Source organism: Companilactobacillus sp. FL22-1 (assembly GCF_043951805.1).
In the GTDB taxonomy this organism is placed as follows: Bacteria; Bacillota; Bacilli; order Lactobacillales; family Lactobacillaceae; genus Companilactobacillus.
The window spans coordinates 115343-206915 of the sequence record NZ_JBINJY010000005.1 but is presented as its reverse complement, the minus strand read 5'-3'; the positions used below and the strand labels follow the sequence as shown (position 1 = coordinate 206915).

The window sequence follows — 91573 nt, the reverse complement described above, 5'->3', positions numbered from 1 at the left end:
CCTGATTCTGTGTTTAGAATCAGAAGTCTTTTGTTTATTTAGAAACCTTTTTCGGAGGACGAGTATTTCCAGAATTGTTAAGTCCATTGCCAATCAAGTATTGATGAAAGATTTCAATGAATTGATTATTGTCGATCATATCCGAGTGTTGAGCTTTGTCCCCAGTTAAAGTAATCAGCGTATAGTGTTTGATCTGACCTTCGAAGACATACTTGCCAGCATCGACACTGCCTAAAGGAACGATTCCATCATCGGTATAGAGTTGCGTTCCCGCCACGGAATAATACGATAGATTGCTGGGAATTTTACTACGATCCTTGACCAGATCATTCAGCATCTGGGTGCGATTGGAGGTATTGTTCTCTTCAAAATTATAAGGCGTACCTACAGTCATCATATGGTTGACCGTGATTGTTGAATCGTCAAAGTAGTGCTCGAAGAAATAAGTCCAAATCAAACCACCATTCGAGTGTCCGAAAGCATTGAAATTATTGAAACGATAACGTTCTTTCAGTTGGTTAAAAGCCAAGTCGAACCAGGCAGCTTGTTTCTTGATATTTGCATAGCCATCATTATTATTCTCAAAGCCAACGACAATGATCGGACGGGCGTCGTTTGATCTGATCGTACCAGTAGAAGTGATCTTTCCATCAGTGTGAACAGTCATTTTTAATAAACTGTGACGTTCGTTATACCGTTTATTGATCGTGTCAACTAAACCGTCGAAGCGATTAGCACTGGCACTGCTACCGGGGATCATGATGATGGGTGACATTGGAGAGTTATAGCGCCCGGCTAAAGTCGTTACGTTGCTTTTAGTCCAAAGATAAGATGGCACTCCTAAAATAATTAAAATCAGCACTAGAAAAATTAAATAGTGCAAGTTGCGGTTCTTACTGGCATGACGGATGTGAAACTTCATTGCACATCACCGTCCTCAATGCCCAAATTATCCAATATTTTAACCTTAGCGGCCATTTTGACAAAAGGTATGTAAATCATAGTCGAAATGACAACTGCCAGGATTGAGAAGCCTAAGGCCTGCCAGCTACCGTTGGTTCCAATAAAGGCAATCAATGGTCCAGGTGTCCCCACAGGTACCGGATAAACGCTTGGCGGCATCAAGTGTAACGCTATTGCAACGGCTGCCATCAGCATGTTAGCTAGAGGAGCTAAGACAAAAGGAATTAGGAAAATGACATTGAATAAAACGGGAATACCAGTCATAACGCCGCTACCAATATTAAAGATACTTGGTATCATTGCCCAACGGGCAACGGTTTGAAAGTCCCTATCCTTAGAAATAATCAAAATGGCGATGATCAAGCCTAAAATTGAACCGGTACCGCCATAAGTAGCAAAGGCATGATAAAGGGTTGAACTAGTAAAAGGATTGGGGGCGTTCCAAGCGGTGTGGTGCTGTAAAGCATAATTCAAATTAACCGTTGAGAATACGTCCATTTTTTCAGTTCCCAGTGCCGAATACATCCCTGACCAGCCAAAGAAAGACATGACTAAGGTGTAGACTGCGAAGATGAAAGCTTTGCCTAGCTGATCCCAGTTGTTACTAGATGAATAATTGGCAAATAAGGTATTGGCTAAATTTTCGGTTAATGAAGAGTAGTAAGTCACATTGATCAACATACTGAAAGTGATTGCTAAAATTAGCGTAATGATGATTGGTTTCAAGGAGATAAAAGTTCGTTCAATCACGCTGGTAGGATGAGGTTTATTATCTTTAGTCGGTGCCGGACGACTGGAGATTTTAAAGATCCAGCCGATCAACATACCTGAAAGTATGGCAAAAAGGAGTCCGCGCATCCCTAACATGGTTGGATGGAAGCTGAAAGGCTGAGCCTTTGAATAAGTATAATCCATAATCAACAGAGCACTGATACCGGTAATACCAGCCAGTTGATCGTCACGGTGAAAGTGTTTGGCGGTATACTTCGCGGCACCAAAGATGGCGATGACAGATACCCAACCCAAAGACATCGTGTAGAGGCCACTAGCGATATTATCGATCCAACGATAGACGACCTCGCTTTCAGGTGAAGGAAAGACATCAGTCAAAAAGCCCTCTTTTTCAATAATGACGGTCTGAACTAGCTTGATAAAACTTCCAAATAAGGCAAAGGGAAAAATAAGTAACAAGGTGCGTTGAATTATCCGATAAACTAACCATTTTTGGACTTTTAAAGTCCAGTGAATGAGGGTAGCCTCAAACTTATTTTTGAATTGAACTTTCATGAAAACACCTACAATCCATTACAAATACTCTTAGTGAAAATTATAACCTCCAACAAAAAAAGCCGCCATCAAAGCGACCTTTTTTTATAGAAGTAATGGATATAATAAACTGGTAATCCCAGTAAGGTGATTCCAATTCCCATCATTGCTAATCCTGGTTGACGCATAATGGTTGAAATAATAATATAGGCACCACCTAGAAGAGAAATAATTGGGGGAATCGGGTAGAAATTGATTTTGTAAGGACGTTCTAGTTCAGGTTCTTTTTTTCTTAAAATAAAGATTCCAATAAACATCATCATTGAAAAAATCCACATAACGAAGACCAACATGTCAGTCAGATAATCAAAACTTCCCATGAAGATCATAATGATTGCGATAATTGTTTGCACTAGACCGGCATTAGCTGGTACGCGACTCTTTTTAGTCAATTTAGCGAAGAACTTGGAGAAAATTAATTCATCGTCATTTCCTAAGACAAAGCTGACACGTGGTCCAGTCATTGTATAACCATTGACAGAACCAAAAACAGAGATCAAGATACCAATCGTAACGATCTTGCCACCAATGTCACCAAAGATACGAATTGCGGCTTCGGATGCGGCATTTTGATTACCAGGAATCAGGTGGAAAGGTAAGGCTTTGATAAAGACAAAACTGATTGAAACGTAGATCAAAGTGATGAAAAAGAGACCCACGATGATTGATTTTGATAGATCTTTCTCCGGTTTTTTCATTTCTCCAGCTAAATTACCGACATTCATCCAACCGTCAAAGGCAAACATTGTGGCTAAGAGGCCTCCGCCCAGGGATGACCAGAAACTCGAGTGAGTACCAGCCGTGACTGGGAAAAGAGAAACTTGATTACCTGTTGGTGTAAATAGGCCAACCACGATAATCAAAACAATGGGAATCAATTTGGCAATCAAAGCGACCGTCTGGATTGCTCCACCGACTCGGGCTCCAAAAAGATTTACAACATACAAGAAAACTGCTAAAGCAATCGCAATTGGCAAGAGCCAACTTTTATCGAGATTGCACAAATTTAAAACTTGCGTGGAAAAAATAATTGATAACGCTGAAATACCCGCCGGATAATAAATTACCGATTGGGCCCAAGCTAGTAAGAAGGCCGGAACTTTACCATAAATGTATTCAATATATTTGTAGATACCACCTGCGATTGGCAAAGCGGCAGCTAATTCCGCTACCGATAAACCAGCATTGATAGTAATAAAACCTGCTAACAGCCAAACGAGGATTGTTAAACTTGCTGAACCAGTTGCGGCAGTAACACTTGAGATCTTGAAAAAGACCCCGCCACCAATTACTAGACCCATTACAGTTGAGAGTGCTGGTAAGAAACCAAGCTCTCTTTTTAGGCTATTGTTATTTGTTTCATCGTTCATAAGGCAAAAATACTCCCCTCATTGGTATAAAATAAAATTATATACCATAATGGTCAATTTCGAGTATTTTTTTGTTGGTAATTACGCTTACATATAAGTAAAATAAAAATCAGAGGTGATTTTATGATTAGTTTAGGAATTATCGGAACAAACTGGATCACAGAACAATTTGTAAAAGCAACAGACGAGACAAAAACATTTACTTTAACGAATGTGTATTCGAGAACAGAAGCCAAAGCTGCAAGCTTTATCGCTGACTTGAATAAGAAAGATATTACGATCAGTACTGATCTTGAAAAATTCTTCAAGGCTGATTTTGACACGGTCTATATCGCTTCACCCAATGCTTTGCATTTTCAACAAGCTAAACTAGCGATTGAACACGGCAAAAATGTCATTGTTGAGAAACCAAGTACCTCGACAATCAAGGAATTTACGATCCTCGACAATTTGGCTCACGAAAAGGGTGTCTACTTATTTGAGGCGGCAAGACATATTCATGAACCAATTTTTAAGAAGATTGAGACTATCGTTGAAAAGCATCGTAGTGAATTGACCGGAGCCACTTTATCTTATATGAAGTATTCGAGCCGTTATGACGCCTATAAAGAGGGTAAAAACCCTAATATTTTCACGACCAAATTCTCTGGTGGTGCTTTATATGACTTGGGAGTCTATACAGTTTATGACGCAGTAGTATTATTTGGTCAACCTGAGAAAGTAGAGTATGAAGCTGAATTTCTTGACTCAGGAATTGATGGCAGTGGTGCCTTGACACTCAAATATCCAGAATTTGACGTCAATATTATTATCGGTAAGACGAAGAACTCTTATATGTCTTCAGAAATTTATTTTGGCAGAGATACACTCTTGTTAGATAATGGCGGTGACATCAGTCATTTGGATTGGGCAGATGACAATAAGAACATCACTGATATTCCAGCGAATAAGAGTGCTAATCCAATGGATTCAGAAGCAACCGAATTTGCCAGAATAATAACCGAAAATGATCAAGCTACCTATGATAAACTGTTACAATACGCTAGAATCGTAAATCGGATATTAGAGCAAGCAAGAACAAGTGCCGGACTTGTTTTTGATGCAGATGAGGAAAAATAAATTGGAAATACCAAACTTATATCAGGACTATTTTAAACAAAATCAATTTGAACAGTTGACCAAGATTCAAGAAGCTGTTTATATGCCCTTCAAAGAGGGAAAAGATTTAGTTGCCATGGCCCCAACTGGTTCTGGAAAAACATTAGCCTTTGTCATGCCAATGATCGAAACATTGGTACCAAAAGACGGCTTACAAGTGTTGATTTTGGAACCATCACAAGAATTAGCTATGCAAGTGCGAGATGTTATTCAACCCCTTGCTAAGTTGGTTGATTGCAAAGTTCAGGCTTTAACAGGTGGTGCTAATCCAACCCGCCAATTGAAGAAACTTAAAGAGAAACCGGAAATTATCGTAGCAACTTTGGGCCGATTGAATGAATTGGTTGAAACTCGAAAAGTTAAATTAGGCAATTTGAGTACGGTGATTGTGGATGAAGCTGATGAAATGTTGAATGAGTCAAAACTCGATTCTGTTCGCCAAACAATTTCGCAAATGCCAGCAGATGTCCAGATGACTTTCTTTTCAGCTACGGGTAATGACATTTTTCAAGATATGCATAAGTGGTTTGGACAAGACTTTTTAGTGATCGATCAACGACATGACACCAGTTATACAGCTGGAATCGAGCATTATTTTGTCGAAGCTAATAATGAGTTCATTAAGAATGCAATTTTGCGTGAATTAGCTCATAACAAGAAATTTTTAGGAATTGTCTTTTTCAACAATTCTCGGTCGTTACACAAAACTATCAGTGATATGAATCATGATAAGACTAACTTCGTAGCTTTAGATAGTAAGATGTCATCACAGCAGCGTAAAACGGCGTTACAGCTTTTTTCTAGCAAGAAGGTCAACTTATTGTTAACGACGGATGTCGCAGCCAGAGGGATGGATATTGACGATATCAATATGATTGTCAACTACATGATTCCTCGTGATGACAGTGAATATGTCCATCGTGCTGGTCGGACTGGTAGAATGGGCAAAAGCGGTAATGTAATTACATTTGGTAATAGCCATGATATGCGTAATTTACAAGATTTGGTTGATGTAGAGATAACCAAAGCGTATGTCGATAATGAAGGTAAGCTCTCTAAAAAGCCAGTTTTTAAACAAAATAAGCGTCATAACGATACAAAAAATAATTCTAAGGGTAATAACAAACCTAAGAAACGTTTGCGAGACCAAAAGAACAAGGGTAGACGCAATTTTCATAAAAAACAAGATTAAAATTCAAAAATAACCGTTAAACCTGCTGAAGTTTAATAACGGTTATTTTTTTCGATTGAATTTAAGAATTATCACAACCAATATCGCAAATGAAATCATTAATAATAATGCTTGGTATACGCTCATACTGCCCTTTTCGGGGCCATGCATATTTCTCAATTCGATTCATAGGCATCACTTCGCATATGTTTGGCTAGTCACCGTCTTAACTTCCTACGTTGCAATTACCCATTAATATCCATTTAGTTCAAAGAACTTTTATGTAAAAACCAGCATCATGGTAGATGACTAAAGTTTAGTTGATGAAATTATGAAGTTGAATAATTACGTATGTAGGATATAATTTTCTAAGAGGACAATTAGTTATTTATAACGATGGTTCTCAATATTTGGATTTATCAAAACGACTTTTTTGAACTTTGGCACACATTTGGCACACCGACGATCATAAAATTGAGTTTGTGAAATTCCAAAAGACACTTGGTCCCTTGGCCCAGTTGGATAGAGCAACTGCCTCCTAAGCAGTAGGTCCCCGGTTCGATTCCGGGAGGGATCATTAATCTAGTGATAAATTAAATTAGTAAGTCGTAATCAGTCATTGATTATGACTTATTTTTTAAATTAAAGTGAGGTAAGTGTATGGAAAAATTAAAATGTAGTCAGACCTTGTCGATCAGTAATCATCGCGTTTTTTCTTCAGATTTGAATGAACACAATACCGTCTTTGGAGGTAAGACTTTAATGACGATCGATGATAATTCATCAATTTCTGCTTCTCGTGTGGCGCGAATTGAGACGGTTACTGCTTCGGTCGATCAAGTTAATTTCATCTTACCTTTTGGACTGCAAGATTCGATGTGTACTGAATCATACGTATCCGGTGTTGGCAGTCGTTCGATTGAAGTTTTTACGAAAATCATTGGTGAACATCTCAAGACTGGCAAGAGATTTCTCGGTTTGACTTGCTTTTCTACCTTCGTTGTAACGGATAAGAATGTTGTTTTGCCGGCTATTGTACCCGATACTGATGAAGCTGAATATGTTTGCAGCGGGTACCACAAACGTCAAGATGAACGATTAGAAAAGTTGATGGAACAAGAAAAATTTAATAAGAATATTAGTTTGCAATTTCCCTGGCAATAAAAAAACTCTGAATTCAATTTAATGAATTCGGAGTTTTCTATTTTCTAAACGTTATTTAAGATCGGCAGCACGAACCCATTCGTTTGTAGCAACACGATACATAGTTTGACCATTGATTGTAGCTGATTTATCAGTTACCCAAGCAGTATTTTTGGCCAGAGCCCGGTCTTGAACAAGGTTTCCACTGGCAGTGTAAAGGCGTGCTTCATTTTTAGTGTAAACATTGTGGCTGAGAGGAGTTACTTCCAAGCCATCGTTTTGTTTAACCCATTCGTCAGTAGCAACACGTAGATAATTGACGCCGTCTAAGGTCATCAACTTGTCAGCTATCCAAGAACTGTTACCACCTAAGGCACGGTTCTTTAAGATTTGACCATCTTCACTGTAAAGACTTGTGATGGTGTTTGGTAGAGCATAGAAAGTAGCATGGTGAGCGTTGATTGTTTTTGTGTGTTCAGGTTTTGTTTCTGGTTTAGTTGTTGGTTTTGTAGTCGAACTAGAATTATTATTGTTATTAATTTTATGCCAAACTATTTTACCGACGATAGCTTTACCATCTTTAACTTTGATGATTACTAAATCCTGTTTTTCGCCATTTTCATTAGTCGCATAATATCCAGGGATTGACGGAAGTACTTGTGCACCTTCAACATTATTATATTCGTATTTGAAAGTATATTTACCGTCAGGGTATTCTTTTGTCTTAGGAACATCAACACTTAAAGTGTCAGTATGTTGATAATAGACAAAATCCGTAGTACTTGGGGTGAATTTGCCATCTTTGGATATTGTTACAGAAAATTTCTGTGGGGAAACATAAGGATATCCTGTTAATACTGGTGCATCAAGATCTTTAATAGTTGTATTTTTTGCCCCAGTTAAATTAATCGTCCTTGATTCAAATGTTTTTCCCGAGACTCTTAAATTCAAAGTTATGGATCCATCGACTGTATTTGAATCTCTTGGCATGTAAGTGACTTTATTTGTGGCGGTAATAGTTTTATCTTCATTGATATGAGCCATTACTTGTTTTTGATTAGTGTAATATCCTTCAACATTTGGAACGTCAACTAAGATATCGCTGCCAATTTGTCCAGTAAATTCCTTGTCAGTTAAGACTATTTGACCATCTTTACCATCTTTTTCATTGATATTAGTATTAATGGTTGCTTTAGCTGTAACTGTATTATCATCTTTTTGAATGTAGTTAATTGGGTTTTCACAATTAAAATTACCATATTCATCTGCAGTTATATTGATTTTTTTGTCAGTCGTATAGTATCCATCGATTGTCGGAATTTCTACTGGTGTAGATACGCCAATTCTTAAGTCATTTACATTTATTTTCTTGACACTATTTTCACCAGTAAGGTTAGTATGTACGTCTGCAACACCTGAATTTGTATCTTTATACGTTACTGGAGCAGATTCATCAGTGATAAGAGCATGGTCATCACCAACTTTTGCTGTTACTTTACCATAATATCCTTGTATAAATGGAGCAGGGAAGGATATTATTGTGCCTTTTTCTAGATTTGCTGGAAGTTCTTTTGTTACCACTGTAGTTAAGACTTCGCCAGATGCATATGGTGAATTATAATAAACAGTCCCACTATACTCCTCCATTTCATTATCTGGATCTGTAGTTGTCCCCGTCTCTGTTCCGTTATCAGTAGCCAAAACAGTTGTAGTTTGAGCAACTGGTGCAGCAAGTGTTAGTGCGATTATTCCCAAAAAGATTGGTCCGTAATATTTTTTCATATAAAAAGTCCCCCTTAATATAGATGTTTTACAAGGAAAATAATACTAAAGTAGGACGACAATATCTGTCGTCTAATTAATAAATTCGTAATTTTTTTTACATACGGAATGTATTTCGAAAAATGCCTTATGTAAAAAGGAAATTAAAAACTAGACATGTTAGAATTTTAATTATAAATGTCATATTTGGGGCGGAGACGATATGGTATATCACGTTGGTCGATTGATCTCGTTGAAGAGTTCTTTTCAAAATGGCGTGATTATTCCTAATTTGCAGAAGAACGTCCAAGTTGATCATCAGTCTTTTAGCCTGGCTTTGGCTCTTATTAGAATTGGTTTTTAAAGATTAAAAATAGTCTCAATTTCTGACCAAAAATCAGAAATTGAGACTATTTTTTAGATTGAATATCAGTAGTTAAGATCATTTCTCGTAATTGAGAGAAGTCTTTACTAGTAAAGGACTCGTTCAAAACCTCTTCAGCCACGACTAAGGCTTCTTTAAAATGCTTGATCCCCGAGGATGTCATTTTCAAGCAGACTTCTTTTTGATTGTCATCACTGTGATAACGAATGATTGGCCGACTAGGTTTATTTTCCAAACGGACTGCCAGACGTGAAACTGCTGCTGAACTGAGTTTCAGTGAATCTTTAATTTTTAGCAGACTAGCTTTGGAATCATATTGATCGTAGAGATAGTGCAAGAAACTGAACTCAACTGGTGAAAAATCATATTTGATGAGGGCTTTTTCTAGTTTGGTCTGAATATCATTTTCAAAATGCTTCATATTCAGCCAAGTACAAAGATTTGAATTGTCGTTGATAGTGATCACCCCCTTTAAATTTAATATCTATGTATTATGAAACATATTAAATGATTGCGCAAGCAAAGATAACTCTGATAAATGCTAGGTTGATGCGCTACTGAGAGCGCTTTTTTGCTATACTGATCGTATAAAAATAGATGAGAGGGATGTTAATGAATTTTTATTCGTATCAATATTTAGTTGAACATAATAATGAACCCAACTTTCTATTTATTATCGGGATCATTATTTTGGCGGTAGCCATTTTTATCACCGGATTTTTATATTTTAAAAATCGCTCGGACAACAAATATCGTGATCTATTAATAATTTTTGCATTTGGAATAATCTTGTTCATAGGTATTAACTACAATAATTATGAACAACAGCTCGACATCAACAACAAGACGAATCAGACTTTGGAATTGATGCAATCAGTTGCTAAAGATAAAAAAGTGAAAGCTAAAAAGCTTTACTCCAACAGTTCTAGTCTGACCGAAGGAATGTTGATCAAGGCGGGTAAAGATATTTATCGAATCAGTTTTGACAATAATCAGAGTAGCTACACTTTGACGAAAGCAAATATTATTAGTTCACAAAAAATTAATTTGATTGAGAAGTAGGTGGAAGAATGGTTCTCTCTTACGGAGATTTAACTTTAAAATTTATTATTGGTTTCCTATTCATGGTTTTACAGATCAATTTGTTTGGGAGAGGCAATATAGCGCCAACCAGTGCCATCGACCAACTTCAAAACTATGTTTTAGGTGGAATCGTCGGAGGGATGATCTACAATTCAAGTATCACCATCCTTCAATTTGCTTTAGTACTATTGATTTGGACAATGGTAGTGTTTGTCGCTAAATTTTTAACGAATCACAATAATTTCTTTAAGAAGGTGATTGAGGGTACACCACAATTGATTATTAAAAATGGCAAGATCGATGTTAATTTAGCTTTAAAGAACGGTCTGTCGGCGAATGATCTGTCGTTTAAATTACGTCAAGCTGGCGTGATGGATGTCAGAAAAGTTAAAAGAGGTGTATTCGAGCGTAATGGTCAATTGACTTTGATCATGCGTGATGAGACCAGTATCAAGTATCCAATCATTTTGGATGGCAAAATCGACCACGACGAGTTAGCTAATATTCATAAGGATGTCGAATGGTTAGAAGCTGAACTACAAAAACGTAATTTGGATGTAGCCGAAGTTTATCTGGCCAATTATATTGATAATCAATTAATAATTTATGAATACTAAAATATCTTAGGGATTCCAAACTTAATTTTTAAAGTTTGGTAAACTGTATTAAAATAGAATCGTATCTAAATTTTGGTGGTGATAACATGGTAAGTGGATCTAAGGCGTTCTCTGTCTTCATGCTAATTTTTTATGCAATTTTATTATATTTTGTCTTCGCAGATAAAAACATGATTGCGATGTACATGATGGGTATTGGTATGTTTATAGAGGCTTTAGTAAATTGTATTTGCACGTTTCGATCAAAAACTAATAAATAGGGTGGCGATTATAAATGTCAGATTCACAAGTTTACAATGATTACTTTTTCGATGAACCAGTATTTGATTTACATGATGGTGGGTATGTTCCACTAGAAAAGCATCCCGAAGTTCCCGAAAAGCCATTGAATATTCCGGCAGCCTTGAAGCCTGATAAGGTTGACGGCAATGACGTCTATTACACGATTACAGCACAAGTTGGTGAAACTCAGATTTTGCCTGGTGCTAAAACTAAGACTTGGGGTTATAACGCCTCATTGCTAGGAACAACAATTGTCTTAAAACAAGGCGTTCATTATCATGTGCACCTAGTTAACAAACTAGACGAGGTTACAACATTCCACTGGCATGGTTTAAATGTCACTGGACCAATTGTTGATGGTGGACCACATGCTCCAGTTTATCCTGGTGGCAGTCGTGATATTGATTTTACTTTGGATCAACCAGCTCAAACTGATTGGTTGCATCCACATCCATGTCCAAATACCGCTCGCCAGGTTTGGAATGGTCTAGCAGCAGCTGTCGTGGTAACAGACGATGAGGAAGCTAAACTTCCATTCCCTAGAAACTATGGTGTTGACGATATTCCGATTATTTTGCAAGACCGATCTTATCATGACAATCAACTTGACTATAAAGCCGATTATGATATGGATGGTAGTTTGGGTAAATATGCTTTAGTTAATGGAACTGTTAATGGTGTCTTTGATGTAACAACTCAAAGGGTTCGTCTTAGAATCTTGAACGGTTCAAATCGTCGTGAGTGGAGACTACATTTTGATGATAACCATGAATTCACTCAAATTGCTTCAGATGGCGGCACAATGCCAGAACCAGTTAAATTTACGAAGTTGATGTTGACTTGTGCTGAACGTGCTGAGGTGATCGTTGATTTCGGTGATAAGAAGCCTGGAGATGTGGTTACATTGATGACCGATGATATTCCTATCATGAAGTTTAAGATCGGTGAATACGTCCGTGAAGATGTAGAATTGCCAGAGCACTTAACGACTATTGATGCACCAAAAGTAACGCCAGGATTGCCTGTTACAAGAACTGTCATGTCAGGGATGGATGATCAGGTCAGACTGGATGGAAAACTCTTTGACATGCAAAGAATCGATCGTAAACAAAAGATTGGCGATACCGTCCTTTGGGATGTAGTTAACACTAATGATCCAATGGGTGGTATGATTCATCCATTCCATATGCATGGTTGCCAATTCCTTGTTTTAAGCCGTAATGGAAAAGCTCCATATCCTAATGAACATGGCTGGAAAGATACGGTTGGCGTCAATGCTGGCGAGACTGTTAGAATTGCCGTTCAATTCACTAAATTTGGCGTTTATATGTATCACTGCCATATCCTTGAACATGAAGATACCGGGATGATGGCACAGATTGAAGCCTATGATCCAAACCATGAACACAAGTATCATTTGATCAGTATGGACGAGATGCAACATCCAACGAATAAGTAGTTGCTTAAAAATTAATATTAACAGGGGATTGTACTGACGGTCGGTTAAGTGCAATCCCTTTTTTTCGTTTTCTTCAACTGCGACCCAACATTTCAACAAAAAAAAGTCCGAAACAATTATCGTCTTAAGAAAGTAGGAAATTGAAAGATCATTAGTATGGAAAAGTGTGTCATAATGCAAACAAGAGCTTTTTTAACAAAAGGGAGTCATAACTTGAAAGATGTGAAATTTAAAATTCGCTTAGGTTATTTGATGTTTGCAATTGTTTTGGATGCCTTCGCCAACGCTTTGATGATCAACAGTAATATGGGGAGCGCCGTTTGGACCGCTTCGGCAGTCAATATTTCTAAGTTGCTGCATTCGTCATATGGGACGACATTATTTATTTACGCTGTGATCGTGACGATAGTCAATCAATTTCTATTGAGAAAATTTGATGGCCATATTTTCATATCTAATTTGTTATTTTCATTACCATTCAGCTATTTAGTGGGCTTCTTCTCATTCATTATGGATCCATTGAGATTAAATCAATTACCAATTACTTTACGGTTATTAGTCGATGTTTTGGGACTGTTTGGCGTTTCAGTCGGAACTTCAATCTACCAACGCTGTAATTTGATTCAACATCCGAATGATGAATTAGCGTATCTTTTACGCTTTAAATATTTACATGGTTCGGCTGGTTGGGGGCAATTATTCAGTTATACGCCGCCGGTTATTATTATGCTCATCTGTTTTGTACTGACCGGTAAAATATTATCCGTTGGTGTAGGAACTATTTTGGCAATGTTTTGCCAGGGTATCATTATCGGTATATCTGATAAGATTGTGTTACCAAGTTTAAAGCATCATTACTCATTTTAAGATACGGTAACAATTCATTTAAGAGATTGTTAATATTAAAAAAATTATCAAAAAAAGAGTTAAAATTACACGTTTATACTCTTGCGATTAATTACCACATGGGTTACTATTGCAAGTAGGGACTACCAGATTTAAAAACAACTGATTCCTTCCCGACGGTGAGATTAATTTCTCACTATTTTTTTTGAATAAAATATCTACCAGAAATCATTTTATAAAAACAATTAAACGAATACAAAAAGGCAGTTGAGACATTCCAGCTTGGGAAGTTTCAACTGCCTTTTTTATTATTACCTATTAATCACAGGCTTTTTAGCTGATTCAAATGATCAAAACTGACCGTCTTTCCTTCAACAGTCAAGCGATTGCGACCGGAGTTTTTGGACGCGTATAAATATTGATCGACTCGGTTGAAAAGGTCACCGAAATTTTTGTCGGTATCTGTTAGGGCCGATAAGCCAAAGGAGATCGAAACCGAGAGCTTTTGACCGTTGATGATCAAAGGGGTTTTAATCATGGCATTACGCAAGTCACCGATGATCGGTAAACAATCCTCAGTCTTTTTGCCCCGGAAAATGATGATGAATTCTTCGCCACCGAAGCGGAAGAGTTCTCCTTGAGTATCGGTCAAAAACATTTCCCGTTCAATCGTATGGGCCACATGTTTCAAAACTTCATCACCGACTGAATGTCCATAGATGTCGTTGAAACTTTTAAAGTGGTCAATATCAAACATAGCAATTGATAAAGGCACATTTTGATGCGAATAGGCTTGATAGATTTCTTTAGCCGTCTTATCAAGGTTGGCCCGGTTTCTTACGCCAGTCAGTTCATCATAGTTGACCTGAGTTTGTAAGTCGTTGTAATGGAGCATCGTATCTTGTAATTTACGGGCGCAGAACCGAATTATTGACATGTAGATCAAGAACACCACTAACATGCTGAAAACTTCATAGATGGGGAAGTTATGGTCGGACCACAATAAGATCCACCAACTTAGCCCAAAAAGAGTCTGCATCCCTAAGTAATACCATTCATTTTTTTGTAATTGGTCAGTTTTTTGATAAATAAAAATGATGATCACACACAAGATCAAATAAGAAATGATGAAAGTACTCAGATTTTTGCTGGCAAGGCGTTTAAAAATCATTGATTGGTAATATAGCAACGGAGTTAATAAGTTAATCAACAAGGTGATTTTATTTCTAATCAAGTACATGCAATAAAGCAAGATCGTCAGTTGGGCATTGGCATATAACCAACCGTTATTGATGGAACCTTGGTTTAAAATAAAGAAAATCTTTTCTAAGATGATCATGCTACCACCTAAGATTAATCCTTCGAGTAGATGCGTGAAGAACTTCTTATAAAGCGGCGACGACTTGTTGATTAATCTCTCAAACGAATAGGCAAAGATGGTGATGATCGTAATCAAGCCTATCGTAACTAAAGTTATAATAACTGCGTTGATGTTTAGATAGTTGTTGAAAATTCTTGGTATAAGGCTATCTGGCAAAACAATCCCTCAATTATATTCTTTTAAGTTTTAGATTAATTTGATATCTACAAAATAATATACACTACGACATTATAACTGAAATCTTAAATATATGATATATATCTAAGATGTCTTTTTTTTGTACCTAATAACTATACGCTAGTTCACTTATAAAAATATAGGGTTATACTATTTATATGTGGCAATTTTTTTACAAATTGTTGTCAAAAAATCAAAATATATATTGAATAAATTATTGATTATGGGGTATACACTTTGAAAGTAATCGTTGTTGGATGTACACATGCTGGTACAGCAGCAGTTGAACAAATTTTAGAGAACCATCCAGAGGCAGAAGTTACAGTTTATGAACGTGATGACAATATTTCGTTTTTGTCCTGTGGAATCGCCTTATACTTAGGCAATAGGGTAAAACATCTTGAAGATATGTTTTACTCGAGTCCTGCTGACCTTGAGCAATTGGGTGCAAAAGTTTATATGAAACATGATGTGCTGAAAACTGATGCTAAAAATAAGCGTATTATGTGTGAAGATTTAACGACACACAAAATTATTAATGATACTTATGATAAATTGATCATGACAACAGGGTCAATGGTGGCAGTTCCACCGATCACTGGTATTTCTGATACGAAAATTTTGATGTGTAAGAGTTATGCACAAGCTCAAGCAATATATGAAACGGCTAAGAATCACCGCAATATTACGATTGTAGGGGCTGGATATATCGGGGTTGAACTAGCGGAAAGTTACGCCAATACAGAGCATGAAGTGACTTTGATTCAATCACGTGACCAGCTTTTAAATAATTACTTAGATATCGACATGGCTGAAAATGTGGTTACACTCTTGAAAGAACATGACGTGAAAGTTTTCTTAAATGAGCGTGTAACAGGTTTTACCAGAGATGATAATGATCAAGTTCTGATTGAAACTAATCAAGGACAGCATCATGCCGACCTAGTGATCGTCTGCACGGGGTTTATTGCTAATACCGAATTATTGCGTGGTCAAGTAAAAATGGATCGTCATGGGGCAATCGTTATCAACGAGTATACCCAGACTTCTGATCCAGATATTTATGCGGCTGGAGATGCTTGTACAGTCAACTTTAATCCTACAGGTAAGCCTACTTATATTCCCTTGGCCACTAACGCTATTAGACAAGGTGCCTTAGCTGGGGTCAATGTTTTTGGCAATACTCAAAAATACATGGGTACGCAGGCCACTTCAGCGATGGAATTGTTTGGTTATACGGTTGCTTCCACGGGCTTGACGTTAAAGAATGCCTTGGCTCACGGAATTAATGCTGACAGTGTTACTTACCATGATAATTATCGTCCTGCCTATATGCCTACTACCGATATGTTGACGTTGAAATTGATCTATAACAAAGACAATCACTTGATTTTGGGAGCACAATTATTCAGTAAGCACGAAGTGGCTCAATCGGCTAATACCATCTCGGTCTGCATTCAAAATCAGAATACTATCGAGCAATTGGCTTTTATGGATATGCTCTTCCAACCAAATTACGACAATCCTTTCAATTATTTGAACATTGTAGCGCAAATGGCCGTTGCTAAAGAGCGTAAGGAAAAAGAACAATCTTAAATTTATAGATTAAAATAAAGGACCCCTTGATTCCGATGTGGAACCAAGGGGTCTTTGTTTTGTTAATCATTAGCCAATTAAGTTAGGCTTTCTCAGTCAAAATTATCATTCTCTAGTTTTAAAAGGTGAGGTTTGCCGTAAAAGTATCCTTGTCGCAAATCGATTTTTAGGGAGTCTGCCAAAGAATCGTCTTGTTCATCTTCGATACCTTCTAAAATGAAGCGGAGTTTATGTTGTTGGCTAAAATTACGCCAAAAAACAACTTTTTGTTCAATTTCAGAGTCACGGAGTTTTTCGCCAAAGTTTTGGATAGCAAATTTGATTTCTGAGGCCAAAGGAACTAATTCAGTGATCTGTTCTAGTTGATTGACACCAGTCCCACAGTCATCGAGACTGAAGTCCATACCATAGTTGATAAACTCTTGAATCAGTGGGATCAATTCAGAATTTGACCATGGTTTATTGGGGACATCTTCAGTCAATTCCACGACCACCCGTAATGGTCTGAGGATACTTTGAGCTTCAATAATAGCGTCACGAACTTCTTTTTCCATTAATTGATTACGATTGATGTTCACTGAAACAGAACCGATTTTAAGTGACAACAGTTTGGTGGTAGAGATCAAAACGGAAGCCAAAGTGTGCGATGGCACGTCCGAAAAATTTGCTGGTGGACGCCAACCATCATCAGTTTTTTGTTTTAATAGTAATTCGTATCCGATTAGGGAATTATTAATTTTATCTATTTGGGGCTGAATAAAAAATCTATACATGTTCAAACTCCTCTATAACATCACTTGTAAGCACTTTTACACTAAGCGTTATCATACTACAAGTTTAGTTTCATGTCATGATGCTTGATCCCGGCTTCAACGTATTGATCACCAATCACTTGAAAGCCGAGTTTTTTATAAAAATCTTGGGCGTGATCTTGGGCACCTAAAATTGCATAAGAGTAGCCTTTTTCTTTTGCAAAGGTAAGAATGGCCTGGATCAGCTTGGAACCAAGATTTCTTTGTCGATATTTTGAACGGACTGCTACTCGTTGGATATGGATGCCATGATCGGCAGTTGGGAAAAAGCGGGCTGTGGCAACAGGTTGATCTTCAAGATAAATATTAAAATAGGTACATTTATCTTCCAAATTATCGATCTCTAAGTCTTGAGGGACATTTTGTTCCTCTACGAAAACCTCTTTCCGAATGGCGACGCTATCGTGATATACGCCTGAATTGGTATCGGCTGATTGCTTGATTTCTTCCATAATTGTTTCACCCCAAAAAATGTAAATACAAGTTAATTATATTACAAATAATGATTTAAAATACTTCAATTCTCGATATTAATTTTTTTAGGATTTCAAAATTGAAATAAAAAATAGATTGATATAATTAATGTATGTGTTGTGTTATGCTTTAAAGAATAAGTCAAAAGAATTTTTGTACGATAGAGGAGGAACCGACCATTGAAAGTCGTTGTTGTCGGATGTACACATGCTGGAACGGCTGCTGTAGAACAAATACTAAAGAAGCATCCCGAAACTGATGTAACAGTTTACGAACGTGATGATAATATTGCCTTTTTATCATGTGGAATCGCTTTGTATTTAGGAAGAATCGTCAATCACCTTGAAGATATGTTCTACGCAGATCCTACCACCCTTGAAGGATTTGGCGCTAAGGTTCATATGAAACACAACGTTTTAAAAATTGATTCAAAAAATAAAAAGATCTTCGTTCAAGATTTGGAAACAGATCGAATTTTTGAGGATACTTATGACAAGTTGATCATGACTACTGGTTCAGAAGTTGGAATTCCTCCAATTGGGGGTATGGACAATCCGCGAGTTCTTTTGTGCAAGAGTTACGCCCAAGCCAAGAAAATCTATGAAACAGCTTTGAACTATCCTAGCATTGCCATCGTTGGTGCTGGTTATGTTGGTGTTGAATTGGCTGAAAGTTACGCTAATACCGTTCATGATGTAACTTTGATTCAATCACGCAATCAGATCTTGAATAATTATGTTGATGATGAGTTATCAGAAACAATCATCGATAAATTAAAAGAGCATGATGTAAAGGTTCATTTGGGTGAACGAGTTGCTGAAATTGAAGATGGCGAGCAATTGACCATTAAGACTAAAGCTGGTCATGCTTATAAAGCTGATTTGGTAATCGTCTGCACAGGCTTCTTTGCCAATACTGATCTACTACGGGGTCAAGTACAAATGGACGGCTATGGCGCTATTATTATTAACGATTATATGCAAACTTCTGACCCTGATATTTATGCTGCCGGAGATTCTTGTGTGGTCAAATTTAATCCCACCGGAGAATTGAAATATATCCCTTTGGCATCGACAGCCGTTCGTCAGGGTACTCTAGCAGGAATTAATATTTTTGGCGATATTCGTAAATATATGGGTACACAAGCTACCACAGCTATGGAGATCTTTGGCTATACTTTAGCAGAAACCGGTTTGACCTTACGAAAAGCCCTAGCTAATGGGATGAATGCTGACTGTGTTGTATACCACGACAATTACCGTCCAGCATATATGCCAACCACGGAAATGTTAACGATCTATTTAATTTATGATAAAGATACGCGTAAAGTTTTAGGAGCTCAGTTATTCAGTAAGCATGAAGTGGCTCAATCGGCGAACGCTATTTCTATCTGTATTCAAAATGAAAATACGATCGACGACTTGGCGTTTGTTGATATGCTGTTCCAGCCAAATTATGATAATCCATTCAATTATTTGAATTTGGTGGCTCAATTAGCAATTGCTAAAGAAGACGATCAACAAGAAGTTTAGAAGAGAGTGACAGGGGTCTGCTCTTGAGTATTTAGAAATGGGATCTAATTCATATTTTGAATTAGGTCTTTTTTTATTATTCAGCTTTTTTCTAGGAAAGTAGTTCACAAAAAAACAGCTAGGCGGGGAACCTAACTGTTTTTTTAAAAGTTGATAGGATAGAGGTAAGAAATTAATAATTAAACATTGAATAATGGGGTTTTCAATGATTATAGGGAGATCATTATGGTTCTCTTATTGGGCAAATTTAAGAAATGAGTTTTTCCTCTATCACCATTACAACGGGGAATTGTAAATCAACTTAAGTAATCTAGAATAAGCATCTAGCCACAGAAATACGTGTGTTTTTTTTCTACATGGGAGGCAGATAGGCTTTGATAACTCATCCTAGTTGTTAACAAAGTTGCTATAAAAGCCCCTCCTTTCTCTGTGATAGCGCTTTCTTAATTTGGTACAACCACATTATAGCAAGTTCCGGTCGATTTCACAATATAAAGCTTTCTTAAAATTACTAGACCAATAACGCATCTAGCTTGACATAGACACAGGTAAAAGAGTATACATTCTAATTATTTATTTTATGATATTTCACAATCGAAATAATTCTAAGTGTATTGCTTGTCATTGCAAATCAATTATTATATCATGAGTTTGTCAAAGTGAGAGCGCTTGCGTGGAAATGCAATTAATATAAATTGAAGACGTCTATTTAAGATAGATACCTTTTATGAAATTTATCGGGGGGGTAGCTATTTGGAATCGACGTCTTTTTTTTGCGGAATGAAAAGGAGTCCTTATATGGTGACATAAATAATACTGAACTTTTTTTACCAGTAGTTGTCGACCACTTAGATTTGACATGGGAGAATCTTAAAAAGACCAAATAAAAAAAGCAGGGACAAAAGTCTCTGCTTTTTTGAATCAAAAATAATTATTTGATTGAAGGTGTACCGAACCATTCGATACGTTCCTTTGTTGTTTCTGTAATAGCCTTTGTACCAGGTGCAAGTAACTTACGAGGATCGTAACCCTTAGCATCGATATCTTGGTCATGGCCAGCTTCGATATATTCACGAGTTGCTTTAGCAAATGCTAATTGCAATTCAGTATTAACGTTAACCTTTGAAATACCCATTGAGATAGCCTTAACGATTTGTTCCTTAGGGATACCTGAACCACCGTGAAGTACAAGTGGTGTTGAGATTTCAGCAGCTAATTCTTGTAGACGGTCAAAGCTCAAACCTTTCCAGTTGTCAGGGTAAACACCGTGGATGTTACCAATACCAACAGCAAGGTAGTCAACGCCTGTAGCAGCAAGTGTCTTAGCTTCTTCAACATCAGCTAATTCACCAAGACCAGTAATACCATCTTCTGTACCACCGATTGAACCAACTTCAGCTTCAACAGACATGCCCTTAGCGTGAGCTAATTTAACGATTTCCTTTGTCTTTTCAAGGTTTTCGTCAAATGGTAGGTCATGACCATCGAACATAACTGAGTTGTAACCAACTTCGATACATTCTTTGGCAGCTTCATAGTTACCATGATCCAAGTGCATTACAACTGGAACTGTAATACCCATTGATTTGATTGTGTCTTGTACAAGGTGTAGACATAATTCGTAACCACCCATGTACTTAGCAGCACCCATTGATGTTTGAACCAAGATAGGTGTATTTGTTTCTTGAGCTGCAGCTAAAATACCGCGAGTCCATTCCAAGTCGTTGATGTTAAAAGCACCAACAGCATATTTGCCCTTACGAGCGTTGTTGAAAATTTCGTTACCGTTTGTTAAAACCATCGATAATCCTCCAAAAATTTCATTCATAATTTGAATACATTAGTAATTCTAACTCAAACGAGCAAAAATTAATACAACTTTTAGCAAAACTATTTCAGTAAACGCTTTATCGAAAATGAAAATATAGATAAAAGGCAATTAAGTAGAAAATTATTAAGACGATAAGAATATACCACCAATATTTTTTAAAGGTAGATTTTATCGCAGTATTATAGACTGCCATAACGGCAAAAAAGGCGACTAAAGTCGTCAAGATACTTAAGATTACTAGAATTGTTAGATTTATCATAATAATTTTATTATACCTTTTTTTTCATAAGATATTAGAAAGCGTTACTACCTATATTAAATGAGTTAACTTTGATATACTGGAATTAATTTATTGAGGTGATATTTTGAAGAAAATTAAAGTTATGACAGTTTTTGGAACCAGACCAGAAGCTATTAAAATGGCACCATTAGTTTTGAAATTAAAGCAAAATAGTGACCGCTTTGAAACCGTGACGGTTGTTACAGCCCAACATCGTGAAATGCTGGACTCTGTTTTGGAAATTTTCAAGATCAAGCCTGACTACGACTTGAATATCATGAAAGAACGCCAGACTCTTAGTGGGATCACTGGCTTAGTTTTGAAAGAATTAGACAATATCATTGAAAAAGAACAGCCTGATATTGTCTTAGTTCACGGTGATACAACTACGACCTTTAGTGCTGCTTTGTCAGCTTTCTATCATCAAACTGCTATTGGACACGTTGAAGCTGGTCTAAGAACTTGGAACAAGTATTCACCATGGCCTGAAGAAATGAATCGTCAAATGACAGATGATTTGACCGATATTTACTTTGCACCAACAACCGAAAGTAAGGCTAACTTGTTAAAAGAAAACCACAACGAAGAACATATCTTTGTGACTGGAAATACGGCCATCGATGCTTTGAGAAGTACCGTGCATAAGGACTATCATCACGACGTCTTAGATGTGATCGATCCTAATAAAAAGATGATCTTGATTACAATGCATCGGCGTGAGAATCAAGGCGAACCAATGCGACAAGTCTTTCGGGCCATGAAAAAAGTCGTTGAAAAGCATGATGATATTGAATTAGTTTATCCAGTTCACTTGAATCCAGTTGTTCAACAGACTGCTAAAGACATTTTAGGAGACGTAAAACGAGTTCACTTGATCGAACCACTTGATGTTGTTGATTTTCATAACTTAGCTTCTAGAAGTTACTTCATCATGACTGATTCTGGCGGCGTCCAAGAAGAGGCTCCTTCACTCGGTAAGCCCGTGTTAGTTTTACGTGATACTACTGAACGTCCAGAAGGTGTTAGTGCCGGAACTTTGAAATTAGTGGGAACTGATGCAGCGGTAGTTGAAAAAGAAATGACTCGTTTGATTACTGACAAAGCTGAATATGACCGCATGGCTAATGCTAAGAATCCTTATGGTGATGGTAAGGCCTCAGATCGTATCCTCGATTCATTGAGTTATTACTTTAAACAAACAACTGACCGTCCTTATGAATTTGAATAAAATATCTGCTTGAACAAAAAATTCCAGTGGAGTTGACCAGCAATAATGGTTGACCTGCTGGATTTTTTTGTTCAATTTTTAACTTTTTTGGGAAGAATGTTAGAAAGGCAACATTAATTTTTTTGATTATCTGCTAAATTAAATTGTGAAGAAGATAACAAAAACTAAGTCGATGATCTTAAATGAAAAGAGGTATTGGCAAGGTGATTGAAAAGAAGGATGGTGAACATAAATACGAAATAGAATTTTATGGTGGTAAGCAAATGGGCATGATACCAATCATTGTCTACATTATCATCAGTGCAGGTTTAGCAATTTTTTATCATGTCTACTCGATGAAAGGCTTAGTTGTAGCATCAATTATTGGCTTGTTTCTCGCATTCTTCCTTGTGAAAGAAAAGTCTAAATATTGGAAAGTAGTCATTGGCGGCCTGGCACAATTTGGAAATTCAAAGTTAATTTTTACATTTATCTTGATCGGAATCTTTACCAAGTTACTGACAGTTGGTGATGTCGGCAGCGGCTTTGTTTGGTTGAGTACAAAGTTGAATATTACCGGTGGGGCTTTTGTTGTTTTCACCTTTTTAGCTTCAACGATTATTTCGATGGGGACAGGAGCACCAATTGCGGCTGTCTTTGCCGTAGTACCAATCTTTTATCCTCCGGGGATAATGTTGGGAGCAAAGGCTTCAGTACTCGTGGGAGCAATTTTGAGCGGTGTATTTTTTGGTGATGCAATGTCGCCAAGTTCTCAAGTAATTAATACAACGCTTGATACGCAACACGATCGAAAAACTCATCAACCAGCCAACTTACAGGCGGTCATGAAGCAACGTAGTCCTTACCTAGTAGGTATTGCTCTTATCAGTGCAGTGCTATTTTATTTCTTTGGTTCTAATGGAGCGGCAGTTGATGCCCAGCAATTGTTACAAGTTAAGCAGAGCGCTAATGGATTAGGACTGCTGATGTTGATACCGATTGCTATCTTATTGATCATTAGCTTTATCAAGCAAGATCTGTTCTTAGGCCTATCCTATGCCACAGTCATCGGTTTATTTTTGGGAGTGATCAGCGGTAATTTTCAGATGAACGACATCTTGGCAGTTGGTAAGAATCAAGCTTTGAGTGGGATCTTGCTCGAGGGTACTTATAGTATGGCCGATATTATTATTTCATCGATCCTACTATTTGGCATGATTGCAGTAGCCGTTAAATCAGGCTGTTTGGATATGTTATGTGATTGGATTTTAAGCAAAAAGGCGATTCAAACACAAGTTGGTGCCGAAATGGTTTTGATCTTGAGCATTGGAGTGATCAATATCTTATTGTCCGGCTGCGTTTTGCCAGCAATTTTGCTCTTTGGTGATGTGGCCGATAAGATTGGTCAGAGTTCAGGTATTTCCCCAAATAAACGGTCCTATTTGCTTACAGGGATGGCAACGAATATTACCGCGATAGTTCCGATAAACAGTGCCTTTGTCATGGGAGCTATTACCTTGATCAATCAGATGAATGTAACCGGTTTTAAAAATATATCTATCAATCCATTTGAAATTTTTGCATCAAGTTATTATTGCTTGTTATTGACCTTAGTTTGTTTCTTCTGGGTTTTACAAGATAAACAAAAACACTCAAACAAAGTTAAGCTCGAGGAGGTGGGCGTATGAATGAAACATATGACGTCGTGATCGTAGGTGGCGGTCCAGGTGGTTTAACCTCAGCCATTTACGCTGGGCGCGCCGAAATGAAAACTTTATTGATCGAAAAAAGTGGCTATGGTGGCCGCATTACTGAAACGGCCGAAGTGAAGAATTATCCAGGAACCAAGCTTGATTCAGGGCAACACTTGATGGAGGAATTCAAAGAACATGCCCAAGCTAACGAGACAGTATCCTTGAAGCGGACGACCGTGACAAAAATTGTTCCAAATGATGAGGGATTTGTGGTTTCAACCAAACGTCGAGGCGATTTTCAAGCGAAGTCAGTCATCTTAGATTTGGGGACAGTGCCACGAGAGTTGAATATTCCGGGTGAAAAAGAATTTGTTGGTCAAGGAGTTTCCTATTGTGCCACTTGTGACGCCGAATTCTTCAAAAATCAAGAGATCTACGTCGTTGGGGCTGGTGACCAGGCGATTGAAGAGTCGGAATATTTAGCCCGTTTCGCTAGTAAAGTTCACATCGTTGTTTTGCACGATCCGGGAGTTTTAGATTGTAATGAAGTTGCAGCTAAGAACATCAAGAATAATCCCAAAGTTGATTTTATCTGGGACTCAACCTTGAATGCCATTGAGGGGACAGACAAAGTTGAGAGTGTCACGATTAAAAATGTTAATACAGGTGAATTAACCAAACATCCTACCAGTGGTGTATTTTTCTTCATTGGAATGACCCCACAAACGGAAATGGTAAAAGAATTAGTCGATTGTGATGAACATGGTTATATCAAAGTCAACGATAAAAAAGAGACCAGTGTCCCTGGTTTATACGCAATTGGGGACTGCACTAATAATTTCTTGAAGCAAGTCATTACTGCTTGTGGCGATGGTGCTCAAGCGGTAGTTGCTGCACAGAGGTATTTAAGTGAAAAGCAACAAATCGATAGTCTGTTGAATGGCAATGATTCCAAAATAGCTTTTGTCTTTTACAATCCTTATGAATCTCAAGATATCGACTTGGCAAGAGAATTTGAACAAGAGTTAAGCGGTTATAAAGTTTATAAGCAAGATATTTCCCGCCAGAGTCTCTTGTTCAGTCGCTTGGGATTGAATAAAACCGTAGCAGCGGCTTTGTATGAGAATGGTCAATTGAAGAGAGTTATCAATGATATTTCAGAATTAAATCTAGTTAACAATTAGGAGTGAGAAAAATGGGACAACCTTCAGTATTTCCACATGGAACAACAATTTATAAACCTGACAAATGTTTTAATGGCTATACATTAGTACCGTTGATCAATGATGGCGTGTTACTGTTCGATATGAATGGTAATGAAGTTAGACGCTGGAAGATGCAAGGTATGCCACCGAAGTTATTAAAAGGTGGATATGTCATGGGAACTTCTGGCTTCAGACATCCTGATTATGGGATGCAAGATGGTGTTAATCTGATTGAAATTGATTATGATGGTAACATTGTTTGGCAATTCGATAAGTTAGAAAAAATCGATGACCCTGGACGTGATCATCGTTGGATGGCTAGAAGTCACCATGATTTCCAAAGAGAAGGAAATCCAGTCGGTTATTATGTACCTGGTCAAGAGGCCAAAGCTTTATCTGGTAATACTTTGATCTTAGGACATCAAACGATTCATAATCTAGAGATTTCTGATAAACGATTGCTCGATGAAGTAATGTATGAAGTTGACTGGGAAGGAAATATTCTTTGGAAATGGTCTATCAGTGATCATTTTGATGAACTTGGCTTTGATGAGGCCGCAAAGAACGTCTTATTCCGTGACCCTAATATGCGTTCATCTGATGGCGGCGTGGGCGATTATCTACATGTTAACTGTATGAGCTATTTGGGACCAAACAAGTGGTACGACGCTGGTGACGAACGTTTCAAACCAACTAATATCATCTTTGACTGCCGTGAGGCCAACATTTTGGCAATTCTAGATAAAGATACTGGTCACCTAGTTTGGAAGATCGGGCCAGATTTCAATGCAACACCCGAACTTAGAAAATTGGGCTGGATCGTTGGACAACATCACTTCCACATGATTCCTAAAGGTTTACCTGGTGCTGGTAACTTGTTAGTCTTTGATAATGGTGGCTGGGCTGGCTATGGCACTCCAAATCCATCATCGAAGATCGGTAGTAAGAATGCCACGCGTGATTACAGTCGAGTGATTGAATTTGATCCAACGACTTTGAAAGTTGTCTGGGAAGTAACACCTAAAGACTTTGGCAATGCGATTCCCGTTGATGCTAGCAAGTTTTATAGTCCATATGTTTCCTCAGCTCAACGACTACCAAATGGTAACACTTTGATTGACGAAGGTTCGGATGGACGCTTGATTGAGATCACACCTGAAAAAGAGATCGTTTGGGAATGGATCTCGCCATATTACACTCATAATGATCCAGGAACACCAACTAATAATATGATCTATCGGGCTTATCGCTACCCATATGACTATGTTCCTCAAGAACCAACGCCAGAAGAAGTTGCGATTGAGCCTATCGACAATACGACATATCGAGTTCCAGGTGCTGGTAAGTTTGGAGCTAAAAAGGTTATTGATGTCGAAGGAACAGTCCCTTATTACAAGGATGTTGCTCTATGTGTTGCCACCGATGATGAAGATACAACAGTTATAAACAAGAAAAAGGTCTTCGACATAGATAAAGACTTCTTTGAACCTTTGACACAAGCTAACTTCAAAGAAAGAGTCCTCGATATAAAAGACAAGCCTGTCTTAGTTCTCTTTGGTGCAGAAAGATGTGTTCACTGCAAAGCCTTGCATCCTGTTTTGGAAGAAGCACTCAAGGAAGACTTCAAAGATGCTTTTGAAATCAGATACGTTGACATCGATGCGGAAACTAAATTAGCTGAAAGTCATAAGATCGCCGGTATTCCTGTTGTGGCAATCTTCAAGGATGGTCAGGAAATTCAAAGATTCAATGGTGAAAGAGATTATGATGATGTTTGTGATTTCTTGGACGACGCTTTAAAGTAGAATAGATAGTAAAGGGGGGCTTTGAATGAAGAAGTGTGATTTTATTGAAAACATCTTACAAAACCCGATCGTTTCGGGCAATTATCACCTTGAAAAATACAAACGCAATACAATTATCAGAACCCCCGGAACTTTGATTACACACGTCGGGATCGTTAAAAAGGGCTATCTTAAAGCTATTACTTATTCCAAATATGGCAAAGAGATGTGCAGTAGCTTGTTCAGTCCAGACAGTATTATTTTGGAGTATCTGTATCTATCGGGAGACATGTATTACACCTACAATTTAGCAAGCATCAGTGATTGTGAGATTTGTTGGATACCGATTGAAGTTTTTTCGAAAGTCGTTTTCGGCGATAAGAAATTTTCTCAGATCTATATTCAGCAACTCGCTAAACGAGGTTTGGAAAATCAGCGCTTAATTGCTTGTTTAGGTTACAAGACAGTTCGTGAGCGAATAGCTTATTGGATTTTGAGTGACGAATTGATTTCTACAGAAAGCGACACAGATCTGCGTGTTGAATTTCCAGTCTCACAGGAAGCTTTTTCAGAGATATTGCATGTTACTCGTTCAGCTTTGAATCAAGAGCTGCATAAGATGAATCAAGAAGGATTTTTCAAAATCAATCATAATGTTTTAAGCCATATCGATAAGGATAAATTGGTTTTAGAAATTTAAAAAAGAAGCCGCAGTGAATATTAAAATTCATTGCGACTTCTTTTAGCTTTTAATTCTTTGATTTTATTGAGTAGAACACGATTTTCGTAGTTGAAGATCAGCTTGGATGAGAAGTAGTTAAATAGTCCCACGACTAGCTGGTCGATTGCTTTGATGATCAAATTGTTCCATGGGAAAATTAAAACGGCAACGATCATGAAAACATCATCGAAAATCAGTGAGAAAATACGACTGATCAGAAAGTAAATGCCTTCGTTCAGCATTTTTTTGAAGTCACCGATCTCTGACTTAAAGACATATAACTTGGTAACGAAAAAGGAAAAGAAATTCGAAATGAGCCAAGCAATGGTATTAGCTAACCAGAGTGGGATGTGGAAATAGTTGTGTGAAAGATCAAAGATTCCAATATTGATAATCGATGCTAGGAATCCAAAGAAACAATAGACCCAGAAATTACGATACTTTTTGATGAAATTCATAACTAAAGATCCATTTCTTGAGCCTTTTGGTAGATTGATTCCGCAAACTTATCTAGATGGTCGATATCAACTTGTTCTGGGTCCAACTCTACTTTGACAGATTCAGCACCTTTAGTGGCACCGACCTTTTCAAAGGCTTGAGCGAATTCATCGACGGCACGACAAAAATCCTCGTAGAATGTATCACCAGAACCACAAACGCCATAGACTTTGTTTGATAAGTCTAAGTCTTGCATGTCCTCATAGAAGTCCAAAGCCTCATCAGGTACGATTCCTTGATCATATGTATAACTAGCTATCACACAAACATCTGTTGTTTCAAAGTCAGCAGCGTCAGTTTGAGAGACTTCACTCATCTCGACGTCGCAACCAAGGTCCTCAAATTTTTCCGTTAAAACGTATGCGATATCCTCGTCGTTACCGGTAATACTGGCATAGACGATTTTTACTTTTGTCATATTTAATTAACGCCTCATTCTTATATATCTTGGGATATTATAGCAAAAATTAATATTACCAGCTATCTAAATGAAAAACTAGGACAATGTTATAATGAGATTAATATTTTTTTGAAGGGACATGTTAAATCTTGATTACATTAAAATCTGCAAGAGAAATCGAAGGTATGAGAAAGTCTGGGGAACTGCTAGCTAATACTCATATCGGTTTACGTGACATCATCAAGCCGGGTATTTCTTCGATGGAAATTGAAAACTTTGCGAACGACTATATTATTTCACATGGTGGCCGTCCATCAGAAAAAGGTTTTGAAGGATACAAATATGCTACTTGTGTCTGTGTTAATGATGAAGTTGCTCACGGTATTCCTCGCAAAGGTCTCATTCTCAAGAGTGGGGACGTTGTTAAAGTAGATATGACCGTTAACTTGGATGGCTATGAAAGTGACTCTTGTTGGACTTACGCGGTTGGCGAGATCTCAGCTGAAGACCAAAAGCTGATGGACGTAACGAAGAAATCACTTTATCTCGGAATTGACCAAGCAGTTATTGGCAATCGTATCGGCGATATCGGTCATGCGATTCAACATTACGTTGAAGATGAAAACCACATGGGTGATGTCCGTGATCTAATTGGCCATGGAATTCAGCCAACAATGCACGAAGCTCCCAATGTTCCTCATTATGGTGAAGCTGGCAAAGGTTTAAGATTACGTGAAGGTATGACGATTACAATTGAACCTATGGTCAATCTGGGTACTTGGGAAATTAAAGATAAATTTGTCAAGGCTGATGGTTGGGAGTATTTCGTGTCGGCTGATGGAACTGATTCGGCTCAATACGAGCACACGATTGCGATTACCAAAGATGGTCCTAAGATTTTGACTTCTCAAGATCCTGAATACGATGCAAAATACTTACTTTAATCATTGGTGCAAATAATGGAAGAAAATAAACCAGCAGTGCCATTATTTAAGCAAAACATTGCTAAGCGTGAGAAATTGACCGGCTTTATCAAATATGTGACCCAAGCAGTGACAGACTCAAATTTACCGATGGCTTCAAAGACCATCACTTATTATATTTTGTTGTCGCTATTTCCAATGATAATTGTGGTGGGAAACTTGATACCACTTTTACACATGGACAAACCGACGGTCGTCAGTTACATCGAATTTATTTTGCCAGATGACTTGCATCACTATTTGATGCCGACGATCGTGAAGGTTTTGTCTAGTTCCAATAAGGGTATCTTGTCGGTTGGTATTGTCGTAGCACTTTGGGCAATTTCACGAGGCTTAAATATTGCGCAGATGACGATGAACGAAGCTTATGGATTGGATGTTAACAGTCTGTTTGTGGAAAAAACTTTTCTCAATTACATTATTCGTCGGGGGTTAGCTTTTGTGACGACGTTATTGTTGATCGTGGTTGGCGTTGCAGCAATTGTAACGTTTACATTTGGCCAACTTTTTTTGAATTGGCTAATTCCCTTGCTACGAGTGAATTCAAGGCTTTTAGAAGAATTTACACGTTGGAAATGGCCCTTTGCTATTGTTATAATGTTTTTGATCATGTTTGCTTTATTTTATTTTTTACCCAATATCCATCTGAAGTTTTATTACATTTTAACCGGAACCGTTATTACTAGTATCGGCGTTTTAGGTTTATCACAGTTGTTCTCATATTATTTAAAGTATTTTGGTTCAGCTTGGGATAATTACGGTGCTATCGGAGCGATTATTGTGTTTTTGCTCTGGGTGAATATGTCAGTGACTATCTTTTTATTTGGAAATGCCATCAACGTGGCTTTTGCACAAGCTATTGGCGGCCCTTATTTGAGGATAAGTACTGGTAGATTGACTAGTTATATGCAATCGCATGAAAAGGAGAAAAATTAATGAAAGTTAGAAAAGCAATTATTCCAGCAGCAGGATTAGGAACAAGATTTTTACCCGCAACGAAGGCTTTGGCTAAGGAAATGTTGCCAATCGTTGATAAGCCAACGATTCAATTTATTGTTGAGGAAGCTAAAGCTTCAGGCATCGAAGATATTTTGATCATCACTGGTAAAAATAAACGTTCGATCGAAGATCATTTCGATTCTGTTCCTGAGTTGGAACAAAACTTGGAGTCAAAGAACAAGACTGAACTTCTAAAAGTTGTTCAGGATACGACAAATCTTGGAGTTAACTTGTACTATAGCCGCCAAGCTCATCCAAACGGTTTAGGTGACGCTGTTGCTCAAGCTAGATCATTTATTGCTGATGAACCTTTCATCGTTATGTTAGGCGACGACTTGATGGAAGACAAAGTTCCTTTGACAAAGCAATTGATCGATGACTATGAGAAAACTCATGCTTCAACGATTGCTGTTATGAAAGTTCCTGAAAAAGACGTTTCAAAGTATGGTGTGATTGATCCAGAAGGCGAAAATGAACCAGGACTCTACAATGTTAAGCGTTTCGTTGAAAAGCCAAAGGTTGAGGACGCACCAAGTAATTTAGCTATTATTGGCCGTTACTTATTGACTCCTGAAATTTTTGATCTCTTAGCAACTCAAAAACCAGGTGCAGGTAACGAGATTCAACTGACTGATGCTATCGACCGTATGAACAAGACACAACGTGTCTTTGCTCACGAATTCAAAGGTCAAAGATATGATGTCGGAAATAAATTTGGTTATGTTAAGACAAATATTGAATATGGATTGACACATCCCGAAGTAAAGGATGGATTGAAACCATATATTCTTGAACTAGCTAAGAAAATTCAAGCTGAAGACAAATCAACTACTAGCAACAAGAAAGCTTCAAAATAATTAACCGAGTAAGAGACAGTCATTAATAACTCTGAAACCAAAGAGTTGTTGATGGCTGTTTTTATTGTTGAAAAAAATGGGCATTTCGTAATAAGCTTTTCGGTTGAGCAAGATCAAGAATTCCCAATTTTTCAAGCCATGCATGTTGGGAGCAGTTTTTAAGATAATCTCGTCGTCAATAGCTTCAAGATCGACGACCGGTAAAGTTTGGTCGGCTGTCTCAACGAAGATACGGTTATTTTTCTTAAAATCATTCAATAATAAGATTAAATCAATAGTACGCATAAGAAAATTCCACCACTTTTATTTGCTTTTATCGTCTAATTAAATTATCATAAAGGCTTAAGGATATTCTACCAAGTTTGAAGGGAAAAATTATGGATTCAATTGTAATTATAGATGCAAAAAGAACTGCTATCGGCAAATTTCGAGGTCAATTTGCTGATTTAACAGCAGTTGAATTGGGTAGCCAATTAGTAACCAAATTATTAAAGAATAATCGAATCGACCCCAAGATCATCGACCAATTTATTTTTGGGAATGTTTATCAAACTGGTATGGGTCAAAATACGGCACGTCAAATTGAATTAAACGTTGGTGGTCGAGTTGATGCTACTGCCATGACAATTAATCAAGTTTGCGGTTCAGGTATGAAAGCTATTTATGAAGCAATTTCCGCAATTAGAATGGGCAATGCGGAAATCGTAGTCGCTGGTGGCGTCGAAAGCATGTCCAATGCACCATTTTATGCCCCCCGGACTGGCAAGATGGAAGTTAGTCCCAAGCTTTCGGATACATTGTTCAATGATGGTTTAAATGATGCTTTCAATCATTTACCTATGGGGATGACAGCTGAGAATGTTGCCCGCAAGTATCACGTCACTCGCCAACAACAAGATGAATTTGCCTTTAATTCTCATCAAAAAGCTCATCAGGCAGAAAGTAAATTAGCTCAAGAAATTATTCCCATCGAAGTGAACGGCGAAGAAATTACGACTGATCAATCGATTCGTCCGACCACGACTTTGGAACAAATGGGACAATTGAGAACGGTCTTCGACAAAAAAGGTACAGTTACAGCTGGTAACTCATCACCGATCAATGATGGTGCTGCCGCAGTCATTCTGATGAAAGAAAGCCGAGCCAAAGAATTAGGCTTGAATTATCTAGCTCAAGTGACTGGTTATGTAGAAATCGGTATTGACCCAGATTACATGGGTTACGCTCCCTATTATGCAGTTAATAAATATTTCGACCGTTATCACGAAAATGTTTCAGATTTCGATCTCTTCGAAGTTAACGAAGCTTTTGCTTCACAAGCAGTCGCAGTAAGTCGTGATTTGAAACTGCCAGCTGAGAAATTAAATATTTACGGTGGGGCGATTGCCTTAGGTCATCCTTTAGGTGCCACAGGCGCTAGAATGATCGCTACTTTGATCAACTCACTACAGCAAGAAAAACAAACTACCGGCCTAGCTTCGCTTTGTATCGGTGGAGGCATGGGCATGGCAATGGGGATAAAATTGCTATGAAAATCTATCAATTGACCGATCAAGAACGGATCAAATTGTTACTTGATGGCGGTTATATAAATCAGGCTCAAGCTCAATTATTGCAGCAGCGCCAAGGTCTTACTGCAGATCTAGCGGACAGTCTCAGTGAAAATCAAATTGGAAGTTTTGGCTTGCCTTATGGTTTTGCGACTGACTTCTTGATCGACGGAACTGATTATCTGGTGCCAATGGTAATTGAAGAGCCATCAGTCATTGCTGCCGCTTCAAATGGTGCTAAGCGTATCAAAGCAAGTGGCGGCTTCAAAACGTTGCCTTCTAAACGTTTAGTTTATGGGCAGATTGTTTTAGAAAACTTGACTAAAGTTCAGCAACAACAATTATTAGATCTCAAATTAGAGATTAAAGACTTTGCTCAACAAGTTCATCCTAGCCTGATCAAACGTGGCGGTGGCGTCGTCTCGATTGTAGTCAATCAATTAGCTGAGTTCACGGAATTGGAACTGGAAATTGATACCGTCGATGCGATGGGAGCAAATATCGTCAATACGATTTTAGAAAAAACGGCTCACAAAGTGTCGGAATTGCTTAATGGCGATGTTTTGTGCAGTATTTTGTCGAATAGTGGAGCCGGTCAGATCATCAAAGTTCAAGCTAAAGTTGCGTTTGAACAATTGGCAACCAAAACGATGTCTGGAGCTGAGGTAGCTAGTAGGATAGCTAAACTATCAGACTTTGCCCAAAAGTCACTCAAACGAGCTGTTACGCACAATAAAGGCATTATGAATGGCGTGGATGCCGTACTCTTAGCAACTGGGAATGACTTTCGAGCTCAAGAAGCGGCTTGCCAGAGTTTTGCCTCCGATTCCGGAGTTTATCAACCTTTGAGTAAATGGGAGGTTGTTGACCAGCAATTGGTGGGTACCTTGGTGATGCCAATTGAGTTAGGGAGCGTTGGTGGTGCTATTAAAGCCTTGCCAATGGCACAGTTGAGTTTAGCGATTATGAAGATCAAGGATAGTCAACAGTTGCAATCAGTTGTTGGCGCTGTTGGTCTGGCCAATAATTTATCTGCCTTGAGGGCCTTAGTAACCACAGGAATCCAAGCTGGTCACATGGGCTTACAGAGTAAGTCACTAGCGTTATCAGCTGGAGCGGTTGGCAGTGAAATTGGTCAAGTAGCTGAAAAATTGAATCAGACTAAAAATTATACGTTAAAAAATGCAGAAGATATTTTAGAGGAGCTGAGAAATAAATAATGAATATTGGAATAGATAAGATCGGTTTTTATGTTCCTAAGGATTATATTGATATCGTTGAATTGGCTAAGGCTCGTGACGTTGATCCTAATAAATTTACGATTGGGATCGGTCAATCAAAGCAAGCTGTTCCTCAGCCTTATCAAGATGCCGTAACTATGGCCGCTAGTTCAGCCGATAGTATCTTAACGGACGCTGATAAAAAGGCTTTAGGTCTTTTGATCGTGGGTACAGAGAGTGGTGTCGATGAATCAAAGTCTACTGCTGCTTTTCTGATGGATCTCTTAGACTTGCCAGAAGATATTCGCGCTTTTGAAATCAAACAAGCTTGTTTTGGAGCAACTGCCGGTTTACAAGCAGCCTATGACTTTGTGAGTTTGAACCCTGGTAAAAAAGCCTTAGTAATTGCCAGTGATATTGCTAAATATGGAATCAAGACTCCTGGAGAAGTGACACAAGGGGCTGGGTCAGTGGCGATGTTGGTCAGTGAAGAACCACGTGTCTTGCGCCTTGATCACCAATCAGTTTATATGACGAGAAATGTCGGTGACTTCTGGCGTCCAACTTTTTCTAAAGTTGCTTTTGCACGAGGAAAGTTCTCCAATCAAGTGTATGTAGATTTCTTTACAACGCTTTGGGATAAATACCAGGCTAAGTACAATAAGACGGCGGATGACTTTTCAACGATGTTATTCCATATTCCTTACACGAAGATGGGTACCAAAGCCCTAAGAACTTTAGAAGGTAAAGTCTCAGAGGCAAAGTACGCTGAATTAAGTGATCATTATCAAGCTAGCATTAAATTCAGTCGAGATGTTGGTAACCTTTATACGGGTTCACTTTATTTGGGACTATTATCTTATTTAGTTAATGCCGCTTCCGCTAAGGAAAAAGTCTTATTGTTCAGTTATGGTTCTGGTGCCGTCGGCGAGATCTTTAGTGGCGAGATCCAATCTGGGTTTGAAAAAGTAATCGACAAACAGAAGATATTAAATTTACTTGAGCAACGAGAAAAATTAAGTATTGCTGACTACCAAAAAATGTATCAAATTGAATATACTGATGGTACAATCGTTGATCCAGAAGCAGTTACGGAGAAATTTTACTTGAGTGAAATTAAAGAGAACGAACGACTTTATCGAGTTAAAAAATAAGCATTGAAATCGCTTACACTTAATGTTATATTATAGATGTGGTAAGGATGAAATGTCAGGAACTGTAGCCCTAAAAGATTTAGATAAGAAAGTTTTATCGTTTCTAGGAGATGGTAGGATTAGTAAAACCCATAAATTGATAGGCATTACAGTTCAACGGCATTTTAGGAACTAGCGATAAAAGTTAACATAAGATCGACCTAATTAGTTAGTCGCACAAATCTCAATACATAATTCGCTAGGATCCTTTAGTTGAACATACTATAAGTTGTACACATTCATATTAGTAAGATATGTTTCAGGTAGTAAGATTCATTTAAGGTTTAGATTCATTTAACGTTGATGAAACTGCAGTAAATTTCATCTTACCACTTATATCTAACTAGGGACTCTCAATCATCGAGAGTCCTTTTTTAGTATTCAGATAGTATATAGTAAAACATTGTATCCGCTTTCGAAAGATGATATATTAAAGACGTGGTAAAGATGAAATGTCAGGAACTGTAGCCCTAAAAATATTTGCATATGAAAGTTTTATCGTTTTAGAGAATGGTAGAATCAGTAAAAACCAAAGGATTTAGAGTCTGTACAGTTTAAAGACATTTTGGGACTAGTGCCAAAAGTTAACATAAGATCGACCAAAAAAGTAGTCGCACACCCTCAACATATGTTGTGCTAGGCTCCATTAGCTAAACATATTACTAATCTTGGTAATATGCTTACGGTAGTAAGGTTCAGTTAATACTTAGATTCATTTAACGTTGATGAAACTACAGTGATTTCATCTTACCACTTAAGTTTTACCAGGAGAGTCCTCAAGTGTATGAGGGCTCTTTTTTTGTAGCAAAAAAGGATTGAATCCCCTCAGATTCAATCCTTTTTAATAGATAATTTTAGCCAATTACTTGAACAGTCACATTTTGGCGACCGAATTGTAAGGCTTGTGAATTTGGCATTGCGATATCCAATTGGTTAGGATTGCTGTAAGCAAACAAACCAGTATCATTAACTACACGGTCATATGTTTGACCATTGCTTGCAGTGATTCTTAAATGAGTTCCCTTAGGGAATTTTGATAAGTTAGCGGCCACGCCACTGTAACCCATGCTTGATCCAAGAACAGCAGGATCATAAGCAGTTGCTGACATTGTTAAAGTTTGTTTAACGTTGTCATTTGATAAGTATTGGCCGTTGACCCATTGGTTTCTACCAACATCATACCAAGTAGCACCATTGGCGTCAGTTTTACTTGCGTAAACGTGAACCATTGTACCACCAGTAATTGAATTACCATTAAAGTTACCATTTGGAGCGTCATATAGATTAACGCCACCATTGGCTTTAACGTACATATCTTTATCTAAAGAAACTGCTGGAGCTTGTGTAGTTACGTCATAGGCTGAAACCCATAGGTTAGTAGCAACTTGATAATATGTTGCACCTAAGACGTTAGCAATTTTGTTAGTCCGCCAACCAGATTTGCTTTGTAAACCAATTCCGGCAAGCTTCATATTTCCTTGGCTATCTGGAGTCGTGTAAAGTTGAGCTCCATTGGTATTTGAGACATAAATAACACTACTAGTATCTGACGTTGTAACTGATGCGGCGTCAACTGTTTGAGCTGGAATTACGAAACTATCTAAAGCAATTGAAGTAACGGCACATAGTGATGCAACAATTTTTTTGATCTTCATTATAAAATGATTCCCCCGAATTAAAAAACTCATAGATTTTATTAATTTTCTCAACGAGTGTAATCATATAACGTCTAGACCAGAATATGTTGAAAATAACCCAACTGTAAATTAGTTATAAAGTAACTGTAAAAAATATGTAATCGAATTGAAACGGAAATTTGTCAAAAAACAAAAAATTATTTATTGGAATATTTTTTGATACCTTCTAGCATATCATCAATATTATCGACCATCATGCCGTTCATCTTGATCAAACCGATAGTGTAATTGTTAATATAGGCGAAGGGGTTTTCACCGATATGCTTGACAGCTTCGAGTTTTTTAGGATTCTCAAAACCACTTTGGCGGAGGTCAGTATAGACTCCGATGATAGGAATTTCTTTACCAAAGGCTAATCCGATTTCTGAGGCTACACCATCATCCATTGTGTCACCATCGAGAATGGCAACAACTAAGTCAGAGGAGAACAATTCTTTGTTATCTTCTTGGGCGATCTTGATTGAATCGGCATAGTTCATTTTATCGTTGATATCACCATTTTCTTGGGGTAAATAAACTTCGATCGAACTATCCATTTTTCTAATTTTATCAACGACATATTCGTTGAACATCCGATCTGCTAAAGCAAATAAACCGTTGGCAAAATAAATTTTCATGTAAAAATCCCTCTTTCTATTAATATCTGCTAATATCTTATCATTCCTGCATTAGCAATACTAAGAAAACTTAAAGCATCAGATAAATATAATGATATATATCAGAAATCTATTGGCTTAGGAATGAGGTTTACCATAGAAAATGACTGATAAAATATTCCACTTTTGAATAATATTTTTTAATAATCTTGGATAACATTTTTTCCAGGAATAAATATATAATATTACTTGTAAGGTTTCAGAGATAATGTATCTCGGTTTATCAATTAGACGTTTTCAATAGAATACTCAACAATTCTGGGGGGACGGCGCTGATAGTGATTAAATCGACCACTTGAAAAACTGAGGATTTGAGGGCATTGTCGTGAATCTTACTACCTCATAGCCAGTTATAACACGATTCTTCCAGCTTACCCTTCTTTAGGATAATTTATGAGTGTTATAACTAATTTTCCCAATAATATGACGAAACACAAAAAAAGCTTAACTTCCCCGGTTAAGCTTTTTTATTTTGCTAAAATTTTCAATTATTACTCAACGACTTGAATCCAGCCCTCTGGAGCCTCAACGGTACCAAATTGAATTCCAGTTAAGGTATCGTAGAGCTTCTTGGTTATTGGACCAACTTCCGTTTCACTATAGAAGACGTGTAAGTTGCCGTTATGTTCCAAACCACCGATAGGTGAGATAACTGCAGCAGTACCACAGGCGCCGGCTTCTTTAAATTGATCCAATTGGTCGATATAAACGTCGCCTTCTTTAGCTTTGAGTCCTAAGCGATGTTCTGCTAGCCAGAGCAAGGAATACTTGGTGATACTTGGTAGGATAGAAGGTGACTTAGGTGTCAAGAAGGTGTCATCCTTAGTAATTCCAAAGAAGTTAGCGGAACCAACTTCTTCAATCTTCTTATGTTCGATAGGATCAAGGTAAACACAATCTGCGAAGCCTTGTTCGTGAGCTTTGGCCCCAGGATATAAACTGGCAGCATAGTTACCGCCAACTTTACTTTGACCAGTTCCTTTATGCGCTGCACGGTCATATTGAGAAGTGGTGAAGTTAACAGGAGTTAAGCCACCTTTAAAGTAATTACCAACCGGCATGGCAAAAATCGTAAAGATATATTCTGGTGCAGCGTGGACACCAATTTGTTCACCTGTTCCGATAATCAAAGGACGGAGGTATAAAGTTGCTCCGGAACCATATGGAGGAACAAAATCAGCATTAGCCTTGACTACTTCTTTGACAGCTTCGACAAACTTGTCTTCTGGGAAAACGGGCATCAATAATCTTTCACATGATTCTTTCATACGCTTGGCGTTACGGTCGGGACGGAACAATTGAATTTGACCTTGGGGATTACGGTAAGCTTTCATACCTTCAAAAGCTGCTTGACCATAATGCAAAACTGGTGAAGCCTCACTAATATGTAGCGTACTGTCTTCAGTCAGTCCGGCATCTTGCCACTGGCCGTCTTTCCAATGAGCTAGAAAACGATATGGTAAGTCCATGTAGTTGAAACCGAGATTGTTCCAATCGATTGTACTAGGGTCTGCTTTAGTCATATAAATATCTCCTTGGTTAAATTATTTTTAATAAGATAAGAAAACTTATTATTATTAAATTTATCTTAGTAGTCGCTCGACCAACTGTCAATGTCAAAAACTGATTAATAATTAAAAAATACTACTTGAAAATTTAAAGAGTTTTTCTTAGGGTAATTGACATTCAATCGTTACAATAGGTAGTAAAAGTGTAGGAGGGCAGCGGGATGCAAAAGAAAAAATTGAGTCTCTCGATTCTTTTAATAATTCTTTTAACCTTTGGGGGATTAGTCGCTTGCAGTAAGAATAATCAAGCTGTGGATTCCAGCAAGTACGTCCAGACTAATACACCAACACTCTTTTTCCATGGATTTGGCAGCAGTGTCAATGCAGAAACTCAAATGACCAATGCGGCCAAAGAGGCAGGCGTCACGAATAGAATCGTTCGAGTAAATGTCTCAGATAATGGCTACGCTAAGATGATTGGTTCAATTCCTAAGAGTGCCAAGAATCCAATCGTCGAAGTCAATTTTGACAACAATAAAATGGGTAATTCCTATAAAGCCAGTCAGTGGGTCAAGAATGTCATCACTTTGCTTCAAAAAGAGTATAAATTTGACAGCGTTAATTTCGTAGCACACTCAATGGGCAATATGGCGGTCAATTATTACATTATGGAGAATGCTGGGAAAAAAGGTACTCCTAAAATTAATAAAGTCGTCGATATCGCTGGTCACTTCAATGGTATCTTGGGCATGGGCGACAAGCCTAACCAGGTAAAGTTAGCTAGCGATGGCAAACCAGATAAAATGAATAAGTCTTATCAAGAACTTCTTCCTTTACGAGAAATTTATCCAACCAATACCGAAGTGTTGAATATTTTTGGTGATATTGAAGATGGGACTCATTCAGATGGCCGCGTCAGCAATTCCTCGTCACAGTCACTGAGATATTTGGTGGCCAACCGGGCTAAGTCATATCAAGAAAAGAAGATCAAAGGGAAGATGGGACAACATAGTCAATTACATGAGAATAAACAAGTTGATAAGTTGTTCATTAATTTTCTTTGGAAAAAGTGAACTTAGTATCATACATTAATATCCAACAGAGGCTGTGACAAAACAGTCTTGAAATTGAAAATACTCGATGTGAAATTGTAAAAATTCCCCATCGAGTATTTTTTTGAGACTTATGTCAAAACCCTTTTGATTGATTAAAATTTTAATGTTGAACAAAAGGATACCAACCGGCTAAAGCAAAGCCGATCAGGGCGGTGACTAGGCAAAAGACCACCACGATCCAAATTAAATTCTTATTAAGTCTCTGTTGATTTTTGCGTGCAAAGGCAATCTCAACTAGTCCGATAAAGACCAGAGCCACAATTATTTTGACGATTAACAAAGTGGGTTCGACTGACCAAGCACGAATAGCCAATTTTATTCCCGTAATGATGATCACTAAATAACCGATACGTGTAATCATTTCGTAAATTTTTGTATGCGAATTGGTGAATAAGGCTAACAAAATCATCAATGCCATAATCACCCAAGTTAATAAATGAGTCCATAACCAAATCATAATCTTCCTCCTAAAGCTCAATCATAACATTTAGATAGTGCTTTGACGAAAGACTAATTTGGTAGCTAATTCCATTCTTTTAGCGACATGGCGGGGATTATTCAACAGGTCTTGCATCAAATCGACCGCAGCCGCACCCATTTGTTCAGTCGCTACATCGACGGAACTCAATTCTGGGTTAACGTAACTGGCTAAAGCGGTGTTATTGAAACTGAAGAGACTGACTTGTTGAGGAATCTTGATATTAGCTTCTTGGAGAGCCTTTAAAGCTCCAGCAGCCATCAGATCATTTGAGATAAAGAAAGCTTGAGGCAGAGCTTTTTGAGCGGTTAGGGCTAATTTCATTTGTTGATAACCAGAATCTTTCGTGAAGTCGCCTTTGAAACATAGATCGGGGTCGAACAGCTGGTGCTCTGTCATCGTTTCCTTAAAACTTTGATAACGAAAATCAGGAATAACCCGCAAGTCATCAGTCGATTTCTCTTCACCATAAATGAGGCCGATACTTTTTAAGTTATGTTCGATAAAGTAGTCTATGACTTGTCTTAGGCCATACTTAAAATCAGTGACGATCGTATCGAAACCTTGAGGAAATTGGTCATCATCAATGAAAACGAGATTGTGGCTGATTGAAGTCATCTGATCAACTTGCGAACGACTGTATTTTCCGACTGCAATAATGCCATCGATATCGGCTGGAATCTGGTCTAATTCATTGTGAAAAATGCGACTGATCTCAAAACCGTAAGTCGGTGCTTGTTGTTCAATACCTTCACGAACAGTCATGTAATAGAGATCGTCTTGTTCTTTGGACTCAGAATACCATTGCACCAAGGCAATATGTTTGAGAAAACGGGCATTGTGGCGACTGGCCTTTTGGTAATTCATTTCCGTGGCGATCCGTAAAATATTGGCTCTTGTTTGGTCAGTAACTGATAAGGTCAAATCGTTGTTGAGTACTCGAGAAACTGTTGCGGGTGAGACTTGAGCTTTTTGAGCAATATCACGTAAAGTTGCCATTATTCTAAACTCCTAATAAATTTATCAAAGGCAGTTTGTCCGGATTGATCCCATTTGAAAACCCCAGCATCTTCTAAAACCCGAGCAAAGACTAAACCAGTTTCTTTTCTGACTAATTGAGAAACATTTTCAGCCGTAAAGTGGTATTTTTTAGCCAATTGATCAGCCCAAGTTTGATGATAATCAGCCATTTGATTAGGTTCATTCAATAAATATAGTTCGACTTGATGCAACTCGTTTTTCAGACGAGCTGGCAAAATTGCCCGGCCCATAACTTCAATCAAACCAATATTTTCTTTTTTAATATGCTGAACATCTTGATGGGGATGAAAAATACCATCAGGGTATTGTGCAGATGTTTGATTGTCACGCAAAACGATATCGAGCACATATTGGTCATTAACTCGATAAGCAATTGGTGTGACCGTGTGATGACGTGTTTCGTTAGAGTAAGCCTTGATCTGAACTGTTTCGTCGGAATAATTCATCCAATTTTCGTGAATCAAGTTGGCTGCTTTGACTAGTTGTTCTGGACTCTGGCTCGTTAGGCGAATAGTCGACATTGGCCACTTAACGATTCCCGCTTTGACTTGATCGACTGGTAAACTGATTTCTCGATCGATTGGGGCTTTCATCATTGGAAAGACATGCCGGCCACCTTGATAATGGTCGTGGCTAAGCATTGAGCCGCCCACAATTGGTAAATCGGCATTACTCCCGACAAAATATTGAGGGAAAATTCTGATGATTTCCAACAAATTGTTAAAAGTATGTTGATTGATGATCATTGGTTGGTGTTTTTGATTGAGGAAAATAGCGTGTTCCTTAAAGTAGGCATAAGGCGAATATTGAAAGCCCCAAGTCTGACCACCCAATAAGAAACGGATGACCCGATGATTGCTTCGAGCAGGGTAACCAAGGCGTCCCAAGTAGCCTTCGTTTTCAAGACAAAGTTGGCATTTAGGATAGCCAGTTTGAGCTTGACGACCGGCAGCAGCAATTGCTTTAGGATCTTTTTCAGGCTTAGAAAGGTTGATCGTTATTTCTAAATCGCCATAATCAGTGGTGACAGGAAAAGAGATATTTTTAGCAATTGCTTTGGTCTTGATATAATCGTTATCTTGACTCAAATGGTAGAAATAATTAGTTGCCGCTTCAGGACTATTTTGATAAAGATTCCAAAATTCTTGATTAACCTTTGAGGGCCGTGGAGTCAAAAAGTCCATCAATTGATCGTTGAGGATCTCTTGAGAAGTGACACTACCGTCAATTTTTTTATTTGTAATGGCAGTATCAATCAAGGCTTGTTTTAAGTCTGGGTTAGTCTGATGATTATCGTCGCCAACTAGGGCACAGATTCGATTATAAAGATAGATGCGGTCCAACGCTTGATAATCGTTGTCCGCAGTAATAATTTGTTCCACAAAATCGTCTACGCAAGACATTATTCTTCCACCTCGGTAAGAGCAATTTCTTTAGGTCCGTCCGCAATTTCAGCAATATAGAAGTCAGCTGCATAGCCAATTTTATCTTGATAAATTTGACCGACATTTTGTTTGAAGTCATCGAGTTGATCTTTTTGAACAAAAGCAATCGCACAGCCACCGAAACCAGCGCCAACCATCCGAGCTCCCAGAACTCCAGGCTGTTGCCAAGCTGCTTCAACTAAAGTATCCAGTTCAATTCCGGTAACTTCATAGTCATAGTGTAAGGAAATATGTGAGGCGTTGACTAGTTTGCCAAATTCAACCAGATTATTGTCCTTTAAATATTTGATAGCTTTTAGAGTCCGTTGATTTTCAAAGACAGCGTGACGAGCCCGACGCAACAAAATATCATCGTTGATCAAATATGAGTTGCGGTCGAATTCGTCGATCGAAAGGTCGCCAAGAGAATTGATATTTAATTTAGTTTGTAGACGAGCTAAAGCTTGTTCACATTCGCTACGGCGTTCGTTATATTTAGAGTCGGTCAAAGCTCTTTGCTTGTTGGTATTCATGATGACGATCACGTGATCCCCTAACTCAACTGGGGCATAGTGATATTCCATTGTATTAGTATCTAGTAAGATGGCTTGATTTTTTTTACCCATACCAACCGCAAATTCATCCATGATACCAGTATTGACACCGATATATTGATTTTCGTTTTGTTGGCCCATTTTGACGAGATTTAATTGGTCGATGCCTAAATTAAAGACATCGTTTGCAATGTTACCCATCAATAGTTCAATTGAAGCTGAAGATGATAACCCAGCACCGTCAGGTAAATTACCATAAATATAGAGATTGAAGCCGTGAGTCAATTCAAAGCCAGCTTTTTGTAATAAGTAAAGCATCCCTTTAGGATAGTTAGCCCAATCGTCTTCTTTTTTAAAACTCAAATCACTCAAAGAGACACTGATCACACCAGTATCAGGTAAATTCTTGGAATAAAGTTTTACTAATTGATCATTGCGAGCTCCATAAGCTGCATAAGTTCCTAAACTGATAGCACAAGGGAAAACATTGCCACCGTTATAATCAGTATGTTCACCGATCAAATTGATCCTTCCTGGTGAGAAGAAAAGTTTTTCGCAAGCTTCTCCAAAAGTTTCTTGATAGCCAGATAGAAGTTGTTTTTTATCCATAATTTCACTCCACTTTTACTAAATATTTACTTAACAAAAATGATAGCGCTTTCTAATGTGAAAAACAAGGCCTATAGATTTAATAATTTCAATAAAATGTTATTATTATAAGCATGAGCGACCACAATGTGGTATGAAGAGGAGAGATCGATGAAGACAGCAGTAGTTACTGATACGGCATCTTATTTAACACCAGAACAAATCGAGAAATATAATATTACTGTTTTACCAATTACCGTTATTTTAGGAGACAAGCAGTACAAAGAGACCGAAGAGTTATCTGATACCAAGTTCTTCGACTATTTGCGGACCGAACCGGAGTTACCAACTACCGCACAGGTTTCGATGGGACAAATTCAAGAGGCGTATGATCGTTTAGTTGCCCAAGGTTACGAAGCTATTATCTCGATTCATTTATCTTTAGGAATCACTTCGTTTATGGATAATTTGCGGATGTTTGTAAAAGACTATGATAAGGCTAAGATCTATCCATTTGATTCAATGGCAGCTAGTGCAGCTGAAGCAGATTTAGTTATGCTGGCCGGATCGATGGCTCAAAAGGGCCTTGATCCCGATGAGATCGTAGAGAAGTTAAAAGTTCAACGTGATTCGACTCAAGTTTATTTTGCAGTCGATGATTTAAAGCATTTGTCCCGGACAGGGCGTTTGAGCAATCGTTCAGCAGTTATTGGCAGTCTACTAGATGTTAAGCCATTATTGACTTTTGAAGATGGTAAAATTTATGCGATTGCTAAAGAGAGAACCATGCATCGAGCATTTCACAAAATTCAACTTGAAATTCAAAAATATACAGACGTACACCCAGATTGGCCAGTTCATATCACGATCGTGGACTCAAATAATCGTGAGATGCTTGAAAAATGGGCCACTGATTTTCAAACAGCATTTCCAAAAGCACGGGTTTCTACGAGTCATTTAGGACCAGCTATCAGTGTTCATACTGGAGAAAAGACGTTGGGTGTCGTTTGGGATAGGGATTTAATCAATGAAAACTAGAATTATGATTTATGTCGACGATGTTGATATGAGTGTGGCATTTTGGACCGATGAGTTTAACGCCACGGTGGTTGCACGCCAAACATTGAATGGTGGTTATCAAAATGTCATCGTTGGGATTTCGTCAGAAGTAGAACTGTCGATTTTTCCACGGGACTATATTAGAATCTATTCGCCAGAAGTTTCGGAAAATGTTCCTTCATTGATGTTTTTCTCAAGTGATTTTGACCGCTTACACGACGAAATTTTAAGTGCGGGTGAAATTACTGAAGTTAATGGTGTTTTGACCTTTAATTTTCAAGATCCAGAGGGCAATTATTTCGTCCTCGCTAAAGCAGCTGAGTAAAGGTATCTTGTTGTTAGATTGAGACTTGATTTTGAGTAATTTAAAAAATTTTGACCATATTAAAAGCCCCTTAGTTTGTTTGTATCCAGACTAAGGGGCTTATTTGGTTGGCTAGTTTTCTTCGTATAAAAATACTTCTTCAATGGTTCTGTGGAAAACTTTTGCTAGCTTGAAGCTCAGTTCAAGTGTTGGCTGCGAGCGACTATTTTCGATCGATACAATTGTTTGGCGCGAGACGTGAACTAATTGTGCTAGCTGTTGTTGCGAATAGTGATACTCAGCTCGTAGTTCTTTGACACGATTTTTGATCATCTTGAATACCTGATTTCTATCTTGTCTATGGTTTTAAGTGTAAAGCCAACCTGACTAAATATCAAAGAATTGACAGAGCTAAATATTTTTAGCTTTCATAAATTAATTTCTTAAAAAAACAAATTCAAAATAGTTTTAGATAATAAAATTTTAAATAAAAAACTCAAATTTTCGATTGATTATTTCAAGTATTATGACTTGACGATAATAAACTTCTTTGTTAATTTTAAGTCATAGCTATATAACTGACGGATGTAGAATTGACTACAAGGGAATATAGCCTGAAATCGTCGACCGTCTGGGCACCTCAATTAGCGAGGTGCCTTTTTTGTATCGTAAATAAAGGAGCTAACATGTATCGAATCAAGATAAATAATATGAAATTCCATTCCCACATTGGAGTTTATGCCGCTGAAAAACAATTGGGACAAAACCTGGAAATTGATTTGTCAGTTGAATTAAAAGAAGTTCCTTTAGATGATGACCTCAATAATACGCTCAGTTACGGGCAGTTTTATCTGACGGTCGAAAAAGTCGTTCAAGCAAGCCGAGTTGACTTGATTGAAACGTTAGTTCAAACAATCATTGCGCAGATAAAGGCTTTAGACCAAAGTAAGATTACCAAGGTAAAAGTCAAGCTTCGTAAGTTGGCAGTGCCAATCGATGGGATTTTTGACAGTGTAGAAGTTGAGATGGAGGGATAGTGATGCATGAAGTCTATTTAAGTTTAGGCAGTAATTTGGCCGATCGGGTAGGTAATTTAGAAGCAGCAATTTCACTGCTGAAAGATGATATAAAGATTGAGATTACAGCCATTTCGTCAGTTTATGAGACTTCACCTGTCGGCGGGATTGAGCAGAATAATTTTTTGAATCTGGTTATCGGTTTACAAACGACCTATTCTGCGACGGAATTATTGCAATTGATCCACCGAATCGAACAAAAATTACATCGAAAGCGAGTTATTCATTGGGGTCCACGGACTATCGACCTCGATATTTTATATTTTGATCAAGTAAAAATTGCAAGTAAGCAATTGACGGTTCCTCATCGAGAAATTGGTCAACGGTTGTTTGTCTTAATACCAATGCTAGAGATATCTCCGGCCAATTTTTATCAGCATGATTATTTGGTCAAACAAACCCGAAAATTGCTTCACACCGATCAAGAAATAACTAAAAAGGAAGATATGATAATTGGAAAGTGATATCGAGACTTCAGTAAAAAACATCATTAAAGCAACCGGCGATGACCCTGAGCGTGAAGGACTGTTAGAAACCCCAGCTCGAGTAGCTAAGATGTATCGTGAAATTTTAACTTATCAAGGCCAAAGCCAATTTACGGACTATAAGATTTTTAATACTGAGAAAACTAGTAATTCACAAATGATTTTGATCAAAGATATACCTTTTTATTCTATGTGTGAACATCACATGTTGCCATTCTTTGGTACAGCCAATGTCGCCTACATTCCCCAAAATGGACGCATTATTGGACTTAGCAAGATTCCTCGACTGATCGATTTTGTTTCCAAAAGATTGAGTGTTCAAGAAAACATTACTCGAGATACCGCTATTATTTTAGAAGAGATTCTTGATCCATTGGGGGTGGCTGTCGTCGTTGATGCACGTCACATGTGTGTTGAAATGCGCGGGGTTAAAAAGAATCACGCCGTGACCAGAACTTCCTTTTATCGGGGTATCTTTGATGATGACAGTACGAAAAGATTTGAGTTTTTACAAACTCTATAAGATAGGTGGAAATTATTTTGGAGCAGCAAGTCTTACATTGGGTGGGAAAGCGATTTGATTTTGATTTAACTGATGAACCCATTATTTATTCAATCATCAACTGCACCCCGGATTCTTTTTTTGACGGCAATAAGTATCCTGACTTAGCCGCAGTTTTGACACAGGTGTCGCAAGATTTAGCCAATGGTGCTCAAGTAATTGAGATCGGCGGCAAATCTACCAGACCGAATTTTCAAGAAATCGGTGCAACTGAAGAATTGCGACGGATTTCTCCGATCCTCAAAGCTGTTAAACAAGAGTTTCCACAAGCAATCGTAGCTGTTGATACGACTGACTCGGTGGTAATGAGAACAGTCTTATCCAAATTCAAAGTCGATATTATTAATGATATCAAGGGCTTTGAAACGACTGAGAAGTTAAGTATCATTGAACAATTTCAACCAAGCGTCGTGGTGATGAATAATGGCCGGGATACAACCAATTTGTTGGAAGATCAAATGGCTTTTTTCAAGCAAAAACAAACTCAATTACTGCAAGCTGGCTTAACAACTGCACAAATCGCAATCGACCCTGGAGTTGGCTTTTCGACTAGCCATCAAGTAAAAGAGAACCTTTTACGAGTAGAAATGACCAAGAAGTTAGCCAAACTTAATATGCCAGTGATGATTGCCATTTCTCAAAAGGGCTTTCTCAGTAAACTCTTTCAAGTCGCTGAAAAAGAACGGCTCATACCGACTCTCATCTTAGAATGTTTGATGATTCAAGACGGAGGGCGAATTTTACGGGTCCACAATTCACGGGAAACGAAATTATTATTAGACATTATGAAGTGTTACAAAATTTAGTTTGGAGAAGATCAATGGAACAATTAGTTAATGATTTACTGACCGAAACGGATAGTTTGGCTGAGACCGATCGCATAAAAAAAATCAAATCATCATTACGATTTTGGCAGCCTAAACTGTTACGATCGAATAATAATTTGATTCATCTTTCAGCAAGTTGTGTTATTAAACATAACCAAAAAGTTTTGTTTGTCGAACATCCTTATTTGAAAAAATCCTTGTTACCGGCAGGACATGTTGAGCCATTCGAAACGCCGTTGCAAACTGTTCTTCGTGAATTGACAGAAGAAACGGGTTATAACATCAAAGACATATCAAAGATAGAATTGGTGGATGTAAACTTGATTCGTATTCCAGCTAATCCGAAAAAACAACAACCAGTCCATGAGCATATTGACTTTCGTTATCAGATTGAGGGGACGTTGATACGAGAAACTCCAGGCGAACTGCCTAATTTTTGGCTTGAAAAGTCAAATGCTCCGGAAGAGTTTTGGAAGTACTTTTAAAGTTTAACGTCTGATTAACTTGACCACAGTTTCAACGTGTGGCGTTTGAGGGAACATATCAACTGGTTGGAGATAAACGACCCGGTATTCCTTAGTCAAAGTCACCAAATCTTTGGCCAACGTTGAAGGATTACATGAGACGTAAACCAGCTTATTAACAGGATGGCGGTTCAAAGCGGTTAAAAGTTTACCATCTAAGCCAGTTCGAGGCGGATCAACGACGATGGCATTGATATTTTTACCATCATTGAGCAATTGAGGATAGATTTCATCAGTTGAACCAACAAAGTAATCCGCATTTTCAACCTGATTCAACTTGGCATTTTCCTTAGCATCTTCAATAGCTTCGGGGATGATTTCAATTCCATAAATTTGCTTCACTTTGTCAGCCATGATGATACCAATCGTTCCAACTCCACAGTAAGCATCCAGTAAAACATCAGAGGCATTGGGTTCCAAAGCTTTTGTAACTAAGTCGTACAATTTATCAGTTTGTAGAGAATTCAGTTGTAAGAAAGCCCGTGGTGAAAAGTTGAAAATGTAGCCATTGATATCTTCTTGAAGATATTTTTCACCCCACAAAAGCTTTGTTGTCTCGCCCCAAACACCGGCTTTGTCTTCTTTGTTGATATTTTGAGAGATAGAGCTTACTTCTGGGATCTGTGCTTGAATCCGTTCCAGTAATTGGCGCTGTTTGATGAATTTTGGTGAGCGGGTGATAAAGGTGACTTGTAATTGATTGAATTCCACAGACTCGCGAATAACGATCATGCTCAAGATACCTGATTTAGTCTCAGGATTGAAAACAGGGATTTCTAAGTCTTTGATCAATTGGACGATTTTTCGCATAGCTTGCATCGTCAAATCCATTTGTGTGGGCATTTCTGTCAAGTTAACTAATTCTTGAGTACCAGTTTTGTACAGTCCACAGCGAATTTCACCATCGATTTCTTGAATTGGAAATTGAGCCTTATTCCGATATTTTTCTTGTTGAACCGAGCCAACCGTCGGCTTAATTAAATATTTATCGAAAGCATAAGGCTTATATTTAGCCAAAGATTCTCGTAAAATGTCAGCTTTGAAGTTCAGCTGATCCTCGTATTTAATGTGAGCGAATTCTAAGCCCCCAACCTCATTAGCCAATTTAGGTGTTTCTGGATTGCGATAAGGACTAGCTTTTCTGATTTTGTGAATGCGACCGTTCAAAAACCTGTCGTGGACATCAGTAATTTCACAGACAATCACATCTTCTGGAACTGCTTGAGGGACGAAGACAATCACATGTTTGAAAAAGCCAATTCCCTCACCATTGATACCGATTCGTTTAATTGTCAGTGGAAAACGGTCACCGACTTTTAGTTCTTGCGTAATATTATTTGTAGTCATAAATTTTTCCTTTGAATGTTTTTGCGATAAACTCATATTAGAGTATAACATGGTGAGGTAATCTATATTGGCAAAAGTAACGAAAATCCAAGCTCAGAAACGTAAGGGACGTTATAACGTTTATCTTGATGGTAAATATGCGTTTCCAGTTGCTGAGGCGACTTTGATTGAATTCAGATTGATGAACGATGTCGAATTAACTGACCAACAAATCAAAGAAATCAAAGACCACGAGAACGTCAACAAAGCTTATGGCGATGCCGTCAATTATTTAAGCTATCAACTTCGGACCAAAAAAGAAATCAAAGAATACTTATATAAGAAAGAATATCATCGTGATGCAGTTGACGAGGTAATTGCACGCCTAGAAGATTTGCATTATTTAGATGACGCAAGTTACGCAACTAGTTTCATCAACACTCAATTACGAACAACGGCTAATGGGCCCAAAATCATTGAGCAAAAATTACATCAAAAAGGCGTCCCCGAAAACATCATTCAAGACAAGATCTTTGAGATCAATCCTGATACCTTATTAGAAAATGCGACCGACTTTGCCATGAAACAAGCCCGAAAACAAAAAAGAGCTTCATTCAAACAAATGCTGACGAAAATTCGCCAGAGCCTTTATCAAAAGGGCTTTGATAATGAAACGATAGAGGCAGCAATCAAGAGCTTGGATTTGGAGCCAGATGAGGACGAAGAATTGGCCAAGTTACGCAAGTTAGTCGAAAAAGTTCAGCATCGTTATGATACACCAGCCAAATTGATTAATTATTTAATGACCAAAGGTTATCATTTTGATGAAATCAAAAAGGTTCTTAGTTCTTCGGAAAAATAAAGAATTTAATTGTTGATTGGTTGGTGGGTGGTTCACTGCCGGCTTACGTTCTGCTCTGAGGGGTCTGGAACGCCATGGGCATCGCTTTGAACCAATTGAAGTTCGCAATTGTTTCAAAGTCGAGCCTTGTTCTAAGTGCGCTTCGCCCACTAAGAACAATTTCATGGCTGAGACCCCTCAGAGCTCTCACTACAGCCTGGGGTGTTAAAACATGTTTGGATATCCCTCAAGGGAACAAGTTCAAGAGCAAAATATAAAGGTCAAAAACTTAAAAGCCTAAAAGCAAAATGAACTGATGATTTTAAATGGTTTGGTGGATGGTTCACTGCCGGCTTGCGTTCGGCTCTGAGGGGTCTGGAACGCCATGGGCATCGCTTTGAACCAATTGAAGTTCGCAATTGTTTCAAAGTCGAGCCTTGTTCTAAGTGCGCTTCGCCCACTAAGAACAATTTCATGGCTGAGACCCCTCAGAGCTCTCACTACAGCCTAGAGGATTAAAACATGTTTGGTTAACCCTCAAGTGAACAAGTTCAAGAGATAAAGCAAGTTTAAAGGCTAAAGATTAGAGTCAAAAACTTAAATCCTAAAAGATAAAATTAGCTGGTGCCTTAAAATGAATTAATACCTTTGATAGAAATTAAATAATGTATTGAGTTGATATAAAAATAAGTCAATTCAATACATTTTTTTGTCTTGCCCTTTATCTTTTGCCCTTAAGCACCAAGGCTTTCCAGCTTCCACTCCTACCAAGCACAGTCAAAAATGTAGAGTCCTCATATATATCATTAACAAAAAAATATGCAGAGGCCCTAGTCAGGAGCGGAAGTTCTGGGGGATATCAGTGGTGAAATTTTACTTAATTGGCGAACCATGCCAATTTAGTAAAAGGTCGAGCTTGAAGACAAGCGGTTTTCTTGGCTCCAAGTCGGCCCACCACGTTCCATATCCCCCAGAACTGGAGCGGATGACGGCAGTGAACCAAAACCACCGCCTCCACACCATCCCCACAAAAATTTTAAAACTAAATAAACCTCAAGATAGCTTTTATTAGTTTCACAGCTCTGTTATAATTTTTTTGGATAAGAATTAGGTATTAGAGAAAGCTGGTATGTTATGCAGATTCCTAAAGAAGGGGATTACGTAGCAATCCAGAGTTATAAGCATGATGGTCATTTACATCGTACTTGGCGTGAAACAATGGTGCTAAAGACAAGTGAGAACGAAATTATTGGTTGTAATGAGAATACTCTTGTCACTGAAGCCGATGGGCGTCGTTGGGTAACTCGAGAACCCGCTTTAGTCTACTTTCATAAGAAATATTGGTTCAATATCGTGGCTATGATAAGAGACAGCGGGGTTTCGTATTACTGCAATTTGGCGACACCATTTGCTTTGGACAAAGAGGCCATCAAATATATTGATTACGATTTAGATGTTAAGGTTTTCCCTGATGGGGAGAAGCGCTTGCTGGATGTGGATGAATACGCTGCACACAGTAAATTGTGGAATTATCCACCAGAAATAGACACAATTTTACATTATAATGTCGACGTTTTAATTGATTGGATCGATAAGGGTAAAGGGCCGTTTTCACAGGCTTATATTGATCTTTGGATGCAAAGATATAAGGAACTGTCACACCATTAGGATTGCTATATCCTAGAAGGCTGCCGCAAAGGTGGTCTTTTTTTTATTTATATTTTCACGAAATTATTAGTATACTAAAAATGTTTTAAAGTAATTAAATTTTCTATAGAAATAATTTCTTGGAAAAGTCGCTTGTTATACTAATAGGTAGACTTTAATAAAGGGGAATTATTGTGATTATTGATAATTTATTGTCTAACCTGCTACTCGTGGTTGCCTTGATGATGGCGTGCGACACGCGCATGAAGTCAAAAGACAAGGGCTTTGTGCCTTATCTGGCAATTACCTTAGCATTCGTCATTAAATTGGCCACTCAACCATGGTCGGCATTGGGGTATAACATTTGGTTAGTTTTGTTTTTAGTGATTTTGATTCAGAGCAATGCGGTGGTTCAAAATATGGTAATCAGTTTTCGAGCTGAATTAGGTTTTGGACCGTTTCTATTTGTAATTTTTGTCGGACTAGTAGGATTTAGTATCTTGTCTGAAATGGTGCGTTTGCTGTTACCATTGGCAATTATTATCTTGTTATTTTTCTTGATCAGCACCAAAAAATCCAGTCAACGTTAAATTGTTGGCTGGATTTTTTTAGTTACTTAGTGATCGTACTATCATCAAAAGTTATTCCTGAAAGGAAATCTCTAATTCTAGTGGTTGGATGATTGAAAAATTCATCTGGTGTGCCTTCAAAGAGGATCTCTCCGTCTTCCACAAAGACAATTTTATCGGCAACTGATCGTGCAAATTGCATATTGTGGGTAACGATGATCATCGACTGGTCCATCTTACTTAATTCTTCCAGAATTAACAAGACTTGCGTTTCTAGCTCAGGATCGAGGGCACTAGTTGGTTCGTCTAATAAAATATATTCAGGGTCCATTGCCAAAGCTCGACAGATGGAGATCCGCTGTTGTTGTCCACCGGATAGCTGGCTAGGATAACGATCAGCGTATTCAGCCAAACCGACTTGTTGCAAAAGTTTCTTTGCCTTGGCCTCTGTTTCAGCTTTCGGAGCCTTGAGGACGGTTAGCGGTGCGGTTGTGATATTTTGCAGAACCGTTAAGTTAGGGAATAAGTTCCAATTTTGGAAAACCATGCTAGTTTTCTTACGAATATCAAAACTCAATTTTTTAGAAACTGGTTTAGCGTAATCTAAGTTCAAGTCCTCAAAACTCAAAGTGCCACTTTCTGGTCGAACTAAGAGATCTAGTGAACGCAACAAAGTTGATTTACCAGAACCAGATGGTCCCAAGATTACAGTTGTTTTGCCATCAGGGAAGTCAACCGAAATATTTTTGAGAACTGACTTGCCATTGTATTTTTTAACGACATTCTTTAATGAAATCATTAAGCTTCACTTCCTTTAACGTATTTTGAAGTACGACGTTCTAGGTAATGTTGTAAGAGCGTGAGAAGTGAACAAATGATGGCATACAAGAAGGCGGCTAAAGAATACATCAACAGTGGCTGGAAGTTCTTCGCAGTGATCTGTTGACTGACTTGGAACATTTCCAGAATCGTAATGGAACTGGCCAAAGAAGTATCTTTGACTAAACCGATAAAGGAATTGGATAGTGGAGGTAAAGCGATTCTAACTGCTTGTGGCAACACGATCTTCATCAATGTTTGTCTAGTCGTGAAATTCAATGTAAAAGCAGCATCCCACTGATCCTGAGGAACTGACATCAAAGCAGAACGAATCGTTTCTGATGCATAGGCACCAGTATTTAAAGAGAAACCAATCGTAGCTGCTAAGAATGGCGCTAGTTGGATACCGGCATTTGGTAAACCAAAGAAGATGATGAACAGTTGAACCAAGAGTGGAGTAGAACGGAAAAGCCAGACGTAGAAGTCAGCAATTGCCCGCAAAACCATCCAAGGATACTTGATCAATTTATTTTCGCTTGGTTGAATGAATTTGATAAGAGCAGTCAATACGGCTAAGATCAAACCAAAGATAAAAGAAATGACGGCTAATGGAATTGTATATTGAATCATCGCCGAAAGCATTTCTGGTAATGACGTTATGATGATATGCCACATGAATTAAAAACCCTCCTTAATGAGTTAACGATTATTTTTTAGTAATATCCTCACCAAAGTACTTGATGGAAAGTTTCTTCATTGTACCATCTTTATAAAGTTCTTTGATAGCCTTATTTACACGGCCACGTAAGTGAGTTGACTTCTTATTATAGATAGGAGCAATCTTTGATGGAGCTAGTTTGCTATCAGGAATAGTGATGTACTTCAAATCAGTACTCTTGTGACTCTTCTTCCAATATAAGAAAGCTTCCTTTGAGTTAAAGGCACCGGCGACACGTCCTTCGTCGATCATTGACATGTCAGTTTGGAAATCAGCAGCAGGCACTACTTTAGCACCGAACTTTTCGGCATGGTTGTAATTATCTGTCCCAGTACCAGCCGCAATCTTCTTGCCTTTGATATCGTCGACGGAGTTAATACCTGTACCATCTTTAGTGATGATAACTGATTTTGAGTAAATGTAAGGTGTTGAGAAAATATAATGTTTCTGACGTGATGGATTTTCCGCCACGTTGTTTAGCACAACATCAAAGGTGTTTGAGTTCAAACCAGCAATCAATGAATCCCACTTAGTTGGGACAAATTTAGCTTTGAGGCCTAATTTCTTAGCAATATCTTTGCCTAGGTCAACTTCAAAACCTTTCAATTGACCATCATCACGGTATGAATATGGAGCATAAGTACCCTCAAGTCCAATTGTTAACGTACCGTCAGTCTTAGTGTCGCTTGAAGCTTTATTACTTGAGCAACCTGTTAAGACCAAGATAAGTGCTGCAAGTGTTGTTAAGATTAAAGCAATTCGCTTTTTCATTTTTTATAAATCCCCCTTAAAAAAATTACCATTGTCTATTTTCGCATAAATTAAAGATTGTTAGAAAGAATATGTCTCCTAAAACTTAAATAAATCAGTTGAAAGATATCTTTCGCCATTATCTGGGGCCACAGTAACAACTGTTTGACCTTTTTTTAGTTCTTTAGCTAGTTCGATAGCTCCAAAGATATTAGCTCCACTGGAAATCCCTGGTAGAAAGCCTTCTTTTTGACTGACAGTTTGAGCCATTTGGATAGCTTGTTCACTAGTTACTTCTATTATATTGGAGTAAGCCTTTTGATCGAGAGTATCGGGAATGAATCCCGCACTGATACCTTGAATCTTGTGGGCACCAGTCTTGCCATCCTTGAGTAGTGGTGATTCCGCTGCCTCCAAAGCATAGACTTTAATATTAGGATATGCTTTTCTTAGAGCATGGCTAACACCAGAAAGGGTACCGCCTGTACCAACTCCAGCAATAAAGCCATCGACTGGGGTTTCACCAAAGGCGTTGATGATCTCTTGACCAGTCGTCAATTCATGGATTTGAGGATTGGCAGGATTTTGAAACTGCATGGGCATGAAATAGCCATTTTCATTTGCTAAATCAGTGGCCTTTTGAATTGCTCCTTTCATACCCGCTGAACCTGGTGTGAGGATCAATTCAGTTCCGTACCCTTGCATCAATTTACGCCGTTCGATGCTCATTGTTTCAGGCATCGTGATAATCAAATGATAACCTTTAGCCGCAGCAACCAGTGATAAGCCGATGCCTGTATTTCCTGAAGTGGGTTCAACTAGCGTATCTCCCGGCTTGATCTTGCCAGCTTTTTCGGCGGCTTCAATCATGGATAGAGCAATGCGGTCTTTGATTGAACCGCCAGGATTAAAGAATTCTAATTTCACATATACGTCAGCAGCGTCTTCTGGTACAACGTGATTTAGCTTAACCAGCGGTGTCTGTCCGATTAGTTCGGTAATATTGTTTGCAATTTTAGTCATGATAATTTCTCCTTAGCAAGTAGTTAATTTATGTTCAGTCACGGTCTGTAACCAGTTTTGATAAAAGGCCCTTTGAGTTGACTGCCAACTAAAGAGTGGCCGATGATCTAATGGCGAGTAATAATTGGCAGCTGCAAAAGGATGCTTAACTTTAGGACTTTTAAGTTCACGATGATATTCATTATCTAAACCATTTCGTTGGTATTCCAAATGTGAAAAGATAAAAGCTTGATGTCGCTTCTTGGCTTCCACTAAAGTTAACAAGCCGTTGTTACTGACAGCAGATATTTCCAAGTTAGGCTCTTCGATGATTTGTTGATGATCCATTTCCGCAAAACGAGCGTGTGGAGCTGGGAAGTTATTACTGATGTTTGTTAATAGCGGTGACTGAGAAAGAATTTGGTTTTGAAAAATGCCAAATGTTTTATGCGGTAAAATTCGTTTGTCTATTTTATAAAAATGATTAAGGGCAGCCATGGCGCCCCAACAGACGTATAGTTGCGGGATGTTTAACTCGTCGAGCTTATCTAAAAGCTGATTGATTTCATCAAAGTAAGAAACTTGAGGAAAGGCGAGCTTTTCCACCGGACTGCCAGTAACGATAAAACCATCGAGTGTTGATAGATCATTTAAATCAAGTGGTGACATTTGTTCAGTGATGTCAGATGAGAGATGCCGGTTCACGTAACGAGTGGCCGAGTAGTAAAAATGTAATTCAACTGAATCATCGAACAAAGACTGGAAGTTATCGATAGTTTCCAATTTGTTTTGCATCAGATTCAAGATACCGATTTTAAGAGGTTCCACAAGTAACTCCTTTCTAAGTGGTCTAAACACAAAAAAAAGCGAAGCTGACTAATGTCAACTTCGCTTGATAAATTTAGGTTTAACTACTTGATTATCAATTGAGTGGGATTAGACATGCTGAAAAAGTATAGTAATGTTCGTTCATTACTACACAACAACATGATTCAACTTGTGATTGATTAAAATTCAACATGTCTAATTCCTCCTGCAATTAAGTTGTCTCAAATTTACAATTATTAAATTAATAAGTCAAGCATTATTTCTTTTTTTCATTGTAAATAGACAGTGATTCGAACTCCATATATGAGGCTAAAGTCAAAGAAATTACGAGTAATAAAACTAGCCATCCCAATGTCCGACCCAAAATAACTGTTAACGGTATAAACTTGGCAACCAAATAAATACTTGCAATTGAGAGACAGAAGTCGACTAAGAGATTAGCGCCGATAACAACTTTGCTCCGTTCCAAAATAAAGAAGTTGAGCAGCTCTTTTAACACTTTACCAGTCGAGGAACGATACATGATCAAAACTGGACGCTGAGCTATAACCTTGACTGCAAACATACCAAAAGCACCTACAATTCCGCCTACGACGATGCGCCAGGTAATTGCATGTAGGACCAAAGAGTTATATGCAACCCCAATAATCGATAAGCAGAGAATATATGGGATGATAAAGAAGAAGACGTAGATCACAGCAATTTTTTTGTTAGACATTTTTGATTACTCCCTGTATACTGATAGTCTTATTCTATCATTAAAAACGTTTATTGTTGAATACATTAACACCTGTTATAATTGTTTTGTTTATATTTAAGTTTACATACGAAAGAGAGTGCGAGTTAAATGAGTGGTGACTCTTCTGGAGCGTCGCTTTCCGGACAGCTGATTTTAATTATTGTTTTGACAATATTAAATGCTTTTTTTGCGGCTGGTGAGATGGCGATTGTTTCTCTCAATAAGACGTCAGTCGAGGAAAAGGCAAAGGATGGTAATCGCAGAGCCAAGAAGGTTCTAAAGATCATCAGTGAGCCAAATAAGTATTTGTCAGCGATTCAGGTCGCTATAACGGTGGCAGGATTCTTATCATCTGCTAGTGCAGCAATGAGTTTGAGTGCAGGTACCGAAAAATTGATTGGGGATTTTCAAGGTAGCCGTGAGATTGCTGTGATTATCATAACGATTGTTTTGTCGTTTATAACACTGGTTTTAGGTGATTTATATCCGAAGAGGATAGCGTTACAACGCCCGTTTCAAGTTGCTAGTTTTACGCAACCATTTATCAGTTTTGCCAACTGGTTTTTGAAACCTTTTGTGTGGTTAATGGATAAATTAAATAATGGACTGATGAAAATAACCCCGATCAATTTTGACCAAGAGCACAGTTCAATTACTCGTAATGAGATGATTGCAACTTTGAAAAAGTCCCGCAACAATGGAACGATCAATTCGGATGAATATCAGATGTTGCAAGGAATTATCAGTTTTAGTGATAAAACCGCTCGAGAGATCATGGTGCCAAGAACGGATACTTTTATGATCGATATTAACGAACCAGTTGATGACAATATCGATGAGATTCTAAGTCAGCCTTATTCGAGAATTCCCGTTTATGGTGGTGACAAAGATAATGTCATCGGAATCGTTCATATCAAAGATTTGTTGAAACGTTCGCGTGAAGTCGGCTTTGACAAGATCAATTTGAATTCGATCATGAAAGAACCACTCTTCGTTCCTGAAGCTACTAGCATCGATAGTTTATTATTAAAGATGCGCAGTACGCAGACTCAGATTGCAATGGTCGTGGACGAGTATGGGGGAATCGTTGGTTTAGCAACAATCGAAGATGTCTTAGAAGAGATTGTTGGTGAAATCGACGACGAGTACGATCCCGTCACAAAGAATTTCCAACGATTAGGTTCAAATAAATTCTCGGTCGTTGGTTTGATGACAATTGAAGATTTTGATGAATTATTTGAAGAAGACATTCACGTTGAAGATGTGGATACGATTGCTGGTTACTTGATTATGAACCTCGGTGAAATTCCCGACGCTAGACATCCGCAGTCGTTTACATTAAATGATGGAATTGTCTTGACTTCTGGGGAGCTGAACGGTTCAAGAATTGAAAATGTGATCGTGACAGTCCCTGATAGTAAGCTTAAAAATGTAACTACTAACATGTACAAGAAGAAATACTAAAGTGTATTTCTTTTTTTTCGAGGAAATAAGGTTATAAATATTCTTGGTTAAAAAGGCCAACTTAATATAGATTGAAAAAGGAGCACAACGGTTCAAAATGGATCAAAAACAATTAGAGCAAGAAGTTAACAAACGTAGAACCTTCGCCATCATCTCTCACCCGGATGCTGGTAAAACAACAATTACTGAACAAATGCTTTACTTTGGTGGAGTTATTCGTTCTGCTGGTACGGTTAAAGCTAAAAAGTCAGGTCAATTTGCTACCAGTGACTGGATGGAAATCGAAAAGAAACGTGGTATTTCTGTAACGAGTTCTGTGATGCAATTTCACTATCGAAATAAAGATATTAATATCTTGGATACCCCAGGACATGAGGATTTCTCAGAAGATACTTATCGGACTTTGATGGCAGTTGATGCCGCAGTCATGGTCATTGACTCAGCTAAAGGTATCGAGCCTCAGACTAAGAAATTATTCAAAGTTGTTAAAAAACGTGGCATTCCTATTTTTACTTTTATGAATAAATTGGACCGTGATGGTCGTGACCCGCTTGATTTGATCGCTGAACTAGAAGAATTGCTCAATATCGAAGGCTGTGCTATGAATTGGCCTATCGGTATGGGTAAGGAACTCAAAGGTTTATATGATATTCATAACAACCGCTTGGAATTTTATCGTAAAGATGGTGATGATCGTTTCTTGCCATTAGATGATGAAGGACAATTGGCAGAAGATAATCCAATCAAGGATGAGGGTGTCTATGAACAAGCTTTGGGTGAAGTTGATCTGATTAAAGAAGCCGGTAATAAGTTTGATTTGAGTAAAATTCAAGCTGGTGATCAAACACCAGTTTTCTTCGGCTCAGCCTTGACTAATTTTGGTGTCGAAACCTTCTTGAATACTTTCTTGGACATGGCGCCAGCTCCTAGTGAACATAAGCAAAAAGACAGTGAAGAAGTCGTTAAACCTGATGATCCAGAGTTCTCAGCCTTTGTCTTTAAAATTCAAGCTAATATGAATCCTAATCATCGAGATAGAATTGCTTTTGTTAGAATTTGTTCTGGCGAATTCGTTCGCGGCATGGATGTTACTTTACAAAGAACTGGTAAGGTAATGCGTTTGAATAACGCTACTGAATTTATGTCAGACCAAAGAGAAACCGTTAAAACAGCTGTAGCCGGTGATATTGTTGGTTTGTACGATACTGGTAATTTCCAGATTGGCGATACGATTTATACAGGTAAGAAAGCAGTTCAATTTGAAGACTTACCACAATTTACGCCTGAAATGTTTATGGAAGTTCAAGCTAAGAATGTCATGAAACAGAAGTCATTCCATAAAGGGATGCAACAATTGGTACAAGAAGGTGCCGTTCAACTTTATAAGAAATATACAACTAATGACTATATCTTAGGTGCTGTTGGTCAACTGCAATTTGAAGTCTTCCAATTTAGAATGAAGAACGAATATAATTGTGACGTCGTGATGAAGCCGATCGGTTCACGAATTGCACGTTGGGTCGATCCTGAACAATTGGATCAATCAATGTCATCGACTCGTAATATGTTGGTTAAAGATATGGATGATAATCCTTTATTCTTATTTGAAAACAAGTTTGCGGAAAATTGGTTTGCCAACAAATATCCAGATGTTAAGTTAACTTCAAAATTATAGGAAATCGCTGAATGGCGGTTTTTTTTATTGTAAAATTTTAGTGGTAGTGTAAAAGCTCACGAAAAAAGGAGGCGAAATCACACTCAATAAAACCGGTAAACAAGCAGTTAGGGGCTTGTTGGAATTGAAAAGAAGTAATTACTACCGTTTATTTAGCTTACGTTCGTTGCCGATAAATTGTTTATTTTGTTAAAAAATATTCAATATGGACTTTTTTGGCTGTTTAAATATTTAGAAAACTTTAGAATCTTAAGAAATTCTTAATGTCAAGCAACAAAAAATTACAATTTATTTTCGAATGTTTAATTCTTGTTACAATTTCCAGGTTTTATTGAAAGTGCTTTTTTTAAATAGTAGTCTATAACTAGATTATTTATTAAGGGGAAACTATTCTATGTCTAAAAAAAATCTATTAACAAGTGCTTTAGTACTTGGTACTCTAGCTGCAACCGCTACACCATCCGTAGTGTCAGCTGCAACAACTAATGACGCTGATTCTCCGGCAACTTCAAGTACCGAACAAGTGAATAATAAATCTCAAGACAATAATACAGTCATCGCTGGTTCTCAAGTTAAAAAAGCTGATACTACTGTTGCTAACTCAGCAACTGTGCAAGCTGCTAGTGAGTCAGTTAACAATGCTTTAAACACTTCTGCAATTATTCAAGCCGCTACTGGTGCAACTTCAGCTCAACAACAAGCCTTTTTGAATCAAGCCGTTCCAATGGCTCAAAAAGCTGCTTCACAATATGGCTTATATACATCAGTTATGTTGGCACAAGCTATTCTTGAAAGTGGATGGGGTACATCAACTCTAGCTACACAAGGACATAACTTATTTGGTATTAAGGGTGACTATAACGGTGCCTACGTTACAATGCCAACTTCAGAATGGAGTTCAACTCAAGGTTGGTACACGATTTATGCTAACTTCAGAAAGTATCCTAGTTACTATGAATCATTTGCTGATAACGGTGATAAGTTGCGTAACGGCGTTTCATGGGATTCAAGTTACTACAAGGGGACTTGGGTAGAAAATACTAAGTCTTATAAAGATGCTACTGCTTGGTTGCAAGGTAGATATGCTACAGCACCTAACTATGCTTCATCATTGAACAACTTGATTCAAACTTACAATTTGACTCAATACGATGGCAATGCTGAAACAAATGGTGGATCACAAACTAACAACAATGTTATCAAAGTTAATAATCCAAACGCTGGATATGTTAAGTTGGTAGCTTTTGGTAGTGATGGTTCAGCTAAAGATGTTGCTAACCGTGGTTTAGCTAACAACACACCTTGGTATACTGATCAAACAAGATCTTACAATGGTCACACATACTACCGTGTTGCTACAAACGAATGGGTTGAAGACACATATTTAGCTTAATATTTTTTAAGAAATGAGAGATGCGCATTTTCCAATCTTTGGAAGTGCGTATTTTTTTTGTAAAAATAGTTGTTCAATTTTACGGACTCCCTTATTATTATTAGATGGACTTTTTTTGAATGAGAGAGAAATATACATGAATGAAAAATTAACTTGGAAAAATCTATTTTTTATTGGCTCCATGCTCTTTGGACTTTTCTTTGGAGCTGGTAATTTAATTTTTCCAGTCTTTTTAGGTCAACAAGCAGGAAGCAATGTTTTATTAGCCATCATTGGTCTTTTGATCACGGGAGTCGGTTTACCGCTACTAGGTGTCGCCAGTATGGGATTGACGGGTAGTAATAGTGTCTTTGATTTGGCTGGAAAAGTTAACCGACCATTTGCTTATGTCTTTACAATTTTATTGTACTTAACTATGGGACCATTATTTGCGATTCCTCGATTAGCTACAATCTCATTTCAATTAGGTATTGCTCCTTTTGTTGCCCCAAAACAACAGAATTTTGTGCTCTTGATCTTTTCGGCAATCTTTTTCTTAATTACTTTTCTCTTAGCGAGGAAACCAAGCAAGTTGATGACTTATGTCGGTAAGTGGTTAACGCCGATCTTCTTAATTTTGTTAGGAATTTTAGTTGTAGCCGCTTTTGTCAAACCGATGGGGAATCTTAACTCATTGCCACAAGGACAGTACGCCAATAATCCAGTACTGACAGGTTTTACCGAAGGGTATAATACGATGGACGCCTTAGCTTCATTAGCTTTTGGCGTAGTAGTGATCGATACGATTAAGTCATTAGGAGTAAAAAATCCTAGTCAGATTGCAAAAGATACGATTAAATCTGGTTTGATCAGCGTAATTTTGATGGGAGTAATCTATACCTTTTTAGCCTTGATTGGAACAATGAGCGTCAATAAACTACCACTGGCTGCCAATGGAGGAATCACCTTGGCGCAAGTATTCCACTATTACTTCGGTTCATTCGGAAGCGTTCTGTTGGCATTAATTGCAATCATTGCTTGTTTAAAAACCTCAATAGGCTTAGCTTCAGCCTTTGGAGAAACAGCTACCGAAATGTTTCCCAAATTTAATTATCAGATAGTTTTAACTGTAGCCACCGGCTTGTCATTTTTAGTAGCCAATATCGGCTTAACAAAATTGATCAATTATTCAACACCCGTGTTGATGTTCCTCTATCCAATGGCAATGATTTTGATATTGATTGCAGTTATGAAACCAATAGTTGGTGAGTCTAAAGTAGTTTTTGGCCTGACAGCATTATTTACCGTTGTGCCCGCATTATTTGCCGGTATCAACGCTCTACCTAAGAACTTGCACAGCAACAATCTAGTTCATCAAGTTTTGTTGTGGAATAATCATTTGCCATTAGCCACTATGAGTTTAGGCTGGGTTGTTCCAGCGTTAATTGGACTGATTATTGGAGTGGTAATTAGTAAGTTTTCTAAGGGGGAGTTTTGAAGTATACAGGGTAATGGGTTCACTGCCGTCATCCGCTCCAGTTCTGGGGGATATGGAACGTGGTGGGCCGACTTGGAACCCCTCAGCAAGCTGACGGTCTTCAAGCTCGACCTTTTACTAAATTGGCAAAAACCGCCAATTAAGTAAAATTTCACCACTGATATCCCCCAGAACTTCCGCTCCTGACTAGGGTTACTGCATATTTTATTTTTTTGTGATATATATATGAATCCTACGTTCCTTATTTAGCTTGGTAGGAGTGGAAGCTGGAAAACCTTGGTGCTTAAGAGCAAAAGATAAAAAGCAAGACAAAAAAATGTATTGAATTGACTTATTTTTATATCAATTCAATACATTTTTTTAATTTCTATTAAAGATATTAGTTCATTTAAAGGCATTAATTCATTTTATCTTTTAAAGTTTTAAGTTCTTGACCTTAATCTTTAGCCTTTGAACTTGCTATTGCCCTTGAACTTGTTCACTTGAGGGATATCCAAACATGTTTTAATATTCTAGGCTGTAGTGAGAGCTCTGAGGGGTCTAAGCCATGAAATTGTTCTTAGTGGGCGAAGCGCACTTAGAACAAGGCTCGACTTTGAAACAATTGCGCACTTCAATTGGTTCAAAGCGATGCCCATGGCGTTCCAGACCCCTCGGAGCCGAACGGAAGCCGGCAGTGAACCATCCACCATACTACTCCACACCAATCAAGATTATAGTTCGGATAAAATCTTGTTAGCAGTGGGTTCATTCAAAATAATATCAGTGAAATAATCCCCCAATAGAGCAGCCTTTAGCGCCGATGACTTAAACTTATCATTAACAATACCAACTCGAGTGGGAACTTCTAGAACTTGAGCAAGAGTTATCCCAAAAACCTTGTCATCTTCCGGTCTAATCAGTTGATGACCGTCTTTGTCGATTGGCCGACCATAAACCAGTGCCGCAATAGAATTGGGATTAACTTTGGGAAACAGAACATCTTTGCTCGTATTCCAAGAGTCGATACTGTTGATCGAATCTAATGTCCCCACACTAGTGAAAATTAGATCCAATTGTTTAGCTGTAGCTAAACTCGGCTTAATGGCTGGCTCCAAGGCTAATAATCGTCTGACATCTTCATTGACGATATAAAGTGGGGCGTCGATCGTAAGATACTTTCCGTTATAACGGGTTGCAACTTTTTGAACCATCCGCATAGTACCAGCCAAAGAGTTATGCTTTCCGTTTTCACCGATAAATTGGGTGAAGACCATATTGTCTTTGGCAGTACTTTGAAATGAATCGATCACATTATAAATCGTGTCTCCCCAGGTGAGACCGATTATTTTTTTGCCCTCAATTAAATCTTGAAGATATTTTGCTGCGAATGAATAAAACCGATCGTTCTCATGTGCAATATCTTCGGTATTTTTTAAAACATAAAAGTTGGGATTAGGGAAATGGGTCTTGAGACGATTTTCCAAATCGTTACTTCGTGAAAAAGGTGAACTTATACTAATTGTAACAATCTTTTTGTCGACCGCTTCAGTTAAATATTTTGAAATTTTGTAACGGCTGATATTGTATTTTTTTGCAATATCGCCAAGGTTCAAATGGTTTAAATAATAGTCCTGAGCCAGGTCAACTAATAATGAAGTACTTTCTTCCTGTGGCATAGCGACTCTCCTTTGATATATATAAGTTACCTTATTTGGATAGGTATTTCAATTTTAAAAGTTTGTGAAATATGTGAAAGTATTTACAATATTTGAAAAAAAGCGTATCATTTGCTTTGAAAAATATTAAATATAAAGCGATATTTTTAAAAATTTAAAAAGGGGCGACGTTTATGGACAAAGAATTAATCAAAAAAATACATCAGGCTCATACCGGCGTTTTACAAATTGACGGAGAATTACCGGTTTCAACTATGGAGGAACTTGGCGAAGCGTATACGCCAGGGGTCGCAGAGATCAGTAAGATTATTGCGAAGGACCATGAACTTGCTCAAAAATATACTGTCAGTGGAAAATTAGTAGCAATCATTTCTGACGGTTCAGCAGTTTTAGGCTTAGGTAATATTGGTCCCCAAGGAAGTTTACCTGTGATTGAAGGTAAGGCTTTGCTTTATAAACGTTTAGCCAATGTAAATGCCATTCCTTTGGCAGTCGACCAAGTTGATGTGGATGAATTCGTGCAAACAATTGTCAACATCAGCAAGAGTTTTGCCGGGATTCATTTGGAAGACATTGCCGCACCAAAGTGTTTTGAGATTGAAAGAAAGCTCGCTCAAAAACTTGATATTCCCGTTTATCATGATGATCAAGAGGGGACAGCGATTGTAGTCTTGGCAGGTTTGATCAATGCAGCTAAAGTCGTTAATAAAAACTTGTCGGACCTAAAGGTTGTTATTAACGGAGTTGGAGCATCTGGTTTAGCTACTGCGGAACTATTATACAAATATGGTATCAAGAAGTTAATTTTAGTTGATCAAAAAGGTGTCATTGATAGTGAAGCAACTAGTTTGAATAGTTATCAATTTGAATTGATGAAGAAGATCAACTATCAAACGGATGCTAAAACATTGGCTGAAGCAATGAATGGAGCTGACGCTTTCGTTGGCTTGTCCGTAGGTGGAATTGTTACTTCTGAAATGGTTGCTTCGATGAATGATGGAATTATTTTTGCACTAGCTAATCCCAAGCCCGAGATCGAACCAGATTTGGCAAAGGCAGCAGGAAGTAAAGTTATTGCCACAGGTAGTTCACAACATCCTAACCAAGTTAATAATATCTTGGCTTTCCCAGGCTTATTCAGAGGCTTGTTGCAGAATCACGTGGAACATTTCAGTGCAGAAGTTGAAGCTAGTGTGGCTGAAAGCTTGGCTAATATGATTGCTGAACCAACACCCGAAAAAATTATTCCCAGAGTTTTTGATAAAAATGTTGTTAAAACAGTTTCAGACGCTGTAACAAACTTTGTGAGAAGTGAGGATTAAATTATGAAAATTGATTCGATGCCTGATGAAGATCAGAACAAAAATATCTTTCAAAAATTTATGGCTTTGAATATTGGAATAGTTCCAATGCCATTGTACGTTTTACTCTTGATTGCTTATGTTTTATTGACTGTGACTAATCAAATGCCTAACGACATGATTGGTGCTATCGGAATCATGACCTTGTTTTCTTTTCTACTAGAGGAAATTGGTAAGCATATCCCAATTCTTAATTCCTTAGGTGGAAAGGTTCTTGTGGTAACATTTTTGCCATCATTTTTAGTTTATATGAGTTGGTTACCCAAGAGTACGACTAAAGTAGTTACTAGTTTCATGAACAACAATAATTTTCTAGCCGTTTTTATTGCTTTATTGATTGTTGGTAGTATTTCAGCTATGAATCGGAAGACTCTGATTCAAGCTAGTATGCGGATCATCGTTGTTTTGTTGATTTGTGAAGTTGTTGGACCATTAGTTGGTATGGGAGTCGGAATGTTATTAGGACTTTCAGCTTATAAAGCTTACTTCTTCGTTGTTGCACCAATTATGGCTGGTGGTGTTGGTGAAGGTGCTTTGCCATTGTCACTTGGTTATGCCGCTATTATTTCAATGGGCCAACAAAATATTTTCGCCCAAATTTTACCTTGTGTTATGTTGGGAAGCCTAGTTGCCGTTATTGAAGCAGGAATTCTTAGACAAATCGGTATTTGGAGACCAAATTTGACTGGTAACGGTCGTTTAGTTGAATCCGATGGAGATTCTGATGAATTAGGCAGTCTTTCTTCGAAGTCAGATACAGCTAACATTACTAAGATGTTAGTTTCTGGAATTTTAGCTATTACACTTTATCTCTTAGGTGTTTACGTTAACTCAATTATCCATTTACCTGCACCAATCGTTTTATTGATCGTGGTTATGGTCGCAAAGATGTTGGGCTGGATTCCTGATTCCGTTCAAGAAGGTGGAAAATCACTTTACAGTTTGACAGTTGCTGGTATCTCACCATTATTGCTATTTGGTGTCGGTGTTGCGATGACACCTTGGAAGTCATTGATCACGGTCTTTACCAATATTCCAATGTTAGTGACGATCTTTATTACCGTTACGGCTATCGTTGCAGCAGCGTTCTTCAGTGCTAAATTCTTGCACATGTATCCTGTCGATACAGCCATTGCTGTTTCTTGCTGTTCCGGACAAGGTGGTACAGGTGCCTTAGCAATTCTAGCTGCTGGTGATCGGATGAACTTGATGCCTTTCGCCCAAGTTGCGGTTCGTTTAGGTGGTGCCATCACCGTTACACTTTCAATTTTCCTAATGAGAATTTTTGCTTAGAGGCGATATCTTGGAAACAACAACTTTAAACCTAAAAGATCCTTATTATTACAAGCAGTGGCAAACTTTGATTCAAAGTGAAGGTCTAGTAATTGAGAATTTAGCTGATATTTCTGAAACATTGGGAATCTATCAAGATGATCAATTGATTGCCACGGGCTCCTTTTTTCAAAATGTATTGAAATACTTGGCAATCGATCCTCAGTATCAAGGTGGTAATACTTTTAATAAGTTAGTTTCTGACTTGATCAACGATTTGGCTGCTCAAAATATCTTTCATGTTTTCGTCTTCACGAAGCCAAATTATCGCCAAAGCTTTGAGTATTTAGGCTTTCAAACTATTGCTCAGACTGATTCAGCTGCATTGTTAGAAACCGGTGATTACTCGATCGAGCAATATTTAGACACGGTGCCAAAAGTTAATGGCAAAAAGATCTCAGCCATCGTTATGAACGCTAATCCGTTTACTCTGGGCCATCGTTACTTAGTTGAACAAGCCGCTAAAAAAAGCGATTACGTTTATCTCTTCGTAGTTGCTCAAGATGCATCGTTATTTACCACGGATGAACGTTTAAAATTAGTTCAGCAAGGGACAAGCGATTTGTCGAACGTGATCGTGGTCAATGGTGATCAGTACATGGTCAGTTTTGCCACTTTTCCATCCTACTTTATTAAGAGTCGAACCCAAGTAGTCGATTATCAGACACAACTAGACGCACAGGTTTTCAAGCGCATCGCTCAAGCGTTACATATCACGAAGCGCTATGTCGGCCAAGAGCCATTCTCTCCAACAACCGAGATTTATAATCAAACTCTGCAACGAGTGTTGCCACCTGAGCTTAAGTTAGAGATTATAGAGCGAAAGGCAGTGGCAAACCAGATTATCAGTGCTACCAAAGTTCGTCAGGCGATTGAAAAGAATGACCTTGAACTGATTCAAAAATTTGTTCCAGCAACAACTTTTAACTTTATCAACAATAATTTAAGCAGTTTACAAAGGAGGATTCACGATGGAAATTAAACACACAGCCTTAGCAGGTACATTGGAATCAAGCGATATCCAATTTACTTTATCCAAAGGTAATGGAATTGAAATCAATTTAGATTCACAAGTAGAAAAGCAATTTGGTAAACAGATTCGAAAAGTGATTACGGATTTGTTAGCGGAATATGATATTAAAGATGTCAATGTCCGTGCCGTCGACAAAGGGGCCTTAGATTGTACGATCAAAGCTCGTTTGATTGCCGCCATTCAAAGAGCCACAGATACTCAAAATCAACCAAATTGGGAGGTATTGGGATAATGGAACGATTAAGAAGAACGATGATGTTTGTTCCTGGTAATAACCCTGCTATGATCAAAGATGCTGGTATTTACGGGGCTGATTCAATTATGTTTGACCTAGAAGATTCAGTTTCAATCACAGAAAAAGATACTGCCAGAATGCTAGTCTTTGAAGCTTTACAAAATGTTGATTATGGTAATTCGGAATTAGTCGTTAGAATCAATGGTCTTGATACTGATATGGGTAAAGCCGATATTTATGCCATGGTTAAAGCTGGAGTTGAAGTTATTCGTTTGCCTAAGACAGAAACTCCGGAGGATGTCGTTGAAACAGAAAAGGTCATCGCCGAAGCTGAAAAGTTCTTTGGCATTGAAGTGGGTCGGACACATATGATGGCAGCTATTGAAAGTGCTGAAGGTGTTTTGAATGCACCAGCCATTGCAAAAGCTTCTGATCGTTTAATCGGAATTGCTTTGGGAGCTGAAGATTACGTCACAATGATGAAGACTCGTCGTTATCCTGATGGAGCTGAGTTGTCATTTGCTAGAAATATGATTTTGCATGGAGCACGTGCAGCTGGAATTGCCGCCTTTGATACTGTTTATTCAGATGTTGATAATACTGAAGGCTTTAATCATGAAGTGGAAATTATTCATGAACTTGGTTTTGATGGCAAGTCAGTTATCAATCCTCGCCAAATTCCTTTGGTCAATGCAATTTATGCACCAACTGAAAAAGAGATTCGTAATGCTAAAGATGTGTTGAATGCCATTGAAGAGGCCCACAAGAAGGGCTCAGGAGTTATTTCCTTACGTGGTAAGATGGTCGATAAACCAGTTGTTGCCAGAGCTCAAAGAACCATGGCTTTAGCTAAAGCTTCACACTTAGTTGATGAGGAGGGCAATCTTTATGCTGAATAAAGTAAATCGTGAAATACCTGATGATATTTTGAAAGAAAAGAACTACAAACCATTTGAGACTACTGAAATTGGTCACCCAGAGACAACTTACGTCAGTCACCAAGTCAGAGTTTCCCAAGGAACGGATAAATTAGTTGATTCAATTCCTGATGTAATTGCTAAAGCTGGTTTAAAGAACGGAATGACGATTTCTTTCCACCATCATTTTCGTGAAGGTGACTTTGTCTTCAACATGGTGATGCAAGAAATTATCAATGAAGGATTCCAAGATTTAACCTTGGCTCCAAGTTCTTTAACTAATGTGATGAATGATATGGTTATCAAAGCCATTAAAGCCGGAACAGTTTCACACATTACTTCTTCTGGTATGCGTGGCAGCTTAGGAGACTTCATTTCACACGGCGGTTTGAAAGATCCCGTTGTCTTACGTTCACACGGTAATCGGGCACGTTCGATTGAAAATGGCGACATCAAGATCGACATCGCTTTTCTTGGAGTTCCGAATGCTGATGCCGCTGGTAATGCTAATGCAATTCATGGTGATGCTGTTTTCGGTTCAATGGGTTATTCATTGATGGATGCGAAATATGCAAATAAAGTTGTATTGTTGACTGATACAATCATGCCATATCCTAATACGCCAGCAAGTATTGAACAAACACAAGTCGACTATGTTGTAAAAGTTCCCAAAGTCGGAGATCCTGACAAAATTGGATCAGGGGCAACTCGTTTTACAAAGGACCCCAAAGAATTAAAGATTGCTGAAATGGTTAACCAAGTTATTACACATTCACAATATTTCAAAGATGGCTTTAGTTTCCAAACTGGTTCTGGTGGTGCTGCTTTGGCCGTCAGTCGTTATTTGAGAAATTCAATGTTGGCAAAGAATATCAAAGCTTCATTTGCTTTAGGTGGTATTACTAAGCCAACAGTTGATTTATTGGAAGAAGGACTTGTTAACAAGATCTTAGACGTACAAGATTTTGATAAAGGTGCTGCCGCAAGTATGGCTAACAACGAGAATCAACAAGAAATCGATTCTTCTTGGTACGCTGATCCTTATAATAAAGGGGCTGCGGTCAATCAATTGGACGTCTGCATCTTGTCTGCCTTGGAAATCGATACTAAGTTCAATGTTAACGTTATGACGGGTTCAGATGGAGTTTTGCGTGGCGCTATTGGTGGTCACCAAGATGCTGCTAATGCAAAATTGACAATTATTTCAGCTCCATTGGTTCGTGGTAGAATCGCTACTGTCGTCAATGACGTTACAACCGTTGTAACGCCTGGTGATAGTATTGACGTTCTGGTTACAGAAGTGGGTATTGCCATCAATCCTAAACGCCAAGATTTAATTGACGCCTTGAAGAATATCCCTGGTGTACCAGTTTATACGATCGAAGAATTACAAAAGAAGGCTCAAGCCATTGTGGGTAAGCCAGAACCACTAGAATTCACCGATCGTCCTGTAGCTTTGATCGAATATCGTGATGGAAGTTTGATCGATACAGTTTATCAAGTAAAAGATTAGGAGTAGATAGATGGTTGAAGTATTTTCAAACGGAGTCAAACAAGACATTGCCCAAGTATTACGTAATCGTGATGCCCGCGTTATGGAACAAAGTCGTTTGGCCCAAATAGTCCAAAAGCATCAATCATTGATCAATGCTAAGTTGAATATTCCTGGACCGATTAAGAATAACTTTTATTTAAGCCGTGTTTTTCAAAAAGGTGTAGCTGATTTTTTGATCAATCATATGGTTGATTGGCAATTGCTGTGGGATGTTGCAACAGGACCGGAAATCTTTGCCATCGTTGAAGGTGAACCTACTAGCGTGAAAGAAAAGGCTATTAAGTTTGAGAATAATGACGCCTTAGGTAGACTGTTTGATATTGATATTTTAGAGTCAAAAGATGGGATGATGGTTCCATTGAGCCGCAGCCGTTTTGAACTGCCTGAACGCAAGTGCTTGATTTGTGATCAACCCGCTAAAGTTTGCGCAAGGAACCGAACTCATTCTGTTCAAGAAATGCAAGCTTATATCAATCAACTTATCAACCAACAATTGGAGCTTTCATGAAACTAGAGATAAAATTAGCAGATATTGCCTTGAAATCGTTACTATATGAAGTCGATGTCCAACCAAAGCCTGGTTTAGTCGATCCAGTCGACCACTCAACGCACTCAGATATGGATGTTTTTACTTTTATTGATAGTGCAGTGGCTCTTAGACCATACTTTGTTCAGTTTGCGGAAGCAGGAGAAAAATTTAGAGGAAATGATTTGACCAAATTATTTCAGTTGATCCGCCCCATGGGAGTTGAAGCTGAAAAAATGATGTTTTTAGCTACTGATGGAATCAATACCCATAAGGGAGCAATCTTTTCTTTAGGAATCTTGTTAGCCGCAACTGGCTTTGACCGCACTGATATACGTAATACTGTCACGCAGATGTTGCGTGGGTTAACTAAGAATGATTTTGATAATCTGGAAAGTAAGACTCACTTATCGAATGGCGAAAAGCTATATTTGAAATATGGAATCACTGGAATACGTGGCGAAGCTGAAGCAGGTTATCCAGTCGTTTTCGAAAAGGCTTTACCTTATTTAAAAACTCACTTTGACGGCGATTTTAACAGTTCACTTTTGGATACTTTGATGGTGATTATTGCTGAGTCTGATGATTCAAATGTCATTAAACGAGGTGGTCCAAAGTCACTAAAACAAATTCAAAGTTATGCCCAAGAGATCTTAGATGCAGGCGGTTGTAGTCAACCTAAAGGGCGAGAGCTTTTGGGAACAATGAACGCTTATTGTAATCAACACAATTTGAGCCTTGGTGGTAGCGCTGACCTGCTGATTATTACGATTTTTCTATTTTTAATTTAAATAATAATGTAAAAATAGCCTCTGATTTTTTTATCAGAGGCTATTTTTTGTAAGGATACTATTTTTCCACCGTTACGTTAGATGCTTTGACGAATTCGTTCTTGCCAACTTTATAATAGTTGCAGTTCTTAATATTCTTCTTTTCAGAAGTTTTCTTCGTTGTACCTTTGGTTAGACAGCGAGATAACTTTTTACCTTTTTCATTATACAATTGAGCCTTTGCTTCCTTAACCTTGATTTTGGTGGAAGCTATTTTTTTGACCGAACTGGTAGCAGCATCAGCTGTTATCGTGGCAGTCACTGTTGGGACAGCTGCACCGGCACCGACTGTTAACATTGATACTAATAAAAGGCTCTTTTGAATTAACTTCATGATATTATTTTTTCTCCTTTGTCTGACAAACGTACATTTTAAATCGTGATAACAATGCATTTTTAAATTAATAATTTGTTATCGATATAATAGTAACCTAATTTTAATTTTTGATGTTGTAGAGTAGATAGCCGTTATGTATATTGAATTATCAATTGATAAAGCAAGCTTAGACTTCACTAGAATCGTCGACCGGGACCAATTTACCATCGGAGGCCCGATAATAAGTACGTTGCATGAATGTACCTTCGCCGCCTAAATCATAAATAGTGTCTTTTGACAGTTTGCGGTGAACTTTTTTACCGGCAAGATTGTACAATGGGGCATTATTTTTAACGACTATCAAACGAAAAGTATTCGGAACTTCCGTTTGAATCATTCCTGAGTCTGTTTCTTCATTTTTGTAAAGAATATTGATATCGTCTGCTTTGACAAAACGATTTTTTGAAATACGATAGTAAAAATCTTCAGCGTTCAAATTAGTTAGATCATTTGATGAGGCCGCTTGAACGATGCCATTGCCTGCAGTAATTGCGGGAATAGTGGAAATTCCCATTCCCAATCCTAAGAGTGCAGCGGATAAAAGACTTTTTTGATATAATTTCATGTTGATTATCTCCCTAGATTTCAATGTACCAATGGAGAAATCTATTTTTGTCATTGATAACAAGAGATCATTAATATTCTGCTATCGAAAACATAATAATATATCCTAGTTAGGCTGTCTTATTCTTTGTGTAGCCATTGTGTATAAGGAAAACAGTTGATGTAGGGCAAAATAATACCCTCTGATTAGGCGTCAGGGGGTATCAATGTTAATTTCTATTTTTAATTAGATGTTTAAAGAAGACGAACAACATAATCAAGAAACCACTGATCATCAAAGCTAAACCATTTGCGTCACTAGTCTGTGGGAACTTTCCAGCGCTGAATTCGATGTCGAATTACTTGCACTGCCATTGACCTGAGGAAGTACACCAACGGTCTCTGGAACAGGTTCATCACCTGATGCTTCAGGGTTAACTGGAGGGATCAAGTTACCTGGTTCAGTTGGAGAGATTGGTTTGCTTGGTTCAGTAGGTAATTCAGGCTTACCGGGTTGAGGGACAATCGGTTTGACTGGAGGATTTGGCTTACCAGGTTGAGGAACAGTTGGTTTAACCGGAGGATTTGGCTTACCAGGTTGAGGAACAGTTGGCTCAACCGGAGGATTTGGCTTACCAGGTTGAGGGACAGTCGGTTCAACTGGAGGTTCAGGTTTACCAGGCTGTGGCTCGGTAGGTTTAACTGGTGGTTCAGTCGGCTCAACTGGGGGTCCAGGTTCATTAGGTTCAACTGGAGGATTTGGTTCAGTTGGCTTTGGCTGATCTTTTGCCTCTAAGTCGCTGACGATATCTTTACTTACGGTAAAGTTGATTGGAGTTTTGTCCAATTCGTAGCCTTCAGGGGCCGCGATTTCAACAAAGGAATAGTTTCCAGCTTCAAGGTCAGTTACTGTAATTTGACCGTTCGCATTAGTCGTTAGACCAGTTTCAATAACCTTGCCGTTACCATCCAAAAGTTCAAAGATGGCTCCAGGTAAGAGTTTATTGAGTGTTGCGTCAACTTTGGTTAAGACAACATTACCTGTATTTGGAACAACAGTTGTGGCAACGTTGAACTTTTCCAATTCTACTGGAGTTGTTTGACCAGCAACAACAGTGAATTCAATTGGTGTTGTGTTGAGATCATAACCTGCAGCAGGTTGGGTTTCCACAAATTGATAAATACCAGCAGGTAGGTCGCTCACAGCAATTTCACCATTGTCATTGGTTACAAGACCTTCTTTAACAAGCTTGCCATTTTGATCCAAAAGATTGAAGGTTGCTCCAGAAATTGAATCTTTAGTATCGGGATCAATCTTTTTCAAAACTACTGCGCCGGCTTCTGCTTGATCCTTTTGAGTTGAGGTGATATCAACTGACGAATCAGAGATCGTGAAGCTGATTGGGGTTGAATCTAGGATGTAACCATTAGGAGCTTTGACTTCTGTCAAAGTATAATCGCCGTAAGGTAGGTTTGTTAGAACGATTTTACCGTTTTGATCGGTCATGGCATTGGAAATCAATACTTTCCCTTTGCTATCTTTGAGCTCATATTCGGCACCGGCAAGTAGTGCACCAGAGACTCCATCAGTCTTGGTAAAGGTCATTGAGCCAACTTTTTGGCCTCCAGTACCAGTACCAGAACCTCCCCAAGAAGTTTCAGTATCGACTTGTTGATTACCTTCGCTAGAAGCCATGGTTGCGTGGTTAGTCCAAGTTGTCGTACCACTGGCTGAAGTTCCAGTAACTTTGACACGATAATAAATATCAACTGCAGTAGTAATATTACCAGGGAAACTGATAATTACTTGATTGCCGTTAGTTGTCACTTCGGGAGTCAATTGATGACCATTGCTCTCGAAACCACCAGGGCCATAAGAACCAGCAATGGCAGTGAGTGAACCAGGGATATACTCTTCATTAGGTCCTAAAGTATCAGTAATGACAACGTTTGTTAAATTATGGAGGTTAGGATTGAAAGCGATGTTCCAAGTTAATTGGTCGGGAATACCAGTCGTAGGATCATAGCCAGAAACCCAGCCATTCTTGTTAAACATCCAATTCTGACCTTGATTGCCATTACCGTTATTAGTACCTTTAGCGATGAAGCTTAAAGTGCCGTGACGGTCGATGGTCGTTTCACTCAAAACGTCATTAAAGGTAATTACACCTTTGGCCTCGCCATTTTTAATCGTGGCATTCCCAATCTCGACTCCATTGGAATCATAAATTGGGAAGGATAGATCACCTGATGAAACTATTCCGGAAGGTAATTCAAAAGGAATAGTATCGCCAGATTCGATTTTGACATTATCAGGGATGCTCCAATTATAACTAACATTAAAATTTAACCAGCTGTACAAGTTATCAGATGGTTGAATCAAAACGCCGTTCATATCGGTAATTTTTGCATCACTGCCAGTTAATCCGTTGACAGTAAGTTCAGCTTTAGGTTCAATCGTGGAATTTGATTGAACAGTTGAACTAGTCGTCGGTGGGGCAACGGTTGCAGCATCAGTAACTTGTGTCGGTGCCTGAAAAACAAACCACAACGCTATAAATGCTCCAAGCATTGATGCAACTATTAATAATCTTTTTAACAGTTTCATATTTAAGCCTCCAATAAGTAATGGAGTTATTTGTTTAATTGAAAACAGTGTAATAAACTTGTTCGTTATTACGACCTCAGTATATGGCCCTGAACCTGCGGAGTAAAATAAATAGACCATTGAGTTACTAATGTTGACATATCATCTACTTGTATGTATACCAATAAATAATGAAGTTGTTTTTTATTAGCAAATTAGACTAATTAATTAATGATAAAGTTATAAATACAATCATATTTTGATAAAAATGTGCTATAGTTTGAGGCAAATAAACCAAAAATCGAAAATATCAGACAATAGAAGTGGAAAAATGAAAAAAGTTGATCGCAGAGTTCAGAAAACCAATCAAGCCCTACAAAAGGCCTTTCAAGAACTGGCCCAAGGCCAAAACTATCATGATATTACTGTTAAAGCTTTAACTGAAAAAGCACAGATCAATCGCAAGACTTTTTATTTACATTATGATTCGATCGATGACTTTGCGGATATGGTTGCACATGAGATTGCTCAACGGTTATTTGCTTCAATTATCGAAACGCCGCTCGATCAAAGTCTGCCAGTCTCAGGGTATATCTTTGATCGTTTCTTTGATTTTTTTGAAAAATCTCGGCAATTTTATACGTTCTTAATGACTTCAAATGAGTATTCGTTTCTGGCTCGAAAAGTTGAAACTGAAGTATCGGTGCAATTAGCGAAAGAATTTAACGATAAATATGAAATATCGCGTCTGGATGCTTATATCTGTGCTAATTTTATCTGCCGGAATACTTTGACGCTCTTTCGAATTTATCACCAAAATAGTCTGGACATTGATCGGAGCCAATTTAAGAATCGGTTGATTAGATTAAACACGACAGGGATAACAACCTTTATTGCAAAGAAATCTGTTCCTAAAAAATTTTTAGAAGAATAAATACAAATTTTGTAAAAAGCGCTATCATTAATATGATAGTTAATTTGGAAGCCTTTTCATTTTTCGGAATGAATAATCTTCAACAATTTAACTAATGGAGGGAGGGTAAATAATGAAATTACAAGAAACTTTAAATCAAAAACAAGTTCAAGGAATAACTTTGACACAAGGAATGCGACAATCAATTTTGATTTTGCAATCGGATGCGATCGACTTGGCAGACTACTTAAACGAGCAAAGTTTAGAGAATCCTTTATTCGATGTGCGGATGAATTTAGATATGCCATTCGTAAGTAATGATGTGAGGAATTATCAAATAAAAGATGAGCAACAATCGCTGTTTGATTATTTATTGGATCAAGTTCAATTAACGATGCGTAAAACACCTTTGCGGGACTTGGTAGTCTATTTGATTGAGCAGTTAGATCCTAATGGTTATTTAACGTTGTCTGATGAGGAGATTTATCGAGAATTACCAGATATTACGCCCATCATGCTGTTGGATGCTAAAACTTTGCTGCATCAATTAGACCCACCTGGGATTGGAGCCAAGGATCTAAGAGAATGTCTTTATTTGCAAGCCGAAGCTGATTCAGCTAATCCAGCCATTCTCTCAATGCTGAGTGATAACTTTGAACTGTTCGTTAAGCATGAATGGAAAAAGTTAAGAAAGGTTTTGAAGTTGTCAAACGCTGAATTACAGGCTGATGCCGACTTCATTCAATCTCTGTCGGCAAATCCTGGTCAAAGATACACTTCGCAAAATGAGCAGTATGTTGTGCCAGAATTGGCTGTCAAAAAAGAAAATGATAAATTAACTTTAGCAGTCACAAAGTATGGACAACCCCAATTGATCTTCGCACAAGAAACATATGACAATTTGAGTTCATCAAATGATAGTGAAGTTCAAGAATACATTAAACGTAAGTATAATCAATACAAGACTTTGGAATACAACTTGCAACGTCGAATCGATACGATTTCCATAATTGGTCGCTGTATCGTTAAGTCCCAATATAAATTCTTTATGCAAGAGAGCGATTCTTTGGCACCACTATTGATTAGAGATGTGGCTCAAAAATTGCAAGTCAGTGAGTCAACAGTTAGCCGTACGATCAATGGTAAGTACATTCAAACTGACTTTGGTATTTTCGAATTGAAGAAATTCTTCTCCCGTCGCAGCAAAGTTACAGTGGGTCAAGATCAATCAGTTGATCAAGTCAAAAATAAAATCAAGATCATCCTGAATGATGAGGATAAATCTAAACCTCTGAGCGATCAAAAGATTTCCGATATTTTACAAAAAGATGGTCTCCAAATAGCACGACGAACAGTAGCAAAGTACCGTGAAGAATTAGGCTTTCCAGCCACTAGTCGTCGTCGAATTTAAAAAGCGTCCTTTTTGAGGGATGCTTTTTCTTTTGGAGAGAATTATTTGTATAATTAACTAATTGAGGGGAGTAACTAAATGAATATCGGACAATTAGTTAATCAAATTGTGTTAATGTTTGGCTTGATGATGATCGGGGTATTGATCAATAAACTTGGTTTCATGCATCCCCAGACTTCCAGCGACTTAACCAATGTTTTATTGTATATTGTATCGCCATGTTTGATCATCAATGCCTTTGAGCAGCCTTATTCGAGTGATCGTTTGCGAATGTTTATGCTCGCAATCCTGGCAGTCTTTTTGCTGTATATCATAGAAATCATTGTGGTCAAAATAGTTTTTCATGGTTTAAAGGATACTAATTTGAAGCAAATCGCTCAGTATGGCAGTATTTATTCCAATGCTGGTTTTATGGGAATACCGTTGATCAGTTCACTTTTTGGTGCCACGGGAGTTTTTTATGCCGTCGTGTCATTGGCAGCTTTTAATATTTTTAGTTGGACGCAGGGGGTATCACTGTTCAAGAACAACGATCAGACAAACGAATCGGCCGACTGGCGCGAAGTTTTACTGAATCCAAATATCATTGCGATTATTCTTGGAATCGTGATCTTGGGTTTTTCTTTTAATTTAGGTGGTTTTCCAAAAGAAATTATTAAGTATGTTGGATCGATCAATACGCCCTTATCAATGATTGTGATTGGGAACAGTCTGGCTAACATCAAATTTAGTCGGCAAATGTTAAATAAGTCCTTATTAATGACGATTTTATTGCGAAATCTACTTTTCCCGATTATTGGGATCTTTTTAATGAAGATAATTGGTGTGACTGGTGTAGCTTTTTATACGACGTTAGTTATGGCCGCATGTCCGGTCGCAGGACTAGTTGTTTTGTTTACGCTACAGGCAAAAGGGGAAACAACTCCGGCAGTTTCTGTGATGAGCTTATCAACTGTTTTGAGTTTAATCACGATTCCTATCGTTTTTGCACTAGGAAGTATTTAGGTTATTAGTTTTGGAAAAAGTAAAAACCCTTGAACGACTAAGTAATAGTCATTCAAGGGTTTTATTTTTCATACACGATATTAGCTTGACTAACTAAAGTATCAACTACCAATTCTTTAGTCTGTATATTGCTGGCAGCTGACTCAATTAATTGGGAGATCTCCTTATTATCAATGCAATTCATGAATTCAAGGCTCAACCAGCGTGTCTTAGTTTCATCTAAAGTCGCTAAATAATATGTGACATCCTGACTTTTTATCGCTGAATAAATTTCTTGTTTAAAAGTATCAGCCGTTTTTTCAGTAAGATCAAAGGTCGTCAATCTCAATGAATAATCATTTTTACCATTGACAATTAGTTCTTGCCGATTTGTTTGTAAATATTGTGGATATAATTCTTGAAAATCCTTCTCTTGCACAACTTTTTTAGCCACTTGTCCATAGTTTTTAAATTGAGGAGAAGCAGCATGTATTTGATATGCCGATTCATTTTGGTAAAGTTCAAAGACATAATTATCGGTACCGGTTTTATCCAAATGTGTTGCATACATCGCAAAGGTACCGGGTTCAGACTGATGTGAAGTTAGTAGATTATGAACACCAGCTTCGACAAAAGTGTCACGTTGAGACGAATCAATTGTTAGATGATACATTCTAAAAATTGGTAACTGCGTTAATTTCATGACCATTTCCTCGCTTATTAATCTAGCGGTGCCAATTGTTTAATGATTTTGGCTGGTACACCGCCAACGACACTATTATCAGGTATATCTTTCACGACCACAGCTCCAGCACCGATAATGACATTATCTCCAATATGAACGCCACCAATAATTGTCACGTTGCCACCAATCCAAACATCGCTACCAACTGTGATTGGTTTCGTATGAGTGATTAGATAATGACTGCCATCTGAACGAGTGCCAAAACGTTGTCTAGCATCGAGGGCGTGTTGTCCGCAGTAAAACTTTGTATCAGGAGCGACAATGACACGGTCGCCAAAAGTAATTAAATTGGAATCTTGGAAAAAACAGTTGCCATTGATAAAGTCATCATCACCAAAACTAATATGTTTGCCATAGATTGCTTCGAAACGACCATTGATAGTCAAATTTTTGCCAACGTTTTGAAATAATTGTTGAGTTATAGCTTTCTTTTCACTTAGATTTGTTGTTTGGTTGAGTCGTTGAACCAACTTTTGACCATCATGCAACATCTCCTGTAGCATTGGGTCACGATAATCATAATCTTCGCCAGCTAATAGCTTTTCATGTTCAGTTTTTGTCATTTAAAACTTTTCCTTCCCATTATCTTATTTCTCTAAAGACCTCTATTCACAATTATCATAAAATTGTTCTGACTCACTGTAAAAGACTCATAATGAATACCTATTCATGCGTAAAAGTTATAGCAGAAAAGATTATCGCTTTAACAATTAAAAAACTGGAATCTCTTGGACTGAAAAGTATCTCCAAGAAACTCCAGTTTATTCTAAATGCTTAAACTACCAAACCAGGCAGACCTTGATGTGAGGGGCAGTAATTGAAAATTACTTTCTGATTTAATACTAGTTCTTAAGGATGTCATGCCAAAAGGCAAGAATTAAATCCAAGATTGGTTTGACGATGGCTAGTCCCATTAATCCTAAATCTACTAACAATAATTTGATCATCCAGGCAATTGATAAGTTGGTGGTGAAGTGAAAGTAGAGGGCAAAGATACTCAAAAAAACAGCCACGAAGGCGAAGATATAGATCACGACTAAGCCAATTAGTTCTTCAGTTTTATTTTCTTTAGTTTCCATACAATCACTCCTTTTGTATACGCTTTCATTATAACCCTAGCTTGGTTTTGAAAAAAGCTCGAAATAAAAAGAACCTAATCTGAAATCCGGATTAGGTTCTTTTGCTTAAAGATTTAAATATTTACTTTCAATGTAATAACCGTCATCCAATTTGGCCCAGACGCTGTAGTTATCTAATTGAACTAACTTTTGTACATAAACTTGTTGTTCGCCATGAAAGCGGTGATTATCCATATCGCCGTAAGGTGTTTTCCAAGCAGTGATATATTGATCGGCATAATACATGATTTTGACTTCACGATTGATATTCATTTGGTCGATCACTGAATAGGTATAGCTAATATTGTTAGCATTTTCAGTCAAGGGACTGTTTAATAGTGCTTTACGTAAAGAAGGCTGTTTGATAATAGTAGTTTTGACTGCTTCAGTATTTGGAACCCAAATGTTTCCCCCCAAGTTGTACCAAATTCTACTATTATATGTCTCCTTCATTGCACGATAAATTTTCCAAGTCGTTCCAAAGGGCAAGGTTTTTTCCAAAGGAACGTTGCTCAGTGGTTCATTGAAGACGTGTGCGTTGTTGATGGTTTCAATATAGAGGTTATCTTCAATTTTAATTGTTTTGATCGGAGTGACATTATAAATATATTCCACTTCTTGTACTTCAGAAGTAAATTTACCAGTTGAAGATTTAGGTGCTTTTGTCAGAAAGCGGCTAGCTTCTTCTAGAGGATGAGTATCGAATTTTTGGTTGAGTTTACCTTCGAGATACTCAGGATCAGAAATCAAATTACCATCAGTGTTTCGATGATAAACGATCACTGGAGCCGACAATTGACTGGAGTAGACTAAATAGATCCCATCATCGTTGGGAATAAAAGTTTGTTGGAAATTGTTAACTGATGACAAAACATAACCAGGGACTTCTTTCCAGGGGATTTCAAGCTTATCCAAGTAATGTCCTTTGATTGTCGTTGCTGGTAGGATATCGTTCCCCAATGAGTCGACGTAGTTAACTTTGATCTCGATATCGTCACGAGCTATTTTCTTTATTTTAGGTGAGAGTACATTATTGTCCATAGTTCTTTCCCCTTTGTGAGAAATATTATGTTTTCTTGCCATAATAATTTCCTTCTAACATTGAATTAAAGCCATTCTAACATGAAAAAAAAGGCAAAAGCCTTTTATATAGGTATCTTAAAGATAATTAAGAAAAATTTAAATTATCTTATTTTTTAATATTTTTTTATAGAAGGATTCGATTATTTAACACGAAAAGTTATTCAATATTGTAAAAAAAAAATTGTTGAATATGAACAATGTGGCCATTAAACAGATGATATAATTCATGTGTAATAATAAGAAAGGGGTTACATCATGAGAAATGCAAAGGTTCGGTGGTTACTAGTAATCATCTCTATTTTCATTTTGTCAGCCTCCACGTTTAATAGAAGGTACAAGGATGTTAATGCTGATGATGCAACAACTGAAGTAAAACCTTATAAAACCCCTAGTGGGAATGCAGCTTATTTTATTGGTTTTCGTACTCGTAGTGGATATATCCAGCAACCTGCTAAGGACACATATATTGAAATTAATAAAACAAAAAATATTTATGCTGATGCTAGACGTTCCGTTGGTGATCAACTACTTGGGGCTGCCTTAACAAGTAGAAACTATCAATGGTATGAATCTAGTGATGGTCAAAATTGGTCAAAAGTAGATAAAAAAGCTGGGGGTACTAAGAAAAACCTCCCATTAACTCCGAACGCAGTTGGAACCAAGTATTATCAATTGGAAACATACTGGTCAGATTTGTTTGGACTGGTTAAAGGCTTCTACCTATATTCAGATGTTGCGGCAGTTCATTGTGTACACGGTCCCACAGATGCTACCGATGGTTCAGTGACAACAGATGATGATTATCTGTATAATTCTAGTAATGATCTTGTCAATACAGATACTTATGCTCGTGCTATTCCAATTCCAGAATACTTTACAGGTTATGTAACTTGGAGTGTTGATAATACTAACTTAGCTACGATTGATTCTGAAACGGGATTACTTGAAGCTAACACTAAACGTATATCAGGAGTAGTGAAAGTCATAGGTACTTTCCATAACCCATCAGGTTCAACGTTTGAAAGAGAAACCACGGTAACTATTGGTGAGGGATTGGAGGATCAAACAGTTCATGCTGGAGAAACTGCAACCTTTAAATTTATGGGAAATATTGGTGAATTAGATGAAGATGATGAAACTTCGTATACTGTTAAATGGTACAAAGAAGATCCAATTACGCATGTAAGAACTCAAGTTCAAAAAGATTCACCAAAGGCATTATCCTACTCAATACCAGACACCACTTTGGATGACGATGGGATGATTGTATTGGCAATTATTTCCATCAAGTATAATGGTAAAACTTATTCATATACTACAAATGAAGCTCTGTTACACGTAATACCAAATGGGGGACCGGATTTATCTTTCACTAATACTTTGAGTAACGAAACTTATAATGATGGGACTAACACAGATAATTCCCTTTATGGTGTCATAAACGGTGATACAGTCAAGTATAAGGATAAAGTAACCAATCAAAGTACTAGCGGGACTCTAAAGAATGGTATATATACGATGCCATTACGCAAAGGAACGACAGTTTCTAATGTTTTAGTAGACGGACAAAGTACTACAAATTATCAAGTGGCAGATGATGATCAAACTGGCAATACAAATGTCACGATACCTGGTCTTGATTTTAAAATAAATCAGAGCCATACGATTGAAATTGATACAAAGGTCAACGGGATTGTCTCCAGAACTAGTTATTCTTCAGTTCCGTATGTTACTGGAACAAATGATAGTAACGAAGATTACAGGGCATTTGGACAAACTGATATCCTGAATTATACGACTGATACAGCAGTAATTGAGAATGTTCAAGATATTGATTATGGAAACGTTGAATCTTATGGAAGGGCTAAACTTTTATCCCGGGCAAATCCGGACTCAAGTTATCCTAATAATGGAATTACAATCGATGATATGAGACGTTACAAGGACCCAATTCAACTAACAGTGAAACAAGGGCAGGCATTGGTTAATTCAAATGGTACCCAATTTGCCGGAGAATTACGCTACTATAACAGCAGCGGATATCAAACACTCGGATCTCAGCCGGCTATTATTACCACTACTACAGCTAATCAACCACTAGATTCGATGAGTTGGAATGCTAATGATGGGCTCTTGCTCTATCAGTTTGCTGGTATGAAAGAATCAGGACTGTATACGGGAACTGTCGACTGGACAATTACCCAAAGCATACAATAATAGTTACAAAAAAAGGCTCCTAGTAATCATTAATTGATTACTAGGAACCTTTGTCTTTGCACCACTAATTATTCTTCAGTATCAGGTGCACTATACTTAGAAACTTTAATTTCGTCTTTATCAAGGTGTGCCTCTAGCTGTTTATCCTTAGGATGATCTAAGAAGTAATCAGCTACTTTGTCTTCAATCTGCTCTTCAATCACACGACGGAGTGGACGGGCACCCATTTTTGGATTATAACCGAGGTCAACCAATTTATCTTTGGCATCCTTAGTTACGTGGATACTTAAGCCTTGATCAGCAATCATCTTATTGGTATCGTCTAACATCAAATCAACGATCTTCAGGAGATTATCCTTCGTTAATGAGTTGAACTCGACAATACCATCGAATCTATTCAAGAATTCTGGTTTGAAGAATTCTGACAAGCGATTCAAGATCGAGTTCGTGGTACCACTTGCTTCAGCACCGAAACCGACATTAGCTTCCTGCAAACCTTGTCCAGCATTTGAAGTCATAATAATGATCGTATCCTTGAAACTTACAGTCCGACCTTGAGAATCTGTCAAACGTCCATCATCAAGAATTTGCAAGAACATATGCATAACATCGGGATGAGCTTTTTCAATTTCATCCAAGAGTACTAGGCTATATGGATTACGACGAACTTGTTCAGTCAATTGTCCAGCTTCTTCATAACCAACATACCCTGGAGGCGAACCGATCAACTTAGAAACTGAATGCTTTTCCATGTATTCAGACATATCGAATCTGATCATCGAGTCCTCTGAACCAAATAGTTCTCGTTCTAATTGTTTAGCTAGTTCTGTTTTACCAACACCAGTAGGTCCAACGAATAGGAAGGAACCAATTGGACGACCAGACTTGTTAAAACCAACTCTGTTACGACGAATGGCTCTGGCAACATCAGCAACAGCTTTATCTTGTCCAATAATGTGGCCCTTTAAATCGGATTCCAAGTTTTTTAGTTGAGCTTGTTCATTCGATTGAAGTTCACCTACAGGGATGTTAGTCTTCTCTTCGATAATCTTTTCAATTTCTTTATCTGTGACAATATTTTGACCCGCAGGTTCGTCTTTATTGTCGTTCTTCATGTTCTGATATTTAGTTACTTGATCACGATAGTAAGCTGCTTTTTCGTAATCTTCATTGCGTAGGGCAGCTTGTTTTTGAACTTCAGCATCAGAGATCTTATTATCTAAATCGGCCATATCAACGTGATTGATCTGCAAATTCTTTTTAGAACCAGCTTCATCGATCAAGTCAATGGCTTTATCAGGTAAGAAGCGATCTTGAATATAACGTGCTGATAATTCAGCTGCAGCTTTAATTGCTTCATTAGAATATTTTACATGATGATAATCTTCATATTTAGGTTGAAGACCCTTGAGAATTTGGACAGTCTCCTCAACGGTTGGTTCATTAACTTGGACAGGTTGTAGACGACGTTCCAAAGCTGAGTCTTTTTCAATTGTGCGGTATTCATTCAAAGTTGTTGCACCGACAAGTTGAAGTTCGCCACGAGCTAGGGCAGGTTTCAAAACGTTACCTGCGTCCATGCCGCCTTCCGCATTACCGGCTCCAACAATTTCATGAATTTCATCTATAAATAGGATGATATCTGTTTCTTTTTGTAATTCATTGATCAACTGTTGCATTCTTTGCTCAAATTGTCCACGTACGCCAGTTCCTTGAACCAGTGAGACTACATCCAAACGGATGACCCGTTTGTGCTGCAGTTTTTCTGGAACATCGCCATCAACGATCTTTTGAGCAAGACCTTCAACAACAGCTGTTTTACCAACACCAGCTTCACCAATTAAAACTGGATTGTTTTTTGTTCTTCTATTAAGTATTTCTATTACACGACTAATTTCCTTGTCACGACCAATAACAGGATCGATTTGGCCCTTTTTAGCAAGAGCAGTCAAATCAACGCCATATTGATCTAAGACTCCGTTACCTCTAGGTCTGCGACCATTACCGCCACCATTGCCGGTTTGAGTTTGGGGACCTTGTTGTTGGAAAGCATTTGGTTGTTGTCCACCATTCAAGGCGTTGAACAAGTCTTCAAAACTAGAAAATCCGCCGTTTGGATTTTGTGCCATATTATTCATACCTTCGTTAGCTTGATTTCTTAATTTTTGATAACAGTCTTGGCAGAGGTTAATTTCTGTTCTTTGACCATTAACACTAGTGTATAGATGAATTGTAGCTTCATTTTTATGACAATTCTGACATAACATTCGCACCCCACCTTTCCTTTATTACAGGATACAACGGTAGTATATAATTAGCACTCGAGTAATGCAAGTGCTAAGTCTTGAAAATTGAATTTTTGTCTTTTTTAAAAATTTTAAAAAAATTTCTTTCAAATCTCTGTGAAAAAGCATTGTAATATAAACGCTTTCAGGCTGTAGCGATGTAAGCGTTAAACGTCTTATCGTACTTGGCTTATTTGAATATTTTTAGTTCAAAGCACTTGTGAAAATTAATAGATAATGGTAAATTAATTAGTGAATATTTGTAGTTTTACTACAGAATTTTATAATTATATGGTGAGGTATTATTATGGAAAAGAAAGATTTTCACATTATTGCAGAAACAGGTATCCACGCACGTCCAGCTACTATGTTGGTACAAACAGCAAGTAAATTCAGTTCAGATATCAACATTGAATTCTCAGGTAAATCAGTAAACTTGAAGTCAATCATGGGTGTTATGTCACTTGGTGTTGGCCAAGGTGCTGACGTTACTATTACTGCTGATGGCGATGACGCTTCAGAAGCTATCGTTGCTATTTCAGACACTATGACAAAAGAAGGTTTGGCAGAATAATGGTTAAGACTATTAAGGGAATTGCAGCTAGTGATGGTATCGCTACTGCAGAAGCATACCTTTTAGTTCAACCAGATTTGTCTTTCACAAAAAAGAGTATTTCAGATGCTGATGCCGAAGTTAGCCGTCTTAAAGATGCTATTTCAACATCAGATGACGAATTAACAAAGATCAGAGATATCGCTAAAGAATCTCTCGGTGAAGAAGAAGCTCAAGTTTTTGATGCTCACAAGATGATTTTGGCTGATCCAGAATTTACGGGTGCAGTTGAACAAGAAGTTAAAAACAATAGTGTTAATGCTGAACAAGCATTGCACGATGTTTCAGACAACTTCATTTCTATTTTTGAAGGAATGACAGACAACCCATATATGCAAGAGAGAGCAGCCGATGTACGTGATGTTACAAAACGTGTTATGGCCCACTTGCTAGGGGTATCACTTCCAAATCCAGCATTGATCGACCATGATGTCGTTATTGTTGCACATGATTTGACACCAAGTGATACAGCACAACTAAATAGTTTCGTTAAGGGATTTGTTACTGATATCGGTGGACGTACAGCTCACTCAGCTATCATGGCACGTTCACTTGAATTGCCAGCTGTTGTTGGTACAGATACTATTACTAGTGATGTTAAAGAAGGCGATACAGTTATCGTTGATGGTTTGAACGGTGCTGCTGTCGTTGATCCTTCTGATGAAGATATCAAACATTACCAAGAACTAGCTACAAACTTTGCAGCTGAAAAGGCTGAATGGGAAAAATTAAAGAACGAAGCCACAGTTACTGCTGATGGCAAGCACTTTGATATTGCCGCAAATATCGGTACACCAGATGACCTTCAAGGGGTTATTGATAATGGTGCCGAAGGTATTGGCCTTTATCGTACAGAATTCTTGTACATGCAATCAGATAGTCTTCCAACAGAAGATGATCAATTCAAGGCCTATAAGAAAGTTCTTGAAGGTATGAAGGGTAAGCCAGTTGTTGTTCGTACAATGGACATCGGTGGCGACAAGCATTTACCATACTTGCCACTTCCTGAAGAAATGAACCCATTCTTAGGTTATCGTGCTATCCGTATTAGTTTGGATAGACAAGAGATCTTCAGAACACAACTAAGAGCTTTGCTTCGTGCTTCAGCTTTTGGTCAATTACGTATCATGTTCCCAATGATCGGTACTTTGCAAGAATTTAGATCTGCAAAGAAGATCTTTGAAGAAGAAAAGGCTAAGTTAGTTAAAGACGGTGTTGAAGTTTCCGACAACATTCAATTAGGAATGATGATGGAAGTTCCTGCCGCTGCTGTTCTTGCTGACCAATTTGCCAAAGAAGTTGACTTCTTTAGTATTGGTACAAATGATTTGATTCAATACACAATGGCCGCTGATCGTGGTAATGAACATGTTTCATATCTCTATCAACCATATAACCCATCAATTTTAAGATTGATCAAACACGTTATTGAATCAGCTCATAAAGAAGGCAAGTGGGCTGGTATGTGTGGTGAAGCAGCTGGTGATAATACTATGGTTCCATTGCTTTTGAGCATGGGTCTTGATGAATATTCAATGAGTGCAACATCAGTTCTACGTGTTAGAAGTTTGATGAAGAAATTGAGTACCGAAGACCTCGCTACACTAGCTGACCTTGCTGTTAACGAGTCAATTACTAACGAAGATAATAAGAAACTTGTTGAAGAATACATAAACAAATAATAAAGCTGAGAGTGAACCTAAACGTTCAACTTTCAAATTAAAAAAGTATCCCCTGAATCCAGATGGACTCAGAGGATACTTTTTTTGTTGCAGAAATAAGTAGTGATTTTTTTATAGGCCACCGTGTAAAAGAGCAGTTAAATATTGATCTGCATCTTTGGAGGTAGTTTCTGGATCTTCGAAAAGACACCACTCGAGCATGACGATAATAATATCGCTGTAAAAGTTAGCCAGCAGTTTTCGCGGAACTTTACAGTTGCCTTGTGAAGAATAGTTAATAAAAACGATTTGATTAGCTTCTTCTTTGAGGTATCCAGCCATATTTCGCCATAAATGGGAATCAACTCCGTTATTTTGTTTGATATTGGTGAAGAGTTGTCGATTATCATTAAAGAAGCTTAGAAGGCTGTTAAAAGTTTTGATCAAGCCTTCTTCGTTACTCTCTACTGGTGGAACTGTTTGGAG

Annotated in this window: 86 protein-coding genes, 1 tRNA gene, 1 pseudogene and 1 riboswitch (1 of these 89 only partly in view); of the genes and pseudogenes, 50 read left to right on the top strand and 38 right to left on the bottom strand. The window is 37.9% G+C overall.

From position 1 onward, the window contains the following. Positions 1 to 34 precede the first annotated feature (34 nt). The 3 genes from ACG72T_RS05960 to ACG72T_RS05950 form a co-directional block, all read right to left on the bottom strand. Positions 35 to 922 (bottom strand): alpha/beta hydrolase, encoded by an 888-nt coding sequence (locus tag ACG72T_RS05960; protein WP_395265239.1) that lies wholly within the window; start codon positions 920 to 922, stop codon positions 35 to 37. Continuing rightward, positions 919 to 2250, bottom strand: coding sequence for a PTS transporter subunit EIIC (locus ACG72T_RS05955; protein ID WP_395265238.1), 1332 nt, complete (start codon positions 2248 to 2250; stop codon positions 919 to 921). The genes ACG72T_RS05960 and ACG72T_RS05955 overlap by 4 nt, the downstream gene beginning before the upstream one ends. A gap of 68 nt (positions 2251 to 2318) precedes the next feature. Continuing rightward, the gene (locus tag ACG72T_RS05950) at positions 2319 to 3659 is read right to left on the bottom strand and encodes an APC family permease (RefSeq protein WP_395265237.1); all 1341 of its coding nucleotides are present in this window, start codon (positions 3657 to 3659) and stop codon (positions 2319 to 2321) included. A 123-nt stretch (positions 3660 to 3782) separates the two neighbouring features. On the opposite strand from ACG72T_RS05950, the gene ACG72T_RS05945 reads away from it, so the two are divergent. Beyond that, positions 3783 to 4778 carry a Gfo/Idh/MocA family protein gene (locus ACG72T_RS05945; RefSeq protein ID WP_395265236.1) on the top strand — a complete coding sequence of 332 codons (996 nt, stop codon included), beginning with the start codon at positions 3783 to 3785 and terminating at the stop codon, positions 4776 to 4778. A gap of 1 nt (position 4779) precedes the next feature. Beyond that, complete coding sequence (locus ACG72T_RS05940; RefSeq protein ID WP_395265235.1) at positions 4780 to 6009, top strand: DEAD/DEAH box helicase; 1230 nt, start codon at positions 4780 to 4782, stop codon at positions 6007 to 6009. Positions 6010 to 6051: 42 nt separating this feature from the next. Here the strand turns inward: ACG72T_RS05940 and ACG72T_RS05935 are convergent, their stop codons facing one another. After that, positions 6052 to 6135 (bottom strand): putative holin-like toxin, encoded by an 84-nt coding sequence (locus ACG72T_RS05935; protein ID WP_395265247.1) that lies wholly within the window; start codon positions 6133 to 6135, stop codon positions 6052 to 6054. A 356-nt stretch (positions 6136 to 6491) separates the two neighbouring features. Here ACG72T_RS05935 and ACG72T_RS05930 point away from each other — a divergent pair. Both ACG72T_RS05930 and ACG72T_RS05925 read left to right on the top strand, forming a co-directional pair. After that, positions 6492 to 6565: transfer RNA gene (locus ACG72T_RS05930), tRNA-Arg, on the top strand. 83 nt (positions 6566 to 6648) lie between these two features. Next, the gene (locus ACG72T_RS05925; protein WP_395265234.1) at positions 6649 to 7152 is read left to right on the top strand and encodes an acyl-CoA thioesterase; all 504 of its coding nucleotides are present in this window, start codon (positions 6649 to 6651) and stop codon (positions 7150 to 7152) included. A 51-nt stretch (positions 7153 to 7203) separates the two neighbouring features. Here ACG72T_RS05925 and ACG72T_RS05920 read toward each other — a convergent pair whose 3' ends face one another. Continuing rightward, a complete protein-coding gene (locus ACG72T_RS05920) occupies positions 7204 to 8913 on the bottom strand; it encodes an SLAP domain-containing protein (RefSeq protein WP_395265233.1) in 1710 nt (569 codons plus the stop codon). 202 nt (positions 8914 to 9115) lie between these two features. Between ACG72T_RS05920 and ACG72T_RS05915 the strand changes: the two genes are divergently transcribed. Further along, entirely contained in the window at positions 9116 to 9256 is a 141-nt protein-coding gene (locus ACG72T_RS05915; protein ID WP_395265232.1) for a hypothetical protein, read from the top strand. 46 nt (positions 9257 to 9302) lie between these two features. On the opposite strand, the gene ACG72T_RS05910 is transcribed toward ACG72T_RS05915, so the two are convergent. Next, positions 9303 to 9698, bottom strand: a complete 396-nt coding sequence (locus ACG72T_RS05910) for a hypothetical protein (protein ID WP_395265231.1) — start codon at positions 9696 to 9698, stop codon at positions 9303 to 9305. 191 nt (positions 9699 to 9889) lie between these two features. Here ACG72T_RS05910 and ACG72T_RS05905 point away from each other — a divergent pair, with 191 nt between their 5' ends. From ACG72T_RS05905 to ACG72T_RS05890, 4 genes are all read left to right on the top strand, one after another. Then, the gene (locus tag ACG72T_RS05905; protein ID WP_395265230.1) at positions 9890 to 10339 is read left to right on the top strand and encodes a DUF3290 family protein; all 450 of its coding nucleotides are present in this window, start codon (positions 9890 to 9892) and stop codon (positions 10337 to 10339) included. A gap of 8 nt (positions 10340 to 10347) precedes the next feature. After that, a complete protein-coding gene (locus tag ACG72T_RS05900) occupies positions 10348 to 10977 on the top strand; it encodes a DUF421 domain-containing protein (RefSeq protein WP_395265228.1) in 630 nt (209 codons plus the stop codon). A 274-nt stretch (positions 10978 to 11251) separates the two neighbouring features. After that, positions 11252 to 12718: a multicopper oxidase family protein gene (locus ACG72T_RS05895; protein WP_395265227.1), complete on the top strand. Its 1467-nt coding sequence runs from the start codon at positions 11252 to 11254 to the stop codon at positions 12716 to 12718. Positions 12719 to 12892: 174 nt separating this feature from the next. After that, positions 12893 to 13585, top strand: coding sequence for a YitT family protein (locus ACG72T_RS05890; RefSeq protein WP_395265226.1), 693 nt, complete (start codon positions 12893 to 12895; stop codon positions 13583 to 13585). A gap of 301 nt (positions 13586 to 13886) precedes the next feature. Here ACG72T_RS05890 and ACG72T_RS05885 read toward each other — a convergent pair whose 3' ends face one another. Beyond that, complete coding sequence (locus ACG72T_RS05885; protein ID WP_395265225.1) at positions 13887 to 15101, bottom strand: GGDEF domain-containing protein; 1215 nt, start codon at positions 15099 to 15101, stop codon at positions 13887 to 13889. 258 nt (positions 15102 to 15359) lie between these two features. Here ACG72T_RS05885 and ACG72T_RS05880 point away from each other — a divergent pair, with 258 nt between their 5' ends. Then, on the top strand, positions 15360 to 16718 hold the full coding sequence (locus tag ACG72T_RS05880) for an FAD-dependent oxidoreductase (protein ID WP_395265224.1): 1359 nt from the start codon (positions 15360 to 15362) through the stop codon (positions 16716 to 16718). Between the two features lie 92 nt (positions 16719 to 16810). Here ACG72T_RS05880 and ACG72T_RS05875 read toward each other — a convergent pair whose 3' ends face one another. Further along, positions 16811 to 17491, bottom strand: coding sequence for an EAL domain-containing protein (locus ACG72T_RS05875; RefSeq protein WP_395265223.1), 681 nt, complete (start codon positions 17489 to 17491; stop codon positions 16811 to 16813). A gap of 56 nt (positions 17492 to 17547) precedes the next feature. Next, positions 17548 to 17982, bottom strand: a complete 435-nt coding sequence (locus tag ACG72T_RS05870) for a GNAT family N-acetyltransferase (RefSeq protein WP_395265222.1) — start codon at positions 17980 to 17982, stop codon at positions 17548 to 17550. Positions 17983 to 18183: 201 nt separating this feature from the next. Here ACG72T_RS05870 and ACG72T_RS05865 point away from each other — a divergent pair, with 201 nt between their 5' ends. Next, on the top strand, positions 18184 to 19536 hold the full coding sequence (locus ACG72T_RS05865) for an FAD-dependent oxidoreductase (protein WP_395265221.1): 1353 nt from the start codon (positions 18184 to 18186) through the stop codon (positions 19534 to 19536). 931 nt (positions 19537 to 20467) lie between these two features. Here the strand turns inward: ACG72T_RS05865 and fba are convergent. Next, entirely contained in the window at positions 20468 to 21337 is an 870-nt protein-coding gene (gene fba / locus ACG72T_RS05860; protein ID WP_395265220.1) for a class II fructose-1,6-bisphosphate aldolase, read from the bottom strand. 395 nt (positions 21338 to 21732) lie between these two features. On the opposite strand from fba, the gene wecB reads away from it, so the two are divergent. The 5 genes from wecB to ACG72T_RS05835 all read left to right on the top strand — a co-directional run bounded on the left by wecB (position 21733) and on the right by ACG72T_RS05835 (position 28237). Beyond that, positions 21733 to 22875, top strand: a complete 1143-nt coding sequence (gene wecB / locus ACG72T_RS05855; RefSeq protein ID WP_395265219.1) for a non-hydrolyzing UDP-N-acetylglucosamine 2-epimerase — start codon at positions 21733 to 21735, stop codon at positions 22873 to 22875. A 182-nt stretch (positions 22876 to 23057) separates the two neighbouring features. Beyond that, complete coding sequence (locus ACG72T_RS05850) at positions 23058 to 24542, top strand: hypothetical protein (RefSeq protein ID WP_395265217.1); 1485 nt, start codon at positions 23058 to 23060, stop codon at positions 24540 to 24542. Further along, entirely contained in the window at positions 24539 to 25732 is a 1194-nt protein-coding gene (gene trxB, locus ACG72T_RS05845) for a thioredoxin-disulfide reductase (RefSeq protein ID WP_395265216.1), read from the top strand. Before ACG72T_RS05850 ends, trxB begins: the two co-directional genes overlap by 4 nt. 11 nt (positions 25733 to 25743) lie before the next feature. Further along, on the top strand, positions 25744 to 27558 hold the full coding sequence (locus ACG72T_RS05840) for an aryl-sulfate sulfotransferase (RefSeq protein ID WP_395265215.1): 1815 nt from the start codon (positions 25744 to 25746) through the stop codon (positions 27556 to 27558). A gap of 25 nt (positions 27559 to 27583) precedes the next feature. Next, positions 27584 to 28237: a Crp/Fnr family transcriptional regulator gene (locus ACG72T_RS05835; protein WP_395265214.1), complete on the top strand. Its 654-nt coding sequence runs from the start codon at positions 27584 to 27586 to the stop codon at positions 28235 to 28237. Positions 28238 to 28257: 20 nt separating this feature from the next. Here the strand turns inward: ACG72T_RS05835 and ACG72T_RS05830 are convergent, their stop codons facing one another. Both ACG72T_RS05830 and ACG72T_RS05825 read right to left on the bottom strand, forming a co-directional pair. Then, positions 28258 to 28716 carry a GtrA family protein gene (locus ACG72T_RS05830; RefSeq protein WP_395265213.1) on the bottom strand — a complete coding sequence of 153 codons (459 nt, stop codon included), beginning with the start codon at positions 28714 to 28716 and terminating at the stop codon, positions 28258 to 28260. 2 nt (positions 28717 to 28718) lie between these two features. Then, on the bottom strand, positions 28719 to 29174 hold the full coding sequence (locus ACG72T_RS05825; protein ID WP_395265212.1) for a flavodoxin: 456 nt from the start codon (positions 29172 to 29174) through the stop codon (positions 28719 to 28721). Between the two features lie 131 nt (positions 29175 to 29305). On the opposite strand from ACG72T_RS05825, the gene map reads away from it, so the two are divergent. From map to galU, 3 genes are read left to right on the top strand one after another with little or no spacing between them, the layout of a single operon-like run. Beyond that, positions 29306 to 30100, top strand: a complete 795-nt coding sequence (map, locus tag ACG72T_RS05820; RefSeq protein WP_395265211.1) for a type I methionyl aminopeptidase — start codon at positions 29306 to 29308, stop codon at positions 30098 to 30100. A 15-nt stretch (positions 30101 to 30115) separates the two neighbouring features. Continuing rightward, entirely contained in the window at positions 30116 to 31075 is a 960-nt protein-coding gene (locus ACG72T_RS05815; protein WP_395265210.1) for a YihY/virulence factor BrkB family protein, read from the top strand. Further along, complete coding sequence (galU, locus tag ACG72T_RS05810) at positions 31075 to 31995, top strand: UTP--glucose-1-phosphate uridylyltransferase GalU (protein WP_395265209.1); 921 nt, start codon at positions 31075 to 31077, stop codon at positions 31993 to 31995. Before ACG72T_RS05815 ends, galU begins: the two co-directional genes overlap by 1 nt. Here galU and ACG72T_RS05805 read toward each other — a convergent pair whose 3' ends face one another. Continuing rightward, positions 31996 to 32280, bottom strand: coding sequence for a hypothetical protein (locus tag ACG72T_RS05805; protein WP_395265208.1), 285 nt, complete (start codon positions 32278 to 32280; stop codon positions 31996 to 31998). It abuts the gene before it with no gap. Positions 32281 to 32372: 92 nt separating this feature from the next. Here ACG72T_RS05805 and ACG72T_RS05800 point away from each other — a divergent pair, with 92 nt between their 5' ends. The 3 genes from ACG72T_RS05800 to ACG72T_RS05790 are packed head-to-tail and all read left to right on the top strand — an operon-like array spanning position 32373 to position 35919. Beyond that, on the top strand, positions 32373 to 33527 hold the full coding sequence (locus tag ACG72T_RS05800; protein ID WP_395265206.1) for a thiolase family protein: 1155 nt from the start codon (positions 32373 to 32375) through the stop codon (positions 33525 to 33527). Further along, positions 33524 to 34765: a hydroxymethylglutaryl-CoA reductase, degradative gene (locus ACG72T_RS05795; protein WP_395265205.1), complete on the top strand. Its 1242-nt coding sequence runs from the start codon at positions 33524 to 33526 to the stop codon at positions 34763 to 34765. Before ACG72T_RS05800 ends, ACG72T_RS05795 begins: the two co-directional genes overlap by 4 nt. Beyond that, on the top strand, positions 34765 to 35919 hold the full coding sequence (locus ACG72T_RS05790) for a hydroxymethylglutaryl-CoA synthase (protein ID WP_395265204.1): 1155 nt from the start codon (positions 34765 to 34767) through the stop codon (positions 35917 to 35919). Before ACG72T_RS05795 ends, ACG72T_RS05790 begins: the two co-directional genes overlap by 1 nt. An 893-nt stretch (positions 35920 to 36812) precedes the next feature. On the opposite strand, the gene ACG72T_RS05785 is transcribed toward ACG72T_RS05790, so the two are convergent. From ACG72T_RS05785 to ACG72T_RS05775, 3 genes are all read right to left on the bottom strand, one after another. Continuing rightward, a complete protein-coding gene (locus tag ACG72T_RS05785) occupies positions 36813 to 37613 on the bottom strand; it encodes an SLAP domain-containing protein (protein WP_395265203.1) in 801 nt (266 codons plus the stop codon). Positions 37614 to 37792: 179 nt separating this feature from the next. Further along, positions 37793 to 38272 (bottom strand): nucleoside 2-deoxyribosyltransferase, encoded by a 480-nt coding sequence (locus ACG72T_RS05780; protein ID WP_395265202.1) that lies wholly within the window; start codon positions 38270 to 38272, stop codon positions 37793 to 37795. A 530-nt stretch (positions 38273 to 38802) separates the two neighbouring features. After that, positions 38803 to 39834 carry a branched-chain amino acid aminotransferase gene (locus ACG72T_RS05775; protein WP_395265201.1) on the bottom strand — a complete coding sequence of 344 codons (1032 nt, stop codon included), beginning with the start codon at positions 39832 to 39834 and terminating at the stop codon, positions 38803 to 38805. Positions 39835 to 40040: 206 nt separating this feature from the next. Here ACG72T_RS05775 and ACG72T_RS05770 point away from each other — a divergent pair, with 206 nt between their 5' ends. Beyond that, positions 40041 to 40892, top strand: a complete 852-nt coding sequence (locus ACG72T_RS05770) for an alpha/beta hydrolase (RefSeq protein WP_395265200.1) — start codon at positions 40041 to 40043, stop codon at positions 40890 to 40892. Between the two features lie 142 nt (positions 40893 to 41034). Here the strand turns inward: ACG72T_RS05770 and ACG72T_RS05765 are convergent, their stop codons facing one another. Genes ACG72T_RS05765 through ACG72T_RS05750 form a run of 4 tightly spaced genes read right to left on the bottom strand, consistent with a single transcriptional unit; the run spans position 41035 to position 45040 of the window. After that, complete coding sequence (locus ACG72T_RS05765) at positions 41035 to 41391, bottom strand: YisL family protein (protein ID WP_395265199.1); 357 nt, start codon at positions 41389 to 41391, stop codon at positions 41035 to 41037. A gap of 30 nt (positions 41392 to 41421) precedes the next feature. Continuing rightward, a complete protein-coding gene (locus tag ACG72T_RS05760) occupies positions 41422 to 42414 on the bottom strand; it encodes a LacI family DNA-binding transcriptional regulator (protein WP_395265246.1) in 993 nt (330 codons plus the stop codon). Continuing rightward, positions 42411 to 43856, bottom strand: coding sequence for a UDP-glucose--hexose-1-phosphate uridylyltransferase (locus ACG72T_RS05755; protein WP_395265198.1), 1446 nt, complete (start codon positions 43854 to 43856; stop codon positions 42411 to 42413). The genes ACG72T_RS05760 and ACG72T_RS05755 overlap by 4 nt, the downstream gene beginning before the upstream one ends. Then, complete coding sequence (locus ACG72T_RS05750) at positions 43856 to 45040, bottom strand: galactokinase (protein ID WP_395265197.1); 1185 nt, start codon at positions 45038 to 45040, stop codon at positions 43856 to 43858. Before ACG72T_RS05750 ends, ACG72T_RS05755 begins: the two co-directional genes overlap by 1 nt. Positions 45041 to 45190: 150 nt before the next feature. Between ACG72T_RS05750 and ACG72T_RS05745 the strand changes: the two genes are divergently transcribed. Both ACG72T_RS05745 and ACG72T_RS05740 read left to right on the top strand, forming a co-directional pair. Next, complete coding sequence (locus ACG72T_RS05745) at positions 45191 to 46057, top strand: DegV family protein (RefSeq protein ID WP_395265196.1); 867 nt, start codon at positions 45191 to 45193, stop codon at positions 46055 to 46057. Beyond that, positions 46047 to 46403: a VOC family protein gene (locus ACG72T_RS05740; protein ID WP_395265195.1), complete on the top strand. Its 357-nt coding sequence runs from the start codon at positions 46047 to 46049 to the stop codon at positions 46401 to 46403. The genes ACG72T_RS05745 and ACG72T_RS05740 overlap by 11 nt, the downstream gene beginning before the upstream one ends. Before the next feature lie 111 nt (positions 46404 to 46514). Here ACG72T_RS05740 and ACG72T_RS05735 read toward each other — a convergent pair whose 3' ends face one another. After that, entirely contained in the window at positions 46515 to 46715 is a 201-nt protein-coding gene (locus tag ACG72T_RS05735; RefSeq protein WP_395265194.1) for a helix-turn-helix transcriptional regulator, read from the bottom strand. Between the two features lie 231 nt (positions 46716 to 46946). After that, positions 46947 to 47026: riboswitch (ZMP/ZTP riboswitch) on the top strand. A gap of 42 nt (positions 47027 to 47068) precedes the next feature. On the opposite strand from ACG72T_RS05735, the gene folB reads away from it, so the two are divergent. From folB to ACG72T_RS05715, 4 genes and pseudogenes are all read left to right on the top strand, one after another. Then, the gene (folB, locus tag ACG72T_RS05730) at positions 47069 to 47419 is read left to right on the top strand and encodes a dihydroneopterin aldolase (protein WP_395265193.1); all 351 of its coding nucleotides are present in this window, start codon (positions 47069 to 47071) and stop codon (positions 47417 to 47419) included. A 2-nt stretch (positions 47420 to 47421) separates the two neighbouring features. After that, a pseudogene (folE, locus tag ACG72T_RS05725) lies at positions 47422 to 48466 on the top strand (GTP cyclohydrolase I FolE). A 17-nt stretch (positions 48467 to 48483) separates the two neighbouring features. Further along, on the top strand, positions 48484 to 49311 hold the full coding sequence (gene folP, locus ACG72T_RS05720; RefSeq protein ID WP_395265191.1) for a dihydropteroate synthase: 828 nt from the start codon (positions 48484 to 48486) through the stop codon (positions 49309 to 49311). 14 nt (positions 49312 to 49325) lie between these two features. After that, positions 49326 to 49817: an NUDIX domain-containing protein gene (locus ACG72T_RS05715; protein WP_395265190.1), complete on the top strand. Its 492-nt coding sequence runs from the start codon at positions 49326 to 49328 to the stop codon at positions 49815 to 49817. 3 nt (positions 49818 to 49820) lie between these two features. On the opposite strand, the gene rlmD is transcribed toward ACG72T_RS05715, so the two are convergent. Beyond that, positions 49821 to 51203, bottom strand: coding sequence for a 23S rRNA (uracil(1939)-C(5))-methyltransferase RlmD (gene rlmD / locus ACG72T_RS05710; RefSeq protein WP_395265189.1), 1383 nt, complete (start codon positions 51201 to 51203; stop codon positions 49821 to 49823). Between the two features lie 67 nt (positions 51204 to 51270). Here rlmD and recX point away from each other — a divergent pair, with 67 nt between their 5' ends. From recX to ACG72T_RS05695, 3 genes are all read left to right on the top strand, one after another. Further along, on the top strand, positions 51271 to 52044 hold the full coding sequence (gene recX / locus ACG72T_RS05705) for a recombination regulator RecX (RefSeq protein ID WP_395265188.1): 774 nt from the start codon (positions 51271 to 51273) through the stop codon (positions 52042 to 52044). A 1113-nt stretch (positions 52045 to 53157) separates the two neighbouring features. Further along, on the top strand, positions 53158 to 53691 hold the full coding sequence (locus ACG72T_RS05700; RefSeq protein WP_395265187.1) for a DUF402 domain-containing protein: 534 nt from the start codon (positions 53158 to 53160) through the stop codon (positions 53689 to 53691). Positions 53692 to 53864: 173 nt separating this feature from the next. Then, positions 53865 to 54260, top strand: a complete 396-nt coding sequence (locus ACG72T_RS05695; protein ID WP_395265186.1) for a hypothetical protein — start codon at positions 53865 to 53867, stop codon at positions 54258 to 54260. Between the two features lie 22 nt (positions 54261 to 54282). Here ACG72T_RS05695 and ACG72T_RS05690 read toward each other — a convergent pair whose 3' ends face one another. The 6 genes from ACG72T_RS05690 to ACG72T_RS05665 all read right to left on the bottom strand — a co-directional run bounded on the left by ACG72T_RS05690 (position 54283) and on the right by ACG72T_RS05665 (position 59074). Further along, positions 54283 to 55038 (bottom strand): amino acid ABC transporter ATP-binding protein, encoded by a 756-nt coding sequence (locus ACG72T_RS05690; protein ID WP_395265185.1) that lies wholly within the window; start codon positions 55036 to 55038, stop codon positions 54283 to 54285. Beyond that, on the bottom strand, positions 55038 to 55733 hold the full coding sequence (locus ACG72T_RS05685; protein ID WP_395265184.1) for an amino acid ABC transporter permease: 696 nt from the start codon (positions 55731 to 55733) through the stop codon (positions 55038 to 55040). The genes ACG72T_RS05690 and ACG72T_RS05685 overlap by 1 nt, the downstream gene beginning before the upstream one ends. A 31-nt stretch (positions 55734 to 55764) precedes the next feature. Beyond that, complete coding sequence (locus ACG72T_RS05680) at positions 55765 to 56547, bottom strand: transporter substrate-binding domain-containing protein (RefSeq protein WP_395265183.1); 783 nt, start codon at positions 56545 to 56547, stop codon at positions 55765 to 55767. A 78-nt stretch (positions 56548 to 56625) separates the two neighbouring features. Continuing rightward, positions 56626 to 57549 (bottom strand): cysteine synthase A, encoded by a 924-nt coding sequence (cysK, locus tag ACG72T_RS05675; protein ID WP_395265182.1) that lies wholly within the window; start codon positions 57547 to 57549, stop codon positions 56626 to 56628. A 12-nt stretch (positions 57550 to 57561) separates the two neighbouring features. Continuing rightward, positions 57562 to 58356, bottom strand: coding sequence for a homoserine O-succinyltransferase (locus ACG72T_RS05670; RefSeq protein ID WP_395265181.1), 795 nt, complete (start codon positions 58354 to 58356; stop codon positions 57562 to 57564). A gap of 256 nt (positions 58357 to 58612) precedes the next feature. Further along, entirely contained in the window at positions 58613 to 59074 is a 462-nt protein-coding gene (locus ACG72T_RS05665; protein ID WP_395265180.1) for a hypothetical protein, read from the bottom strand. 129 nt (positions 59075 to 59203) lie between these two features. On the opposite strand from ACG72T_RS05665, the gene ACG72T_RS05660 reads away from it, so the two are divergent. From ACG72T_RS05660 to brnQ, 4 genes are all read left to right on the top strand, one after another. Further along, positions 59204 to 60559, top strand: coding sequence for a hemolysin family protein (locus ACG72T_RS05660; protein WP_395265179.1), 1356 nt, complete (start codon positions 59204 to 59206; stop codon positions 60557 to 60559). A gap of 97 nt (positions 60560 to 60656) precedes the next feature. After that, on the top strand, positions 60657 to 62234 hold the full coding sequence (locus ACG72T_RS05655; protein ID WP_395265178.1) for a peptide chain release factor 3: 1578 nt from the start codon (positions 60657 to 60659) through the stop codon (positions 62232 to 62234). Positions 62235 to 62628: 394 nt separating this feature from the next. After that, positions 62629 to 63627 carry a glycoside hydrolase family 73 protein gene (locus ACG72T_RS05650; RefSeq protein ID WP_395265177.1) on the top strand — a complete coding sequence of 333 codons (999 nt, stop codon included), beginning with the start codon at positions 62629 to 62631 and terminating at the stop codon, positions 63625 to 63627. A gap of 136 nt (positions 63628 to 63763) precedes the next feature. Next, complete coding sequence (gene brnQ, locus ACG72T_RS05645) at positions 63764 to 65104, top strand: branched-chain amino acid transport system II carrier protein (protein ID WP_395265176.1); 1341 nt, start codon at positions 63764 to 63766, stop codon at positions 65102 to 65104. A 713-nt stretch (positions 65105 to 65817) separates the two neighbouring features. Here brnQ and ACG72T_RS05640 read toward each other — a convergent pair. Beyond that, positions 65818 to 66762 carry a sugar-binding transcriptional regulator gene (locus ACG72T_RS05640; RefSeq protein WP_395265175.1) on the bottom strand — a complete coding sequence of 315 codons (945 nt, stop codon included), beginning with the start codon at positions 66760 to 66762 and terminating at the stop codon, positions 65818 to 65820. A gap of 173 nt (positions 66763 to 66935) precedes the next feature. Here ACG72T_RS05640 and ACG72T_RS05635 point away from each other — a divergent pair, with 173 nt between their 5' ends. Genes ACG72T_RS05635 through citG form a run of 8 tightly spaced genes read left to right on the top strand, consistent with a single transcriptional unit; the run spans position 66936 to position 74512 of the window. After that, positions 66936 to 68084 carry an NADP-dependent malic enzyme gene (locus ACG72T_RS05635; protein ID WP_395265173.1) on the top strand — a complete coding sequence of 383 codons (1149 nt, stop codon included), beginning with the start codon at positions 66936 to 66938 and terminating at the stop codon, positions 68082 to 68084. 45 nt (positions 68085 to 68129) lie between these two features. Further along, positions 68130 to 69416 (top strand): 2-hydroxycarboxylate transporter family protein, encoded by a 1287-nt coding sequence (locus ACG72T_RS05630; RefSeq protein ID WP_395265245.1) that lies wholly within the window; start codon positions 68130 to 68132, stop codon positions 69414 to 69416. A gap of 10 nt (positions 69417 to 69426) precedes the next feature. Further along, the gene (citC, locus tag ACG72T_RS05625; protein WP_395265172.1) at positions 69427 to 70437 is read left to right on the top strand and encodes a [citrate (pro-3S)-lyase] ligase; all 1011 of its coding nucleotides are present in this window, start codon (positions 69427 to 69429) and stop codon (positions 70435 to 70437) included. Beyond that, positions 70427 to 70720, top strand: a complete 294-nt coding sequence (citD, locus tag ACG72T_RS05620; RefSeq protein ID WP_395265170.1) for a citrate lyase acyl carrier protein — start codon at positions 70427 to 70429, stop codon at positions 70718 to 70720. Before citC ends, citD begins: the two co-directional genes overlap by 11 nt. Then, positions 70720 to 71622, top strand: a complete 903-nt coding sequence (gene citE / locus ACG72T_RS05615; protein ID WP_395265169.1) for a citrate (pro-3S)-lyase subunit beta — start codon at positions 70720 to 70722, stop codon at positions 71620 to 71622. Before citD ends, citE begins: the two co-directional genes overlap by 1 nt. After that, the gene (gene citF / locus ACG72T_RS05610; protein WP_395265168.1) at positions 71612 to 73153 is read left to right on the top strand and encodes a citrate lyase subunit alpha; all 1542 of its coding nucleotides are present in this window, start codon (positions 71612 to 71614) and stop codon (positions 73151 to 73153) included. Before citE ends, citF begins: the two co-directional genes overlap by 11 nt. Positions 73154 to 73163: 10 nt before the next feature. After that, positions 73164 to 73703 (top strand): citrate lyase holo-[acyl-carrier protein] synthase, encoded by a 540-nt coding sequence (citX, locus tag ACG72T_RS05605; RefSeq protein ID WP_395265166.1) that lies wholly within the window; start codon positions 73164 to 73166, stop codon positions 73701 to 73703. Beyond that, positions 73700 to 74512 carry a triphosphoribosyl-dephospho-CoA synthase CitG gene (citG, locus tag ACG72T_RS05600; RefSeq protein WP_395265165.1) on the top strand — a complete coding sequence of 271 codons (813 nt, stop codon included), beginning with the start codon at positions 73700 to 73702 and terminating at the stop codon, positions 74510 to 74512. Before citX ends, citG begins: the two co-directional genes overlap by 4 nt. 58 nt (positions 74513 to 74570) lie before the next feature. On the opposite strand, the gene ACG72T_RS05595 is transcribed toward citG, so the two are convergent. From ACG72T_RS05595 to ACG72T_RS05585, 3 genes are all read right to left on the bottom strand, one after another. Further along, a complete protein-coding gene (locus tag ACG72T_RS05595; protein ID WP_395265164.1) occupies positions 74571 to 74885 on the bottom strand; it encodes an SLAP domain-containing protein in 315 nt (104 codons plus the stop codon). 169 nt (positions 74886 to 75054) lie between these two features. Beyond that, the gene (locus ACG72T_RS05590) at positions 75055 to 75492 is read right to left on the bottom strand and encodes an SLAP domain-containing protein (RefSeq protein ID WP_395265163.1); all 438 of its coding nucleotides are present in this window, start codon (positions 75490 to 75492) and stop codon (positions 75055 to 75057) included. 279 nt (positions 75493 to 75771) lie between these two features. Beyond that, the gene (locus ACG72T_RS05585) at positions 75772 to 78078 is read right to left on the bottom strand and encodes a SpaA isopeptide-forming pilin-related protein (RefSeq protein WP_395265162.1); all 2307 of its coding nucleotides are present in this window, start codon (positions 78076 to 78078) and stop codon (positions 75772 to 75774) included. A gap of 310 nt (positions 78079 to 78388) precedes the next feature. Here ACG72T_RS05585 and ACG72T_RS05580 point away from each other — a divergent pair, with 310 nt between their 5' ends. The 3 genes from ACG72T_RS05580 to ACG72T_RS05570 all read left to right on the top strand — a co-directional run bounded on the left by ACG72T_RS05580 (position 78389) and on the right by ACG72T_RS05570 (position 81386). Next, a complete protein-coding gene (locus tag ACG72T_RS05580; RefSeq protein ID WP_395265161.1) occupies positions 78389 to 78991 on the top strand; it encodes a TetR/AcrR family transcriptional regulator in 603 nt (200 codons plus the stop codon). 112 nt (positions 78992 to 79103) lie between these two features. Further along, a complete protein-coding gene (rpoN, locus tag ACG72T_RS05575) occupies positions 79104 to 80381 on the top strand; it encodes an RNA polymerase factor sigma-54 (RefSeq protein ID WP_395265160.1) in 1278 nt (425 codons plus the stop codon). Positions 80382 to 80459: 78 nt separating this feature from the next. Further along, the gene (locus ACG72T_RS05570) at positions 80460 to 81386 is read left to right on the top strand and encodes an AEC family transporter (protein ID WP_395265159.1); all 927 of its coding nucleotides are present in this window, start codon (positions 80460 to 80462) and stop codon (positions 81384 to 81386) included. Between the two features lie 61 nt (positions 81387 to 81447). On the opposite strand, the gene ACG72T_RS05565 is transcribed toward ACG72T_RS05570, so the two are convergent. The 4 genes from ACG72T_RS05565 to ACG72T_RS05550 all read right to left on the bottom strand — a co-directional run bounded on the left by ACG72T_RS05565 (position 81448) and on the right by ACG72T_RS05550 (position 84269). Next, positions 81448 to 82068 (bottom strand): putative quinol monooxygenase, encoded by a 621-nt coding sequence (locus tag ACG72T_RS05565; RefSeq protein WP_395265158.1) that lies wholly within the window; start codon positions 82066 to 82068, stop codon positions 81448 to 81450. A 17-nt stretch (positions 82069 to 82085) separates the two neighbouring features. Then, the gene (locus ACG72T_RS05560) at positions 82086 to 82673 is read right to left on the bottom strand and encodes a sugar O-acetyltransferase (protein WP_395265156.1); all 588 of its coding nucleotides are present in this window, start codon (positions 82671 to 82673) and stop codon (positions 82086 to 82088) included. Positions 82674 to 82952: 279 nt separating this feature from the next. Continuing rightward, the gene (locus ACG72T_RS05555) at positions 82953 to 83189 is read right to left on the bottom strand and encodes a hypothetical protein (RefSeq protein ID WP_395265155.1); all 237 of its coding nucleotides are present in this window, start codon (positions 83187 to 83189) and stop codon (positions 82953 to 82955) included. A gap of 105 nt (positions 83190 to 83294) precedes the next feature. Further along, positions 83295 to 84269 carry a MucBP domain-containing protein gene (locus tag ACG72T_RS05550; protein WP_395265153.1) on the bottom strand — a complete coding sequence of 325 codons (975 nt, stop codon included), beginning with the start codon at positions 84267 to 84269 and terminating at the stop codon, positions 83295 to 83297. 297 nt (positions 84270 to 84566) lie between these two features. Here ACG72T_RS05550 and ACG72T_RS05545 point away from each other — a divergent pair, with 297 nt between their 5' ends. Beyond that, positions 84567 to 86528: a hypothetical protein gene (locus tag ACG72T_RS05545; protein WP_395265152.1), complete on the top strand. Its 1962-nt coding sequence runs from the start codon at positions 84567 to 84569 to the stop codon at positions 86526 to 86528. A gap of 68 nt (positions 86529 to 86596) precedes the next feature. Here ACG72T_RS05545 and ACG72T_RS05540 read toward each other — a convergent pair whose 3' ends face one another. Then, positions 86597 to 88795, bottom strand: coding sequence for an AAA family ATPase (locus tag ACG72T_RS05540; RefSeq protein ID WP_395265151.1), 2199 nt, complete (start codon positions 88793 to 88795; stop codon positions 86597 to 86599). Between the two features lie 325 nt (positions 88796 to 89120). On the opposite strand from ACG72T_RS05540, the gene ACG72T_RS05535 reads away from it, so the two are divergent. After that, the gene (locus tag ACG72T_RS05535) at positions 89121 to 89387 is read left to right on the top strand and encodes a phosphocarrier protein HPr (RefSeq protein WP_395265150.1); all 267 of its coding nucleotides are present in this window, start codon (positions 89121 to 89123) and stop codon (positions 89385 to 89387) included. After that, complete coding sequence (gene ptsP / locus ACG72T_RS05530) at positions 89387 to 91108, top strand: phosphoenolpyruvate--protein phosphotransferase (RefSeq protein ID WP_395265149.1); 1722 nt, start codon at positions 89387 to 89389, stop codon at positions 91106 to 91108. The genes ACG72T_RS05535 and ptsP overlap by 1 nt, the downstream gene beginning before the upstream one ends. A 111-nt stretch (positions 91109 to 91219) precedes the next feature. Here ptsP and ACG72T_RS05525 read toward each other — a convergent pair whose 3' ends face one another. Further along, positions 91220 to 91573 carry the 3' portion of a TetR/AcrR family transcriptional regulator gene (locus tag ACG72T_RS05525; protein ID WP_395265148.1) on the bottom strand. 222 nt of this gene lie beyond the right edge of the window, so the window shows 354 of its 576 coding nt (coding positions 223-576); its start codon lies off the right edge, out of view; it ends in the stop codon at positions 91220 to 91222.

Excerpts from the sequence above, each read along its gene's own strand:
- ACG72T_RS05750 (WP_395265197.1), bottom strand. The coding sequence starts at position 45,040 with ATGGATAAAAAACAACTTCTATCTGGCTATCAAGAAACTTTTGGAGAA.
- ACG72T_RS05875 (WP_395265223.1), bottom strand. The coding sequence starts at position 17,491 with ATGTATAGATTTTTTATTCAGCCCCAAATAGATAAAATTAATAATTCC.
- ACG72T_RS05565 (WP_395265158.1), bottom strand. The coding sequence starts at position 82,068 with ATGAAATTAACGCAGTTACCAATTTTTAGAATGTATCATCTAACAATT.
- ACG72T_RS05765 (WP_395265199.1), bottom strand. The coding sequence starts at position 41,391 with ATGATTTGGTTATGGACTCATTTATTAACTTGGGTGATTATGGCATTG.
- ACG72T_RS05870 (WP_395265222.1), bottom strand. The coding sequence starts at position 17,982 with ATGGAAGAAATCAAGCAATCAGCCGATACCAATTCAGGCGTATATCAC.
- ACG72T_RS05545 (WP_395265152.1), top strand. The coding sequence starts at position 84,567 with ATGAGAAATGCAAAGGTTCGGTGGTTACTAGTAATCATCTCTATTTTC.
- ACG72T_RS05595 (WP_395265164.1), bottom strand. The coding sequence starts at position 74,885 with ATGAAGTTAATTCAAAAGAGCCTTTTATTAGTATCAATGTTAACAGTC.
- ACG72T_RS05745 (WP_395265196.1), top strand. The coding sequence starts at position 45,191 with ATGAAGACAGCAGTAGTTACTGATACGGCATCTTATTTAACACCAGAA.
- ACG72T_RS05830 (WP_395265213.1), bottom strand. The coding sequence starts at position 28,716 with ATGAATTTCATCAAAAAGTATCGTAATTTCTGGGTCTATTGTTTCTTT.
- ACG72T_RS05715 (WP_395265190.1), top strand. The coding sequence starts at position 49,326 with ATGGAACAATTAGTTAATGATTTACTGACCGAAACGGATAGTTTGGCT.
- ACG72T_RS05770 (WP_395265200.1), top strand. The coding sequence starts at position 40,041 with ATGCAAAAGAAAAAATTGAGTCTCTCGATTCTTTTAATAATTCTTTTA.
- citD (WP_395265170.1), top strand. The coding sequence starts at position 70,427 with ATGGAAATTAAACACACAGCCTTAGCAGGTACATTGGAATCAAGCGAT.
- ACG72T_RS05660 (WP_395265179.1), top strand. The coding sequence starts at position 59,204 with ATGAGTGGTGACTCTTCTGGAGCGTCGCTTTCCGGACAGCTGATTTTA.
- ACG72T_RS05900 (WP_395265228.1), top strand. The coding sequence starts at position 10,348 with ATGGTTCTCTCTTACGGAGATTTAACTTTAAAATTTATTATTGGTTTC.
- ACG72T_RS05805 (WP_395265208.1), bottom strand. The coding sequence starts at position 32,280 with ATGCGTACTATTGATTTAATCTTATTATTGAATGATTTTAAGAAAAAT.
- ACG72T_RS05735 (WP_395265194.1), bottom strand. The coding sequence starts at position 46,715 with ATGATCAAAAATCGTGTCAAAGAACTACGAGCTGAGTATCACTATTCG.
- ACG72T_RS05795 (WP_395265205.1), top strand. The coding sequence starts at position 33,524 with ATGAAAATCTATCAATTGACCGATCAAGAACGGATCAAATTGTTACTT.
- fba (WP_395265220.1), bottom strand. The coding sequence starts at position 21,337 with ATGGTTTTAACAAACGGTAACGAAATTTTCAACAACGCTCGTAAGGGC.
- ACG72T_RS05925 (WP_395265234.1), top strand. The coding sequence starts at position 6,649 with ATGGAAAAATTAAAATGTAGTCAGACCTTGTCGATCAGTAATCATCGC.
- cysK (WP_395265182.1), bottom strand. The coding sequence starts at position 57,549 with ATGACTAAAATTGCAAACAATATTACCGAACTAATCGGACAGACACCG.
- ACG72T_RS05915 (WP_395265232.1), top strand. The coding sequence starts at position 9,116 with ATGGTATATCACGTTGGTCGATTGATCTCGTTGAAGAGTTCTTTTCAA.
- galU (WP_395265209.1), top strand. The coding sequence starts at position 31,075 with ATGAAAGTTAGAAAAGCAATTATTCCAGCAGCAGGATTAGGAACAAGA.
- ptsP (WP_395265149.1), top strand. The coding sequence starts at position 89,387 with ATGGTTAAGACTATTAAGGGAATTGCAGCTAGTGATGGTATCGCTACT.
- ACG72T_RS05945 (WP_395265236.1), top strand. The coding sequence starts at position 3,783 with ATGATTAGTTTAGGAATTATCGGAACAAACTGGATCACAGAACAATTT.
- ACG72T_RS05790 (WP_395265204.1), top strand. The coding sequence starts at position 34,765 with ATGAATATTGGAATAGATAAGATCGGTTTTTATGTTCCTAAGGATTAT.
- ACG72T_RS05555 (WP_395265155.1), bottom strand. The coding sequence starts at position 83,189 with ATGGAAACTAAAGAAAATAAAACTGAAGAACTAATTGGCTTAGTCGTG.
- citF (WP_395265168.1), top strand. The coding sequence starts at position 71,612 with ATGCTGAATAAAGTAAATCGTGAAATACCTGATGATATTTTGAAAGAA.
- ACG72T_RS05560 (WP_395265156.1), bottom strand. The coding sequence starts at position 82,673 with ATGACAAAAACTGAACATGAAAAGCTATTAGCTGGCGAAGATTATGAT.
- ACG72T_RS05700 (WP_395265187.1), top strand. The coding sequence starts at position 53,158 with ATGCAGATTCCTAAAGAAGGGGATTACGTAGCAATCCAGAGTTATAAG.
- rpoN (WP_395265160.1), top strand. The coding sequence starts at position 79,104 with ATGAAATTACAAGAAACTTTAAATCAAAAACAAGTTCAAGGAATAACT.
- ACG72T_RS05910 (WP_395265231.1), bottom strand. The coding sequence starts at position 9,698 with ATGAAGCATTTTGAAAATGATATTCAGACCAAACTAGAAAAAGCCCTC.
- ACG72T_RS05685 (WP_395265184.1), bottom strand. The coding sequence starts at position 55,733 with ATGTGGCATATCATCATAACGTCATTACCAGAAATGCTTTCGGCGATG.
- ACG72T_RS05650 (WP_395265177.1), top strand. The coding sequence starts at position 62,629 with ATGTCTAAAAAAAATCTATTAACAAGTGCTTTAGTACTTGGTACTCTA.
- ACG72T_RS05905 (WP_395265230.1), top strand. The coding sequence starts at position 9,890 with ATGAATTTTTATTCGTATCAATATTTAGTTGAACATAATAATGAACCC.
- folB (WP_395265193.1), top strand. The coding sequence starts at position 47,069 with ATGTATCGAATCAAGATAAATAATATGAAATTCCATTCCCACATTGGA.
- ACG72T_RS05800 (WP_395265206.1), top strand. The coding sequence starts at position 32,373 with ATGGATTCAATTGTAATTATAGATGCAAAAAGAACTGCTATCGGCAAA.
- ACG72T_RS05740 (WP_395265195.1), top strand. The coding sequence starts at position 46,047 with ATGAAAACTAGAATTATGATTTATGTCGACGATGTTGATATGAGTGTG.
- ACG72T_RS05570 (WP_395265159.1), top strand. The coding sequence starts at position 80,460 with ATGAATATCGGACAATTAGTTAATCAAATTGTGTTAATGTTTGGCTTG.
- brnQ (WP_395265176.1), top strand. The coding sequence starts at position 63,764 with ATGAATGAAAAATTAACTTGGAAAAATCTATTTTTTATTGGCTCCATG.
- ACG72T_RS05585 (WP_395265162.1), bottom strand. The coding sequence starts at position 78,078 with ATGAAACTGTTAAAAAGATTATTAATAGTTGCATCAATGCTTGGAGCA.
- ACG72T_RS05690 (WP_395265185.1), bottom strand. The coding sequence starts at position 55,038 with ATGATTTCATTAAAGAATGTCGTTAAAAAATACAATGGCAAGTCAGTT.
- ACG72T_RS05840 (WP_395265215.1), top strand. The coding sequence starts at position 25,744 with ATGGGACAACCTTCAGTATTTCCACATGGAACAACAATTTATAAACCT.
- citE (WP_395265169.1), top strand. The coding sequence starts at position 70,720 with ATGGAACGATTAAGAAGAACGATGATGTTTGTTCCTGGTAATAACCCT.
- ACG72T_RS05635 (WP_395265173.1), top strand. The coding sequence starts at position 66,936 with ATGGACAAAGAATTAATCAAAAAAATACATCAGGCTCATACCGGCGTT.
- ACG72T_RS05640 (WP_395265175.1), bottom strand. The coding sequence starts at position 66,762 with ATGCCACAGGAAGAAAGTACTTCATTATTAGTTGACCTGGCTCAGGAC.
- ACG72T_RS05850 (WP_395265217.1), top strand. The coding sequence starts at position 23,058 with ATGAAAAGAGGTATTGGCAAGGTGATTGAAAAGAAGGATGGTGAACAT.
- ACG72T_RS05535 (WP_395265150.1), top strand. The coding sequence starts at position 89,121 with ATGGAAAAGAAAGATTTTCACATTATTGCAGAAACAGGTATCCACGCA.
- ACG72T_RS05920 (WP_395265233.1), bottom strand. The coding sequence starts at position 8,913 with ATGAAAAAATATTACGGACCAATCTTTTTGGGAATAATCGCACTAACA.
- ACG72T_RS05935 (WP_395265247.1), bottom strand. The coding sequence starts at position 6,135 with ATGAGCGTATACCAAGCATTATTATTAATGATTTCATTTGCGATATTG.
- ACG72T_RS05580 (WP_395265161.1), top strand. The coding sequence starts at position 78,389 with ATGAAAAAAGTTGATCGCAGAGTTCAGAAAACCAATCAAGCCCTACAA.
- ACG72T_RS05890 (WP_395265226.1), top strand. The coding sequence starts at position 12,893 with ATGCAAACAAGAGCTTTTTTAACAAAAGGGAGTCATAACTTGAAAGAT.
- ACG72T_RS05665 (WP_395265180.1), bottom strand. The coding sequence starts at position 59,074 with ATGTCTAACAAAAAAATTGCTGTGATCTACGTCTTCTTCTTTATCATC.
- ACG72T_RS05835 (WP_395265214.1), top strand. The coding sequence starts at position 27,584 with ATGAAGAAGTGTGATTTTATTGAAAACATCTTACAAAACCCGATCGTT.
- trxB (WP_395265216.1), top strand. The coding sequence starts at position 24,539 with ATGAATGAAACATATGACGTCGTGATCGTAGGTGGCGGTCCAGGTGGT.
- ACG72T_RS05755 (WP_395265198.1), bottom strand. The coding sequence starts at position 43,856 with ATGTCTTGCGTAGACGATTTTGTGGAACAAATTATTACTGCGGACAAC.
- ACG72T_RS05785 (WP_395265203.1), bottom strand. The coding sequence starts at position 37,613 with ATGAAGATCAAAAAAATTGTTGCATCACTATGTGCCGTTACTTCAATT.
- ACG72T_RS05825 (WP_395265212.1), bottom strand. The coding sequence starts at position 29,174 with ATGACAAAAGTAAAAATCGTCTATGCCAGTATTACCGGTAACGACGAG.
- ACG72T_RS05775 (WP_395265201.1), bottom strand. The coding sequence starts at position 39,834 with ATGACTAAAGCAGACCCTAGTACAATCGATTGGAACAATCTCGGTTTC.
- citX (WP_395265166.1), top strand. The coding sequence starts at position 73,164 with ATGGTTGAAGTATTTTCAAACGGAGTCAAACAAGACATTGCCCAAGTA.
- ACG72T_RS05550 (WP_395265153.1), bottom strand. The coding sequence starts at position 84,269 with ATGGACAATAATGTACTCTCACCTAAAATAAAGAAAATAGCTCGTGAC.
- ACG72T_RS05540 (WP_395265151.1), bottom strand. The coding sequence starts at position 88,795 with ATGTTATGTCAGAATTGTCATAAAAATGAAGCTACAATTCATCTATAC.
- citG (WP_395265165.1), top strand. The coding sequence starts at position 73,700 with ATGAAACTAGAGATAAAATTAGCAGATATTGCCTTGAAATCGTTACTA.
- ACG72T_RS05780 (WP_395265202.1), bottom strand. The coding sequence starts at position 38,272 with ATGAAAATTTATTTTGCCAACGGTTTATTTGCTTTAGCAGATCGGATG.
- ACG72T_RS05955 (WP_395265238.1), bottom strand. The coding sequence starts at position 2,250 with ATGAAAGTTCAATTCAAAAATAAGTTTGAGGCTACCCTCATTCACTGG.
- ACG72T_RS05815 (WP_395265210.1), top strand. The coding sequence starts at position 30,116 with ATGGAAGAAAATAAACCAGCAGTGCCATTATTTAAGCAAAACATTGCT.
- rlmD (WP_395265189.1), bottom strand. The coding sequence starts at position 51,203 with ATGACTACAAATAATATTACGCAAGAACTAAAAGTCGGTGACCGTTTT.
- ACG72T_RS05655 (WP_395265178.1), top strand. The coding sequence starts at position 60,657 with ATGGATCAAAAACAATTAGAGCAAGAAGTTAACAAACGTAGAACCTTC.
- ACG72T_RS05895 (WP_395265227.1), top strand. The coding sequence starts at position 11,252 with ATGTCAGATTCACAAGTTTACAATGATTACTTTTTCGATGAACCAGTA.
- ACG72T_RS05680 (WP_395265183.1), bottom strand. The coding sequence starts at position 56,547 with ATGAAAAAGCGAATTGCTTTAATCTTAACAACACTTGCAGCACTTATC.
- ACG72T_RS05590 (WP_395265163.1), bottom strand. The coding sequence starts at position 75,492 with ATGAAATTATATCAAAAAAGTCTTTTATCCGCTGCACTCTTAGGATTG.
- ACG72T_RS05950 (WP_395265237.1), bottom strand. The coding sequence starts at position 3,659 with ATGAACGATGAAACAAATAACAATAGCCTAAAAAGAGAGCTTGGTTTC.
- ACG72T_RS05960 (WP_395265239.1), bottom strand. The coding sequence starts at position 922 with ATGAAGTTTCACATCCGTCATGCCAGTAAGAACCGCAACTTGCACTAT.